Below are 115,343 nucleotides of genomic sequence, written 5' to 3'. Positions count from 1 at the left end.
CTTACAGCGCCAGTTATTGTTGGCAATTATCTCGTTGTCGGTGACACGCTTGGTTACCTTCACTGGATGGATCGTTCAACGGGCGAATTTGTTGCGCAGCAGTTTGTCGATGATAGTGGCTTGGCAGTTGGCCCGACGTTATTGTCGGATGGTTATGTGATTACAACTCGCAACGGCGATGTAAAGAAACTAACCATTAACGAATAATATCGTGATATAATTCACATTCGGCTCCTGGCTGGTGACAGCTAGGAGCCGTTTTGTTGTTTGAATTTATTAACCCTGACGTGGTTATAGGTAAAAATCTGGTTTGATTTGGCATCGAGCAAGTCGTTACCTATAACTACAGAAGAAAGATTATTGTAGAGGTTGTTATGGTACCTGTTGTAGCTCTAGTAGGGCGTCCGAACGTAGGTAAATCTACACTATTTAACCGATTGACTCGCACTCGTGACGCGTTGGTTGCGGACTTTCCAGGCCTAACGCGAGACCGTAAATATGGCCAGGCGAGACTTGGTGAAGAGCACGAATTCATTGTGATTGATACCGGTGGTATCGATGGCACAGAAGAAGGCGTGGAAACAAAGATGGCAGAACAGTCATTAGCCGCGATTGATGAGGCTGATGTTGTGTTGTTCCTTGTTGACGGTCGTGCTGGTCTGACACCTTCAGATGAAGCAATTGCTGCGCATCTGCGTAAAATTGAAAAGCCAGCGATGCTGGTAGTAAACAAAATCGATGGTATTGATGCCGATGCGGCGTGTGCTGATTTTTGGCAGCTCGGAGTGGATGATATGTACCAGATTGCGGCTGCTCATGGCCGTGGTGTGACCGCTTTGCTTGAGCGTGCTTTATCTCCATTCTTTGATGATCTATTAACAAGTGAATCTGAAGAAGGTGAGATTGAAGACCTGACTGGATTCGAAGACGAAGAGCCTCTTGTTGAAGATTACACTGAAGAAGACGCAGAAGCTGAATTCAAGCGCCTTCAAGAGCAGCCGATTAAGTTGGCGATCATCGGTCGTCCGAATGTAGGTAAATCGACACTGACTAACCGTATTCTGGGTGAAGAACGTGTAGTTGTATACGATATGCCAGGTACAACGCGCGATTCTATCTACATCCCGATGGAACGTGATGGACGCGAATACGTACTAATTGACACCGCAGGTGTTCGTCGTCGTGGTCGTATCAATGAAACGGTTGAAAAGTTCTCTGTTGTTAAGACGCTGAAAGCGGTAGAAGATGCAAACGTCGTTCTACTGGTGATTGATGCACGTGAAAATATTTCAGACCAAGACCTAAGCTTGCTTGGTTTTGCACTGAATGCTGGCCGCTCAATTGTCATCGCCGTTAACAAGTGGGATGGTCTAGACAGTGACGTGAAAGAAAGCGTGAAGAAAGAACTGGACCGCCGTCTAGGATTCGTCGATTTCGCGCGTATCCACTTTATCTCTGCGCTGCACGGTACTGGCGTTGGTCACTTATTTGAATCTATTCAAGAAGCATATAACTCGGCGACAACGCGTGTGGGTACGTCAGTACTGACGCGTATCATGAAGATGGCAGTGGATGATCACCAGCCGCCAATGGTTCGTGGTCGTCGTATCAAACTCAAATACGCACACGCAGGTGGTTACAACCCACCGATCGTTGTTATCCACGGTAACATGGTTCGTGAATTACCAGATTCGTATAAACGTTATCTGATGAACTACTTCCGTAAGTCTCTGGAAATTATGGGAACACCGATTCGCATTAACTTCCACAACAGTGATAACCCATACGAGAACCGTACGAATAAGCTTACGCTATCACAAGAGCGTAAACGTAAGCGTATGATGTCGATGGTGAAAAACCGCAATAAATAATGAAATTCGAATACCCAAGTTTCTACTTGGGTATTTTTTTATCAAAAGTAATCGTAAAAATGACTATCACAGCAACAAAGACTCGTTTTTGTCATCAAACATGGCAATTAGAAGCACAAATACAGCTCGTTCAATCTACGGAAGAAGTGACTTACGTTATTACAGATGTCACGCCGTTCCATCCCGTTAGTCACATATGGCCGGATCACCCTGCAGACAAAGGAACGTTGAAGGTGAATGGGGCTGAGCATGACGTAGTAGATTGCCAAGTTGGAGCAGTGGAGCAGGAGAGTGGTGCTTTGTATGTGGGTAGTGACATCCCTGTAAAGCGTGATGCTGAAGGTTGGGTGTTTGTCGTCGTGCATGTTTTATCACGTACGGAATCATTTGCAATTAATGACTTGGTAACATTAGCGGTAGATAAAGACTATCAAAATGCTTTGAGTCGAGGCCACACAGCAGGACACTTAGCGTATTTGGCGTTGAATAAAGTACTAGCGGAAGACTATTGGCGAAAAGACGCAGACCGCAAAGACCCACATGGTTATTATGACTTTAATAGCTATGCGCAAGTCACGAGTTATGTCACTCCAGACAAGTGCCTCGATACGTACCGTTTAGGCAAAACACTCCGTAAAAGAGGATTAAACAGTGCAGATATGCTGAATGACCTCCAGGCGATTGCAGAAAAAGTGAATGGCCAACTGGTTGAATGGCTTCAAAGAGATGCGATGATCACCATGGAATGCCACGGCGATAGATTAACGGATTCTCGCTATTGGAAGTGCGATTTAGGGGAAGGTCAATTAGCGGTAATCCCTTGTGGTGGAACGCATGCGAGCCATTTAAATGAGTTTGCTTTTATCCAAGTTAAACTCGTTGAGCTCGACGCTCAAACTATCGAAATGCACACCAATGTAAACACTGCTTTTTGAATAAGATCTTTTTATTAAATTCTGATTTTTCGTTTAATTAAATCTCTCTAAGGTTTTTTATTCTGTCTTAAATTGGAATGCAGAATATGTAACTTATGCTTTCGGTGTGTGGTTATATAAATATTCTTTTAAGGGGTGATCGCTGATCAAGGAGTAAATATCAGACGATCAGTATAAGATCCTACGTATCAAGTATGGTTAACGCCTCGTGAAACTTGTTGGGGCGGTGATGAAGATCAACATACTTGTTCGTTATTTTGAGTAGCATGCGTTACTCGAAATTGCTTAGTTTAGAGAGAGGAACGGGATATGCAGCAGAACATTTGCCCGACTTGCAATGTCGAACTGGAATGGACAGGACAATACCATTGTGCACAGTGTGAATCGGATTTTAAAAAAGTAGGTTTTTGCCCTGATTGTGAGGCGGAGCTGGAGAAGCTGCAAGCATGCGGTGCTGCGAGTTACTTTTGCAATGTGTGTAATGAACTCAAGTCAAAATCACGTGTCCGATTTGAGTTCCAGAAAATCAGTTAACCAGAGTTTGTATTCAGTTAACGGTAGAGCGAACGTCGCCTTCGGCTAATCGAGTAATCAATACATCTCCCGATTTTACATCTGAAGATTGCGTAATTACTTTTCCTTGCTCAGTTTGAGTAATTGAGTAACCTCGTTTCAATGTCGCTAGTGGGCTGACGGTGTCTAACTTCTCTGCAGCAATCGCGAGTTGATGGCGCATAGTCAGTAACTTGCGATCCATTGCATCCATGAGCTTTTGCTCAACACGTTCTAGCTTCGACTTCTGCTCGGCAAGGCGTGTTACAGGAGAATTTAATTGCAGCCGATAATGTTGACGCTCGATTCGCTGTTGACGCAAGGCAATAAAACGACTCATCGCTCGCTGTAAGCGCATGTCCAACTCATCTAACTGTTGCGTCTGACGTTGCAAGCGATAGCTTGGGTGCTGTCTCTCTAGACGGTGCACTAATTGAGCAGATTGCTGCTTTTGTTGTGCTAGGTAGTAACGCATCGCGCTCGCTAACTTATGCTGGCGGGTAACTAAAGCTTGATCTTTGTGGCTGTTATCACGGCTTACTAGCTCAGCGGCTGCTGATGGAGTAGGCGCGCGTACGTCGGCGACAAAATCAGCTATTGTCACGTCAACTTCATGTCCAACGGCGCTAATAATAGGAATTTGGCTTGCTGCAATCGTGCGAGCTAATATCTCGTTGTTAAAGCACCATAAGTCTTCTAATGAACCACCACCTCGGCCCACAATTAGCACATCACATTCATCACGGCTGTTAGCGCGACCAATGGCTTGTGCAATTTGAATGGCTGCGTCCTCACCTTGTACCACTGTCGGATAAATCACAACAGGTAGGGAAGGATCACGACGTTTCAATACGTCTAAGATATCGTAAAGCGCGGCACCAGTTTTCGATGTGATGACGCCAACACGTTTAGGGTGCTCAGGCAAAGATTGCTTATTGATTTGCGCGAACAACCCTTCTGCTGCAAGCTTCATTTTCAGCTCTTCAAACTCTTGTTGAAGACGGCCATCACCTTCCGGTTGCATGCTTTCGATGATCAATTGGTAGTCACCGCGAGGCTCATAAAGAGAAAGACGAGCTTTTACTAGGACTTGATTACCGTTAGCGGGCTTGAAAGTAACGCGGCGATTGTTACCACGAAACATGGCACATTTAACTTGAGCGCGAGAGTCTTTAAGAGTGAGGTACCAGTGACCAGAGACAGGAGCTGAAAAGTTGGATATCTCTCCGACGAGCCAAACGATCCCCATTTCGTTTTCAAGGAGTAAGCGAACTTCTGCGTTGAGACGAGAAACAGTAAAGATGTTTTGATTGGTCTTGGAGAGCACAGCTAATCTCTTAGACGTGAGTATGGAAATTAGCGGCAATATAATACATAGCAAGGGGGTAATTGCAAGAAAAAAATTAAAAAATTTGTGGTCAAGCGATTGCGTTAACCGTATAATCCCTCCGCAATATCTAATCCAAATGTAGCCAACAACCTAAAACTGGTTACCCTCATTATGCGAAACGATGAGATTGGATTGTCTTTTTACTCCTCTAATTGTGAGATATTGCAAATGCTAAGAATTGCCAAAGAAGCGCTGACATTCGATGACGTACTACTTGTGCCAGCACACTCCACCGTTCTCCCAAACACAGCTGATCTTCGCACTCAGCTAACTAAGAACATCACCCTAAACATCCCAATGATTTCAGCGTCTATGGACACTGTTACTGAAGCTCGTCTAGCAATTGCGCTAGCGCAAGAGGGTGGCATTGGCTTTATCCACAAGAACATGTCTATTGAGCAGCAGGCAGCCGAAGTTCGTAAAGTTAAGAAGTTCGAAGCTGGTATGGTAACTGACGCGGTTACTGTAAACCCTGACGCGACCATCGCTGATGTTGTTGCACTCACTGAAAAGCATGGTTTTGCAGGTTTCCCTGTTGTCACTGAGAGCAATGAGCTTGTTGGTATTATCACTGGTCGTGACGTTCGTTTTGTGACGGACCTTTCTAAGAAAGTATCTTCAGTAATGACGCCAAAAGAGAAGTTGGCAGCAGTTAAAGAAGGTGCAACACGAGAAGAAGTGCAAGAGAAAATGCACGAAGCTCGTGTAGAGAAAGTATTGGTTGTGAATGATGAGTTCCAACTAACCGGTATGATTACTGCGAAAGACTTCCACAAAGCAGAACGTAAACCAAACGCATGTAAAGATGAGCGTGGTCGCCTACGTGTTGGCGCAGCAGTTGGTGCTGGTGCGGGTAACGAAGAGCGTGTTGCTGCTCTAGTTGAAGCAGGCGTTGACATTCTACTTATCGACTCTTCACACGGACATTCTGAAGGTGTACTAAACCGCATCCGCGAAACTCGCGCTGCTTACCCAGATCTAGACATCATCGGTGGTAACGTAGCAACAGGTGCTGGTGCTAAAGCACTAATCGAAGCTGGCGTAAGCGCAGTGAAAGTTGGTATCGGCCCTGGTTCTATCTGTACAACTCGTATTGTAACGGGTGTGGGAGTTCCACAAATCACTGCAATCGCAGATGCGGCAGAAGTGGCTAATGATTATGGTATTCCGGTTATTGCTGACGGTGGTATCCGTTTCTCAGGTGATATCTGTAAAGCAATCGTAGCTGGCGCATCATGTGTGATGGTTGGTTCTATGTTTGCTGGTACTGAAGAAGCGCCGGGTGAAGTGATTCTATACAATGGCCGTTCTTACAAGTCTTACCGCGGCATGGGTTCTCTTGGTGCTATGTCTCAAGGTTCTTCTGACCGTTACTTCCAGTCTGACAACGCAGCGGACAAGCTAGTACCAGAAGGTATCGAAGGTCGTATCGCATACAAAGGCCGTCTAAAAGAGATCGTACACCAACAAATGGGTGGTCTACGTTCAAGCATGGGTCTAACTGGTTCTGCAACTATCGAAGATATGCGTACGAAAGCTGAATTTGTACGTATCTCTGGTGCTGGTATGCAAGAGTCTCATGTACACGATGTTCAAATTACTAAGGAAGCACCGAACTACCGTCTAGGGAACTAATTACCCAACGGAAACGTTTGCTTTTTCCTTGAAGCATTAAGAAGAGGCGAGTACACTCGCCTCGGTTTTAATCACTTAGCCTTAAAAAGACTGCTCAAAATGACTAAAAATATCCATGACCAACGTATTCTGATCTTGGACTTCGGTTCTCAGTACACTCAATTAGTAGCACGCCGCGTACGTGAAATCGGCGTTTACTGTGAACTATGGAGCTGGGATGTAGAAGAAGCGGATATTCGCGAATTCAACCCAGATGGCATTATCCTATCTGGCGGTCCAGAAAGCGTAACGGAAGAGAACTCTCCACGCGCGCCTCAATATGTGTTTGATTCTGGTGTTCCTTTGCTTGGCGTATGTTACGGCATGCAAACCATGGCGGAACAGCTAGGAGGCAAAGTAGCGGGCTCTAACGAACGTGAGTTTGGCTACGCTCAGGTTAAAGTTTCTGGTGAATGTGCTCTATTTAAAGACCTTGAAGCAACTCAAGACGTTTGGATGAGCCATGGCGACAAAGTAGTAGAGATCCCAGCCGATTTCGTAAAAGTTGGTGAGACAGACACTTGTCCTTACGCTGCGATGGCGAACGAAGAGAAGAAATACTACGGTGTTCAGTTCCACCCTGAAGTGACACACACAAAAGGTGGCCTACAAATGCTTGAGAACTTTGTTCTTGGCGTATGTGGCTGTGAGCGTCTATGGACTTCGGAATCTATCATCGAAGACGCGGTTGCTCGCATTAAAGAGCAAGTGGGTGACGACGAAGTTATCCTAGGTCTATCTGGTGGTGTTGATTCATCGGTAGTCGCGATGCTGGTTCACCGTGCAATCGGCGACAAGCTAACGTGTGTATTTGTTGATAACGGTTTACTTCGTCTAAACGAAGGTCAACAAGTAATGGATATGTTCGGCGACCAATTTGGTTTGAACATCATCAAAGTTGACGCTGAAGAACGCTTCCTAAAAGCACTTGAAGGCAAGTCTGACCCAGAAGAGAAGCGTAAGACTATCGGTCACGTATTCGTAGATGTATTCGATGAAGAGTCTAAGAAGCTGAAAAACGCGAAATGGCTAGCTCAAGGTACGATTTACCCTGATGTAATCGAGTCAGCTGCATCTAAGACTGGTAAAGCGCACGTGATCAAATCGCACCACAACGTAGGCGGTCTTCCAGATGACATGGAAATGGGTCTTGTTGAGCCACTACGTGAGCTGTTCAAAGATGAAGTACGTAAGATTGGTCTAGAGCTAGGCCTGCCTTATAACATGCTTTACCGCCACCCATTCCCAGGTCCAGGTCTAGGTGTTCGTGTTCTTGGTGAAATCAAGAAAGAATACTGTGACTTGCTACGCCGTGCTGATGCTATCTTTATTGAAGAACTGCACGCAGCTGATCTATACAACAAAGTATCTCAAGCGTTCACGGTATTCCTACCAGTACGTTCTGTTGGTGTAATGGGCGATGGCCGTAAGTACGATTGGGTTGTGTCTCTACGTGCGGTAGAAACTATCGACTTCATGACTGCTCATTGGGCACACCTACCATACGACTTCCTAGGTAAGGTATCTAACCGTATTATCAACGAAGTTGATGGCATTTCTCGTGTTGTTTACGACATTTCAGGTAAGCCACCAGCGACTATCGAGTGGGAATAATTTTCCTCTAGACTGTTGAGTTTATAAGAACCAGCCTTCGGGCTGGTTTTTTTGTACTTCAAGTTTGTGAAGAGGTGGCTCAACTTTTTTTTTGAGAGATATATACATGCGGTTAAATTAAATATATATTCATTTTAATTGTTTAATTATCATAAATGGTATTGCTATGGAACAGGCTGACGTTACCTCTCTCATTCCCATCCTTATTACTCTTTTCCTCGCGCTGACCACAAGAAATGTCGTTGTTGGTTTATTCGCCGGTGTGGTGAGTGGTGTCGCTATGCTTGAAGGGACATTTGTCGAAAAAGGGCCACTAGACTCGTTTAGTGCATTGATGAAAAGCTATCTACTGCCGCAATTAACTGACAGCTACAATGCGGGCGTCATTTTGCTCTTGGTCTTTATTGGTGGCTTTGTTGCCTTGATGGAGAAATCTGGCGGTGGTGTGGCGTTTGCTAAAAAGGTCACTCAATGGGTGGCGAGTAAGTGCCAAGCTCAACTGTCCGCTTGGTTCGGTGGTGTGGTTATTTTCTTCTCTGACCTTGGTACACCGTTGATTGTTGGTCCTGTTTTTCGCCCTTTATTTGATAAGTTAAAAGTATCACGCCAAAAATTAGCTTTTATTATCGACTCTACTTCCTCTCCCGTCGCAATCTTGATCCCTTTTATCGGATGGGGCGTTTACATCATGGGATTGATTCAAAAAGAGTTTACTGCCCTGAATGTCAGTATGAGTGATTGGGATGCTTTCATTGGCGCGATCCCGTATCAGTTTTACGCCTTTCTTGCGATCGCGATTGTGCCGATTGTCTCTTTCTTCAAATTAGATTTCGGACCGATGGCGAAGGCTGAGCAGTTAGCAGAACAGGGCTCCGACTTTGGGAAAGTACAGGAGTCTATGAATGTGTTTACGCATAAAAATGCAAAATCCAGTTTTGTATGGGCGCCTTTGCTCGTTATGCTGGTGGTTCTATGTACCATCCTCGTGCCACACGGTTTTCCATTTCAAAAAGTGGCAGGATCAACGTTTAGGGCTGCACTTTCTTCTGCATATTTCTTCGCGGCCTTCACTTTAATTGCGCTGATGGCGTTTTATGGCGTAAGAAAGCTTTCGGATGGTATTCAGGTTTATCTGAAAGGGATGTCAAACATGATGTCAGTGGCGGTGATTCTGGTATTGGCTTGGGCGCTTAGCTCGGTTGGGAAAGAATTAGGTGCAGCTGCATACATTGCTGAACAAGCTCAAGCCGGTTTCCCTTACTGGTTATTGCCAGCGGTTGCGTTTTTACTGGCCGGTATTATCTCGTTCGCTACGGGATCATCTTGGGGGACGTTTGCCATCATGATGCCATTAGTGATCCCAACTGCCGTCGCGATTGATGCACCACTGTTGGTTTGTATTGGTGCGGTATTATCTGGTGGCTTGTTTGGCGATCACTGTTCTCCCATCTCTGAAACTACGATTTTGTCGTCGACAGGAGCGGGGTGTGAACAGTATGAGCACTTCCGTACACAATTGCCTTACGCATTACTCAATGGAATGATCGCATTGGGGTGTTTTCTTTTAGCTGGAATCAACGCCTCACCAGTGATTGTGCTTGCCGCAATTATTTCTCAGTGTGTGGTTTATTTTGTGCTGTCTAAACAAAAGTCAACCGCGAAGCTAGAGGTGGTTTCGGCAGAACAATAAAGAGAGAAACATCACAAAGCGGAGGCTCACAGGGTCTCCGCTTTTCTTTTGAGTCAAGGTAACATTTTTCTTGTGACAAAATGTGTGTGAGGACTTATTTATTCATTTTGTCTCGCAGAATCAACGTACTTGGCTCGGTGTTTCGTATATATGATCCACTATATGTCTAGTTATTCCTCGTATATTGTATTGTTGAAATCCGGAGACTAGACATGTTTGCACTCAAACATCTTCCTCTTGCATTGAGTTGTGTCTTAGCAGCACAAGTGAATGCGAGTATGAATATTCAGCCCGATCCGCAAAATCCGAATGGTTATGTTATTGCTCGTGGTGACGTTCAAGCCGTAGAGCAAAGCAAAACTTCTGATCCTATGTATGCCATTTGGTCACAAGCATTAGAGACACGCCCGAACTCAGTGGTTGAAGCGATTGTACCAGGGGCGACAACCAACCCAGAAAACGTGAAGCGTGTAGAGCGTGTATTCCCCGAAAGTGAGTGGGACTTCCTGACTCAAATGGCGGCACCTGAATACACTTACACGCGTTTCCTACGTGCAATTGGTAAGTTCCCTGCATTCTGTGGTGAGTACACAGACGGTCGTGATTCGGATGCAATTTGTAAAAAATCGATCGTGACAGCGTTTGCTCACTTTGCACAAGAAACCGGTGGCCATATTTCGATTGATAACGTATCGGATAATCCGCTAGGGTTGGAAGAGTGGCAGCAAGCTTTGGTTCATGTGCGAGAAATGGGATGGTCTGAAGGGCAAGAAGGTTACACAACAGGTTGTGGTCAAAATGACTGGCAAAATAAGCGTTGGCCATGTGAACCAGGACAAGGTTATTTTGGACGTGGTGCTAAACAGCTTTCTTACCATTTTAACTATGGCGCGTTCTCTGAAGTGATGTTTGATGGCGATGCATCTGTATTGCTGAAAAATCCAGGCTTGGTTGCGGATTCATGGCTGAACTTGGCATCGGCTATCTGGTTCTTCCTAACCCCACAAGCACCGAAACCTGCAATGCTACATGTGATTGACCGTACTTGGGTGCCTTCACAGCGTGAGCTTGATGCTGGCATTGGTTACGGCTTTGGTACCACCATCAACGTGATCAATGGTGGTATTGAGTGTGGAGAGCAAAACAAAGATAAAGGTCAACCTGTTAACCGTATTCGCTATTGGGAAGGACTTGCCGCTCATTATCAAATTCCAATTGAAGCCGATGAGACCAATACCTGTTGGCAGCAGACGCCTTACGGCAGCTTAAATCTGAATGGTGCGACAGACGTGTTGTACACCAACTGGGATGGGAACTGGAAATACTACTCAGATCGTCCGGGAGGCCACTCTTTTGAATGTGAACTTGTTGGTTTCCAAACGGCTTACTCTGCGCTAGTTGCGGGTGACTATGAGAAATGTGTAACTAACTTCTACCAATCTCATGCGGGTTGGCCAGAAGTTCGTGTAGTTGACAAGTTAGACCCAGTGGATCCGGTCGATCCGCCTGTAGGTGGTGTGGCAGCTTGGGATTCTGGCAAAGTATATAACACGGGTGATCAAGTTTCTTACCAAGGTGCTGTTTACGAAGCGAAATGGTGGTCACAAGGTAATGAGCCAACGAAAGGAGACCCTTGGAAGCTGGTTTCAGGCACTCCTACGGAGCCGCCTACAACGGAACCTGAACCACCGGTGACTGAGCCAGAGCCGCCCGTCACAGAACCTGAGCCGCCAGTAACCGAGCCAGAACCACCAGTTACAGGCAATTTTATTCAGTGGGAGCCGGGTGTAACGCAAGTCGCTAACGGCGATAAAGTGACGTACCAAAACAAATGTTTTGTCGCAAAAAATGGCCCTGGAGTATGGGAAAGCCCAACGCAAAGCAACTGGTTCTGGGACGAGATTTCTTGTCAGTGATTGAGTGAAAAACAACCTAACTATCTATAAAGACTCTGCTTTTTTGCAGGGTCTTTTTTTATATATGTAGTGGTTTATTTATGGAATCTAAGTTTTCAATAACAGCTTTTCTCTTTTGTTCTGGAGCCCATTAAAATTCGCGCGCATTTTTTATCAACATTTTTGAAAAAAGGTATTTGTACATGTCGACAAAACTGGCTAACCCAGCACCGCTAGGTCTAATGGGTTTCGGTATGACCACTATTCTGCTCAATATTCATAATGCAGGATTTTTCCCAATTGACTCTATGATCCTAGCGATGGGCATCTTTTACGGTGGCCTTAGCCAAGTAATCGTTGGCATCATGTGCTTTAAACGCGGTGATACATTCGGCACAACTGCGTTTACTTCTTACGGTCTATTTTGGCTAACATTGGTTGGTCTAATCGTAATGCCTCACATGGGTCTTCCTGCAAGCCCTGCAAGCTTTATGGGTTGGTACCTAGCGCTTTGGGGCATCTTCACTGGTTTCATGTTTATTGGTTCTCTATGTTACCCAACAGCGAAGCAAGTGGTATTTGGTTCTCTAACTATCCTGTTCTTCTTGCTTGCTGCTCGTGATTTCACTGGTAGCGAAGTGATCGGTGCTATCGCTGGCTTCGAGGGTATCTTCTGTGGCGCAAGTGCAATTTACTTCGCAATGGCGCAAGTACTGAACAACGAATTTGGTCGTGAAGTGTTACCTGTGGGTAAAGCAAAAATCGCTCGTAAAGTTGAAGCGGTTATCGCCTAAGCTGTTACTCATAAAGAAGAAAGGGGGATTAACCATTGGTTAATCCCCCTTTTTTATGTCCTTAATCGGACCACTGCTTTTTCTTATTTATGTGATAACGCTATGTTGATGGTTGCTCAACAGTTTCTGCGCTATTGCTGTCTGCCGTTGGTGCTTTACCTGTTTTACGTCGGTACTTATCTTCCCAGTAATCTGCGCCTTTAATGCCCAGTGCAACAGGGTTAAATGTAAAATCGGTCACACCACGTTTTTGTTGCTCTTCGTAGTCGTTCAATGCTTTGAGTGCAGGCTTCGACATAAAGAAGATGATCAAAATACCGATGATGTTTAGCCACGCCATCAGTCCTACACCTACATCACCCATCGCCCATGCTAAGTTGGCGGTTTTCACGGTTCCGTAGAACACGGATGAAATAATGATGACTTTCAGAATAAACATCAGTCCATTTACTTTGAACGTACGACGAATGTAAGCAATGTTCGTTTCTGCAATGTAGTAGTAAGCCAGAATGGTCGTAAACGCGAAGAAGAATAGAGCGATTGCGATGAATGGTTTACCCACGCCAGGTAGTGCGCTTTCGATCGCCATCTGTGTAAACACAGGGCCATTTGCACCAATATCCGCTGGTAGGTTTTGAACCAGGAATGTACCTTCAATCGCACCATTTACGTTGTACGCGCCAGTGATAAGAATCATGAACGCGGTTGCTGAACACACAAGTAGTGTATCGATGTAAATAGAGAAAGATTGAACAAGACCTTGCTGAGCTGGGTGATCAACACTCGCTGCTGCTGCTGCGTGAGGACCAGTACCTTGACCTGCTTCGTTGGAGTAGACACCACGTTTTACACCCCAGCCGATTGCTGCACCAACGCCTGCCATTGGTGTGAATGCGTCACCAATGATCATGCCGAAAATGCGTGGAACCTCACCAATGTTTAGAAGGATGATGACAAACGCAGTAATGATGTAAGCTAACGCCATAAATGGCACAACGACTTGGGTAAAGTTCGCGATACGCTTTACGCCACCAAAAATGATGAAAGCCAAAATGACACAAACAACCGTACCAGTGAAAATTTTAGCAAAACTGAAGGTACCAATAGCGGTTTCAATCATGTCACCTGAGCCAAATGCGGCTTCTACTGCGTTACCGATACTGTTCGATTGAACGCCAGGAAGTAGAACACCACAAGCAAAGATGGTCGCGATAGCAAAGATCCAAGCGTACCATTTTTGTCCCATTGCTTTCTCAATATAGTAAGCAGGGCCACCACGGAACTCGCCTTCGTCTTCTTCTTTATAAATTTGTGCAAGTGTTGATTCTGCGTATGCGGTTGCAGCGCCAAAGAAGGCTACGACCCACATCCAGAATACGGCGCCTGGGCCACCGAAACCGATAGCAGCAGCAACACCAGCAATGTTACCTGTACCTACACGGCCAGACAGTGAAACGGCAAGTGCCTGAAATGATGATATCCCTTTTGTTGAACTCTTCCCTGAAAGTAATAAGCGCCACATCTCAAAGAAGTGACGAATTTGTACAAAACGCGTCATGATTGAATAGAACAAACCTGCGCCAAGGCACAAATAGATCAGTACCGGGCTCCAAATAATTCCATTCAGAAAATCAACTAATGACTGCATGAGTATTTTCCCTGTTAGTTGTGTTTGTGGTTGTTTTTCACACAATACATTACCCTTTATGTAATGCAATTGTTAACTTTTTTAGCTACAAATCCTTTGTAGCGTGATGATGAACACAGAATGGAGAGTAGTTGTTAAAATTTGGTTCTTGTTGCTTATTTGCTCCTTTTAGGTAGAAGATTTGCTTGATGATTAATTATGCAGCACATTGTCATTTAAATGTGCTGCGATTTTGATGAGTTAAAAATGCCAGTGGTTATGCATTTTGTGGAGCAAGTGTCTGCCTGTTTTTTGTTCAGTCATGTCCTCAGGCGTAACGACAAAGGTTAAGCTCCGCATTATCCATCACTTTTGTTTTTTCACCTTTCATTACGCTTGCTAGCAATTGACCTGAACCACAAGCCATCGTCCAACCCAGAGTTCCGTGTCCGGTGTTAGTAAAAAGGTTATCGTATTTAGTCGCGCCGATAATTGGTGTGCCATCAGGCGTCATTGGCCTAAAGCCGCTCCAAAACTCAGCTTGGCTGAAGTCACCACAACGAGGAAAAAGATCACGGATGACCATTTCGATGGTGTTTTTGCGCTTTTGTGGAAGGGAAGCATCAAACCCTGCTAATTCTGCGGTGCCAGCTACGCGAATTCGGTCATCAAATCGAGTCATAGCGACTTTATAGGTTTCATCCATCACAGTAGATCGAGGAGAGAAGTGTTCATCTTCCATCGGGATGGTGAGTGAATAGCCTTTGACAGGGTAGACCGGAATATCAATATCGAGTTGCTTGAGTAGCGCTGTAGAGTAGCTGCCAGAGGCCACCACATATTGGTCTGCTTTAAATTGTCCTCGGTTCGTTTGGACACCTATGATCTTTTTACCTACTGTAACCCAATTGCTTACTTCAGTATCGAACTCAAATCGGACACCGTGTGCCTTAGCAAGCTCCGTTAGTTGTTGGCAAAATTGATGGCAATCGCCCGTTTCGTCATCAGGTAGATGCAAGCCACCAACCAGTTTGTCTTTCACAAGTGCAAGCCCTGGCTCTTGTTCAATACATTGTTCGACGTCCATTAGCTTAAATCGGGTTCCGCTTTGTTCAAGGAGCTGCATGTCCTTTTCAATAGCTTGCAGCTGTTGATGTGTTCGGAATACTTGCAAGGTCCCAAACTGACGTCCTTGATACTTAATGGCGTGTTCTTGGCGTAACTGTTCTAAGCAAATACGGCTGTGGTTAGCGATCGAAAGCATGCGAGCCTTGTTAACTTGATAGCGAGGTAGGGTGCAGTTCGCGACCATTTTACTCGCCCAGCGGATCATGTCGGCATTCAGAGTGGGTTTGATTTTAAGTGGAGCATGCTCCTCCATTAACCACTTAATGGCTTTAACAGGAACACCAGGCGCAGCCCAAGGCGAAGAATAGCCATATGAGATCTGCCCGGCATTGGCGAAGCTCGTTTCCATGGCACTGCTTGGTTGGCGGTCAATGACGGTAACTTGATAGCCTGCTTGAGATAAATACCAAGCAGAGGTTAAGCCGATAACGCCGCTGCCTAATACGATGACTTCCATTGATGCACTCCACACATTTATCAGAGTGCTCAGTTTCTTTTCTTTACCTTTTGTTAACAATCGATATAAATTACACACAGCGTTTAGAAAAACTATAGGCTCAAGGATGAAAAGTAATCTGATAAGTGGCTTGTGTCTATTTAGCCAAGTCGCGGAGTACAACAGCTTTACTGGTGCTGCAAGACATTTACACCTCACCACTGGTGCCATAAGCCAACAAATTATTCATTTGGAAGCGTTATTAGGTTTTACTTTATTTGAACGCCACTCTCGCGGTACTCGTTTAACCGTAAAAGGCACTCAGTTACACCAAGCGACGCAGTTTCACTTTTCGGAACTGAGCAAATTGCTTGATGAGCTCAAAGTAGAAAAACAAACCAATGAAATTCGTTTGAAGTTGACGCCTTCTTTTGCTTTCAAATGGTTAGTCCCAAAGCTCGAAAGCTTCCATCATGATAATCCGGATATCCAAGTACAAATCTTTGCGGAAGGTGCGCTGGTAAATAGTGAGATAAAAGACTATGACGTCGCAATTGACTATGGTCTTCATCCTTATAGAAATGCTAACGCGGAGCTGATTTTGGATGAGCATCTGCTGCCGGTGATGAGTCCAAAATACCTTGAGGATCATGGCTGGCTAAAAACGTTGTTTGGTGAACAAAAAACCTCAATGCCAGTGAAGCAATGGCAAGAGGCGACGCTACTACACGATGCGATGCCATGGGAAAAAGCGACGCGTGACTATGAGTGGCTATATTGGGCGTCAGCGATGGGGTTGGATTTTAAAACCGATATCGGACACTTTTTTAATCGAACGGATATGGCGATGTCTGCAGCCGAAGCAGGCGTTGGGATTGCGATGGCACGAATGGCACTGATTGAGGATGAATTGACGACAGAGCGTTTGGTTTCTCCATTCAAACCGATTCCTGCCAATGCAGGGTATTACTTGATCATGAACACACGTACGAATGCGACAGAAACGTTTCGTCACTGGTTACTTGGACAGTTGAATTAGCGTTTTATCTCTGTGATTCATCCCTACGTTATTTGTTGAAAAATTGGGCAATATAAGTTTTAAGCAAGGTAAGTGCTTTGCTTGCCGCTATTTGAGTGATGAAAGACAGGGAAGAACATGAAAGACGAAACGCTATCTATCCATTTTGGTTACGAAACTGACCCGACCACCAAATCTGTCGCGACACCGATTTATCAAACGGTCGCGTACGAGTTTGATAACGCGCAGCATGGTGCTGATCTGTTTAACTTGGAAGTGCCGGGGAATATCTACACTCGCATCATGAATCCGACTAATGACGTGCTGGAAAAACGCATGGCAGCGTTAGAAGGCGGCATTGCTGGATTGGTCGTGAGTGCGGGGAGTGCAGCGATTAACTATGCGATTCTGACGTTAGCGCAAGCGGGCGATAACATCGTTTCTACGCCGCAACTTTATGGCGGTACTTATACCTTGTTTGCGCACATGCTCCCAAATCAAGGTATTCAGGTGAAGTTTGCTAAAGATGACAAGCCAGAAAGTTTGGCCGAATTAATTGATGAAAATACCAAAGCGGTGTACTGCGAGAGCATTGGGAACCCTGCGGGCAATATCATCGATTTAGAACGTGTGGCGGAGCTTGCTCATGCACAAGGCGTACCTGTGATTGTGGATAACACTGTTGCGACGCCAGTGCTTTGCAAACCCATCGAATTTGGTGCGGATATCGTAGTTCACTCTCTCACTAAATACGTTGGTGGGCATGGCACCACATTAGGTGGCGTGATTGTGGATTCAGGTAAATTCCCTTGGGCGCAGTACAAAGACCGCTTTCCTGTTTTCAACCAACCAGAACCTTCTTACCACGGCGTGGTGTATACCGAAGCGTTTGGTGAGGCGGCATTTATCGGGCGTGCGCGTACCGTACCACTGCGTAATACCGGAGCCGCATTATCACCGATGAATGCATTTATGCTTATGCAAGGGCTAGAAACGTTACCGCTGCGCATGGAGCGCCATACCGAGAACACACTCAAAGTGGCTGAATTCTTGGAACAGAATGACAAAGTCAGTTGGGTAAGTTATGCCGGATTACCAAGTTCTGAACACTTTCATCTCGCCGAAAAATACATGAAAGGTAAGCCTTCTGCGATTTTGTCGTTTGGTTTAAAAGATGGTTATGACGCTGGTGTGCGTTTTTATGATGCTTTGAAAATCTTTAAGCGTTTGGTGAACATTGGCGATGCAAAATCATTGGCTTGCCATCCTGCATCGACGACTCATCGTCAATTGAGCGAAGCAGAACAAAAACAAGCTGGTGTGTCTCCAGAGATGATTCGTTTATCGGTGGGTATTGAACATATTGACGATATTCTAGCCGATTTAGAACAGGCACTAAACGCGTAAAACGATTCTTTTTTTAGCTTTGGGTTACCCATAGGCCAGTCTTTAAAAAAGCTGGCCTATTTTTATTTTATTGTTTAAATATCAAGGGTTTTGGTGTTTTTGGTTTGTGGTATTCCAAAAGCTCATAGAGGGTGAGATTTATTCTCTTGTCACGTTTGGGTTTGTTCCTGATGATGTGTGCATGTATTACACATTGGAAGGGACTCAAATGTCTTACGTATTTCACCGACACTGCCATGCCACGCTGCCAATCATCGATAGAGGTGAAGGTGTTTATCTATTCGATAAGCATGGAAAGCAGTATCTCGATGCTTGTGGTGGGGCTGCGGTATCAAACCTTGGCCACAGTCATCAAGCCGTTAAAAAAGCGATGTTGGAACAGATCGAGCGAGTGCCGTTTGCTCATACTGGATTTTTTACTAGTGATAACAGTGAGCGCCTAGCAGAATTGGTTTGTCAGCACATGCCTGAACAGTTCAACCATGTGTATTTAGTCAGTGGCGGATCAGAAGCGGTGGAGTCGGCACTAAAAATGGCGCGGCAGTATTTCGTGGAATCAGGTAAGCCAGAGAAAAAGCAATTCATCGCGCGTCAGCAAAGTTATCACGGCAATACCTTGGGGGCTTTGGCTGTCGGAGGTAATGAATGGCGACGTGAACCGTTCAAACCCATCTTACACCCGAGCCATCATATCGCCCCTTGCTATGCTTATCGTTATCAGCAGAGTCATGAGTCGGAATTGGATTACTCATTGCGAGCGGCGAATGAGCTAGAGGCAAAAATTCTTGAGTTGGGGGCTGATAATGTCATGGCTTTTGTCGCCGAGCCCATTGTGGGAGCCACCGCTGGAGCTGTGCCTGCAACGCAAGGTTATTTCAAGCGTATTCGCGAAATATGCGACCAATACGATGTGTTATTGATCTTGGATGAAGTCATGTGTGGCGTTGGACGCAGTGGTAGTTTTTTTGCGTTTGAGCAAGAAGAGGCAGACCCCGATCTGGTGTGTATGGCTAAAGGGCTTGGTGCGGGTTATCAACCTATTGGCGCGGTGGTTGCGAATGATCGAGTCTACCAAGCTATTGCCGGTGGAAGCGGTTTTTTCCAACATGGCCATACCTTTATGGCGCACCCTGTGGCGTGCGCTGCTGCCGTGGCAACCATTCAAACCATCTTCCAAGATGATTTATTAACGGCGGTGAATCAGCAAAGTGCTTTGCTGCGTAATGAGCTTACTTCTGAATTGGCCCATTTACCGTACATTGGCGACATTCGTGGTAAAGGCTTATTTTTTGGCATTGAGCTGGTGGCGGATAAAGAAAGCAAGGCGCCTCTGAGTAAAGCCACATTGGCAGACAAACGCATCAAACAGCAAGCAATGGAAAATGGCTTAATGTGCTACCCAATGGGAGGAACGATTGATGGCGTTAATGGGCACCATATCTTGCTTGCACCGCCATTCATTATTCAGCCTCACCATATTGATGAGCTAGTTGGCAAACTCTCATTAACGCTAAAAGAGGTAGCGAAGGAATGGAATTAGAAAATCGATCTATACGAGAGCCTATCGCTATTATCGTGGCCCCAAACGGTGCAAGAAAAACTAAGTACGATCACGCCAGCTTACCCATGACAACAGACGAACTGGTTGCAGAGGCTATCGCTTGTCAAACGGCAGGGGCTGCCATGATCCATTTGCATGCTAGAGACGCCAACGGACGTCATTCATTAGACATCGACGACAACATGGCAATTTACCATGTCGTGAAAGAAGCGGTGGGACAAAACATGATGGTACAGCTCACCACAGAGGCGGTGGGCTTGTATTCTCCGCCACAACAGATGGCGTTAGTTAAAGCTGTGAAACCAGAAGCGGCTTCTTTCGCATTGAGGGAGTTAATCCCTGATCGCGCAAGTGAGAAAGAAGGGCATGCCTTTTTCCATTGGGTGGCAGAACACAACATCGTGAGCCAAATTATTCTCTACGATGCAACCGACATTGAACGTTATTTCCAACTGCGTGATGCGGGCGTGTTACCTAAAACGCATCAGCATGCATTAGTGGTCTTAGGGCGTTATCACCAAGCTCAACAGTCTTCGCCATGGGATTTACGAGGTTTGAATTTGGCGCGTTTTGTCGAGGAAGAAATTCGATGTGCCATTTGTGCTTTTGGCGCGCGAGAGCAAGACTGTTTAGCGAGTGCGATGTTACTTGGATTCGATGTGAGAGTGGGGTTTGAGAATAACCACGTCGATGTGGCAGGCGAATTAGCAATCAGTAACGCGGCTCAGGTAGAAGCTCTACGCGATGTGGCGCATCGCTTTGCGATTCCTTTACACAGTGCGCAAAGTTTGCGTTCAGCTTTGAAGTAAATCTGCTCGCGGAAAAGAAAAAAAAGAAGAAAGGAAAGTAAAAAGGCTCCATCGGAGCCTTTTCGGTATTTGTCGTTAGTTCTCAGTTTGCGCTACAGGTTGACGAGCGGGATGTTTGATAAACACCGCGACAACAGCCGCTATCGCTAATGCAAAACAGTAGTAAGAATTGGCAACTACTTCAAGTGGCGAGAGGTTGAACACGGAACCTAGCAGCAGTACTTGAGCACCGTAAGGCAACACGCCTTGCACCACGCATGAGAAAATGTCTAACAAGCTTGCTGAGCGGCGAGGAGAGACATTATTCTCTTCCGCCAGTTGGCGAGCAACGCTGCCCGATACAATGATGGCTACGGTGTTGTTTGCCGTACAGCCATTGACCATTGATACCAAACCTGCAATACCTAGCTCGCTTGCACGACTGTTCGCATGCTTAGAGTGACTAGAGCCAAACGCGTGGATAAGGCTACTAACGAAATTTGTTAGAAAAGCAAGACCACCTTGGCGACGCATCAGTTCACTCAAACCACCAATCAGCATGGATAACAAGAAGATCTCTTGCATGTTACCAAAGCCTTTGTAAACGTCTTGGGCTAGATTAGTCAGTCCGTAATTGTCAATCGATGCCAAGCTCACGCCGCCAGCCAAAAGAATGCCAATCGACAGAACCACAAACACATTCACACCAGATACCGCTAGGATCAAAATAGTGATGTACGGCAAGACTTTTAGCCACTCAATATCGCCAGTTGCAGGCACTTGAGTCGCGGTACTGTTGAAAGCGAACACTACAATCGCGATCAACGCCGCAGGTAAAGCAATACGAATGTTCTCTTTAAACTTGTCTTTCATCTCACAACCTTGAGAGCGTGTCGCCGCGATGGTGGTGTCAGAGATGATAGAAAGGTTATCACCAAACATAGCGCCGCTCAGTACAACGCCTGCGGTTAACGGTAAGCTCATTCCTGCTGATTCAGCAATACCCAACGCTACGGGGGCAACGGCTGCGATGGTACCCATCGAAGTCCCCATTGCTGTTGCGATAAAAGCAGAAATCAGAAAAATGCCTGGTAAAATCATGCTGGTTGGAATAGCGGATAAACCAAGGTTTACTGTTGCATCAACACCGCCAGAGGCTTTTGCTACCGCAGCAAAGGCACCTGCAAGCAGATAGATCATACACATTGCGATTATGTCTGGGTGGCCAACACCACGCATGAAGTGTTCGATTGAGCGGTTAAGTTTCTCTTTACTTAAAAGAAACGCAATGATGATGGCTGGTAATACCGCGATGGGTGCAGGCAGCTGGTAGAAGGCAAATTCCACGCCTTGCAAAGATAAGTAAGTGCCTACGCCAATAAATAGCGCAAGGAATACAATTAATGGGATCAGTGCGACCGCAGACGGTGCAACTGTTTTAGTAGTTTGTTGGGAACCGGACATGTAAACGACAATGTTAATGATAAGAGAGAAGAGCAGACTAATATCACATTTCTACATTGTCAACGTCTAGACGTCTAAATGGCTGTTTAAATTTTACACGTAAAGAAAAAGATAAAAGCTCGTGTTGCGTATCTCACTGATACCACGAGCTTTAGTTATGCGCTAATGAAGAGACTGTTGTTATTGCATTGATTTGGCTTTTTTGCGTTTAACAATACCTAAAACCATCCACGTAAATAAGACAGCAGCAAATGCCCATACCAGATATTTGTATTCGGTGTACAGGTTGCTCAACACGCTTAAATGCTCAAATGCAAAGTGAGTTAACAAGCTGAATACCAATACCCAAACCGTCGCCGCGAGGGCGTTACCGAGCAAAAACTCTCTACGTGGCATTTTCGCGATACCGCATGCAAGAGGCATAAATTGCTTCATTCCTTCAATAAAGCGGCTGACGACCAAGCACGTAGGGCCGTATTTCTGGATAGTTAATTGAAGCGTTTGCATCTTCGGGCCGGAAATGTAGCCTTTTTTATCTAACCACCCCTCAAAGTAATAACCGATTAAGTAGCCACAGGTATTACCAAAAAAGCAACTCAGCCACGATACCATCATTACCATACTTAGGTTCATGACTTGTTCTGACGAGAGCAAAGATGCCGCGATCATCAGTGATTGACCAGGCATCGGGATACCTATCCCTTCTAGAAATATACTGACAATCAGCGCAACGTAGCCATATTGCTCAAGCAAAGGCTTCATTGACATGAGAAGTTCGTTAATATGTTCCAAAAGCTTTCCCCTAATAAAAGCGGAACGAAGTTGGAGTGATACTCCGAATGTCCTATTGGGTCAATTCTTGTTTCTCACCGTTGAGAAAAACTGACATGCCTCTGATAATTGCGCTGAATCAACCTGCAGCTTGCTTTACTCGCCGCCACGCTCTTTGGTAGCGGCGAATTAGGGAGATCCTTATGACTCTTTGGCTTTGGTGAATGCACCATACAAATCAAGGCGGCGATGACGTAAGTTGGTGACAGAGCCTTCAGTATTAAGCTGTTTCAACTTAGTCAAATCAACATCAGCGAAGATTATCATTTCGGTGTTGGCGCTTGCTTCTGTCAAGGTCGCATCGTGTGGGAAATAGATATCCGACGGTGAGAATACGGCAGATTGTGCGTACTGGATATCGACATTATCAACACGAGGTAAGTTGCCGACACTGCCCCCAATTGCAACGTAGCATTCGTTTTCGATGGCTCGTGATTGGGAACAGATTCGTACTCGTTGGTAGCCATTTTTTGTGTCTGTCCAGAAAGGAACGAACACAATTTGTGCGCCTTGCTCGGCGAGCATTCTTCCCAACTCTGGGAACTCGCTGTCATAACAAATCAGTATGCCGACTTTGCCTGCATCGGTTTCGAACACCTGAACATTGTCACCACCGTCGATCACCCAGTCTTTTTGCTCATGGGGCGTGATGTGAATCTTATATTGAGCGTTTATTTCACCATCTCGTTGCAGTAAGTAGGCCACATTATACAACTTGCCATCTTCGATGACGGGCATACTGCCAGCAATAATGTTGATGTTGTAGGTGACTGCCATCTGCGAGAAGCGGTTTTTGATCTCTTCTGTAAAGCTAGCCAAAAAGCGAATTGCTTCGACGGAATTTTGGTCGTTTTGCAAGCCCATCAGCGGCGCGTTAAAGAATTCAGGGAATAGGGCGAAATCGGCTTTGTAGTTCGCAAGAGAAGAAATGAAGAACTCAGCCTGATCGAGCAAGTCCTCTAAGTCATTCATGGCGCGCATTTGCCACTGCACAACACCAATACGAATCAGCGTTTTTTCTACATCATGTACGGATTGAATATCCTCTTCGTAGAAGAAGTTATCCCACTCCAGCAGAGTTGCGTAGCCTTTAGAAGCACTATCCTCTGGCAAGTAACCGCGCATAATACGTTTTACATCGAAGTCGTTTGCAAGCTGAAAAGACAAAATAGGATCGTGAAGCTCACGGCGTTTTATTTTGTCGATGTACTCTGCAACGCTCAGTTCATCTGCGTATTGGTGGTAATTAGGAATGCGACCACCGGCTAAAATTGCTTTGAAGTTCTTACTACGGCAAAGCTCTTTACGCGCATCATACAAACGTCGACCTAAACGTAGCCCTCGATAGTCCGGGTGGACAAATACATCGAGACCATACATGGCGTCACCGGTCACTTGGTTTTGGATGACGTTGTTCTCGGTGATGATGTCGGTGTACAGGTGAGGAAGTGAAAATCGGTTGTAGTCCACTTTGATTGTTAGCGCTGCGCCGACAATTTTTCCGTTATCCTCAATACAGATTTGTCCATCAGGAAACTGATGAATAAGATCCATGATGGTCAGGCGTGGCCATGAGCCACCAACATCAGGAAAAACAAGGTCCATTAATTCCGCGAGCTCTGGGTAATCGGTCGGCTCAATGGTGCGTAAAGAGAGTCTTGGCGTGTTGCTGTCCATATCCTACTATCCATTTATCCTTTTTAAATAGTATGGATGAGAATGCCATAAATTTGAGCAGACAGATACCGAAGTCTTTGAGTTGTTTTGGTTTACCTAAACGAGCTTAAAGAAACAACATTAACTTAGCTTGCTCTTCAGCCATTCGTGAAACACCGCTACTTTTTTAGCCGAAAGGCGATAATTTGGGATCATCACGTAATAACCATAACCGCTCTGTAAAGAAAGGTTGAGAACATGCTGAATGTCCCCTCTTAAAATCGAATACTGCGCCATAAAATCGGGAAGCAAGGCGAGCCCTTTTCCCATTCTGACAGCTTCGCAAGCTAGGTAAAAATGTTCGACGCCTACAGGTTGATAGGTAACGGGAGATTCTACAGTGTAGACAGCTTTAAATTGCTCCCATAGCTGAGGGCGAGTGATTTGAGGTATAAACGGATAATTACTAACAGCGTGCACACTCTCAATTGCAGGAGCATTTGTGCAACCGACTAATAACAATGTTTCTTCGCACAGTAAGTGGCTGTATTCATAATGTGTGGATAATGGAAGGCAGCGAATATGTAAGTCACTTTCGTTGCTCGAATCTTTGACGTTCCCATCCCCGGTACAGACTCTTACTCGGATGTTAGGATGTTGCTGGTGGAAGTCATCAATATTAGGTATCAACCAAAGACTGGCAAAAGAAGGGGTTACGTCCACGGTGAGTAATTCTTGCTTTGAATCTGACTGGATTAAGTTGGCAGTTGCATGCTGAATAAGCTCCAAAGCTTCTGTGACTTGCGGCAGATAACGCTTGCCTTCTTCGGTTAACTCAATACCACTCGCCCCTCTTTGTATTAAAGGTAAACCCACCAATTGCTCCAGCGATGCGATTTGTTTGCTTACTGCGCTTTGCGTAATACATAGTGCATCCGCTGCTTTAGAGAAACTGAGGTAATTAGAGACCGCGACAAACGTCCTTAATGCTCGAATAGAAGGATATTCACTGCCTTTTAACATACTTCAGTTCCATTAAACTCTGCTTAGGCAAAGAGTAGAGTATTCACGGCTTGAAGCAAAGTAAGATGCAACGTATGTGTGATTAGCTTCCTTTCTTATAAAAACTAGCTAAGCGTTTTTTGACTGATTAATCTACAAGAGTATTTTAGATGTTTATTTAATTTCTTTGAAAAATCTACAAATTAACAAGAATCTTTTTCACATCATCGATTAACCTCAATTTAGTATTGTTTATATAAAGTAAACAGACAGATCTTTTTTTCTGTTTTTGTTCGGCGTTCTTTAGAGGATTGTCAGTATTCTATAAAATTAAATATATTTTTCATTAATTTAAAGTTGGCATTGCATTTGCTATTTACTATTCGAACCTTCAATGGAACTTATATTAGGAGAACGAAATGAAAAGCAATGTTGTTACTTTGATTAGCCTTTTTTCTTTAGCAACGTTTAGTACTTTATCACATGCTGCGGACTCCAACGATCATGGTGTATATGTTGGCGCCAACTACGGTTACTTAAAAGTTGATGGACAAGATGACTTTGATGATGACAGCGATGTTATTCAAGGTTTAGTTGGTTACCGTTTTAATCCTTACTTAGCGTTGGAAGGTGGTTACATTGATTTCGGTAGCTATGGTAATAACCTAGCAAATGCCGAAACGGACGGCTATACAGCAGCTCTAAAAGTTACCGCTCCCATTGCTGATCGTGTCGACCTTTACGCAAAAGGCGGTCAAATGTGGTACTCGACGGATTACAACGTTGCGGGCTTCCAAGGCAACAAAGATGATGAAGGTGTATTCGCTGGTGCCGGTGTGGGTTTTAAAGTTACTGATAACTTCTTAGTTAACGCAGAATATATGTGGTACGACGTAGAACTCAATGCGGAGAATGTCGCGAACGGTGCAAACACGGAAACAGACTTTAACCAAGCATCACTAGGTGTGGAATATAGATTTTAATATTGTTAACAACTCTAAGCCCTAATAAAAAGCGAAGCCTAAATAGCTTCGCTTTTTCTGAACTCAATCTAGTTGAGGATAATTGAGCGGTTTTTAGAATAATTGTTAGTGTCTTTTACTGTCACGCTACTATATTTAGAGCATTTCTAACATGACTGTCTAACCTTCTTACTAGTCTCGAAAAACAAAGTTTTATCACTCTATAAGTAATACTCGATAGGTCGATCGCTGCGCTACCTGACATTACATTCATGTGACCTAAAATACCGCGGACGTGTTCTGTATACTCGTTTTTTAGTTTTGAAATGTACGCCATCGCTTTAGCTAGTTGATCCCAAGCAGTAAGGCCTACGGTTGCTATTTGTTGTATTATATGACCCAGACCTGAAATTCTTAGTAAGGTCAAAATTGAAGAGACTATTTTACTTACCCAACCATCAGTCATTCGAGCATTATATCTATTGTTGAAGTCAAGAAATACGTTGCGTTCTAGGTAAGTTTGAGATTTGCGTTGTAGTGCCGACCACTCATTACTTGTAGCGGTATTGACATAACCCGGAATAGATTTTTTCCTAGTCCATGAGCGTGGAAGTCGATACCAGAACCTCCTTCTAACCGATACTCAATATCCTCCGTAAATAAATGGCCAAAGAGGAGACATAGGAACTGGAGTTGTATCATGAGTGCATTGTTTAATTTCCATACAAGTCAGAGTCTATATAACCAAATAAATTACATTGGCTGTTTACGTAGTAGTCATCGTTTTCTTCATCATCAATTGAAAAAGCAAAGTACTTAAGAGGGTTCTCAGTGTCACAAGCAAGGTTAGCCATGTTATTTTTTACGTAATCCTCTATTTTATAACCATCAAAGCTTCCTTCCCAAATAATAGTACTTTCATCATTGCTGAGTTCTGCGACTAAAACAATAGTTACATAGTGTTCAATAAGAGGAGTGCTTATGATGTTTTTATTTTCATAGACTGGAGAAAACTCAAAGCGACCAGTACTGTCTGTGAATGTTGATAAGTCTATTGATTTCCCTGACGTGCTTAAACCAATACTAAGGCTAACCTTCAGGCTACTAAGGGGTTTTCCTTTCTTTGTTAACACACCATTGATTTGCGGTGTGTATTGATTAACGTGTTCGTCATTCAATTTACTTTCTTCAAAATTCATTACAATGCTCACTAATATGACTGTAATAATTCCAGCAACTTAATTTTTCACAACAATATTTTCATTTTGAAATTTAAAAATCTATATATGTTGTGTTTCTGTTCAATATCTAAGGTTACTTTGTGATTAGAGTTACATTATTTTTTGTAACTACTGTTTGTAGTCATTACATCTATAGAGTTGTAATGAAACAAGCGAGTAGGGACTAACAATGAATACATCAATCAATTCATCGAGGGAGATGAGTATAGACTTTAGACTTAGATCTAGTTATCTCTTAGAAAGGATAGGTAAGCAGAAGACTTTTAAGTTACAGGGCTTTTAGTACCATGCTCTCTGCCTTTTTGATTAGTACTTATGAACTTCTTGTTTACTGATTAATACTCAACGAGTTTGTAAACCTACATGGGCCAAAGGTATGCGGTAATCCATGTAGTAAGATTTCAGAAAGCATGAATGTTTGAAAAAAGAGACTATTTTAGTTGATACAAAAAAGGCCACCCGAAGGTGGCCTTTTCCAAACGTTTGGTGGAGCTGGCGGGAGTTGAACCCGCGTCCGAAAACCGTTCATCATTGGTACTACATGCTTAGTCGATCTTTAATTTCGCCATCCACCTGCGAACCGACACGCTAATGAATGACTAGCCTGAATTAAAATTCGCCGTTCATCTCTCAGGCGGGAGAATCCGGGCTAGCGCGTTTGGGTTTGATCCCTCGTTGATCCCCGTCTTACGTGCGGAAGCTAGGGCGAGAGAGCTCTTAGCAGGTTATTAAGCTGCTAGTGCGTAGTTTTCGTCGTTTGCGACTATTTTTTTGCGGTTTGTTAACGAGGCCTACCGCACCTCGGCATGCACCTCAGACTTCTGAATTCCCGTCGAATCCTAAATCAGCCCCAGGTAATATTCGCATAGTAACAGAAAAGCATTGGCTGTCCAGTACTATGCGTTTAAGTGGTCAAGATTAACGCAGCGCGCTCTTCATTACGCGTGCTTTTTCTCTTGCCCAGTCTTTTTCTTTTAGATCCGTACGTTTATCGTGCAGCTTTTTACCTTTTGCTACGCCAATTTTTAGTTTCACCCAAGAGCGAGACCAGTACAGTGAGAGGGCCGTTAATGTCATACCTTCACGGTTTACACGTCCGAATAGATTATCCAGCTCACGACGACTCATTAGTAGTTTACGCACACGTGTAGGATTCGCCACAACGTGTGTCGATGCCTGATTTAAAGGAGTGATTGTCATGCCACTCACAAAGGCTTCACCGTCACGCATAAATACGTAACTTTCAGAAATATTGGCTTTACCTTGGCGAAGGGCTTTCACTTCCCAACCTTGGAGCTCCAAGCCAGCTTCGATTTCATCATCGATGAAATACTCGTGGCGAGCTTTTTTATTCAGCGCGATAGTATTGCTACCCGCTTTTTGTTTCGTTTTTTTCTTTGCCATAATAGCGTCATTATACGGGTTGGATATCGGATAGGAAATCCTTTTATTTGCGCAATCGTGGAATAAAAGTAAAATTGGCGAGTAGCTTTAAATCTGTACATGTATCGATAGGAGTATGTATGAAGCAAGTCAGCCGTTCTGCGCTTGTGTCTTTTAGCGCCGAACAGATGTTCAATCTGGTTAATGATGTTGCTAAATACCCTGAATTTCTGCCTGGTTGCTCGGGCTCTAGAATCATTGAGTCTTCGGGGAATGGTATGGTGGCTTCTGTCGATGTGGCGAAGGCTGGAATCAGCAAAACGTTTACGACTTCAAATGAGTTGATCCCCGGTCAGGCAATTATGATGAACTTGGTGGATGGCCCGTTTAAGACGTTGCGTGGTGGTTGGATTTTTACCGCGCTAGATGAGCAAGCTTGCAAGGTTGAACTAAAGCTTGAGTTTGAATTCTCAAGTAAAATGATTGAGATGGCCTTCGGTAAGATTTTTAACGAGCTTACCAGTAATATGGTAAATGCATTTACTAAACGCGCAAAACAGGTCTACGAGTGTTATGAGTATTGAGTCAGATATGATTCACGTTGAGGTTGTCTATGCTCTTCCTCATGAACAGCGTGTATTTAACTTAGTGGTAAATAATCACGCAACGGTAGAAGAGATCATTCGACAATCCGGTGTATTGGAGTTGTACCCTGAAATTGATTTGTCCAAGAACAAAGTGGGTGTGTTTAGTCGTAACGTGAAGTTGGATGCGACCGTTCGAGATCGAGACCGAATAGAGATTTATCGTCCGTTACTCGCCGATCCGAAAGAGATTCGCCGTAAAAGGGCGGAGCAGGCTAAAGCCGAGGGAAGTGCAGACCCAGTCACCGGTGGCAAGCCTAGTACTGTACGTAAAAATAAGCAGGATTAATATAAACCCAATAGCTCATGTGAGTTACTCAAAGTTTGACTAACGTGATTTCTATATAATAAAAAACCTCCCAAACGGGAGGTTTTTTTGCAAAAGTCAGTTTACTGAATTTGCTCGTAAAATGCGTCACTTTTTGGAAAGTCACCACTGATGTCTGCGAGTGTGCCTTGGTCATTAAAGTTTACAATCAGATCTTTCTGTACTGGTTCGCCATGGCCAGGAGTATGATGATAGATGTAATACCAAGTGTTTGGATAGCCGTTTTCAATAAGCATTGGCGACCCTAATACGAAGCGAACCTGTGCTTTAGTCATCCCAAACTTTAATTTATCAACCGCACTTTGTTCTACATAGTTGCCTTGGTTGATATCAATACGATAAACCAGTCTTTCCAATACCGAACATCCTGTCAGCAATGTCATTGCTAATGGTACGGCAACTAACCACTTCTTTAATTGCATAATAATTTCTTAGTAACCTTTAAAATACTGCGCTGATAATAAACAAGCTCGACGCAGATGTAAAAAGCTATGCGTCGTATGGTAGACAATCTGACAACGAATTTTGAGTTGAGTTGCATTTATTCACCGATATTAGGCGGTAAATGTCACCACATGACGTATTAGTTAGGTGACGAAGAGCAAATTTCAATCGGAAGTAGGGTGATGGACGCTTTCAGCGGTGAGCAAAGCCTAGTGACTCGTTAGTCGGTTTTGGCGAATTCGCGTAATGCATCACCTGAAAAACGATAATACTCTTTTTCATGAATTAGTGTTGCACCAATTGAGCGGTAAAACTGACCTGCGGTAGGGTTACTACTTTCAGCTGTCCAGTCCAACCTTTGGCATCTACACTTGATCGCCAAAGATGCCAGATACTTCATTAACTTGAGACCAACCCCTTTTCCTCGAACCTTCGAAGATACGAACAGATCTTTTAAGTACATCTGCCCTGAGAGTTTTGGGGCAGGGAACATGATGGTATAAGATGCAAAGCCTACGACGTCATCATTATCGTAAACCGCAATGATATGAACGCCAGAATGTTCAGAGAAAACTTGGTTCTTTAGATAATGGACCAGATCGTGTTTTGATGAAGCTTTTTCTTTGAAGTAGTAATGTTCTAACTCAATAAAAATAGGGATGAGATCTAAGCAGTTGGTTTTGTGTATTGCTCTGATATCCATTTCTCATCCCTTGTCGATTTATTAAGCGGCGATAAGCAGTTCTTTTGCGTTTGCCAACGTTGAGTCGGTTATTTGACTACCCCCAAGTAAGCGAGCTAATTCTGCCACACGTTGTTGTTCATCTAATGCGTGCATTTGGGTTTCGGTTTGGCCTGCTTTGGTTTGCTTAGCTACAAACATTTGTTGATGGCCGCATCCGGCAACTTGAGGGAGGTGAGTGACACACAATACTTGAGTAGATTCGCCAAGCTTGCGTAGCATTTTGCCCACTACGGCAGCTGTTGGGCCACTAATACCTACGTCCACTTCATCGAAGATTAAACTTGGTGTATCTACTTTCTGAGCGGTGATCACTTGGATAGCTAGAGAGATACGTGATAGCTCACCGCCTGACGCAACTTTTGCTATAGGTTGCAATGGTTGTCCCGGGTTGGTCGATACTAAGAAGCACACGCTGTCCATGCCAAGCGGCGATGGGTGCGTGTTGTCATTGCTAACTTCGATACTGAATACTGCTTTCTCCATGCTCAATTCGTGCATGCTTTGTGTGATCAGTTTGTTCAGTTCTTTTGCGTAACGGCTGCGTGATTTGTGCAGTTTTTCTGCTTGTGTTAGAAAGCTTTGGTACTTGTGTTCTACTTCTTGAGCAAGTTCATCTAAACGTTCATCGGAGCAATCTAACGCTTCTACTTGGGCCAGAAGATCTTGATGATGCTGGTAGAGTTCTTCTGGCATTACGTGGTGTTTACGAGCTACAGACATCACTTTAGAAAAACGTTCTTCTACATAAGCCATACGAGCTGGATCAACATCGATGCCATCTAAGTAGCTGCGTAATTCATTCTTCGTTTCTTCAAGTTGAATCATCGCTTCTGACAGCATGTTAGGTAGCTCAGATAGCTTTTCATCTAATTCGGCTAATTGAATTAGGGAGTGATTGGCCGATTGCAAAATACCAAGCGCATTGACTTCTTCACCTTCGTAAATAAGTTCGATGGCTTGCTGACAGGTAGTGGCGAGTTCACCACTGTTGGATAGTCGTTTATGCTCTTGCTCGAGCTCTGCAAATTCTTCTTCACCTAGCGATAACTCATTCAGTTCTTTGATTTGGTATTCAAGCAACTGTTTTTGCGCCTGGTTTTGCTGGCTATTTTCTTTTAGCTGCTTGAGGTTATTATCCGCCTGACGCCAATGCTGGTAAGCACTTCGTGTGCTTTTTAGTAGGTTTAAATGCCCAGCATATTGGTCGAGCATGGCCATTTGGTGCTCACTTTTCATCAATTGATGATGAGCGTGCTGCCCATGGATATTGATAAGTAGTTGCCCTAGAGATTTGAGTTGTGATAGTGGAACAGGGCTGCCATTAATGAAGGCTCTTGAGCGGCCTTCTTTTGTGATAATACGACGCAAAATACACTCACTGCCATCTAGCAGATCGTTATCTTCTAACCAACGTGTTGCATGTAAGTTGTTGTCCAATAAAAAAGCGGCGCTAACTTCGGTTTTCTCTTCACCTTGTCGCACCATGCCGGCATCGGCTCGTCCGCCTAAGCAGAGCCCTAAAGCATCGATAGCAATGGATTTACCCGCGCCTGTTTCACCTGTAATGGTGGTCATGCCCTTAGAAAGCTCGAGTTGTAAAGACTTAACAATCGCAAAATTATTAACACTTAGATGAGCCAGCATTTTATTTACCTGTATAACTGAACAATACTGTATAAGAGAACAGTATATACTGTTTCTTTATACAGTAAAGTCAGGTAAGGAAAATTTTCTTTGTAGGCTGTTTTTTTGTGATGAAGTGGGAAAAATGAGCCGATGTGATTACAACGACTCATTAAAATTGAACAGGTTACGGACGAGTTGGGTTAATCGTTAGTGGTTCTAGTGTGACGACTGCATTCACACCTGCACCTGGGTGATCCACGTATGAAGTGTCTTGCATTAGAGTGTAGTAAACGTCGACGAAGTCATCATCATTCGTGAGTACACCATCGGGGATAGTGTCGATGATCTTGTTCGTGATTTGCGGAATAATCGCGTAAGCCTGAACTTCTGGATCTGGAATCGCTTTCAATACTTCTTCGGCAACTTGAACAAGGAGTTTTGCCAATTGTTTATAGTCTGTGCCGTCATCTTGCTCCATGAGCACAATGTCTGCCGCACCCCAGCGGTAACGAGACCAGTGAATAATGATCTGATTTGGATAGTAATCTTGGTTATCGTAGTCTAAGTATGGAAGCTCCACCAAATCGAGAGTAGGTTCATCACGACTTGGATTGACGCCCGTTACGATAGCGTAGATTTCTGCCTTGCCAGAGATCCAAGGTTCTTTGTCATCGGCTAGACGGATCTTTTTCAACTGCGTGGTTTGAATTGGAGCCGCTTCGCCCACTGCGCTACTTGACAATAGCGGTGTATTTTGGCGTTGTTCATCAGCAATATATGGTTGAACTAAAGCTGGTTGACCGAGTTTTTTCATCTCAGCTTGCATAGCTTGCAAGCCTGCTTTTAGCTCTGCAGAGCTATTGTTATCAACGACAAGTACAGGTACCTCAGGGAGCTGGTAAACATCGAGTTGATGGATGTTGCCATACACATCAAATGCTTCGATGTATTGCCAATTCTCATCATCACCACTTGGTTCAAATGCAAATAATGGCTCGACCTCGCCACTTTGCCATGCTGTTATCATGGCTTCATTTGCCAAGCGAACTTCTAACAACTGATCAGAGTATTCAGAAATACCTTTCCAGCTACGAATTTGAGTGTCAGCTTGTACAAGCTGGCGGCTGAACTCTGAGTTAGGGTTTTGCTTAACAAATGCTGATACAGACACGTTAGTCTGTTGCGGAGTAATATCTCTTCTCAGCATGGGTTCAATGGCAGCATAATTCTCACTCAATTGTTGAGCTAGGGCCCGTTTCGTCTTAGTGATATCTTCCGCTTTTGCATTGGACACACTGTTGACTTGCGTTTCCTCTGATTGGCAGCCAATAAGTGCTAATGTACTGAGAACAGACAGAATGATGGTTTTCTTCATAATATGTCCTTTATTGATTGTATGAAATAGAGTTAATACTCTATTCATGGTGAGAATATCACCGGACATAGATCATTGAATTTGCTTTTCTATCTTTTGTGTAAAGTTTGCCCACAGGATCAAAATTTATAAGCTTCTCTTTAATGATGACAAATATCGTGTCGCCTCACTACTTTGTGTCTATTTCTTGTCTAAGAAAGCCAAAAGCCAGTAGCAATTAAGCTGCTGGCTTTTTTATTGAAGTTATTGCCCTGAGTAACAAGTGTTAGAACAATTTACTAGACCAGCCAAGCTTATTCCGTAAGACGTGATAGTAGCTGTAGTCTTTTGGATGGATGAGCTTTAGTACATTTGGACTTTGATAGATGTGAATTTCGTCGCCAGGGGTAACTGGAAGTGAGACTTGTCCATCACAGCTAACTTCTTGTGTTCCACGGTTTTCTGGTGATACCACCAATTTAATTCGACGTTTTCCATCAACCACCAAAGGTCGACTCGACAATGTATGAGGGAACATTGGCACGAGTGAAATGGCATTCAAGCTAGGAGAAAGAATTGGGCCGCCGCCAGAAAGTGAATATGCCGTCGAGCCAGTCGGAGTGGAGACAATCAAACCGTCGGCCCGTAAAGAGAAGGCGAAGCTTTCATCAATATACACTTCAAATTCAATCATATGGGCAATTTGCCCTGGGTGAAGTACGGCTTCGTTTAGCGCAGCGTTATGGCTCTTTATTTGTCCGTGGCGGTGTACTTCCGCCTCTAAAAGAAAACGCTCCTCTTCAATGTACTCACCGTCGAGTACCGCTTGCAGAGACGCTTGGAAGTCGTCTGGGTTCAAGTCAGTTAAGAAGCCCAAATTTCCGCGGTTCACGCCTATAACTGGTACATCAAATCGGGATAAAATTCTTGCTGCACCTAGCATGTTGCCATCGCCACCAACCACAATGGCTAGATCGGCATTTTTTCCTAGTTCAACTAAGCTAGCAAACTGACTCTGTGGGATATCATCCAGTATTGCGGCAAGGCGATCGTCAATGAATACTTTATAGCCCTCAGAGGTCAGCCATTGGTACAACTCTTTATGAGTTTGAATTGCTTGTTGATCTCTTGGTTTTCCGATAATCGCGATCACGTTACATGGATTTTTCATAGCATTTCCGCATTAAAGAGGCTTGAATCAGGAATCTTCATCCCCATAATAATGGCAAGTCACCTAAATATGCGAATTTTTATGTGGTTAAAGCCCGCAAAAACGCGCATGGCTTTAAGGGCATTATGTTGAATTCTGGAGATATCATGAGCAACGAAGAAAACAAAGTTACAGAAGAAGAGCTTGATCAAATCATCGAAGAGGCTGAAAAAGTAGAAGCTGAAGCACAAGAAGTTGAAGCTGAGCTTGAAGAGCTTGGTGATGAGACAGACGCTAAGATTGCTCAACTAGAAGCGGCACTATTGTCTAGCGAGGCAAAAGTAAAAGAGCAACAAGATGCGGTGTTGCGTTCTAAAGCTGAAGTAGAAAACATGCGTCGTCGCACTGAGCAAGAGATCGATAAAGCACGTAAGTTTGCGTTGAACAAGTTTGCAGAAGAGCTGCTTCCTGTTATTGATAACCTAGAGCGTGCAATTCAAGCGGCAGATACAGAGAATGAAACTGTGAAGCCGTTCCTAGAAGGCGTTGAACTAACACATAAAACGTTTGTAGACGTTGTCGCGAAATTTGGCTTGAAAGCAATCAACCCTGAAGGTGAAGCATTCAATCCAGAGTTCCATCAAGCGATGTCGATTCAGGAGAGCCCTGATCATGAATCAAACACTGTTATGTTTGTTATGCAAAAAGGTTACGAACTAAACGGTCGTGTGATTCGTCCGGCAATGGTAATGGTTGCTAAGTAACTTTAACTCCCTGTTTTTTAAATATAAAAGTGCCCATCATTTTTGATGGGCGCTTTTTTGTTTTAAACATAAATGACTGCATCGAACTTCGTTGTATATCGATAAATGAAAATTTGATCCCCTTCATATTTTTTCCTATTGGTTAATTATTTTCCTATAGGAGATTTTCTCTCATCTCGCTGCGTGTTTATTAACGGAAAGGGCTATAAGTGATTATAATCATTCGCTGTGTGAATGTTTGTTCTGCATAGGAATGTAAATATAGTCATTTTTTCTAAAACAATTTCGTTAACAAAAATGTAAATTATCACTTTATTTTGTAACTTCGGTGTGTATGATTTGCGACTAATGCTTTAAAAGTAAGCATATATAACTACAAAAATGTAAATAGTAAACACAACATATCGGAGATTTATAATGGATAAATCGCTTTCTAGTAAGATTTTTATAGGCTTGTTTGCCGGCCTTGTGCTGGGGACAGCAATTCAGTACTTATTTAGCGGTATTGCGATTTTTGATACATACCTACTTGGAGCAGCAGAAGGTGTTGGCGGCATGTTCGTCTCACTGATCAAATTGCTTGTTGTTCCTTTAGTTTACGTTTCAATCGTATGCGGCATTGTTGACTTGAAAGATATCAGTGCATTTGGTCGTCTTGGTGGAAAAACTTTTACCCTTTACATTCTTAACACCATCATTGCGATTACGGCGGCTTTGACTGTCGGCTTGATCTTCCAGCCAGGAGCGGGCGCTAATCTAGCAGGAACGGTATCTGAGGCTGTACAGCTGACAACGACAGAGACGCCGGACATTTTCTCTTTAGTTGTTAACATTGTTCCTAGCAATCCTGTACAAGCGTTTGCTAGCGGCGACATGCTGCAAATCATCTTTATGGCAATTTTGACGGGGCTTGCAATTCAAGCTTTGGATTCTCGTGGTGGCCCAGCTATTCGCACATTCAAAATGGCAAATGAAATCATGATGAAATTGGTTGGATTAGTGATGAGTCTTGCACCATATGGTGTGTTCGCACTAATGATTCAACTAGGTGCAACGCTAAACGCCAATACATTAATGTCCGTTGCCGGTTACGTGGCTTTGGTGGTTGCGATGTTGGTGTTCTGGATCTTCTTCTTCTACCCAATGGCAGTGAGTATTGCGACAGGAACTTCTCCAAAGACTTTCCTACGTGCAACTCGTGAGCAGATTCTTTTCTCTCTATCTACCGCGAGCTCAAATGCGACTATCCCGGTAACGATGCGCACACTGACAGAAAAGCTTCAGGTCTCTAAATCGGTTGCTGGCTTCGGTGTACCACTAGGCGCAACGATGAATATGTCTGGTGTATCTATCTATATTGCTCTCGCAACGATGTTTGTTGCGAACGCTTTTGGCCAGCCAATTAACACCGCAGACATCTTTACACTTGGCTTAACTATTCTTCTGTTATCTATTGGTGCTGGCGGCGTTCCTGGGGGCGGCGTGGTAATGGTAGGCGTTTTGCTTCACCAACTAGGTTTACCACCTGAAGGTTTAGCAATCATTGCAGCGGTCGACCGTATAAATGATATGTTCTGTACATCATCTAACGTTGTCGGCGACACGGCAGTGAACACCATTGTTGCAAAAACAGAAGGTGAGATAGGTAAAGAAGAAGGTGTTGATGCTGAGTCTGCTCAAGCGAACGCCTAATACCTTGAATCATTTATTTTAACCCTAATATTGAAGCGAGCTCTTATGAGTTCGTTTTTTATTTAGGAAGAGTCGGACATAAATAAATTTATCTGGGAAATGACGTTTTGTTGCGCTACAGCAGTGTGACGAGTTCCCAACTAATCAGAAAGAAACACATAAATTTCGAAAAAAGACGCTTTTTTTTAATTCTGCCCTTGAAAAGCATTTTGCCGCCCTTATCTATGTGGCATAGAGAAGCAAACATTGATTATTTTTGTTTGTGAGCAAGGGTTGAAACCCGATTCTCCTCCCCCCACATTGGGGTTATAACCAAACGAAAATAGAATTTATTCGGAGATAGCCAGATGGGTAAAATCATTGGTATTGACTTAGGTACTACTAACTCATGTGTTGCTGTATTAGACGGCGACAAACCACGTGTAATTGAAAACGCAGAGGGCGAACGTACTACTGCATCGGTTATTGCTTACACTGACGGTGAGACGCTAGTAGGTCAACCAGCGAAACGTCAAGCAGTAACTAACCCAGAAAACACGCTATTTGCAATTAAGCGTCTAATCGGTCGTCGTTTTGAAGACGAAGAAGTTCAGCGTGACATCGAAATCATGCCTTACAAAATCGTTAAGGCTGACAACGGTGATGCTTGGGTAGAAGCGAAAGGCCAAAAAATGGCAGCTCCTCAGGTTTCTGCTGAAGTTCTTAAGAAAATGAAGAAAACTGCTGAAGACTTCCTTGGTGAGGAAGTAACTGGCGCAGTTATCACAGTACCTGCTTACTTTAACGATGCTCAGCGTCAAGCGACAAAAGATGCTGGCCGTATCGCAGGTCTAGAAGTTAAACGTATCATCAACGAACCAACAGCAGCTGCGCTAGCTTACGGTCTTGATAAGAAGGGCGGCGATCGCACTATCGCGGTATACGACCTTGGTGGTGGTACATTCGATATTTCAATCATCGAAATTGATGAAGTTGAAGGCGAGAAAACATTCGAAGTTCTAGCAACTAACGGTGATACTCACCTAGGTGGTGAAGACTTTGATAACCGTCTAATCAACTACTTGGTTGATGAGTTCAACAAAGAGCAAGGCATCAACCTTAAGAACGACCCACTAGCAATGCAGCGTGTTAAAGAAGCAGCAGAGAAAGCGAAAATCGAGCTTTCTTCTACTTCTCAAACAGACGTAAACCTACCTTACGTTACTGCAGATGCAACTGGTCCTAAGCACATGAACATTAAAGTGACTCGTGCAAAACTAGAATCTCTAGTTGAAGACCTAGTACAACGCTCTCTTGAGCCATTAAAAGTAGCTCTAGCTGACGCTGACCTATCAGTAAACGACATCACTGACGTAATCCTAGTTGGTGGTCAGACTCGTATGCCAATGGTTCAAGCGAAAGTTGCTGAGTTCTTTGGTAAAGAAGCGCGCCGTGACGTAAACCCTGACGAAGCAGTAGCAATGGGTGCTGCAGTTCAAGGTGGTGTACTTGCTGGTGACGTTAAAGACGTACTACTACTAGACGTAACTCCACTGTCTCTAGGTATCGAGACAATGGGTGGCGTGATGACTAAGTTAGTTGAGAAGAACACAACTATCCCAACTAAAGCGAACCAAGTTTTCTCTACAGCGGAAGACAACCAGAGCGCGGTAACTATCCACGTTCTACAAGGTGAGCGTAAGCAAGCGATGTACAACAAGTCTCTAGGCCAATTTAACCTAGAAGGCATCCAGCCTGCACCACGTGGCATGCCACAAATCGAGGTTACTTTTGACCTTGATGCGGATGGTATCCTACATGTGTCTGCGAAAGACAAGCAGACTGGTAAAGAGCAGAAGATCACTATCCAAGCTTCTGGCGGTCTAAGCGATGAAGACATCGAGAAAATGGTTCAAGAAGCAGAAGCTAACAAAGAAGCGGACAAGAAGTTCGAAGAGCTAGCGACTGCACGTAACCAAGCTGACCAAATGATTCACGGTACTCGTAAGCAAGTAGAAGAAGCTGGTGAAGCGCTACCTGCAGAAGAGAAAGAGAAGATTGAAGCAGCAATTTCTGAGCTAGAAACAGCACGTAAAGGCGAAGACAAAGAAGCTATCGATGCTAAAGTTCAAGCACTAATGACTGCTTCTCAAAAGCTGATGGAAATCGCTCAACAACAAGCTCAAGCGCAGCAAGCACAAGGTGCTGACGCAGGTGCACAGTCTAAAGAAGACGACGTTGTAGATGCTGAGTTCGAAGAAGTTAAAGACGACAAGAAATAATATTTCTTAACCAGATGGCTGCATAGCCATCTGGGGTCGATAAGACTTCGTGTGCGGGCGTTTGGGGCAACTCTTACGCCCGTCTGTTTGTAAACGCTGTCTTTCTAGTTAAGTATGTTGCAGACAAGTGCACTTACCTAGAACGATACAAACACCAAGCGGTGAATCGATGCCGTTTGTAGTAATTAACTGGTGACGAAGAACATGTCAAAACGTGATTTTTACGAAGTATTAGGCGTAAGCCGTGATGCCTCAGAGCGCGATATCAAAAAGGCGTATAAGCGTCTAGCGATGAAATTCCACCCAGACCGAAACCAGGGTGATGATTCTGCGGCGGACAAGTTTAAAGAAGTAAAAGAAGCGTACGAAGTTCTGACCGACCCTCAAAAGAAAGCGGCGTACGACCAATACGGTCATGCAGCTTTTGAACAAGGCGGCGGTGGTTTCGGTGGCGGCGGCTTTGGCGGCGGCGGTGCTGATTTCGGCGACATCTTTGGCGATGTATTCGGTGACATCTTTGGTGGTGGTCGTCGTGGCGGTGGTGGCCACCGTGCCCAGCGAGGTGCTGACCTACGTTACAACATGGAATTGACGCTAGAAGAAGCGGTTCGTGGTGTAACGAAAGAGATCGAAGTACCGACACTAGTACACTGTGATACCTGTGATGGTAGTGGCGCGAAGAAAGGTTCATCTGCTGAAACATGTGGTACCTGTCATGGTCATGGTCAAGTACAGATGCGCCAAGGCTTCTTCGCAGTGCAACAAACCTGTCCTACCTGTCACGGTAAAGGTAAAATCATTAAAGACCCTTGTAATGAGTGTCATGGTCAAGGTCGTAAGCAGAAAACAAAAACACTTAACGTTAAGATCCCTGCAGGTGTTGATACTGGCGACCGTATTCGTCTATCTGGCGAAGGTGAAGCGGGAGAAATGGGGGCGCCTGCTGGCGACTTGTATGTACAAGTGCACGTGAAAGAGCACCATATCTTCGAGCGTGATGGCAACAACCTATACTGTGAAGTGCCAGTAAGCTTTGCGATGGCAGCTCTAGGTGGTGAAGTTGAAGTACCAACCCTAGATGGTCGCGTAAGCCTAAAAGTGCCTTCAGAAACGCAAACAGGTCGTATGTTCCGTATGCGTGGTAAAGGTGTGAAAGGCGTTCGCGGTGGCGGTGTTGGTGATCTTATTGTTAAGTTGGTTGTTGAAACACCAGTAAACCTAAGCTCACGCCAAAAAGAACTGCTCAAAGAGTTTGAAGAGTCTTGTGGTGGTGAAGCGGCGACAAAGCACAAGCCTAAATCAGAAGGCTTTTTCAACGGTGTGAAAAAGTTCTTTGATGATTTAACCAGCTAAGACGTTAGTGAAAAGCATAAATACAAAGGCCTGCTAAAATGCAGGCCTTTTTGCATCTCGGTGTTCTTCCTAATTCCAGCAATCACTTGGTTCTTCGACATTTGTTGACGTTAAAGTAATCGTTTTAGAACCAGTCAAGCACTCGTCGTCGTCTTGTCCCAGAGCCGATTTTGCTGTTGCTGTAATGGTATAGGCCGTACTTGCAGAGCTCGCAATATCGAAAGAAAATCTATTTGTGTCTGAGTCACATAGAGTGCATGTGCCTCCAGAGAGAATATGACTCCAGTCGTACCCACCATCATAAGATGTCTCTAGCTCTAGCTGAATTCGACTAAGATCGCTCAAGGCAACCGTCCTATGAGACTTGATTACATGATTAGTGTAAGAGGGGTATGCGACTGCAGCAATGATCCCGACAATCACTACAGCTACCAGTAATTCGATCAATGTCATCCCTCTCAATCCTTTTTTGTAGCCGTTACAACGAGAAATTCGAATCATCACGAGTAGTTTCCTTTTCACTTTTCCGCCTATTTTTGGCAGGTGATAGCATCTGTGCAAGATGAATTACGGCCCTTTTGCCGTTTACATAGGAATTTGGGAAATGCCTCGCGGGTTTACGTTGTTGGAGCTTCTTATTACTGTTGCTGTACTGAGTATTATATTGGCGTTTGCAGCTCCAAGCTTTAGCCGTGTTTCACAAACTGTGCAAATGCAGCGATTAGCAACTGAATTAGCTGGCTTTCTAAGCCAAAGTAAGTCCGAGGCGGTAATGAGAAATCAAAAGTTATATATACATTTCTCTATGGCTAAAAACGTCGTTGTCAGTCAAGGTGCATGGTCTCTACAGTTAACTAACTCGTCTAGCGGCTCTGGGGGCGTAATTTTAAGCCTTTCCGGCTCCGCCTACTCTGAATTATCTTTGAAGCACAGCTACGATAATCAAAAAATAAGCTTCGACGAGGTCCGTGGACGACCCCAAGGAGGAAATATAGAGTTTTTCCCAACCAATGCTCAAAACATAAAACTACAAGCAAAGCTCTCCAACCCTCCCGGAAGGATTAAAATTTGTAGTAACTCTGGAGCTAAGTTATATGATTACCGTCAGTGCTAACAAACGTTATCAAATAGGTAGCTCTTTAATCGAATTGATGATTAGTTCTTTAATTGGATTAATTGTCCTTAGTGTAGTGGGCTCTATATTCTTGAGTTTACAAAAAACAGCAAAGGAAAAAAGCTTAGAGCTAAATTTATTGCAAGGTCTGAATATCACTTTATCTGTTATGAAAGAAGATATTCAAAGGGCAGGTTATGATGGTGGGAACGGTAGTTCACTCAAATTATCCGGAGCTACAGGAACCATAATGCTGAGCGGCGCCTCTTCTGTAGGGCTTGTGTATTTTAAAGAGGACTCAGCTGCCAATGAAGACTATCGAAATATTAAGTATGAGAAGAGAGATACTCGGTTTTTTATATGTGAAAAAGGCGTTGTGTCTCAAACACAAATATTATCTTTTGATGGTATAGATTTTTGTCGTTCTCTATTTGATGATGATATTTTCCAAGTTACCCAATTCACCGTTAGTTCAGAAACAGTGACTAATGGAGGAAATGTAAGTTCGGTCACGAGCGTTAAGTTAGGTTTGAAAACGATTGATGGAGTCTTTAGTGAAGTTGCGGAGTTTTCTATCAAACAAAGGAATTGGCAATGACATCTAAATATAGCTATTCCGGTTATACCACTTTGCTTGTGACTTCTATACTTTTATTACTTGCTTTAATTGCATCATTAGCATCATCCAAAGGTGTATTTTTTCAAATAAAAGTTGCGCAAAACGAAATAAAATCTCGACAAGCACATTGGTTAGCGGAAGGAGGTGTTGAATGTGCATGGGCGCAATTTAGAGTTAATAATATTGTACCTGCCGTAATAACAGATTGTGGCTCAGGGCTTTGGACGATTCCGAATTTTACGAGTACTTCAAATGGGTATTTGGTTACTTCTAATGTTGGATTTACAAGCATTAGTAAGGAGATTATTTTGGGAGGTAACTTGAGTTATGGTGCAATGCAGTCTAGTGCCGACATTTATTTTCATTCTAGTGCAACGTTCTCTACTCCAGACCCAGGGGAATTGAGCAGCGATGGGTGGGAGTGTATTGCGTTAAGGTATAAAAAGCGCTTTTACTCCTCTTCAGTTGATAATAAAGGCGTAATTCATGGAGAGTCTCCCTATGCCGATTTTAACAACCCTACAAATAAAGATTGTGCAAACACGACGGCAAACCGTCATCTCTCATCTAGTGTTGGCGGGGTTGGTGCTGGTGATGATTTTACTCAAGATACAGATTTAAAGCCATTTGAATCCTTCTTTGGAGTAAAGGCTGAAGAGCATAACGATGTCCGAGATAATGGTGTATTTCATGTTATGACGGGCTCAGTGGCTGATGGTATACCTAATTGTGGTGCTGCTTTAACAGCAGAAATTCAGTCAGGGAAGCATCATTTATGGGTGGAAGGGAGCTGTGAAATCAAGCAATCGGAATACAATGATTTAGTGAATGCTACATCATCGACCAATGGCGTAACAGTGCTCATTCATGATGGTCTTTTCTCCGTGATGGGACCACCGAGCTCCGGCGCTACATCAAATAAGTTTAAAGGGGTCTTGTTTCATTTCAATCATGATTATACCCCGACAACAGCGGATTGGGTTGGGTTCGAAGCCAATGCTCACCTAAATCATGTGCCAAGTGTTGTAGAAGACTCATACAGGACAATAGCTTCTTATTATCAGCATGGTTCTTTTACGGTATCTGGTGGTCAATATTTTGATAGTGAAGATCAGGCAGCGGTTTTCTTCGATTCTTTGGACTTTAGATACAATAAAGATGTGATAGACAATTCAAGGAATGCGCATGCAATTCCTAGATGGAAAAAAGGCTCCTGGAATGATCTCTAAACAAAAAGGATTTAACCTTCTAGAAGTCTTAATTTCTTTCCTGCTTCTTGGCGTAGGCGCGTTAGGTTTAACTAAGCTAAACGTGTATCTAGAACGCGAATCCGAATATGCCATAAGAAGTATTGAAGCACTTCGTCTAGCAGAAAACCAGCTCGAATGGTTCCGGACGCGTGGTGCTTCTGCGGCGATGTCTACCATCACACCTGCAAATTTTGCTTCTATTGCAACAGGCTCTTCTGTTACTGGATCTTATGTCGTCGAGTGGGAAGTTCCAGCTGCCACGGTTTCAGGAACACTGAAAACTATCACCATTACCTCTAGCTGGAAGGATAGAATCGGCGAGACGCGATCAGTTCAGCTTAAAACGATGATCTCACAATACAGTGAATTCGAAAACTAAGTTCAATTGCATACATAGGCTGAGACAAATGCGGATGTAATTCTTGTTTAATACCGAATTGGTCACGGTTAATAAATGGTTTTTGAACTGTTAATTGAGTTGATGTGCTACTGTTTTTATTATGTTTAATTGAAGTGGTGTTTTTGCAAAATATGTCTCCAATTATGAAAAAAAATCTAGAACCTTGTGCTTTCTCCATTAGTGTTTACTAGAATACTCGTTGGATAGTAGGCCGTTATAATTATTCAAATAGGCCTTGGCACCAACATCATTCACTATGGAGTTACCATGAGTAACCAAGCTGTAAATAAAGCACCATCATCGAAGCCGAGCGGGATGGAGCGCTTTTTAAACTTTATCGAGAGGACAGGTAACAAAATCCCTGATCCTGCGATTTTGTTCTTCTGGGCATTGATCATTACTTGGGCGGCGTCAGCACTTTTGTCGAATGTATCATTCGATCTTCCAAACCCTCGAACGGGCGAAGCTCTTACTATCACCAACTTACTTACGGGCGAAGCGCTAGCAAGTTTCCTTGCTAACATGGTGACGACGTTTACTGGCTTTGCGCCACTGGGTATCGTACTTGTCGCAATGCTAGGTGTGGGTGTTGCAGATTCTTCGGGCTTTATTACGACGGGTCTTAAGAAGATGCTGAACTTCACGCCAGCTAAGCTTCTTACTCCAATGCTTATTTTGGTTGCCATTGTATCGCATACTGCGGCAGATGCAGGCTATGTTCTGGTTATTCCTCTTGGCGGTATTATCTTCCATGCGGCAGGTCGTCACCCTTTAGCAGGTATTGCGGCAGCATTTGCAGGTGTATCTGGTGGCTTCTCTGCAAACTTTATCCCTTCAGGTATCGATCCGCTATTGGCTGGCTTTACGCAAACTGCGGCGCAGGTTCTTGATCCTGAATATGTGGTTAACCCATTAGCGAACATCTTCTTCACTGGCCTATCCTCTATCATTATTGTGGGGATTGGTTGGTACGTGACAGAGAAAATCATCGAGCCTCGTTTATCAAAAATGCCAATTGATGATGATGCGGAAACCGCGCCAAACCTAGGTTCATTTACTGAACTGGAATCAAAAGCTTTCCGTTATGCAGGTTGGGCAATGATGGCGGGTATTGCTTTACTTGTTGCAGCGTTAATTCCAGAAACATCAGCACTTCGCTCGCCTGAAGGTGAAATTACTGCCTTCTCAGCACCGATAATGAAGTCTATCGTGCCGTTGATCTTTATTCTGTTTATCATTCCTGGTTACGTTTACGGTAAAGTGTCTGGAACGTTCAAGACCAGCAACGACATTATCAAAGCGATGGCTGATACTATGTCAACCATGGGCGCATACATTGTTATGTCGTTCTTCTGTGCTCAGTTCCTATCTGCATTTGCTCAGTCAAACATCGGTACGATGCTAGCGTTGTATGGCGCAGAAGGCTTAAAAGCGATGAACCTACCAGGTGAAGTGACCATCATCGGTATGATACTTCTAACCGCGTCTGTAAACCTACTTATTGGTTCGGCATCGGCAAAATGGGCTTTAATTGGTCCAATCTTAGTGCCAATGCTAATGGCGGTTGGTATCTCGCCTGAGCTGTCTCAAGCGGCTTACCGTGTGGGTGACTCTGTATCGAACATCATTTCGCCTCTAATGGTATTTTTCCCTCTTGTAGTGGTTTACTGTCAGCGTTATGTGAAGTCGGCTGGTATCGGTACGCTTGCGTCACTAATGATGCCATTCTCGATCGCAATGCTGATCGGTTGGTCTATCTTCCTAGTTGCTTATTGGATGGTAGGTATCCCACTAGGCATTCAAGCTCCTTACACTTACACAATGTAAAAACGTGTAGGGTGTGAAAGCCACTAATTGGCAGCCGAAAAGCGCAGGTCTTCGATCTGCGCTTTTTTTGTTCTCGCACAACGAACATCGATAGGTCTTGTAACTAGTTTTTTGGAGTTGCAAACTTTGTCCAGTGATGTGTCGCTGTAGTGAAACCGAAGTTGGTGATAAAATTCCCGACTTCAATCATTTTTGTTTCTTTGGAGCCTCCTTTGTCTAACCATCCGTTTACCCCTCAAGATGAATTGTTTATGCGCAGAGCGATGGTGCTTGCCGAACAAGCAGAAGCTGAGGGGGAAGTACCTGTCGGCGCAGTGCTTGTAAAAGATGGTGAAATTATCGCTGAGGGCTGGAACCGCTCTATTGGCACCCATGACGCTACCGCACATGCTGAGATCCAAACACTGCGTAAAGCAGGCCAAAAGCTAGAAAATTACCGCCTTCTGGATACGACGTTATATGTAACACTTGAGCCATGCCCAATGTGTGCCGGAGCCTTATTGCATAGCCGCGTTAAGCGGGTTGTTTTTGGAGCGCCAGATTTAAAAGCTGGAGCTGCAGGAACAGTGCTTAATTTGTTTGAAAGCCAAGCCGCTTACCATTACGCCTTAGTTGAAAAGGGGCTGCTAGAAGATGAGTGCCGCACTCAGCTACAAGCGTTTTTTAAGCGTCGCCGAAAGGAAATTAAAGCGAAGAAGCAAGCACAAAAAGCATTAGAAAATGGAGAGAGCGAGCAAGGTAGTGGGAGTAGTGAGGGCTAGCAAACACCTACAACGTGGTAGATGTTTGCTTGGACGCACTAGTGATTGACTAAATGTACAAAAACACGATTACGTGAACTTACTTTCTTTTTCATACATGTCAGTTTACGTTTACGTCGGATAGCAGCTACTGTGTTATTTAAACGCTTTGACTGCACTCTACGTCTTCTCATATTCAAAACCTCCTGCAGACAAGACTTATACCAGTAAAGCGCGGCTCATCGATGCTTGGCAATAGGCTCGATAATCGCACTAAACATTGTATGGTTTAAACGTTCTTCATTTGACTTCTGCATTGCACAGAGCCAGCAAACAATTTCAATACGATGCTTAATAATAGGAGTGACGTTATTTCGGCAGAGTGTAGCCGAAGGCGCCGCTTCATCAAGTGAGCTAAACCATGTGGTTACAAAGCAATCAGTTTTACTAACGATGAAGAAAAGGCGACCAACCAAAGGAATGGTTGAGTGTGGTTGGTGTCACTCAGAATATTGGATTCTAGATAAGTTTTCGTTAGGACTCAACAAAAATGACGAGCTTCATAGGCTCGTCATTTTTTAGTTTACCGCGGGTTTATTCTTCAATGCTTTCTTGTTCGGTGTCTTCTTCAACCGTGACGTCAGAAGCGCCAGAGACTTGTTCTACGACGGTCTCTACTGCGCCCGATATCAAAATGTCGGGGTTGAGCGGCGGAATCACTTGCAAGTCATCGCTATTCTCATCAATCGCTGGCTGTTGGCTGACATGACCAATGATGGATTGGTAGTAACGTCGAATATTTTCTACGTAATTACGCGCTTCATCGCCTCTGGCGTACCCATAGCGAGTTTGGCTGTAATAGCGCTTCTGACGAAGTAAAGGCAGCCTGTCTTTTACATCGGCCCAAGCGTTCGGATCGCCACCTTGTGCTTTGGTGAGTCGTCGTGCGTCCATCATGTGGCCGTAACCAATATTGTATGAAGCTAACGCAAACCATATTTTTTCATGCTCGTTAATGCTATCAGGCACGCGACTTACAATACGACGTAAGTACTCGACACCACCACGAACAGATTGCTCAGGGTCTAAACGGTTTGTTACCCCGACGCTTTTCGCTGTTGGCAGAGTCAGCATCATCATCCCCCTAACACCCGTTGGCGATTTTGCTGTTGGCTTCCAGTGTGATTCTTGATACGCCAATGCTGCAATTAAGCGCCAGTCGAACTCTTCGCTGTATTTTTGGAATAAAGGTGCCCATTTAGGCAATTTGTCATCCAGAGCTCGAATGAATGCGCGAGTATCAACGTAATCAAATGCCTCAATATGACCAATGTACTTTTCTTCGAGGGTGGACAGTTCTCCTGATTGTTTGATGTTACCGAAAAACTCTATCAGCATCGCATACAAACTTTCGTCTTCAGAACGTCGAGTAAACCAAGACACTGGTTGATCTTCTGTAAGTTCAAATGCGAGCGCAAGATCGGGGTAAAGGCGTTGAGCTAGGGAAAGTTCCACCGAATCAGTCACAGTAAAACGTAACTCACCCGTCGATACGTATTTGAGTAAGTCTCTCGTGTCAGCATCACCAACAATTTCAAACTGAAGTTCTGGATACTGCTTCTTTAACGCTGTTAGGGTCGGAACATATTGCGATTGTTCAACGATCTTTAATGTTTGCGCTCCTGCATTTGTATCTTCGTCGGACTCGTCGTCTTTCGAGGCTTGGTATTCAATGAGTTGTTCGATATCACGTGGTCGAAGTTGCCCTTTTTTATATACCACTTGTTGGCTTACATAATAATAGGCAGGGCCTGGTCTAAATCGTTTGACTGCTTGTGACGTTTGATTTAAACCCGTAGCGATGATATCGATATCTCCTTTCTTAAGAGCAGGAAAAAGCTCAGCCTGGCGAAAGGCTGGTTTAATCTCGAGTTTGACGCCGAGCTGCTCCGCAAACTGACGCGCCAATTCGTAATCCAACCCTGCGGGACCATCGGGTCCTATGTAGTAGGAAAGCTGATTGTTTAGCGTGCCAACACGAAGCACACCACGTTCTTGAATTTTTTCAAATTCACTTTTGGGCTCCGACTCAATCTGGCAAGCAGAGAGCAAAAGAACAGAAACTAAAATTAGAGCACTGCGCTTGAGCCGGTTGAAGTGACTTATTTGCATTAATAGGTACATCTTGGAAAATTTCTATTTGCCTTTATATCAAAGCGAGCTCATGGGGCAAAGTGAATCACACACTTATAACGTGACATTGTGTGTTTTATCGACATTTTAGTTGTAATTCAAATTTGACAAAAAAAATGACGCAAACGGTTGCTTTTGGTGTTACATCACAAAAACAATTACTATATAATGCGCTCGCAATGACGAGGTGGAATCGGCATAGGTTCGACAGGGCTTATTTTAAGTGTCTGAATTTATTCCAATATCACCTTAATCAATTGCATAAGAGACCTAAGCACATGAGAATTTTGCGTGGCTCCCCAGCTCTTTCTGAGTTTCGTGTTAATAAACTACTGGAACTTTGTCGTGAACAAGATCTGCCTGTAACTGGTATTTATGCCGAGTTTATGCACTTTGCCGATCTAAAGTCAGACCTTGATGACCAAGAGTTAGAAAAACTTGAAAAGTTACTAACTTACGGCCCAACCATCGAAGAGCATGAGCCTGAAGGTCTTCTACTTCTTGTCACGCCTCGTCCTGGCACTATCTCGCCTTGGTCTTCTAAATCTACCGATATCGCTGTTAACTGTGGTCTGGATAAAGTGAAACGTCTAGAGCGTGGTACGGCTTATTATGTCGAATCTTCAGTTGTTCTATCAGAAGCTCAAGCTGACGCTGTTAAAGCGTTAATTCACGACCGCATGATGGAAACAGTATTCACAGCATTTGAAGCCGCATCAGCATTATTTACTGTTGCAGAGCCTAAGCCTGTCGCACATGTTGATATCTTAGCTGGCGGTCGTCTTGCGCTTGAAGAGGCAAACGTTTCCCTTGGCTTGGCACTCGCAGAAGATGAAATTGATTACTTGGTAGAGAACTTTACTAAGCTTGGGCGTAACCCAAACGACATTGAATTGATGATGTTTGCTCAGGCGAACTCAGAGCATTGTCGCCACAAAATTTTTAACGCAGATTGGACTATCGACGGGGTAGATCAACCTAAGTCTTTGTTCAAAATGATCAAAAACACTTTTGAAACGACACCTGACTATGTGCTGTCTGCATACAAAGACAACGCAGCCGTTATGACAGGTTCTAAAGCGGGGCGTTTCTTCCCTGACCCTAAATCCCGTCAATACACGTACCACCATGAAGATACGCACATCTTGATGAAGGTAGAAACGCACAACCACCCAACGGCAATCTCTCCGTGGCCGGGCGCATCGACTGGCTCAGGCGGTGAAATCCGTGACGAAGGCGCGACGGGTATCGGCGGTAAGCCAAAAGCGGGTCTGGTTGGTTTTACAACCTCTAACTTACGTATTCCTGGTTTTGAACAGCCATGGGAAACCGACTTCGGTAAGCCGGGTCGTATTGTAAATGCGTTAGACATCATGCTTGAAGGTCCTCTAGGAGGCGCGGCATTCAACAACGAATTTGGTCGTCCAAATCTATTGGGTTACTTCCGTACTTACGAAGAAAAAGTCACTTCTCATGCGGGTGAAGAAATTCGTGGTTACCACAAACCAATCATGATTGCTGGTGGTATGGGTAACATCCGAGATGAACACGTACAGAAGAAAGAGATTCCAGTGGGTGCGAGCCTAATCGTACTTGGTGGTCCGGCAATGAACATCGGTCTTGGTGGTGGCGCGGCGTCCTCAATGGCATCTGGTCAGTCAGCAGAAGATCTGGACTTCGCTTCAGTACAGCGTGAAAACCCAGAGATGGAACGTCGCTGTCAGGAAGTGATCGACCGTTGTTGGCAGTTAGGCGACGACAACCCAATCGCATTTATCCACGATGTGGGTGCAGGCGGTATCTCTAACGCATTGCCTGAACTTGTCGACGACGGTGAGCGTGGCGGTAAGTTCCAATTACGCGATGTACCAAACGATGAGCCGGGCATGAGCCCACTGGAAATCTGGTGTAACGAATCACAGGAACGTTACGTTCTAGCGGTAGCGCCAGAAAACATGGAAGCATTCGACGCAATCTGTAAGCGTGAACGAGCACCGTATGCAGTGGTGGGTGTAGCGACAGAAGAGCGTCATCTAACGCTAGAAGATTCTCACTTCGACAATACGCCGATCGATATGCCAATGGATATCCTGCTTGGTAAGCCACCGAAGATGCACCGCGACGCAACCACACTAAAAGTGGAAAGCCCTGCCATTGTTCGTGATGGTATTGAGCTTAATGAAGCGGTGGATCGCGTACTTCGTCTTCCTGCTGTTGCAGAAAAAACATTCCTAATTACTATCGGTGACCGAACAGTAACGGGTCTGGTTGCTCGTGATCAAATGGTTGGTCCTTGGCAGGTACCAGTAGCAAACTGCGCAGTAACAGCGGCAAGCTACGACACTTACCATGGCGAAGCAATGTCGATGGGTGAGCGCACGCCAGTGGCATTACTAGACTTTGGTGCATCGGCTCGCCTAGCAGTTGGTGAGTCACTAACGAACATTGCGGCAACAGACATCGGTGATATTAAACACATTAAACTGTCTGCGAACTGGATGTCTCCAGCGGGTCACCCAGGTGAAGATGCGGGTCTTTACGAAGCAGTGAAAGCGGTGGGTGAAGAACTGTGTCCTGCTTTAGGTTTGACTATCCCAGTTGGTAAAGACTCTATGTCGATGAAAACCAAGTGGGAAGAAAACGGCGAGAGCAAAGAAGTCACATCTCCACTGTCGCTAGTTATCACGGCATTTGGTCGTGTGGAAGACGTACGTAAGACCGTGACTCCACAACTACGCACTGACAAAGGAAATACTTCTCTAGTTCTTGTTGACTTGGGTAACGGCAAAAACCGCTTAGGTGCGACAGCATTGGCACAAGTATACAAACAGCTGGGTGACAAACCTGCTGACGTAGATAATGCAGAGCAGCTAAAAGGCTTCTTTGATGCAATGCAAGCGTTAGTACGTGATGACAAGCTAGTGGCTTACCACGATAAAGGCGACGGCGGTCTGTTTGTTACACTGGCTGAGATGGCATTCGCGGGTCACTGTGGCGTAAAAGCGAACATCGCAGAGCTGGGTGACGATGCGCTAGCCGTTCTATTTAACGAAGAGCTAGGTGCGGTTGTTCAAGTTAAGAATGATGATCTAGATTCAGTTCTATCTACTCTGGCGGCAAACGGCTTAGAGGCATGCTCACATGTGATTGGTTCTGTTGAAGCTTCAGACGACTTTGTTATCACTTCTGGTGATGCAGTTGTGCTTGAACGTTCACGTACCGAACTACGCGTTATCTGGGCTGAAACAACGCATAAGATGCAAAGCCTACGTGATAACCCAGCGTGTGCAGACCAAGAGCACGAAGCTAAGAAAGACAACTCTGACCCGGGTCTAAACGTTAAGCTCAGCTTCGACGTAAATGAAGACGTTGCAGCACCGTACATTGCGAAAGGTGCTAAACCTAAGATGGCAATTCTACGTGAGCAGGGCGTTAACTCCCACGTCGAAATGGCAGCAGCGTTTGACCGAGCTGGTTTTGAAGCAACCGACATCCATATGAGCGATATCCTAACAGGCCAAGCGGTACTGGATGAATACCATGGCCTAGTAGCTTGTGGTGGCTTCTCTTACGGCGACGTATTAGGTGCGGGTGAAGGTTGGGCTAAGTCTATCCTGTTTAACGCACAAGCTCGTGAACAATTCCAAGCCTTCTTCAACCGTGAAGAGACGTTCTCTTTAGGTGTATGTAACGGTTGCCAGATGCTATCAAACCTGAAAGAGCTGATCCCAGGTGCAGACTTGTGGCCACGTTTTGTGCGCAACGAATCTGAGCGTTTTGAAGCGCGCTTTAGTCTAGTTGAAGTTCAGAAATCTGACTCTGTATTCTTCGACGGAATGGCTGGTTCGCGCATGCCAATCGCGGTTTCCCACGGTGAAGGGCGTGTAGAAGTACGTGATGCAGAGCACCTAGCAGCGATTGAAGCATCAGGTACGGTTGCGATTCGTTACGTGGATAACCTCGGTAACCCAACACAACAATACCCGAACAACCCGAATGGTTCGCCAAACGCGATTACTGGTTTAACAACAGCAGACGGTCGCGTAACTATCATGATGCCTCACCCAGAGCGCGTATTCCGCACAGTTGCAAATTCTTGGGCTCCGGAAGGTTGGGGTGAAAATGGCGCTTGGATGCGTATGTTCCAAAATGCCCGTAAGAATATTGGTTAATTAACCAAAAGTTAATCTAGCTTAAGTAAAGCGTTGGTTGAGAGACCAACGCTTTCTTTTTTCTTATCACTCTTTTTTCTTCGTCGCTCTTTCTAGTGACTTGGCGAAACGTTGCTTTGTTCTGCCTCTTCTTTGTCATCTATTATCTAGCGTAAAAAACTTGCAGCGTTTAGATTACTTTTATGCTCTAATACCGCGCTTACCAAGGGATGGTGTTAAACAGCTCAGCTTAGATGGAGTTATCAAGTTGACCGAATCCCTGATTGATCCCTAAATCCCTTAGGAAATGAAAGAAATGTCTAAGAATCCAAAATTTGCTATCCGCGTCACTGAAAAACGTAACGGCTGGAGCGCAGAAATCACTCGCCAAGTGACATCTCGTAAGACTGTAGTATCAAAGCGTGAAACAGGCTTTGACAGCGAAGAGAAAGCACAAGCTTGGGCTGAACAAGAACTGGCTGGATTTATCCAAAACCAAGTGGTTCGTAACGAGCGTAAAGCAGCGCAACGTCAAGAGCGCGAAGCAGAACAACTAGCGGCAAAAGTTCGTAAAGAAGAAGCCCGCAAAGCACGTGAAACCGAAGTAGACACTGACGAAGAATAAGTTTAAATCGGTGAGATGGTGACGTTACCCATCAAACAAATAGTGAAAATGCCCTGAGTTTTGTCTCAGGGCATTTTTTATTTATATCGGCTAAAAACAATCCGACGATACGGACAAGCTAAACGTGCCGTCTTCAGGGGCTGCAAATTGTTTATTGCCAGGAAGAAGGTGAGGGTTATTAGCATAAGTGCGATGTGTCGATTTGACCTTTGCAGAATGTCTTTCCGGTAAATCAAAGTGTTGTAAGCCGTCAGATAGATCGTTTGCTTCACCGTAGTCGAAATGTGTTGCGACGTCTTTGGGCTGCTTGGCGTAACGACAGTGATCCGGCTTACCATCTTCGTGCCAAGTTAAAGAGTTAGTTTTTGCATCTAGATTCAGGTTATTTGCTGTTGGCTGTGCGTAAAAATCTTCTGAAACTTGGTGCTTGCTTTGTTCTTGTAAGTAGTCTGCAATGTTCTCAGAAGCTTGCGCTAGGCTACCTACAGGGAAGAAGCAAATCAGAAGAAGCCGTGTTTTTAGATTGTTCATAATGTGTATGCAAGCAAAAGGAAATGATAATACTGATAAATAAAACGGCGTGCAATTATGGCCATTGGATACGATATAACAGGGCAGTTAATGTCTGCCCTGCATCTTTTAGGTATGGTTAGTATTGATAAGTGAGGTGCAGTTTGACTTCGCGACCAGGCGAAGGCACGCCATTAGATAGGTATGCTTCGTAGTAACGATCGGTTAAGTTTTTCACAACCGCGCCAACGCTCAAGCCTTCGACTTGTTGTATTTCCCAAACCACGTAAGCGTTTTGTAGCGTGTATTGCTCACTTGGCGATTTCACTTTTAAATTATTACCGCTTGCCTTGGTTTTGGTTTGCGCATCATACCAACGGACTTCCCAGCCCGTACGTAAACCAGGAATCCATTCGTAACCTAAACCCAGATTAATGTTTAATGGCGGTACATCAGGATGATCATCATCTGAACCTGTAGAGTCAGATAGGCTACCTTTGTTTTTGCCGCGAATGTAACTTGCTGAGAAATTACTGTAGAAATCTTCAATCCGGTATTGTGAAATTAGCTCAAAGCCATAGTTTTTAAAGCCATCTAGGTTTGTATTCCAGCTTTGTAACTCAGTAGTATTTTTGTCGAGGTTTTCGCCCGTTCGTATATCAACTGTGTCGCTAACATCGTTATAGAACATAGTTAACTCTGTTGCGAGGTTATCGCGAGAGTTCACCAGCCCTTCCGTTAAGTTGATAACGCTTGCTTGATAAGCATGGATACGAGACACGTCCAGATTCAAAGCAGTAGCCGTAGCGGTAGCTCGCGCATATTGCACTGAGTAGATGTTATCAACGGTTGGTGCTTTTAAAGCGTAGGCGTAGGAGGCGTTTAAACGCGTATTATTGCTCGCATCAAAGTCGATATCCAAACGTGGGCTAAAGCCTTTATGCGTCGTTTCACCGTAGTTATGTCCGGCAGCTGGATCATTATAATCCGGCGCTGCGTTCCCTTTTCCTTCACTCTTGATGTATTCGTAACGCAGAGAAGGTGTGATTGTTAGGCGGTCTGTTGCTTGATAGTGATCAGCAATGTAAGCGGCATAAATTGACTGCGTGCCAGATGGTTCGTAGTAAGGGGTGTACCAACCGTAGTTTTTCGCTTCATTACTGTCGTATGATGCGTTGAATACTAACGAGTCTCTATCGGTTTTTTGATATTGAAGCCCAGTGACTAGAGTGTGATCTCCGAATTGCGCTTGGTTAAACACATCAACGTAATCACGCTCGTAACTCAGCCATGACTCATGACCGTAACTGCCAACAGAAACGAACATTTTCTCGAATGCTACGTCAGGGCGAACCCAATGACGATCGTTTTCGGAACGTGCCATTTTGATATTGAAATCAATATACGGGTTAGTCGGCATGTAGTGGTAAGAGATGGTCGTGGTGTTGTCCGTGTATTTGTTATCGACGGTGTAAGCGTATTGGGCTTTTTCTAATGAGCCGTATTTCTTGATATTGTATTCGGTGATGTTAGGCATTTTTCCGCGGCGGTTAGCCCAAGGTTTACGACCTTCATCTTTGTAGCGAGTGTGGCTAATTTCAAACTCGTGATCGTTGTTTTCATAACCGACCTTTACGAGCATGTTTTCTTGCTCATAACCTGAGTAATCCAGCGTTTCACCACCTCCGACTTTAATGTCATCAGAATCTTTTACCGAGCCATTCGCTAGAAAATAAAAACCAGTATCGTTTTTACCATAGAGTGTTAGCGTGTAGGCGTTCTCATCGCCGTTGGTGTTGTATGCACTTGAGATGCGAGCACCAAAGTTTCTTTCGCCGTACAGGAGATCATCGACACTTTTGGTTTTAATGCGAATGGAGCCACCAAACTTCCCGTTGAGTGCTCGATAGTCGTGCGCGCCCTTGATAATTTCTGCTTCGCCAATTAAGAACGGATCAAAAAAGAAGGTACCGTAGCGGTATTGTTGAAAGCCAATTGGAGCGCCATCGACAAACACGGCGATATCGCTTGGATCATCAAAACCACGAATGTTAATACGTTCGCCACCAGAACGACCGCCACCATCTATTGATGCACCGGGAACGGCATCGATCATTGAGGCAAAATTAGAGTACTGTTGCTCTTCAATCTCTGACCAATTAATGGTGGTTTGCGCAGGCTCAGCAATGGTAATAGGTTTGGCATAACGAACGCCTATGACTTCAAGCTCTTCATTTGGCGCTGTCTCGGCATATGAATAAAGAGGGAAGAGCAAAGCCAGTGAAATGAGATTTACTTTGAGTGGATGACTTTTTAATCGTTTCATATTGATGATTTATAGTGTTTTTATGAAGCTCGGATTATAAGAACATTATTACGATTAATAAATGATAATGAGATTAATTATCAAATGTGTTTTTGCGACGGATTGTAAAGTTTTTTATCCATTCGTGGAAACTACGATAAGTATCGTTAGCGTACATAAAACAAAAAGCCCAGCATCATGGACGCTGAGCTTATTGGCTTTAAACAAGATAGTGCGAGCACTGTTGCTCCTTTTGAGCTAATCAGGCGCCTACTTGGTAGGAATTACTGAGTTTCTAACGGTATCTGTCCGGTGGTCAGCGGCTCGGCATCGAATTCAGTGAGGCCTTCAATATAGCTTTCGACTGCTTGCTCTAAAGCATTATCACCTTGGTTAAAATAGGCAAGGTGGAAAATTGCATCGCCTTCGTTCACCAATGGTAATGTTTGTTGACCGATAACTAAACCACGCTTCGGGGCTTTTAGTTCTATCTCATCATGACCAAGAGGAGAGCTAATATAAGCGAGCGTTTCACCCTGTTCTACTTTGTCTCCCAGATTAACGACAGTACGCAAAATGCCGTTACCTGACGCGCGAACCCAGCTGGTGGACTTCGCTATGATAGGCTCAGGCAGCTTTTTCCTGCTCGCTCGCAACATACCAATGGCTTGCATTACGCGCCGAACCCCGAACACACCAGCGCTGATCGAAAGTGGATCAAAGCGCAATGCTTCGCCAGCCTCGTAGGTGAGCACTGGAATATCACATTTTTCTGCTTCACTGCGTAAAGAGCCATCACGCAATGCTGAATCAACAATCACTGGCGTTGCAAATGCTTGAGCAATACGCAGAGTTTCTGGGTTGCTTAAGTTTGCGCGGATCTGTGGCAAGTTCGTGCGATGAATGGCCCCTGTGTGTAGATCCAAAATGTAGTCACAACGCTTGGCAATGTTGTTAAAGAACCCGTGTGCCATACGAGATGCAAGTGCGCCTTTTTCACTGCCAGGAAAGCAACGGTTGAGATCTCGTCGGTCGGGCAAGTAACGAGATTTATGGATGAAACCAAAAACGTTAACGATAGGTACTGCAATGACAGTGCCTTTCAGTTTTTGTGGATCCAGTTGGTTAATGATCTGACGAACGATTTCTACGCCATTAAGCTCATCACCATGGATAGCAGCATTCACCATTAAAACTGGTCCTTCTTGTTTCCCATGGATTATTTCCACAGGAATAGATAAAGGCGAATGTGTATATAGCTTCGCTGCTTCAAATTCGATCTCTAATCGTTGCCCTGGTTGTATTTGATGTCCTAAGAGCTCAAACACTTTGCTTTTTTTACTTCTGGCCATAAACCATCTCTGTCAAATGCGTCATCAGCAATGTAACAATTGCTGCAAAATCGCACTAATCATTCTCATTAAGGACACGACAAATTACTTTAATCGTCATGCGTGAAATTTTGGTATGTGTGAAGTTTTTGTTTTCAATATGATCTTTTCTATCAGTTTAATACATAACAAGACATAGAGAAGAGTGCGCAATAATAGCCTTAAAAAATGTGACTGTATTAAAAATAATACTGTTCATGGAGGACAAAAAAACGGACTTTTAACCCTACTTTTTATCCGATAATATCCGCGCCGAATTTGAGGTTTCACACTTTCTAACTAGAGGTTTTGATGAAAAAGGCAATTGCTAAAATTGGTGCATTGACTGCGGTAGCAGTTTCACTTTCAGGTTGCGTAGGTAGTAATGCCGTGACAGGTTATGTCATGGGGTTTAACTTGAAAGCTGTTGACAACCGTTACGCTCGAGGTGGCCTAAATATGCTTTTAGCGCCTGTTTATGGTGTCGCGATCGCAGCGGATTATATCGTGTTTAACTCTCTAGAATTTTGGACGGGTAAGAACCCGTTAAATGGTAAGCCACATATCTTCGATACAAAGGTAGATACTTACATTGATGTCAATCACCAGTTAGATAAGTCGTTAACGACGGCACCAATCGCACCATTAGCGGATAACCGTGTCATTGAGCAGGGGCGAATGCAGCAAATCGATGAGAACACTGTTCAAATGGATATTACTTACAGTAACGGTGAAAAGGCGACACTCATGGGTGTACGCGATGGTGAGTTTGTTACTTACTACATTGATGGTGAAGTTGCTGCACAAACCTCAATGGATGAATTAGCCGCTTACGCGCAAAACCGTGTGTAGTTGGGTTCAACTAAACCAAAAAAAGGGTGCCGTATGGCACCCTTTGTCATTTTTCGTGATTGAATTATGCTTTCTCTGGAATCGCTTCTAAAAGCGCGACCATCTGATCCCAGTACAACTGAACAGTATCAATCTTCACTTTCTCATCTGGAGAGTGAGGGAATTTTATTGTTGGACCGAAAGAAACCATATCCATGTGTGGGTATGGTTCTTTAAATAGGCCACACTCAAGACCAGCATGGATGACCATGATGTTCGGCTTATGACCGTAAATGCCTTCATACATATCACGGAAAATTGCCATGATCTCGGAATCTGCATCTGGCTTCCAGCCAGGGTAAGCGCCTGAGAACTGAATTTGTGCGCCTGCTAGCTCAGTAATCGAGCGCAGCATGCTTTCCACTTGGCTACGGCCAGAGTCAATGAGAGAACGAATCAAGCAAAGCACGGTGACTTTATTTTCTTCTGTGCTGATCACACCAACGTTTAGAGAAGTTTCAACAACGCCTTCCACCTCATCACTCATACGGATTACGCCGTTTGGACAAGCGTTAAGTGCCGCAATGAATCGTTGCTGATCGGCGATTGAAAATACTTGCGCGTCAGTCGTGATCGCTTCATTAAAGGTTACGATACCTGTTTCGATTTTACCCAATTCAGTTTTAAGCAGCTCAGTGTAGTGGTTGAACAGCTCAGCAAGTTTGTCTTGGTTTTCGACAGGAAGCGCGACAGTAACAAACGCTTCGCGAGGGATTGCATTACGTAAGCTACCACCACGGAATTCGACTAAACGTAAATCAAGCTCTTGAGCATGACCGGCAAGGAAACGACCAAGTAATTTGTTGGCATTACCGCGACCTGTGTGAATGTCACAACCTGAGTGACCACCTTTTAGGCCTTTCAGCGTCAGTTGGCGTGTTACAAAACCTGCAGGCGTTGATTCTCGAGAAATATCGAAAGTCATGGTGCCATCAACGCCACCTGCACAACCCATGTAGACTTCGCCTTCTTGCTCAGAGTCTGTATTTAGAAGAATCTCACCCTCTAACCAACCAGCTTCAAGGCCAAATGCGCCAGTCATGCCTGCTTCTTCATCAATCGTCAGCAGAACTTCGAGTGGACCGTGCTTAATATCTTTAGATGCCAATACAGCAAGGCAAGAAGCCATACCAATACCGTTATCTGCACCAAGCGTCGTGCCTTTCGCAGTTACCCATTCGCCATCGATGTAAGGTTGGATTGGATCTTTGGTGAAGTCGTGTTCAGTGTCTTCGTTTTTCTGCGGCACCATGTCGATGTGTGCTTGAAGTACAACAGCCTTCTTATTCTCCATTCCTGGTGTCGCGGGCTTTTTGATGAACACGTTACCGGTTGGATCACGGCGAACGTCAAAGCCTTGCTCTGTTGCCCAGTTGATAATGTACTGTGCTAATGCTTCTTCATGTTTCGATGGATGAGGGATAGAACAAATCTTATCGAAAAACTGCCAAAGTGGAGCAGGTGATAAGGTACTGATCTCAGAATGGAACTCAGACACGGAGGACTCCTTTTGATGTGCTTTGCCAAATATATACCGTAAAAATATTATCAAGGTAGCATTAAATGCTAGACGATTTGGCCTTCAAATTGCCGTTAGCATACCACCAGATAAGGAGTACGAGTAGTCGCGATCACAAGGATTTCTCTCAGAACTGTCACAGTTTGTGAATACAATAACAAGCACTATGTGTTCTCTATCATATATTCTGAAAGTGGCTTTATTTTTTAATTCATAAAGTTGTAATTTAATTACACATAAACTTTGATAAAGGTCAATTTGTGCATTTTTTGTGATTCCAATCACTAAAATGCTTGTAATTAAATTTCTTGGTGGTATATTTGTAACCAGCTTCTGAGAGAAGAATGAAATGCTCAAAGGATGAGTCCGTTTTATCGCCTCCAAGGAACCGAGAAATCAACGAATGTTTAATTGATTTAAAAGGTGATAGTTATGAAAGGTTTACCAAGTACAATGTTCTGGAATAGCAAGTCTGTTTACACCGGTAACTTTGTATACCCAACAAGCTTTGGCTACTAAGTGAAGTCAACGCATGTGACTCGAACAGTTTGTTCACCCCTATAAATTGGAATTTTTTTTCAGTGATAGTGCTGACATGATTCACCGCCACCCAAATTGGGTGGCGTTTTTTTATCTCTATTTTCTCTTCCTGACTCACTTATTGCCATCAAAGCCTTCTTCTATTCCCCATTCTTCGGTTTTATCGACTTTTCCATCAAATCTGTTAGATACCATGTTTAAAATGGGCCTTTTTCATCTGAAAGTTTAGTACATTGCTCAGTTTTTATTCTCTTTTAGAGAACTGTGTTATCTGGGTTACCTATTGTTTTATAAGAATATATTTCTTTGCTTGCTATGATAGATTAGAGAATGTGTTTCATATCCAAAGAAAAAAAACGCATTAGAGTGAAGATTCTATCTAGAATTTGCTATTTGATAACTTTATAATTCCCGCCAATCGATTACGCAACCGTTTACTTTTTACCTTTACAGGATTCGATCATGCTCGAGAGGCTTTTTAAACTCAGTGAAAATGGCACAAATGTGCGCACTGAGATCATTGCAGGTGTTACGACCTTCCTAACTATGGCTTACATTATTTTTGTAAACCCAGCGATCCTGTCGGATACCGGTATGGACCGTGGCGCCATTTTTGTCGCGACTTGTCTTGCTGCCGCAATCGGCTGTTTTATCATGGGATTTGTTGCCAATTACCCAATCGCACAGGCACCAGGAATGGGCCTGAACGCATTTTTTACTTACTCTGTTGTATTGGGAATGGGTTATACGTGGCAAGTTGCGTTGGCGGCTGTATTTGTTTCTGGCCTTCTGTTCATTCTTTTAAGCGTATTTAAGATCCGTGAGTGGATTATTAACTCGATCCCGCATTCTCTACGAACAGGTATTTCAGCTGGTATTGGTCTTTTCTTAGCGTTTATCGCATTAAAAAATGCAGGTATCGTCGTTGATAACCCAGCGACATTAGTTTCTATGGGAGAGATCACATCATTGCCATCTGTATTGGCCGCGATTGGCTTCTTTCTTACGATTGCACTGGTTCACCGTGGTGTGAAAGGTGCGGTGATGATCGCCATTCTTGGCGTTACAGCGCTTGGTCTTCTATTTGGTGATGTGCAGTGGGGCGGTATTATGTCAACGCCACCAAGCATTGCGCCAACTTTCATGCAACTGGATTTCTCTGGTTTGTTTGAAGTAGGCATGATTTCCGTCGTATTTGCTTTCCTATTTGTCGATTTATTTGACACCGCAGGTACGCTCGTTGGCGTTTCTCAAAAAGCTGGTCTAACTGACGAGAATGGCAACATCCCTCGTTTAAACAAAGCGTTACTTGCAGACTCAACAGCAACGTCAGTAGGTGCATTACTTGGTACCTCCAACACGACATCTTATATTGAAAGCGTTTCTGGTGTAGCTGCGGGTGGGCGTACTGGTCTAACAGCCGTGGTTGTTGGTGTACTCTTCCTACTTGCTCTATTGTTCTCACCACTTGCGGGTATGATCCCTGCTTATGCAACGTCAGGTGCGCTATTCTATGTGGCGATCTTGATGCTGTCTGGGCTAGTAAGCATTGATTGGCGTGACCTAACTGAAGCGTCCCCAGTTGTTGTGACTTGTTTAGTTATGCCGCTAACATTCTCGATTGCAGAAGGTATCACGTTAGGCTTTATCGCATACGCGGCGATCAAGTTATTCAGCGGTAAGGGCCGTGAAGTGTCGATGAGTGTATGGGTGATGTCAGCCATCTTCATCGTTAAATACCTCGTCGGTTAATTTCTCGAGCAAAAAGCCAGTGTGGATTTATTCACGCTGGCTTTTTCTTTTTTTACGTTGTTCACAGAAGACGGTTTTTCTGCGGAATAGGCAGAGAATTTTGATATCACCGTTGGTATTAGCGGTGTGTTTCGGTAGAATAATCGTTTGCGCAGCTTGAAATCCTCGTCTCCAAACATTTTGGAGAAGTTAGTGAGCATTCCGCTTTTGAGTGACTTCGCTAGATTTTGAGGATGCATATTTTCAAATTATTAGGTTATTACAATGAGTAAAAAATTCATTATCACTTGGGATGCAATGCAGACTTACTGCCGTGAACTGGCTGAAAAACAAATGCCAGCTGAGCAATGGAAAGGAATTTGGGCGGTAAGCCGCGGCGGTTTGGTTCCTGGCGCTATTTTGGCTCGTGAACTGGGTATTCGTTACGTTGATACAATCTGTATTTCAAGCTACGACCATGATCATCAGCGCGACATGACGGTACTAAAAGCACCTGAAGGTGATGGCGAAGGTTACCTAATCGTTGAAGACCTAGTAGACAGTGGTGATACAGCGCGCAAACTACGTGAGATGTATCCAAAAGCGAAAATGATCGCTGTGTGTGCGAAACCATCAGGCAAAGAGCTGCTGGATGATTACGTTGTAGATATTGCTCAAGACACTTGGATCGAGCAGCCTTGGGATATGTCAATCCAGTATGCTGAGCCAGTAAACCGCAAGCAAAAATAAGCGCGGTTAAAGAATATTGAGAAATGCCCCTTTATAGGGGCATTTTTTTTATTATGATATTAAATCATGCTAATAGCCTAGGGTTCTTCCTATGTCTGAAGACGTCAGTAAAAATCTTTCCGAAACTTTGTTCGTGAAACATAAGCAAGCAAAAGAAACCTCCGCGCTTACCCAGTACATGCCGACCAGTAAAAAAATACTTGATGAACGAGAAGCGCAAGGTGATCGTGCTTGGTATCGTCATTTGCGTCGCTTGCAATGGGCTTGGCAAGGATTGTCTCCGATCGAAATGGAAGGCGTACTGTCTAAAATTGCTTCATCTTCTCACTCGCGAACCAATGATGATTGGTTAGACACTGTAATGGGTTATCACAGTGGTAACTGGACATTTGAGTGGATCAAGCTTGGTATGGATCATCAGAAGCGAGCAAATGAAATGCAAGGAGAAGAGGCAGCGGATGAACTCTTCACTGCTTCTTTGTGTTTTAGTATTGCAGGCTACCCACATTTAAAAAATGACAATTTGGCATCGCAGGCTCAAGTACTGGCAAACAAAGCGTATTCTGACGGCGCAGAAAAAACTAAGTACACCATCAAGCAAATTGAAGTGCCTTACCAAAATCGCAAAATCATCGCGAACCTCCATTTACCAAGAACGGATAAACAGTTGCCTGTGGTCATGGTGAGCGCTGGTTTGGATACTCTACAAACCGACATGTGGCGTTTGTTCCGTAATCGTCTTGCACCGCGAGATATTGCGATGTTAACCGTAGACATGCCTTCGGTAGGGCATAGCTCTCATTGGCCCTTGACCGAGAATTCAAGTTGCCTACATCAAGCGGTATTGAATGAGCTTTACTCGCTACCTTGGGTTGATCATCACAAAGTGGGGTTAGTTGGGTTTCGTTTTGGTGGTAATGCCATGATCAGACTCTCTTTTGTCGAGCAGGAAAAGATCAAAGCTTGTGTCGCTCTAGGCGCACCCGTACATGATATTTTTACTTCCCCTCAGAAGTTACAAAAAATGCCGAAGATGTATTTAGATCTTTTGGCTTCCCGTTTGGGGAAAAATGCGGTTGATATTAATAGCATGGCTGGTCAGATGATGGCGTGGTCATTGAAGGTTCAGGGCTTCCTGAGCAGTCGAAAAACCAAAGTGCCTATTTTGGCTTTGAGTCTTGAAGGCGATCCAGTGTCGCCACACAGTGATAATCAACTTGTTGCTCTATTTAGCCAGTATGGTAGAGCAAAAAAAATCAGTTCCAAAACAATTACAAAAGGATATGAGCAATCCCTCGATTTAGCCATAAAGTGGCTAGAAGATGAATTATTAGGGTGACAATTCTCCTAAATTAGTTAAGAGTGATATATCTGAGCAAAAAATAAGCTCATGATAATTAAAAATAATAATCATTCTTGGGTGTTTACTTTTAACTATGAAAACGGAGATTCATATGTCAGAGACGACTCAGGGCCCGACTCACTTTCGCTTGATGTCAAAGTTGAAGGCGATAGGGCCTTACCTGCGCGAACCACAATCGCAAGAAGGGCGCTATTATTTTGATTGTTTATCTGTATGTGTAGACGACAAAAAATCGCCTGAGAAGCGTGAATTTTGGGGCTGGTGGATGGATTTGGAATCCATCGAGGGAGGCTTTACTGCTAAATATCATATTGGCAAGTACAACAAAGAAGGGCAATGGGTATCTGAAGCCCTTCCCAAAAAAGTGGTAGAGGAAGTGTATCTCACGCAGAGCACATTCCATCAAAAGCTGGTTGATACTTTAGAAGAACACTTCAAATTAGAAGTCGAATATCACACGGAGTCTTTCGATTTCGCTTAATTTGGTTGTTTTCATTTAATACCAAACAAAAAGGTGCGAAAACGCACCTTTTCTCTTGTTAATTCCCTATTTGATTGTTAAAACATCCTCTCTTTATTTGTTTTTCACTTCAGAAGACATCATGACAACGAATCAACAAAATGCAGTTGTTTCACAACCACAAACTGTCGTTGTGAAACTGGGTACAAGTGTGCTGACAGGCGGCACTCTGGCACTCGACCGTGCACACATGGTTGAGTTAGCACGCCAGTGTGCTGAGCTTAAAAAACAAGGCCATTCAATCGTAATGGTTTCGTCTGGTGCGATTGCAGCAGGCCGTGAGCATCTTGGTTACCCCGCATTGCCCAACGAGATGGCGAGTAAGCAGTTACTTGCCGCGGTGGGGCAGAGTCGCTTGATTCAAACATGGGAGTCTTTGTTTGGTATTTATAGTATCAAGATCGGCCAAATGCTACTAACCCGTGCCGATTTAGAAGATCGTGAGCGATTCCTTAACGCGCGTGACACTATTAATGCGCTCGTTGCGAACGATATTGTTCCTATCGTAAACGAAAATGATGCCGTTGCGACTAGCGAGATTAAAGTTGGCGATAACGACAACCTTTCCGCTTTGGTAGGCATTTTATGTGGTGCAGATAAGCTCTTGCTTTTAACGGACCAAAAAGGTCTGTTTACTGCTGACCCTCGTAGAGATCCGAACGCAGAGCTTATCAAGGAAGTAAAAACCATCGACGATACGCTGCGTAAAATCGCAGGTGGAAGCGGTACAACATTGGGTACTGGTGGTATGGCAACGAAGTTGCAAGCCGCAGACATCGCTCGCCGCGCAGGTATAGAGGTTATTATTGCTGCTGGTAGTGCGCCGAATGTTATCTTTGACTCTTTAAGTGCTGAACCTCAGGGCACGCGCTTCCTACCTTGCGCTGAAGCCTTAGAGAACCGTAAACGCTGGATTCTAGCGGGACCTGCGGCATCGGGCGACATCATTATTGATGATGGTGCAGTCAATGCTGTGGTCGGCAAGGGCAGTAGCCTACTTGCTAAAGGGGTCATCAAAGTTAGTGGTGACTTCGCACGAGGCGAAGTGGCGCGTGTAACAAACGCTCACGGTAAGTTGGTGGCTCGTGGCATCAGCGCCTACTCAAGTGATGACCTAACTAAAATTACGGGTAAGCACAGTAAAGATATCATCTCTATTTTGGGTCATGATTATGGCTCTGAGGTGATTCACCGCGATGATTTGGTCGTCATTCAGGAATAGAATTAGAGGGAAGCAAAGTGGATTTAACGAATATGGGTAAAGCTGCTAAAGGTGCAGCTTTCGAATTAGCGACAGCGTCAACTGCGCAAAAAAACCAAGCATTAGCCATCATTGCTGATGAGCTAGAAGCAAACTCTGCTGCTATTTTGGCGGCAAACGCTAAAGACATCGAACTTGGCCGTGAAGCGGGTTTAACCGATGCGCTGCTCGATCGCCTTTTGCTTAATGAAGAACGATTGACTGCAATTGCGAATGATGTTCGCAACGTCATTAGCTTGAACGATCCTGTAGGCAGCGAAATAGACAGTAAGGTACTGGAAAATGGGATGTCACTGTCTCGTCGTCGCGTGCCGCTTGGTGTCGTGGGCGTAATTTATGAAGCGCGTCCAAACGTAACCATTGATATCGCAGCGTTGTGCTTGAAAACCGGCAACGCAAGCATTTTACGTGGTGGCAAAGAGACCTTTTTCTCGAATATGGAATTAGTGAAGGTTATTCAGTCTGCGCTCGCAAAGGCGAACCTTCCAGCCGCTTCTGTGCAGTACATTGAAAAACCAGATCGTGAGCTTGTTTCTCAATTGCTTAAGTTGGACGATTACGTCGACATGATCATTCCACGCGGTGGTGCTGGCCTACACAAAATGTGTAAAGAAAACAGCACGATTCCGGTGATTATTGGTGGCTTTGGTATCAGCCATATCTTTGTCGACGAATCCGCTGATCTAGAGAAATCCCTGAATGTGGTTGAGAACTCTAAAGTTCAACGTCCATCTGCGTGTAACTCATTAGATACGCTGCTCGTGCATGAAAAAATTGCAGCGCAATTCCTACCAATGATCGTAGAGCGCATGAACGATAAAGTGACCTTCGTGACAGAGCCTAAGGCAAAAGCACTGATGCCTCAAGCAACACAAATTCGCGATGCTGTTGAAGGTGACTTTGATACGGAATGGTTGAGCTACACTCTTGGTGTAAAAGTTGTGTCTGATGTGAAAGATGCCATTGATCATATGCGTGTCCATAACGCGAGCCACTCAGATGCGATCATGACCAATAGCTTGGAAAACTCAGAGCTGTTCATCAATTCTGTCGGTTCGGCGGCGGTTTATGTGAATGCTTCAACGCGCTTTACAGACGGTGCGCAATTTGGCCTTGGCGCAGAAGTCGCAGTATCTACGCAAAAGCTACATGCACGCGGTCCGATGGGCTTAGAAGAGCTAACTAGCTACAAGTGGGTTGGTAAAGCGAACTACTTAGCACGCAGTTAACACATTCGACGAGATCTTGAGTGAAAAAGGGGCCTTTGCGCCCCTTTTTGTTTTGTCTAACATACCAATTCCGCTACACTACATGAGCTTTTATTTCGGTTTGAAAGCGTTATACCCAAATAGCTTTAATAGAGTCCGTATAACCATGAACGCGTGGTTATCCGTGATTGCTCATGAGGTTATTTTGGTATAGATATGGAGGTGATATGCATTGTCCTTTTTGTTCCGAGAACGATACCAAAGTTATTGATTCCCGCTTAGTGGCTGATGGCCATCAAGTTCGACGTCGCCGTCAGTGCTTGGCGTGTAGCGAGCGTTTCACTACGTTTGAAAGCGCAGAGTTAGTGATGCCTAAAGTGATCAAATCGAATGGCAACCGTGAACCATTTGATGAAGATAAAATGGTTGGCGGTATTCAACGCGCTTTAGAGAAACGCCCAGTGAGTGCCGATTCTATAGAGTTAGCGATCAGTATGATCAAATCACAACTGCGTGCGACGGGTGAGCGAGAGGTTCCGAGTGAAATGATTGGTAATTTAGTCATGGACCAGCTCAAAGAGCTCGATAAGGTGGCTTACATTCGTTTCGCTTCCGTTTACCGCAGCTTTGAAGATATTCGCGAGTTTGGCGAAGAGATTGCCCGCCTAGAAGACTGAGTAGCTCATGACTCAACACACTCTTGAAAGAGCGTTTTCTGATTTAGATTTCGCCATGATGTCACGAGCTATTAAGTTAGCGAAACGTGGCATTTATACCACCGCCCCTAATCCAAATGTAGGGTGTGTCATCGTTCGTGATGAAGAAATTGTCGGTGAAGGTTATCACCATCGTGCTGGTGAGCCGCATGCCGAGGTGCACGCGATGCGCATGGCGGGTGAAAAAGCAGTTGGTGCAACCGCTTATGTGACGCTAGAACCTTGCTCTCATTACGGCCGTACACCGCCATGTGCCGAAGGGCTGATTAAAGCCAAAGTGGCACGTGTGGTTTGCGCCATGGTAGACCCAAACCCGAAAGTTGCAGGTCGCGGCATCCAGATGTTACGTGATGCCGGAATTGAAGTACAAATCGGCTTGTTAGAGCAAGATGCCCTTGCCCTTAACCCTGGTTTTATAAAGTACATGCGTACAGGCATGCCGTTTGTTCAATTAAAAATGGCAGCCAGTTTGGATGGGCAAAGCGCACTCAGTAATGGTCAGAGCCAATGGATCACCTCCCCAGCGGCCCGCCAAGATGTGCAGCGTTATCGAGCGATAAGTGGTGGCATTCTTTCTACTAGCAAAACGGTGATTGATGATAATGCATCACTCAATGTGCGCTGGGATGACTTACCTAATAGTGTTCAAGCGCAGTATTTACAAGAAGAGCTTCGTCAACCAGTACGTGTAATCTTAGATCGTCAGAACCATTTAACTGATGCGCTCAAGCTGTTCCATACCGATGGAGAGCGAGTTATTGTTCGCTCTGATGGAGACTGTATCCCTCTATTGGACAGCGCTGACCAAATTGACTTATCAACGACATTAAAACGTATCTCTGATGAGCACCATATCAATCACTTATGGGTTGAAGCTGGAGCTACGCTAGCGAGTGCGATGATAAAGGCTAACCTTGTAGATGAGCTCATTGTTTATCTTGCGCCAAAACTCATGGGCAGCGATGGTCGGGGGCTTATCGGTGCTTTAGGGTTAAGCGCTATGGCTGACGTCATTGATTTAAACATTATAGACGTTCGTATGGTTGGGGTAGACATTCGCATCACCGCCACCATCAAACGTAATGAACTTAGATAAGAAATAGTATGTTTACAGGAATAGTAGAAGCAGTTGGCAAGTTAGCTGCGATTACGCCGAAGGGCGAAGACATCACCGTCACGGTTGAAACGGGTACGCTTGATATGTCAGACGTTAAGTTAGGCGATAGCATTGCGACCAATGGTGTTTGCTTAACGGTAGTTGACTTCGGAAGCCACTATTACAGTGCTGATCTGTCATTAGAAACCTTGAAGAAAACTGGGTTTGCTGATTACCAAGTAGGCGATAAGGTGAATCTAGAAAAAGCCATGTTGCCAACAACGCGGTTGGGTGGACATATCGTTTCTGGCCATGTCGATGGGGTTGGTGAAATTGTCGAACGCAATTCAGTTGGCCGTGCGATAGAGTTTTGGGTTGCAATGCCTGCGGAAATTAGCAAGTACGTTGCAGAGAAAGGCTCGATTACTGTTGATGGTATTAGCCTAACCGTCAACGACTTACGTAAAAATGCTTTTAAGCTGACGATCGTTCCTCATACGAGTGAAGAAACTACGATTGACCAGTTTCAAGTGGGGCGCAAAGTCAACTTGGAAGTTGATGTACTTGCGCGTTATATGGAGCGTTTACTGCAAGGACAACAAGAAGATAAGGCCGAGTCTCGTATCACGATGGACTTTTTACAGCAAAACGGTTTTGCATAAGTCTTGGGAGTGGCTGCGTGAGGCATGCGATAAAGAGCAGACTCACAGAACACCGCGAGATTCATTGACTTGCTTAATGCAAAGCTCAAACTATTGACCTAACTAGCATTCACTGCAACGTAATTTTTCATTGCTGTCGCAATAACAAATTTAGAATAACGGGATAACAGACTATGCCAATCAGTACGCCACAAGAAATTATTGATGATATTCGCGCAGGCAAAATGGTCATCCTAATGGATGATGAAGACCGCGAGAATGAAGGTGACTTGATCATGGCTGCCGAGCATATTACGCCGGAAGCCATCAACTTTATGGCAACCTATGGCCGTGGCCTGATTTGTTTAACCATGACCAAAGATCGTTGCGAAAGTCTAGGTCTGCCACCAATGGTGCAAGACAATAATGCGCAATACACCACCAACTTTACTGTTTCGATTGAGGCAGCAGAAGGGGTAACGACTGGTATTTCAGCCGCAGATCGCGCACGTACCGTTCAAGCAGCAGTCGCGCCAAACGCTAAAGCTGCGGATTTGGTGCAGCCTGGTCACATCTTCCCTCTCGCAGCTCAAGACGGCGGTGTACTGACTCGCGCAGGTCACACTGAAGCTGGCTGTGATTTGGCTCGTCTTGCTGGTTTAGAGCCAGCATCGGTGATTGTTGAGATCTTAAATGACGACGGCACGATGGCTCGTCGCCCAGATCTAGAGATCTTTGCAGAGAAGCACGGTATTAAATTGGGCACTATTGCCGACCTAATTGAGTACCGCAATAACACTGAGACAACGATTGAACGTGTGGCAGAGTGCAAGTTACCGACAGAGTTTGGCGAGTTCACGTTAGTCACGTACAAAGACACCATTGATAACCAAGTGCACTACGCAATGTGCAAGGGCGATTTGAAAGAAAAAGCGCCACTGGTTCGCGTTCATCTTCAAGACGTTTTTACCGACTTACTACGTAGCGATCGTAATGCAGAACGCAGCTGGACACTAGATAAGGCAATGAAACGCATTGGTGAAGAGGGCGGTGTACTGGTTGTTCTTGGCCATGAAGAATCGACCGATCTACTTATTCATCGCGTGAAGATGTTCGAAGCGCAAGACAAAGGTGAAGCACCAACGCTTGCTAAAAAACAAGGCACGTCTCGCCGTGTTGGCGTTGGTTCACAGATTCTTGCGGATCTCGGTGTACATGATATGCGTCTTCTGTCATCGACCAACAAAAAGTACCACGCGTTAGGTGGTTTTGGTCTGAACGTTGTTGAGTACGTCTGCGAGTAACAACCGAACAATAAGTTCCTAGTCTTTGACGTGCTTAACTCGTCAATGGCTAGGAGCCAGTGATTTGCCTCCAATTTCCATTAGATATTGCTCACAAATTTGTGCTAGAATCCGGCGATTCTCACTTGATGAACATATTTCACTTATAAATAGAGTTAAAGGAAAGCTTATGAAAGTGATCGAGGGTGGCTTCCCAGCGCCAAATGCAAAAATTGCTATCGTTATTTCTCGTTTCAACAGTTTTATTAACGAAAGCCTACTTTCTGGTGCGATCGATACACTAAAGCGTCACGGACAAGTAAGCGAAGACAACATCACGGTTGTGCGTTGTCCAGGTGCCGTAGAACTACCTCTAGTAGCTCAGCGTGTTGCTAAAACTGGCAAATTCGACGCTATTGTTTCTCTAGGGTCTGTTATTCGCGGTGGAACGCCTCACTTTGACTATGTTTGTAGTGAAATGAACAAAGGTCTAGCACAAGTGTCTATGGAATTCAGCATTCCAGTAGCATTTGGTGTTTTGACTGTTGATACGATCGATCAAGCGATTGAACGCGCAGGAACCAAGGCTGGTAATAAAGGTGCAGAGGCTGCACTAAGCGCACTTGAAATGATTAATGTACTATCTGAAATTGATTCCTAATGGGGGCCAGTGTGAAACCAGCCGCACGTCGTAACGCACGTCAATTCGCTCTACAGGCGATCTACTCATGGCAAATTACTAAAGAGAATGTTGCCAAGATTGAAGAACAGTTTTTGTCTGGCGACAAATACGATGAAGAAGAACTTCATGCATCTGAGCCAGCGCTTGCTGCTCCAGAGACAGACGTAGCTTACTTCCGTGAACTATTAAGCGGTGTTGTACTTAGCCACGCTGAGCTAGATAGCAAAATTCGTCCATACATCTCTCGTCCTATGCAGGATTTAGATATGATGGAACTTGCTCTTCTTCGCCTTGCTATGTACGAGATGACTCGTCGCGAAGATGTTCCTTACAAAGTTGTTATCAATGAAGCGATTGAACTTGCAAAAGTTTTCGCAGCAGAAGATAGCCACAAGTTTGTGAATGGTGTACTTGATAAAGCAGCACCTCACATTCGTAAGAAATAACGATTTCTTCAATGAAAAGGTCAGCACATGCTGACCTTTTTTGTATCAAAAGCTTTTACATCAAAAAGTAAGTGAATTATGTCTGGTGAATTTAATCTGATAGACAAATACTTCGTCGGTCGTCAGAGCCAACGTAAAGATGTCCATCTAGCCGCTGGTGATGATTGCGCTTTGGTCAAAGCGCCAGCTAATGTTCAGATTGCGATTAGCACGGATACATTGGTAGCTGGAACGCATTTCTTAGCCGACGCGAACCCAGCATGGGTCGCACACAAAGCATTGGCTTCTAACATCAGTGATTTGGCGGCGATGGGCGCAACGCCTGCGTGGGTGAGCTTTGCATTAACGATGCCTGAGCCAGATGAAGAATGGCTTGCTCCTTTCTGTGATGCATTTTTCGAACTGGCTGATTACTATGGTATTCAGTTAATAGGCGGTGATACCACCAAAGGGCCATTGTGTCTGACACTCACGGTGCAAGGTTTTGTACCTGAAGACAAAGCGCTCACGCGATCCGGCGCAAAGCCTGGGGATTGGGTATACGTAACGGGAAACCTTGGCGATGCAAAAGCTGGCTTGGATGTGATTCTAGATGACTCTCTGCGCAGCAGAGCCGGCGCGGAAGCACTAGAGCGAGCTCATTACCTTAGTTCTCCGCGTGTGCTTGCTGGACAAGCTCTTGTTGGCTTAGCCTCTTCGGCGATAGATATTTCAGATGGTTTAATCTCTGATATTAAGCATATTTTACAGCGATCTCAGGTTGGGGTGAGCATTGATGTCTCTCAGCTACCGATCTCTTCAGAATTAGTCCAGTTTTTAGATGATAAGATCAGCGCGCAGCAGTATGCTTTAGCAAGTGGTGAAGAATACGAGTTGTGTTTTACCGTGCCGGAGCAAAATCGAGGCTCGTTACAAAGTGCTTTATCTCATACTGGCTGTAAGGTCACATGTATTGGTCAAATCCGACCAAATGGAACCTTCGAGCTGCATGATAACAATCAACCACTTGATTGGGACTTAAGTGGCTTCGACCACTTTAAATGATCTGAGCTAAGCTCTAGCCAAGAGCCTGTTACTATTGAGTAACTCGCAGGCATGACGATTGAAACCAAACTAGCAGTATAGGTTTAAGGATATGACCAACCCTCTTTCTCTGATTTCATTAAAGAACCCGTGGCATCTATTGGCGACGGGTTTTGGCAGTGGATTATCCCCGTTTATCCCTGGAACAATGGGCACACTGGCGGCCGTGCCTTTATTTTTGTTGTTGTCACAATTACCATTTACGGCGTATGTCATTGTTGTTCTGATTTCGTGTGTGGTCGGCATTCAAATATGCCAAGTGACGTCTGCAGACATGAAGGTGCATGATCATGGTTCAATCGTATGGGATGAGTTTGCGGGCTTTTGGATTACGATGAGCATTGTACCTGCGCTGAATATTCCACTCACTGAATGGAAGTGGTTGATCACTGGCTTCATCTTGTTTCGTTTTTTCGATATGGTAAAACCTTGGCCAATTGGGTGGCTAGATAAGCGAGTTCACGGTGGGCTGGGTATTATGGTTGATGATATCGTGGCGGGAGTTATGGCCGGTGTTGCCCTGTTTCTAGTCGCAAAATATGCGGGCTGGATGAACTAAACACTGAACGTAAAAAAGGGATGCTATGAACATCCCTTTTTACATTCTATTTTGCTAAATAATCCAAGATGGATTTTTCAATTCCTTTTGCATCGAGACCAAGCTCTTCATGCAGTTCATCTTGTGTTCCCTGATGAATAAACTCATCGGGTAAACCTAGGTTTAAGACTGGCTTAATGATTTTATCTTTCATCATGAACTCAACGACACCCGCACCTGCACCACCTGCGATAACATTTTCTTCTAACGTCACGAGCACGTCATGATCTGCGGCTAATTGACGAATTAATGCTTCATCGAGCGGCTTCACAAAGCGCATATCAGCAACAGTGGCGTTAAGGTATTCTGCCGCTTCTAGCGCGTTACCCAAGAAAGTACCAAAGCTCAGAATAGCAACTTTTTCACCTTGGCGAACCATGCGCCCTTTACCGATTTCTAACGCCGTAAACTCAGTTTCGATTTCTACGCCCATGCCGCTACCACGAGGGTATCGAACCGCACTCGGGCCAGAATGCTTATGGCCAGTGTAAAGCATTTGTCGGCACTCGTTTTCGTCGCTTGGCGCCATGATCACCATGTTCGGAATACAGCGCATAAAGCTCAAATCGAACGCACCTTGGTGAGTTTGACCATCTGCGCCAACGAGACCTGCGCGGTCGATCGCAAACATCACTGGTAAATCCATGATCGCGATGTCGTGGATCAGTTGGTCATAACCACGTTGCAAGAAAGTCGAATAGATAGCTACGATTGGATGATCGCCCGCAATTGCCATACCTGTTGCAAGTGTCACTGCGTGCTGCTCAGCAATCGCCACATCAAAGTATTGGTCTGGGTACTCTTTTGAGAAACGCACCATACCTGATCCTTCGCGCATTGCTGGCGTAATTGCCATTAGCTTAGGATCTTGGGCCGCCATGTCACATAAAAAGTCACCGAAGATCTTTGAGTAAGTTGGCTTACCGCCACTGCTCTTCGGCAGACAATTATGCGTTGGATCGAATTTAGGAACACCATGGTAGCCGATAGGATCTTTCTCGGCCGGCTCATAACCTTTGCCTTTCTTGGTCATGATGTGTAGGAACTGAGGGCCTTTGAGCTCACGCATATTTTTCAGCGTTTTGACGAGTTCATTGACGTCGTGCCCATCAATCGGGCCAATGTAATTAAAGCCGAACTCTTCGAACAGAGTACCAGGCACTACCATGCCTTTTAGGTGCTCTTCCGTACGGCGAACCAACTCTTTAATAGGTGGAACACCAGACAGCACTTTCTTGCCGCCTTCACGGATAGAAGTGTATAAGCTACCAGAAAGTACCTTTGCAAGGTGGTTATTCAGGGCGCCGACGTTTTCTGAAATCGACATTTCGTTGTCGTTCAAAATCACCAACATATCAGGATGAACGTCGCCAGCGTGGTTCATGGCTTCGAATGCCATGCCTGCTGTAATTGCGCCATCGCCAATCACACTGACAATTTTACGGCCTTTGCCTTCTTTTTGTGCGCTGATGGCCATGCCAAGGCCTGCACTGATAGATGTCGAAGAGTGACCGACAGACAAAGTGTCATATTCACTTTCTTCACGCCAAGGGAAAGGGTGTAGACCATCCTTTTGGCGAATTGTTGGCATTTTATCGCGACGTCCGGTGAGGATTTTGTGCGGGTAAGCCTGATGACCAACATCCCAGATCAATTTGTCGATAGGGGTGTTGTAAACATAATGCAGAGCGACAGTTAGCTCTACGGTGCCTAAGCCAGACGCTAAGTGTCCGCTAGATTGGCTCACTGAATTTAGCAGATACGTTCGCAGTTCATCACACAGATTTGGTAATGTTTCTTTCGGAAGAAGACGTAATTCTTCCGGTGTATTTGCTAACGCCAGTGTTGGGTACTTTGAAATATCAAGAGTCATATAAATGCGCGCTTATAGTGTTAATTTTTGCGCTCGATGACATATCGGGCGAACTCTTCGAGTAACTGAGTATTGTATGGGATAGCTTCCAATGCTTGAAGTGCTTCCTGTAACAGAGTGTGAGCTTTCTCTATGGCTCCCTCTAAACCCAGCAGGGAAGGATAAGTGCTCTTATTCAGACCTTGGTCGGAACCTTGAGGCTTACCCAGTGTTTCTGTGTCACTGATGATATCAAGAATATCGTCTTGAACCTGAAACGCCAAACCAATTGCTTTTGAGTAGCGCTCCAAGTGAGGTAGAACCTCGATACCTTTCTCACCAGCAGCTAATGCACCTAATTTTACCGCACAATCAATCAGAGCTCCGGTTTTTTTACGGTGTATCTCTTCCATTTCTTCAAGAGAAACTTGGCGATTTTCCGCGCCTAAATCTAAAGCTTGCCCTACACACATGCCGCTGGCACCAGAAGAATGCGCTAATGCTTTGATCATGTTGATGCGTTGAGCTTCTGCCGCCGGGCTTAATTGACCATCAGCAATAATAGTGAAGGCAAGGGTTTGTAGTGCATCACCTGTCAGTATTGCGGTTGCTTCATCAAACTTAATATGACAAGTTGGTTGACCTCGACGCAGTTCATCATCGTCCATGGCTGGCAGATCATCATGAATGAGTGAGTAGGCATGTATACATTCGATAGCAGCGGCTGGGGTGTCTAAGTCTTCAGGTTTACAGCCGAGCATTTGACCTGTGATGTAAACAAGAAAAGGGCGAACGCGTTTTCCACCTAGCAAAAGGCCGTATTTCATTGCTTGAATCAATGGCTGCTCTTGATATGGAAGCTGATCGAGCCACAAATTCAATTGCTGATTGTTTCTTTGTTGAAAAGACGTCAATGTCTGTTGCATCACATTGCTCACTACTGATTGTTATTCTGAATCTGGTTTGAAGTCACTCAGTGGTGCTTCATCATCTTCACTAAGAAGAATGCTCACGCGCTGTTCGGCGTCGCTTAATTTAGTTTGGCCTGCACGAGCTAAGGCAATGCCTCGTTCAAACTTACGCAGGGCATCATCTAGAGCAAGATCGCCATTTTCTAATTGATCAACCAAGCTATCAAGCTCTTCAATGGTTGCTTCAAAGGTCATGTTTTCTGGTTTCTTGACCGCCATCTTTTTTCTGCCTTAATCAAGCCTCGGGTAAGATGCACGAAAGTTACCTTAGCCTAGTAACTTGGTCAAATTTAACCTTATATAATTGTCACAAAATTAGCGTTCAACGAGTCTAAGCGGTGAAACCCCATATTTTGGTTGAGGTTGTTAGGTGTAATTTGTGATCCATTAGCTAAGATTTTTCTAAAAATTCTGCGCGAGTTGTCGATACAGGTAATAATCCGCCCAATGGCAGTATTTGAGTATAGCGTGAGGAGTGCTTTGTGGATTTAGCAACCCTATTAGGTTTGATTGGTGGTTTTGCATTCGTCATTATGGCGATGGTGCTTGGTGGCAGCATCGGCATGTTTGTCGATGTCACGTCGATCCTTATTGTCGTTGGTGGCTCAATATTCGTCGTGTTGATGAAGTTCACAATGGGACAGTTTTTTGGTGCGACAAAGATTGCTGGCAAAGCCTTCATGTTTAAAGCGGATGAACCCGAAGACCTGATCGCAAAAATTGTGGAAATGGCCGATGCGGCGCGTAAAGGTGGTTTTCTTGCTCTTGAAGAGATGGAAATAAACAACACATTCATGCAGAAAGGCATTGATCTACTGGTTGATGGCCATGATGCCGACGTTGTGAGAGCGGCACTCAAAAAAGACATCGCGCTTACAGATGAACGACATACGCAAGGTACTGGTGTATTTCGCGCCTTTGGCGACGTTGCTCCTGCGATGGGAATGATTGGTACCTTGGTTGGTCTTGTTGCGATGCTTTCAAACATGGATGACCCTAAAGCGATTGGACCAGCAATGGCCGTTGCACTCTTGACCACATTGTATGGCGCGATCCTGTCCAATATGGTGTTTTTCCCTATTGCGGATAAGCTTTCTCTTCGCCGTGACCAAGAAACGCTAAATCGCCGTTTGATCATGGATGGCGTATTAGCGATTCAAGATGGCCAAAACCCGCGAGTGATCGATAGTTACTTGAAGAACTACCTCAATGAAGGTAAACGTGCCCTTGAGATTGACGAGTAACTTGGAGAGTCGTGATGGATGATGAAGATAACAAATGCGATTGTCCGCCACCTGGCCTCCCGTTATGGATGGGGACATTCGCAGATTTGATGTCGCTACTGATGTGTTTCTTTGTTCTTCTGCTCTCGTTTTCTGAGATGGATGTACTGAAGTTCAAACAAATTGCAGGGTCAATGAAATTTGCCTTCGGTGTGCAAAATCAGCTTGAAGTGAAAGACATTCCCAAAGGCACTAGCATTATTGCCCAAGAGTTTCGACCGGGTCGGCCGGAACCAACTCCGATTGATGTCATCATGCAGCAAACCATGGACATCACTCAGCAGACGCTCGAATTTCATGAAGGGGAGTCTGATCGAGCTGGTGGCACAAAACGTGATGAAGGCAAGTTAACGGGTGGGCAATCGCCAGAAACGTCAACTCAAAACAATGAGTCTGCCGAAGCGGACATGCAACAACAGCAATCTAAAGAGATGTCGCAAGAGATGGAAACCTTGATGGAAAGCATCAAGAAAGCCTTAGAGCGAGAGATTGAGCAAGGCGCCATTGAAGTTGAAAACCTCGGTCAGCAGATTGTTATACGTATGCGTGAAAAAGGTGCATTCCCAGAAGGTTCGGCTTTCTTGCAGCCTAAGTTTCGTCCTTTAGTTCGTCAGATTGCAGAGCTAGTAAAAGACGTGCCAGGCATTGTGCGAGTATCTGGCCATACAGACAATCGACCGCTAGACTCGGAACTTTATCGTTCTAACTGGGATCTCTCTTCTCAGCGTGCAGTATCAGTCGCGCAAGAGATGGAGAAAGTGAGAGGCTTCTCTCATCAACGTTTAAGAGTACGAGGCATGGCGGATACGGAACCCTTGTTACCGAATGATTCTGATGAAAATCGCGCGCTTAACCGACGGGTTGAAATCAGCATTATGCAAGGCGAGCCTCTCTACAGTGAAGAAGTGCCGGTAATTCAATAACTAGGCTTTAGTTTTAAGTCAGTAAAGAGATAAGAAAGCGAGCAGATTGCTCGCTTTTTTTGTTTTTCCAATCCGCTTGGGTGTATAATCTTGCGCCTTAAAAGTGAGCTCAGACTACTTTTTGTGACTGAAACGCGGTTTTACTGCGTATGAAGTATTGAAGTTGAGTGTCACTCTTTGTTGATTGCGAAACTAACCTGCGAATTAGACTATGAAATTTATTGTAAAGCCCCATCCAGAAATTTTTGTAAAAAGTGAATCTGTGCGTAAGCGCTTCACAAAGATTTTAGAGTGCAACATTCGTAACATCATTAAGAGCCGCACGGAGTCTGTCGCGGTATTTAACCGTCGTGATCACATTGAAGTGACCTCTGAGAGTAACGAATTCCACGCTGAAGTTCTTGAGGTTTTGACTCATACACCAGGCATTCACCACGTACTGGAAGTGAAGCAAACTGAATTTAAAGACTTGCACGATATCTTCGAGCAAGTGCTAGAACTCAACCGTGCTGCACTCGAAAATAAAACCTTTGTTGTACGTGCGAAGCGTCGTGGCAAGCATGACTTTACCTCCATTGAACTAGAGCGTTATGTAGGCGGTGGTTTAAATCAAGCGATTGAAAGCGCTAGTGTTAAGCTACGAAACCCAGACGTGACGATCAAGGTAGAAGTCTCGAACGACAAGCTAAACCAAGTATTGTCTCGTCATAAAGGCCTAGGTGGTTTCCCTCTGGGTACGCAAGAAGACGTGTTAAGCCTGATCTCGGGTGGTTTCGATTCTGGTGTTTCAAGCTATCTTCATATCAAGCGTGGTTCAAAAGTACATTACTGCTTCTTTAACTTAGGTGGTCCAGCACACGAAATCGGCGTTAAGCAGGTTTCTCACTACCTATGGAACAAATACGGTTCTTCAGCAAAAGTACGTTTTATCTCAGTTGATTTCGAGCCTGTGGTTGCGGAAATCCTAGAGAAAGTCGATGACGGCCAAATGGGCGTGATCTTGAAGCGTATGTTTATGCGTGCAGCAGGCATGATCGCTCAGAAGATGAAGATCGAAGCATTGGTAACAGGTGAAGCGCTAGGTCAAGTATCGAGCCAAACGCTAACCAATCTACGCCACATCGATAACGTAACTGACACGCTGATTCTGCGTCCACTTATCAACTGGGATAAAGAAGACATCATCAATCTAGCACGTGAAATCGGCACAGAAGATTTCGCGAAGACAATGCCAGAATACTGTGGTGTTATCTCTAAGAAGCCAACCGTGAAAGCGGTGAAAGGCAAGCTAGAAGCTGAAGAAGAGAAGTTCGACTTTAGTATCCTTGAGCAAGTGGTTCAAGAAGCTCGCATGATGGACATTCGTGATATTGCGAAAGAGTCTGAGCAAGCCGCACCAGAAGTAGAGCAAGTTCAAGCGGTAGAAGAGCACGCGGTTGTGCTAGATATTCGTAGTCCTGAAGAGGAAGACGATAACCCACTTGAAATCGAAGGTGTGGATGTGAAACATATCCCTTTCTACAAGCTGGGTACACAGTTTGGTGACTTAGACCAGTCTAAGACATACCTACTTTACTGTGACCGCGGTGTGATGAGCCGTCTGCAAGCGCTTTACTTGCAAGAGCAAGGCTTCAGCAACGTAAAAGTTTACCGTCCATAGCTGACTGTTAAAATACGTTAAAAGGCGCAAATTGAGACATCAATTTGCGCCTTTTTTGTTTTTGATCGCGTTACAGACAACCATTACTTAGCATAATGTTGAGGCTTATCGCAAAGCCATACACTTTGTGTTGATATAACGATAATTAATCCGAAAGAAGAGTAATAAAGTGATATTGCTGCCAGATATGCGGATGAGATTTTTGATAGATAAAAAAACACCGCCTAATTTAGGCGGTGTAACAAATTTGACAGACAGGTCAAAAATAAATACAGGAAGTATATGTTTTGTCACAGGGAGTGTGGACAAAACATTATGGTAGAAATCTACCTAACTCGAAATACGAGTTTGCAAACACAACATCGCAACAACGAAGCCAATTGATTTCCAAAGAAATCAAGCCGTTCAGGCCCGTGTTGCGGGGTGAAATATAGAATTTATCTGGCTGTTCGACAACGGACATTTTATAATGTTTCAGATTAAAAAAACTAATCCTATTAGAGGTCCCATATGTCTCGCAGATTGCCTCCATTAAATTCGCTTCGAGTCTTCGAAGCGGCTGCTCGTCATCTCAGTTTTACACGAGCAGCAGAAGAGTTATTTGTTACTCAAGCCGCGGTCAGTCACCAGATTAAAGCGCTTGAAGAGTTCTTATCATTGAAGCTCTTCCGTCGACGTAATCGTTCTTTGTTGTTAACAGAAGAAGGCCAAAGTTACTTTCTCGATATCAAAGATATTTTCACCTCGATTGCGGAAGCGACAGATAAGGTGTTGGAACGTAGCGAAAAAGGGGCATTGACGATTAGCCTACCGCCGAGTTTTGCTATCCAATGGCTTGTACCTCGTTTGGCCGATTTTAATGCTCAAGAGCCCGATATCGATGTACGTATTAAAGCCGTAGATATGGATGAAGGCTCACTGACTGATGATGTTGATGTGGCGATCTACTATGGCCGTGGGAACTGGCCAGGTTTGCGAGCAGATAAATTGTACCAAGAGTTTTTGATCCCACTTTGTTCACCTTCATTACTTTTGGGTAACAAACCATTAGAATCTTTAAGTGACCTCAAATTACATACTTTGTTACACGATACTTCGCGTAAAGACTGGAAGCAGTTTGCTCGTCATTACAACATTGAAGGCATCAACGTAAACCACGGTCCTATTTTTAGTCACTCAACGATGGTGCTACAGGCTGCTGCGCACGGTCAGGGGGTCGCGCTCGGTAACAACGTACTCGCCAAACCTGAAATGGAAGCCGGGCGACTCATTGCACCATTCGACGAGGTGTTGATATCTAAGAATGCATTTTATGTGGTGTGTCATGAACAGCAGGCAGATATGGGCCGAATCGCAACGTTTAGAGATTGGATGTTAGCAACCGCGAGAAAAGAACAAGAGGAAGTATTGGATGAATCACTGGATAGCTGAGGGGCCTGAAAACGGACCGCTGTTTATTTTTGCTCACGGCGCAGGTGCGGGGATGGAGCATGACTTCATGACAGCTGTCGCTAAAGGATTAGTGGAGCAAGGTATTCGTGTAGTGCGTTTTAATTTCCCTTACATGGTGAAACGTTCGGAAGATGGCAAAAAGCGTCCGCCCGATCGCGCGCCAAAGTTGCTCGAAGCATACAGCGAAGTGATCGCTCACTTTACTTCTTCTCCCGTGGTTATTGGTGGTAAGTCAATGGGCGGTCGTATGTCGAGCTTGTTGGCTGAAAATGAGCTGGTGGCGGGCATTGCCTGTTTAGGGTTTCCATTTCACCCGCCGGGAAAGCCAGAGAAATACAAAGGCGAACACTTAGCAACCATTGAGAAACCTACGCTGATTCTTCAAGGGGAACGAGACACCTTTGGTAAGCGTGAGGAATTCGATGATTTCGTCCTTTCGTCACAAGTAACGGTGAGCTTTTTACCTGATGGTGACCACAGCTTCAAACCGCGCAAGATCTCAGGTCATACTGAAGTGGGTAACATTGCACTCGCGATAGAGCAGTTAGCGGCGTTTATAAAAGAGGTGTACAGTGAAAAGTAAGTGGTTACTCTCATTCTCTGCTCTGTCTGGGCTGATTTCGGTCGCTCTTGGAGCATTTGCTGCTCATGGGCTAAAAGCGACACTGGCCCCTTATTTGCTCGGTGTATTTGAGACCGGAGTTCTGTATCAATTTATTCACACGTTGGCGATTGTGTTTTGTGCCATTCTGCTTCTGCTCAATTTGGGACAAAAAGCACAAAAATATTTTTTCATTGCGGCGATTTGCTTTATTATCGGCATCTTTTGTTTTAGCGGCAGTCTTTACGCGCTGGCGCTGACGGGCATTAAGTGGTTTGGGCCAATTACTCCTGTGGGAGGATTACTGTTCATGATTGGTTGGTGTCTGTTCTTTTTTGCTGCGTTCAATATCAAAGAGGTCTCCAAGTGAAACAACTAATGCTCTATTGCCGTTCTGGCTTTGAGAAAGAGTGTGCTGGTGAAATTCAGGACAAAGCGACACAGTTGGAAGTGTATGGCTTCCCTCGTGTGAAGAGAAACTCAGGTTATGTTGTCTTCGAGTGTTACCAAGATGGAGATGCCGACAAACTTGCGAGAGGTTTAGACTTTAAGTCTTTAATTTTTGCTCGACAAATGTTTGCGGTAGCAGCTGAGTTTCAATCGTTGCCAAGTGATGACCGCATTAGTCCAATTTTGAATGAACTAGCAGACATTGAAGCATTCCCTCGTTGTGGTGATTTGAGAATTGAAACGCCAGATACAAATGAAGCGAAAGAGCTACTGAAATTCTGCCGTAAGTTTACCGTCCCAATGCGTCAAGCGTTGCGCGGCAAAGGCTTAATGCTGAACAAAGATAACGCGAAAAAACCAGTACTGCACATTTGCTTTGTTGAGCCTGGCCACTGTTACGTTGGTTACTCTTACACTGACAACAACTCACAGTTCTTCATGGGTATCCCTCGCCTTAAATTCCCAGCAGACGCTCCAAGTCGTTCAACACTTAAACTGGAAGAAGCATTTCATGTCTTTATTCCACGTGAAGAGTGGGATGAGCGTTTAGCACCAGGTATGTGGGGTGTGGATTTAGGTGCATGTCCAGGCGGTTGGACGTACCAATTAGTGAAGCGCTCAATGTTCGTTCACTGCGTTGATAACGGCATGATGGCAGACAGTTTGATGGAAACTGGCCAGATCAAACACCATATGGTGGATGGCTTTAAGTTCGAACCAGACCGCAAGAACGTAACATGGATTGTTTGTGACATGGTGGAAAAGCCAGCTCGTGTTGCTCACCTGATGGGACAGTGGCTGTTAAAAGGTTGGGCAAAAGAGGCTATCTTTAACCTTAAGCTGCCAATGAAAGGGCGTTATGACGAAGTGCTGCAAGACCTTGAAAATCTGAAGCAGTTCCTCATTGATAATAAGGTAAAGTTCAAGCTACAAGCTAAACATTTGTATCATGATCGTGAAGAGATCACGATTCATATCCAATGTCTGTCGAATATTTCACCTTACTAACTTTATTCCCTGAGTCTTTTGGGGATAGTGATTAGAATAGAAAAAGCGCCTTCAAATGGCGCTTTTTTAATATCTGAGGGTTTCATGGTGTGAAACTACCATCGGGCACTACTCCGCTTTGTTTGGCCCTAAAAAGCGAATATCTTGCAAGTTAAAGCCTAGTTCTATATCGCACTTTAAAGCGGCGACGCGTTTACATAAACGAGCAGACTCAATGTGCTCATCCAATTTTTTACGGTATTTCGGTACGAGATCTTCACTAGCGTAGGCAGCTTCAATACTCTCAAACTGAGTGAGAATCTCTTTCGCTGCTTTCGGGCCAATTCCAGGTACGCCCGGAACCTGGCTAGAGCTTATCCCTGTTAATCCCCAGTAATCCGCTAGTTGACTTGGTTTTACGCCGAACTCTTTTTCGATAAATGGTTCATCTAACCAACGATGTTGGAAATAATCACGGATTTGTAGGGTAGGGGAAAGCAGCTGGCAGTAACCTTTGTCAGTCGAAACGATGGTGACCTTTTCACCATGGCTGGCCACTTTCGTTGCGAGTGTAGCAACCAAATCATCTGCTTCATCGCCTTCAGACAGCAATGAATCAATACCTTGCTCCCACCACGTTTGTTGAATCGCATCTAACCCTTGCAGTAGTGGCTGAGGCATTGGTTTTCGGTTTTGCTTATAGTCAGGGAGAATTTCAGCGCGCCAACCTCTGTCTTGTTCGTGGTGATCAAAAACTGCGATGATGTGTGTCGGGTTGGCTTCTGACATAATGCGAGTTAGGGTTCTTTGCGTTGTGCTTATGGTTCTTGCTATGTCGGTTGGATCTGGTTGTGCTGAGTGCACTCGGCGGATCAGGTTTAGGGCATCAATGATAACAAGATGAATAGACATAATGACTTAGCAATAAAAAAGGGGCGTAATGCCCCTAGTGTAACGAATGCTAGCCTGACTATCGACCACCAATTTCCGGGTGAGCGATTCGATAACACGGTTCGTAGTCTGAACCGCCAGGTAATTTCATTCGGTGCTGTTCGACAAAGTCTTTTAGCAACTTATCGAGTTTTTTCATGAGGACTGCGTCGCCATGAATGGTGAAAGGCCCTCTACGTTCTATTTCTCGAATACCTTCAGCCTTTACGTTACCTGCCACTATGCCAGAGAAGGCTTGACGCAAGTTGGCCGCTAAAACTTGCGGTTCTTGATCTAGGCTTAAATCCAATTGTTCCATCGACTCATGAGTAGGTTCAAATGGCAGTTGGAAGTTTGGCTCAATTTTCAATGACCAGTTAAAGCTGTACGCATCGCCTTTCTCTTTTCGGTGAAGGCGTACCGAGTCCATGGAGCGTTTCATAATACGAGCGACTTCTGCCGGGTCGTCAATGATGATCTCGTAGTGCTTTTGCCCTTCCTCACCAAGTGTGTCGCGAATGAACTCATCAATAGAGCGGAAGTACTCTTCACTCTCTTTTGGTCCTGTTAATACGATAGGCATTGGCTGATCGGCGTTATCCGGGTGCATCATGATGCCAAGAATGTACAGTAGCTCTTCCGCTGTGCCCGGGCCACCTGGGAAAATAACGATACCATGAGCCATACGGACGAAAGCTTCCAAGCGCTTTTCGATGTCGGGCATGATGACCAGCTCATTTACTATTGGGTTTGGTGGCTCGGCCGCAATAATCGAGGGTTCGGTTAAACCAAGATAACGTTGCTGAGTATAACGTTGCTTTGCGTGCCCAATTGCTGCACCTTTCATCGGCCCTTCCATTGCACCAGGGCCGCAACCTGTGCAGATGTTAAGTTCACGCAGGCCCAGTTCGTTACCCACTTCACGTGTGTACTGATACTCCACTCCATTGATAGAGTGACCACCCCAACATACGACAAGATTCGGTGCGATACCTGGAGTTAATGCTCTGGCATTACGAAGAATGCCGAACACGAGGTTCGTAATGTGAATTGGGTTAGTAAGGTTGAGCCGCTGGGCGTCTGCCAAATGCATGTTTACGTAAACGATATCACGCAATACGGAGAACAGATGCTCTTGGATACCTTTAATTATTTCGCCGTCAACAAAAGCGTGCTCTGGCGGATTAGTCAGCTCAAGCTTAATACCACGCTCACGACGCACGACGTTGACATCAAACGATTGGTATTTATCGAGCAGTTCTTTCGAGTTATCGGTATGGCTACCGGAGTTCAACACCGCTAATGTGCAATTACGGTACAGCTGATAAAGTTCACTCGAGGCTGTGTTCTTTAAGCGCTCTACTTCTAGTTGAGATAGCAAGTCCATGCTACCAGCGGGGCTTATATGGGTAATCATAACGCCTCCTTGTGTTGCATTTATTTGAGGGAAAGTACCAACTTACCTTTTTGGTGTTATACGTATGGTTTGATGAAAGGTAGTTGGCCGATTTGGTTTTATGGTTATCAACTCCCAAGCAACCTCAAGATGATACATTTGCCTTTTATAAATACATCATCTTGAAGTGACTTGGGTTTTTACAGCTTAGCAGACTAAAAGGGAAGAAATGTGATAACTCGTTGAAAATGGGCGGTTATAAAGCGTAGATTGCACCAAATTTGGTTTGTTTGCTCGCTTTTTGTACGAATCTTAGCTCCAGTTAAGCTGGTTTGTTCCACGTTTTTTAGCGTCCGCAAGCATCTTGCCAAGACGATCGAGCACATACTCTGGCGTATCGGACTCTTTGAAAGACGTCGATACAGCAGCTAAGGTAATCATGATATTTTGCTCACGGAACTTAAAGGGTAATTGGCTAATATCACGCTGGATATGCTTAATCAGATCCAGTGTGTATTCTTCAGATTGTTCCGGGACGAGTAGAATAAACTCCTCGCCACCAAAGCGAGCCACTGTTTCCGTTTCTGATACGCGCTTGTTAATAGTACGAGCGATGATCTTCAGCGCTTTATCGCCAGCCGTATAACCATAGCTATCATTCACCGCTTTGAAGTTGTCTACATCAAATAGCACAACACGAAGGTTTTGCTGAGAGCGAATCCAACGGCGATACTCTAGCTCTAGTCGATCGTTAAATGCAGTGCGGTTATAAACTTTAGTCAGCGGGTCGAGCAACATACGCTGAGCTTGGTCATCTAAGCGTCGACGATAATCTTGCGTAGTTTCAAATACCGCTTCGAGTTGGTTCTTACTGTAACTTAACCGCTCTTGCAGCGCTTGCTCTCGCTCTTCCGTCATTTTCAGTCGCTCTGTCAGCGACGCCATTTTTTCGAGAAGAGGCGTGATTTCTTTTTTCACAACCGCGATATCTTGAGCTTGATTAAGTGACTTTTGGCTTAATTCAACCAAGCTGTTCATTTCTGTGTTGAGCTCTTGGCGGTGTTCAAAGTAGGTATGATGCTGGTCGACGTTCTGATGAACGGTTTTTAGGTTACTTGCGAGAGAAGTGTTCAGCTGATCAAGGAATTGGCTAGACGCCTCGCGCTCGAACTTTGTTGCTTCGACAACCAATTTCAGCGTTGAGAGCGTAAGCTCAATGAGAGACTCGGCACTCACGCCAAGGAGCAACTTAGCGCGAATATCCAGCAATCTATCGCCTGATTCTCCCTCGAAATCCAGCTCTGTAATAGTATGTTGAAGGTCGCTGGCCAAGCATTCAAGTTGAGATCTGTCAGGATTGTTTTCAAATTCACTAAGATGTAGACGTGAATTAGACGTAATGATTTTCAGAGCGCGTTCGTAAATACTCAGTAGCTTAGTGGCTTGATCAGCTTTATTGCTGGCGTGAACTTCAGAGAAACTCATCAGGTTCCGTAGTTCACGTTTTAACTGCGCAGGTAAGCCAGTGACACGTTGCAGTGTTTCACCACTGTGCTTGATTTGTTCGTCAAGGTAACCGTTCTGTTTATCCATCGTCTTCGACTGCTGTTTGAGCATCCTCTCTAATACCGCTAAACGCGGGATAAGAGTGCTGATATCTTTTTGATGTTGCAGCTCTTGTTGGATTTCAAATAGGTAGTTGGATACCTGAGTGTTCGAACCCTGGCAAGCTGAAGACAATGATGCCACAACGCGTTTAAGAACTTGTTGTTCACGTTTGAATTTGAGTGAAGTATCACGATGAGTCAGTCTGAGTTGGTCAAGTTGACAACTCAGCTGATGCAGCTGCGACTGAATATCGGATTCCAAGATTCCCATGAAGTGACTACGGTTAAGTCCATGTACTACTGACAATTATCTGATAATAACAAAAAACTTTATAGCGTCATTAGTTATTACGTTCAACAGGCGTTTAATTATCCATTTTTTAATATTTTCTTGATGTCGTCCTCATTCTTGTAGGACGAATGGATCTTGATCAGGCCTTGGCTAATGGCATGTTGACAGGCAGTTCTTATGTTACCTGTTGCAAAGCTAGCAGCAGGCGCATTATCGATGGCTTTTAAGAACACCCAGTGGCTTTGCTTATCCTTCAAGCTGACTTCTCGTGCGATGTGAGTCGCAAGCAACAACAGATCGAGTAATTCCTCATCGTTAATTGCAGTGTAGGCTCGGGGTAAGAACGGATAATCACTGATGCCCATACGAATAATACGATTGACGTTGTGCTGCTGAGCGAACTCATCCACCCAAGTCTGGAATTTTTCGAACATGACTTCGGCAGAAGCATCACGGTCAGCGTTCGGTTCTATGTAGAGTAAGTTCGCATCTGAGAAATGGTAAAGACGCGACGGTTTTTCTATTTTTTCCGCAAGGAAGTCGCCAAATGCCCGTTCTAGTTCTAGACCTGCCTTATAGCCGTTATGGACGTACATGCTTCGTAAGAATGGCAAATCGATCATAACAAAGCGTAGGCGATCATTAAGTGGTTCGTGGATCAATTCACCCATTTGCCATTGCTCGAAAGTTTCGCTCGACTTTTTCAATGAGCGAGAAAGCTTAACATTCAGCATACGCAAGTTACGTAAACGAGAGCGAGAGTGGGTGAAGAGGTCGTTACGCAGTTTTTCGATTTCACTTGCTTGGCGCTGCATAATGACACCACGGCGCATAATGAACAAAAACATGACCAAGACAGTAATAAACAATGCAAATGAGATTTTCTGGAATTTACGATGCTCTCTTTCCACTTGCTCTAAGCGTTCTGATTGACCGATGTAATGGATGGTTTGTTCGGCAAATTCTTTTTGCTGACGGAACGCATCCTCACTGATTTGGTTAAGCTGCTTTTGTTCTAGACGAACGAGGTTGGTGTATTTTTTATAAGCTTGCAGAGAAAGTTTGTATTCGCCTGCCTGCTCGTAACCCAACCCAAGTAAACGGTATGACTGCTGCTTAATGAAGTTGTTATTTTCAGGTGACTTTTCAGCAAGCGCTAACGCCAGCTTAGCATTAGTAATGACGTCTTTACTGTCATTTTGATGATAAGCCAGACCTGACTGAAGCAGGGCAGCCTTTGCTTCAAGCTTAGGAATATTGGTGTATTCTAAAAGCTCTTTAGAGCGGTCTAAGTACTGCTCTGCTAGCGCGTAGTTATAGAGTTGTAGGTAGGTAGCCGCCAAGCTTAAGCGAATTTTAATGATTCTATTGATGTTCTTACTGGTACTTTCATGGTCAAGCACGTTGAAGTAATGCACTAACGCAAGGTTAAACTTACCCTGATAAAAGTAGATGTCGCCCATTTGCTCTAGGACGTCCGCTAGGATCGGAGAGCTAGGGTAAGAGTCATAAAAATCTGCGGCTTGAGATAAGTATTCGATCGCTTTGTCGTACACTCGTCGCTCCTGGAAGAGCCTAGCCAAAAGGCGATTCACTTTTGCTAATCTTGCACCACTGTTACTTTCAATAGATTGCCAATAACCGTATAGCAGTTCTGACAAAGCCAAATTGTACTTCTTGCTATTGAGGTAAAACTCGCCGACGGCAGTGTAGTAGTCGATCAAGGCTAACTCAGAGCGGCTATCGTCAAGCATGGTCTTTGCTTCAGAGTACAAGTTTTCCGCTTTAATGATATCGCCACTATGTGAAGCGAGGAGTGCTCTTTGCATCACTAGTCGGTAGCGAACGCTGTCGGTGCGTTGTAATACGGCATCGGCTTCATCGAGCTGTTGTTCAATTTGGTTAAGCGTGTCTTCCGCTTTTGAGTAGTTTTCGTCGTACATCCAAATCATTTGGTTGCGCATCAGCTGTAGATCTAAGTCCATGTACGGCAATTGATATTCTTGCGCTAAGCGTTCCGCTTTATTTAGGTGCTCGATAGCCGAACGAACATTACCCATGGCGTAATCTGCCTGAGCGATAATCTTGTGCGCTTCGATGGTGCTGCTTGGTGTGCGAACGCTACGATCTGTTTCGTCGCGAGACATGGCTGAAGGGCTGTCACTTTCTTTGCGTTCTGTTAGCTCACGCTGTGACAAATAGTTGGTTGCCGCTTGTTTTGCTTGTGATGGCTCTATTTCCGCCAATTGTTGTGCTTCGTTGAGTAACGCGGACGATAAAATGGTTGCATGAAGTGGCTGTACAAACAGCAAGCAAAGAAAGCCAATCAACTTGAATAGACGCGAACTGTCCCAAAACATCCTTTCGTTCCCTCGAACTGTTTTTAGATATTGCGATAACGGCGAAAAGCCTCAATTAGCCGTTTAAATGCGGGTTGAAGCCATTTGGTATAGTAACATGCTTGGACAATAAAAACGTCCGGCAACCCTTTAGATTGCCGAACTTATTTCTGTTGCCTATGCGCTTACTGACGAGCCATACGGTGATTGTGAGCTGGCTTATCTTGTTCCGTTGAGCGGTAAGGGTTGATATCCAAGCCACCACGGCGCGTATAGCGGGCAAATACGGTCAGTTTGCTTGGTTGGCAGTATTTCATTAGATCCGTAAAAATACGCTCTACACACTGTTCGTGGAACTCATTGTGCTCGCGGAAAGACACTAAGTAACGTAACAGCTTCTCACGATCTATTTTTGCGCCTTGGTAGCGAATTTCTACACTGCCCCAGTCGGGTTGGTTAGTGATCAAACAGTTTGATTTCAATAGGTGGCTATGTAGCACCTCTTCAACTTGTACTTCACCTGCTGCACCTTCAAGCAAATCGGCATCGAAATCGTAACTGGTGATGTTAATGTCTTGGTCATCAATACATTCACCGTCCATTGTTACGATAGGTTGATTGGTATAGTGGGTCACTGGATTCACCTCAACCAGCACCTTTTCACCTGCGCATTCAGAAAGGTCTTGTGTTAAACGCTCAGTCACTTCTTCCCAGCTTGCAAAGCGGGTTTGGTTATAGCTGTTTAAGTACAGTTTGAAAGACTTCGATTCAATCAAGTTTGCGCTGGTGGCTGGAATGTATACTTCGCCAACGGCCACTTGTGGTAAACCTTTACTATTTAACCAAGACAGTTCGTACAGCGTCCAAATGTCGTGCCCCATGAAAGGCAGAGTATCGCCTAACTGGAGGTCATCTCGGTTCAGGCTGCGAGGGACTGGTTGCAGCAAGCTTGGGTCATACTGGTTCGCATACTCGGTCGTTTTACCTAGTGTTAAGCCAGCAAGCTCTTTAGCGTCAGAATATTTGCTCATACTTTGTGGTCGTTTTCGATTAGAATGGCGAGAATTTTACTGAATCCGCTGGTCAATTGCCATCCGGCAAGTACGGCTATCTGATAAATAAGGAATGAGGAGACCTTCATGACCCAAAACGTTACTCAGGCGCTACAAGAGTTCAGCCTGCGCTACCAACAAGCTTGGCAAGCTAAGCACAATGAGTTGCCAAGCAGTGAAGAGCTTGCAGAGCTTGTTTCTCCTTGTGTCGAAGAGAAGCGTGATGGAAAGGTGCTTTGGAAAGCGGTCGCACGTGATGAAATGGCCGATTTCACCAATGTGGAAAATGCGATTGAGTTGTCACTGCAAGATGATGTTAAAGCCTTTTATGGTTCTCAATACTGCGCTGATATGGAGGCAACTTGGCAAGGTAATTCGTTGACGCTGCTGCAAGTGTGGAGCGATGACGATTTCGTGCGTCTACAAGAAAATATTCTTGGTCATTTGGTGACGCAGCGCCGCTTGAAACTTAAACCAACAGTATTTATCGCAGCGACAGATGAGGAAATGGATGTGATTTCTATTTGTAACCTCACTGGCAATGTGATTCTAGAGCGTTTGGGCACCTCTAAACGTGATGTATTGGCAGATTCATTGGTTGAGTTCTTGAATAAGTTAGAGGCTGCCGTCTAAGTATGTATGTTGTTGAGTTGCAGTTTGAGTGTTTTGATAACACCACCGTCAGCGCGGTAGACAAAGCCATTAATGGCTTGATGGATGCTCTGCGTTACAACGGCCAAGTATTAGGTCGTGAATTCCCGATAGTGATGGGAGAAGGTGAATTTTTCGTTCGTGTTGTTTGCCCAGAACAAGACAGCTTGCATCCACGTTATCACTCAGATTTCGTCAAAGTGTGCATGAACCGTTTGTCGGATGCGTCTTTGCTTGCTCCGAAAATGCGTATGCTGGGGCGTGATTTGAATTCAGAACAAGCAGCCGAAGAAGAGACACCTAGCTGGCAAGTGTTGTACACGACTTATGTTCATACGTGTTCGCCTTTGCGAAGTGGTGAAACCCTGTTGCCAATTCCTTTGTATCGTAATGAGCCAACACTTAATGGAGACCATAAAGCCGTCATTAAGTGGCAGACTGAGTGGCAAGCGTGTGATGAAATCCAAATGGCAGGGGGCTGCCGAGCGGAACATGCGGCGCTGCACGAAATTTGCGATGTGGATAGTGTGCTGTTTCGCCGAGGTTGGGACTTACGTGGCCGTATCGAATACATCACGAAGATCCCTACGTACTATTACCAGTATCGTGTCGGTGGTCAGTCGCTGGAGAGCGAGAAAGCGCGCAAGTGTCCAAAATGCGATGGCGAGTGGCTACTCGATGAGCCACTACATGACATATTTCATTTTAAGTGTGATGACTGCCGAATTGTGTCGAATATCTCTTGGGACCACCTTAAGTAGCGAATTGAAGCTACTTAAATGGGTAGATAGACAAATAGAAAGGGCTGATGTTTTCACATCAGCCCTTTTGTGTTTAGAACGTTGTTTTCAGTCATGTTTTGAAAAGTGGGATTACCAACCTTTCACAACACCGCCTTTGAACAGTTCTTTTGCCGCTTCGTAAACTTCTTCCGTTTGGTAAGCTTTTACGAAGTTTTGTACGTTTTGCGCATTAACATTTTCTTCGCGAGCGACAATTAGGTTTACGTATGGTGAGTCTTTATCTTCAACGAACACGCCGTCACGCTCTGGCGATAGGTCGATAGAGCTTGCGTAAGTGGTGTTGATGATAGATAGCGTTACGTCATCCAATGAACGCGGAAGCTGTGGGGCTTCTAGTTCAATGATTTCGATATTTTTAGGGTTGCCTACGATGTCACGTACTGTAGCGAGTAGACCAACGCCATCACGTAGCGTAATCAAACCTTGTTGCTCAAGAAGCAGTAGTGAGCGACCTAGGTTAGTTGGGTCGTTTGGTACTGCGATGCGTGCGCCATCTTGAATTTCATCAATTGATTTTACTTGCTTTGAGTAACCAGCAATAGGGTAAACGAATGAGTTACCCGCGATAGCCAGTTTGTAGCCGCGGTCTTTCACTTGTTGGTCTAGGTATGGTTTGTGCTGGAACGCATTCGCGTCTACTGAACCATCATCCAGAGCGGCGTTTGGTGTTACGTAATCGGTAAATGTTACTAGCTCAACGTCTAGGTTGTATTTCTCTTTTGCTACTTTAGCGGCAACTTCGGCTACTTGTGCTTCAGCACCAGCAATAACGCCAACTTTTACTTTGTTTACGTCCACTTCTTTGTCGCCGCAACCCGCTAGAGCAAGAGCAGAGGCGGCCGTTGCTACAGTCAAAAGACCTTTAAGGCTAAATTTCATCTTTATCTCCTTATAATTTGTATTTTTGATGCTTATCTGTGGTCTACACGGCGCACCACTGCGTCGCCGATAGACTGAATAATCTGTACTAGAACAATCAACATCACGACAGTCACGGCCATGATAGTTACATCGTAGCGGTGGAAACCGTAACGGATGGCTACGTCACCTAGGCCGCCGCCGCCTACCGTACCCGCCATAGCTGAGTAGCTAACGAGAGTGACCAAGGTAATCGTTACTGAGTTAACAATAGTCGGCATTGCTTCAGGTAGTAGAACTTTTGTGATGATCTGTGTTGGAGTCGCCCCCATTGACTGCGCTGCTTCCACCAAGCCTGTCGGTACTTCTAATAAAGCACCTTCAATAAGACGAGCGACAAAAGGAATGGCGCCAATAGTCAGTGGGACGATTGCTGCGGTTGTACCGATAAAGGTTCCAACCAGCATTTTTGTCACTGGAATAATCGCAACCATCAGTACGAGGAATGGCACAGAACGACCAATGTTAACGATAGCGCCTAAGCCGCTATTTAGTTTGGTGTTTTCAAGTAGGCCGCCTTTCTTAGTAATATGGAGGATTACGCCTAATGGAATACCCACAGCAAAGCCGACTAATCCGGCAACCGCAACCATGTAAAGCGTTTCCCACGTTGCACCTAAAAGTAGTTTGCTGTTTAAACTCAGCCATTCAGAAATCGTATTAAAGGACATAACCAAGTACCTCTACTTTTACGTTGTGCTTACGCAGGTATTCAAGAGCTGCGTTGTCATCTTCTTCGTTACCAAATAGCTCTGCGACCATCATGCCGAATTTCACGCCACCAGCGTAATCAAGGTCGGAACTCAAAATACTCACATCAATATTGTATTTACGAGAAATTTGCGACATTAACGGTGCATCGACGGTTGCGCCAGTAAACTCTAAGCGAACCAACGGGTAGCTGCCATCAACACGCTCTGCTTGCAGACGAGCTTGGTAATCTTCAGGAATGGAAAGATCCAGCGTTGAGCGAATGAATTGGTGCGCTAGCTCTGTCTTAGGGTGCGCAAAAATATCGCCAACGGTGCCTTTTTCCACCAGCTCACCACCACCGATGATTGCTACTTCGTGACAGATACTTTTTACGACTTCCATTTCGTGAGTGATAAGTAAAATCGTGATGTTGAGTTTGCGGTTGATCTCTTTCAATAACTCAAGGATAGATTGAGTTGTTGCCGGGTCTAGCGCACTAGTGGCCTCATCACAAAGCAGCACGCTAGGATCGGATGCCAATGCACGAGCAATTGCCACACGCTGTTTTTGTCCGCCACTTAAGTTAGATGGGTAGCTCTCGTGTTTGTCGGCTAAGCCCACAAGCTTTAGCAACTCAGTTACTTTTGTTGTGATTTGCGATTTGTCTTTACCTGCCAGTTCTAGTGGCAGTGCTACATTATCAAACACAGTACGAGACGAAAGCAGGTTAAAGTGCTGGAAGATCATGCCAATGTTACGGCGTGTTTCGACTAGTTGTTTTTTGCTGAGTTTGGTTAGATCCACACCATCAACGATGATGGAACCAGAGGTCGGCGCTTCTAACATGTTGACACAGCGGATCAGCGTACTTTTACCAGCACCTGATGAACCGATAACACCAAAGATAGTGCCTTTGTCGATGTGTAGGTTAATGTCTTTCAGGGCAAGGATTTCCTTACTGCCTTGGTAGAACACTTTATTGACGTTTTTTATTTCTATCATGTTTCAACCTGCCCAAAGATACGGGGAACTTCGCTGTCAAAAACGGCCTTTGACAGAACTTAATGTTGAGCTTTATCTCAATTTTCAGTTGATGCTATGGGTTAAGCAGAATGAAGTCAATAGATATTTTTACGTCTAGACGTCTAAATGTATGGATGTTCTGTTTTGAAGCGAAGATGTATAGATAACAAGCAGGAGGTAGATGGCGGGGCACCCTCAGATTTACCGATTCTTGCCCAACAAATCAACTGTTTTGTCGAGGCCTAGAATGAATTAGATAGTGTTGAAGTTTATAAGGTATGTAATAATCTGATTAAACCGAGTTAATAGAGAAATACGTTTTGGCAAAACCTGCTGTTTTTATCGATCGTGATGGCGTGATAAACGTTGACCACGGCTACGTTCATGACGAACATGATTTTGAGTACATTGATGGTGTATTTGAAGCGACGAAAGCGCTAAAAGATAAAGGCTACCTTCTAGTGTTAGTGACGAATCAATCGGGCATCGCACGCGGTAAATTCAGTGAAGACCGTTTCTTGTCTCTGACTCAATGGATGGATTGGAACTTTGCTGATAATGGTGTTGAGTTCGATGGTATCTATTACTGTCCACATCATCCAGAACATGGCATTGGCGAGTACAAGCAAGATTGTGAGTGCCGTAAGCCAAAACCAGGTATGTTCATTTCTGCGCGTGACTTCTTGAAGATCGACATGGAGAAATCTGTGATGATCGGCGATAAAGCTGAAGACATGATGGCAGCAGAAGCGGCAGGCGTTGGCACTAAGATTTTGGTTCGCACTGGTAAGCCAGTAACGGAACAGGGCGAAGCCATTGCAACGGTAGTATTAGATAGCATTGCAGATGTGCCTGCGTACTTAAACAAGTAATCTTCATTACTGACTGAGATAAGGGAAGCCACTGCTTCCCTTTTGTTTGATTCCTTCTTTTAATCTGAACACTTATGAGCAAAAAACTCACCATTCTTGATATCGCAAAATTGGCAGGCGTGGGCAAATCAACAGTAAGCCGTGTGCTTACTAACGATCCCAAGGTAAAACCGCAAACGCGTGAGAAGGTAGAGCAAATCATTCGTGAATCAGGCTACGTCCCATCAAAGTCGGCGCAGTCGATGCGTGGTGGCAGCCAAAAAGTCATTGGGGTTATCATCTCCCGTTTAGACTCACCATCAGAAAATCGCGCCGTTGGTACCATGCTCAATGCTTTGTATTCCGCTAGTTATGATGCGGTGATCATGGAGAGCCAATTCGATCGCGATAAAACCAATGAGCATTTGGATGTGCTTAAACGTCGCAACGTCGATGGGGTGATCGTGTTTGGTTTTACTGGATGTGATGAGCGAGCATTGGCGGAGTGGGGTAATCGTATCGTCGTGATCGCGATGGACACGCAAATGGTTTCCTCGATCAACTACGATAACCAAGGTGTGATAGACATGGCTTTGTCTCACCTTGAGCAGCAATCTTTATCTCGCATTGCTTATATTGGTGTTGACCCTGAAGACAAAACCACTGGCTTAGCTCGTCTAAATGCTTATAAAGCTTGGTGTCAACGCAAGCAAATTGCACCTTGTTTCCAAACGGGTAAGTTGAGCCATGAAAGTGCTTATCAGTTGGTAGACAAAGTCCTTCAATCTGATACTCAGGCCATCGTGTGCGCCAGTGACACTATCGCGTTGGGCGTGATTAAGCGTCTTCAAGAGTTAGGACGTGAAGACGTGGTTGTGACAGGTGTTGGTGGTAATGAATTGCTCTCTTTCCTTTTCCCTAAAGTATTTAGTGTCGACCCAGGTTATACCCTTGCAGGTGAGAAGTCCGCTAACATGCTGATCAATCAATTAAATGGCGATGAGGAAGTGGTTCACTTTACTCAACAGCCTATCGTTTGTTAATCCACACTAAAACGATCTGCTCTAAAATTATACTGTGATCATTCTCAATTAATGGGACTGTTCCCATTTTGTTTTTTGTCTTCGAATGACAATATTAAAATTAAGAAATGGGAATGTTCCCATTTATAAAAACAAAATGATGAATCGAATGTATCCAATACAGGGTGGACAAAGTTATGAGTAAGATTGCGCGTAAAGACGTGGAGCGTCTTATTGAGCTGGTCGGGGGGCCGGACAATATTGCCAGTGTAAGTCACTGTTTAACTCGCTTGCGTTTTGTTCTAAATGATACGGACAAAGCAGATACGAAACAGTTAGAAGCATTACCGATGGTGAAGGGCTGTTTTACCAACGCAGGCCAGTTCCAAGTGGTTATCGGTACTGAAGTGGATGAAGTTTACAAGGTACTGATCGGACTGACGGGTAAAAGTGAAGCCAGCAAAGACGAAGCGAAGAACGCTGCTCGTCAAAACATGAATATCGTTGAGCGTGGTATTTCCCACCTTGCAGAAATCTTTGTACCACTGCTACCAGCGATCATCACTGGTGGTCTGATCCTTGGTTTCCGTAATGTGATTGGCGACATCAAGATGTTTGATGGTCAAACGCTAACGGAAATCAGCCAGTTTTGGGCAACGGTACACTCTTTCTTATGGCTGATTGGTGAGGCGATCTTCTTCTTCCTACCGGTTGGCGTGTGTTGGTCGACAGTGAAAAAGCTCGGCGGTACTCCGATTCTGGGTATCACGCTTGGTGTGACATTGGTTTCGCCGCAGTTGATGAACGCCTACCTGATTGGTAAGCAAGTACCTGAAGTGTGGGACTTTGGCTTATTCGCCATCGAGAAAGTGGGCTATCAGGCGCAAGTGATTCCAGCAATGCTTGCTGGTATGGCTCTGGCGTTTATTGAAACCAACTTAAAACGCATCATTCCGTCTTACCTTTACCTAGTGGTCGTGCCGTTTGTCTCAATCATTGTGTCTGTGATTCTTGCGCACTCTATCATTGGTCCATTCGGTCGTATGTTGGGTGACGGCGTTGCTTTCGCAGCAAAAGCAGCCATGACGGGTGACTTCGCAATGATTGGCTCAACCATCTTCGGCTTCCTATACGCGCCATTGGTCATTACTGGTATTCACCACACTACCAACGCGGTAGACCTTCAACTGATGCAAGAGCTAGGCGGTACGCCAATTTGGCCTCTGATTGCACTTTCAAACATTGCTCAAGCGTCTGCGGTCGTCGGCATCATTATCATCAGTAAAAAACACGGCGAGCGTGATATCTCAGTGCCTGCGGCTATCTCTGCTTACCTTGGCGTGACTGAACCGGCGATGTACGGCATCAACTTGAAATACAAGTTCCCAATGCTGAGCGCGATGATCGGTAGTGCGTGTGCTGCTGCTATTTGCGGTAGTGCGGGCGTAATGGCGAACGGTATCGGTGTGGGCGGTTTGCCGGGCATCTTGTCTATCCAACCGCAGTTCTGGGGCATTTTTGCTTTGGCTATGTTAGTCGCAATGCTGGTACCTGCTGCATTAACGTTAATTCTTTATAAGCGTGCACAAGCCAAAGGTGAGCTTGAGCCTGCAAACGCGTAATTCTATTTGAGGCAGTGACTTGGCTGCCTCCTCCTATTTTTCTTTTCAAATTTTAAGTTTCCGATTACTGGTAAGTGAGTGTTAGAAATGGCTATGACCAAGCATGATGAGAGCTGGTGGAAAACCGCAACCATCTATCAAATTTACCCAAAAAGCTTTTGTGACAGTGGCAGTAAAGGCACGGGCGACATCAAAGGGATCATTTCTAAGCTGGATTATCTTAAGCATCTTGGTGTGGATGCGATTTGGCTGACGCCGGTTTACCAATCGCCAATGATCGACAACGGTTATGACATCTCCGATTACTACTCGATCAATCCACAGTTCGGCACTATGGAAGATTTCGATACTTTGCTAGCAGAAGCGCATCAGTTGGGCATTCGTATCATCATGGACATTGTAGTGAACCACACGTCGACAGAACACAAGTGGTTCCAATCCGCACTGGGTGATAAAAACAGCCCATACCGTGATTACTACATCTGGAAAGATCCGGTAGATGGTGCTGAACCAAACAACTGGCAATCAAAGTTTGGTGGCAACGCTTGGGCGCTGGATGAAAAAACAGGCCAGTACTATTTGCACCTTTTTGCTAAAGAGCAAGCGGACTTAAACTGGGAAAACCCAGTAGTGCGTGAAGAAGTGAAAGAAGTCATCAGCTTCTGGGCAGAAAAAGGAGTGGATGGTTTCCGTCTCGACGTTATCAACCTGATTTCCAAGCAGCAAGATTTTCCAAGTGACGATATTGGTGATGGTCGTCGTTTCTACACGGATGGTCCACGTGTGCACGAATACCTTCAAGAGATTAGCGAATCTGTGTTTCAAAAATACGGCAGCGTGACGGTGGGTGAAATGTCTTCCACCACGCTAGAGCACTGCCAGCAATATTCTTCGCTAGACGGCAAAGAGCTATCCATGGTGTTCAACTTCCATCATCTGAAAGTCGATTATCCAAATGGTGAAAAATGGACCAAAGCGCCGTTTGATTTCATTCAGTTAAAACAGATCTTCAATCATTGGCAAACCGGCTTAAATGGCAAAGGGTGGGGGGCGTTGTTCTGGTGTAACCACGACCAGCCACGCGTTGTCAGCCGATTAGGTAACGAAGAGCAATACCGTGTTGAATCTGCCAAGATGCTTGCGGCATCAGTGCACATGATGCAAGGCACACCTTATGTTTACCAGGGGGAAGAGATCGGCATGACCAACCCGGGTTATACCGAAATCAGCCAATATCGTGATGTTGAAAGTACTAACATGTACGACATCATGGTCAACCGTGATGGTGTATCTCATGACGATATGATGGCGATCTTGGCACAGAAGTCGCGTGATAACTCACGTACACCAATGCAATGGAACAGTGCAAAACACGCGGGCTTTACTGAGGGCACGCCTTGGCTTGAAGTGGCGAAGAATTACACTGAAATCAATGCTGAAGCTGCGGTTGCCGATTTAAACTCGGTGTTCTACTTTTACAAGCGTCTGATTGAACTGCGTAAACAGGTTCCAGTGATCACCGATGGTCGTTACGAGGACCTGCTGCCAGAGCACAAACGTATTTTCGCTTACGCTCGTCAGAACGATAAGCAAACGCTGCTGTGTATCAATAACTACTATGCTGAAGAGGTGGAATGCGTTCTGCCAGAACGTTTTGATATGAGTAAAGCGAAAAACTTGCTATCTAACTATCAAAACTCAGCGAGCGCAGTCGCGTCAAACCATCAAGTGTTACGACCTTACGAAACTCGTATTTTATTGATAGAAGAATAAACTCGGGTGTCATCACCCCTAAGATTGATGTTCGAGATGAAGGCTTTGGTGTGCTCCCCAAAGCCTTCTTTTATTGAGATATCTCTAAAAAATGCGAGCTTATTTTGTTTCAATCGCTGTTAGCTGCACTTTCTCTTCGTTGATTTGTACTTTCAGCAGTTCAATTTGTTCAATCAGACCTAAGCTCGGATTAAACCAACGTTCTGCCGAAGTGGCGAACTCCATTGAGTCCATATCATCACAGTTTAGGTTGTAGATGTTCTCTTCCATCAGGTATGCCGCTTCAATTTTCTTGCCTGAGATCGAGAACGCTTTACGCACACCAGTCTCTCGGATTTGCTGTTGCCAAACCACTTGGCAAGATGCTGTCATAGGAAGGTTTTGTACCCACTCATGATCTTCAAAACGGTCTAGAAGGTTGTGAACTGCGTAGCCTGTAAGAGTGGTTTGCAGAGACATAGTTTCTTCACCGATGTCAATATTCGGGCTTTTCTCTTTTACGTCGTCACCGTTTAGGCGGAAAATCGGACTGCTGTGCATAAGCATGGCAATAAACTGATGACCAATGAAATAAGCGTCAGTGATTTCATGGAGTGCACCATCTGATCCTGCAAAGTAAAGCGTATTGCTCTCTTCGTCGTCGTTGTACTGCTCGTCTGAATAGTAGAACTGTTCGGCGCCGTAGTTCACCAAGTCATTAACCAACTGGACCATTGCCTCGCTGTTTGGGATTTGTGCCAATGCTGCCAATATTTGCTCGCGATCCATCGCTTGGAAGCTCAGTTTCATGTCGCCTTCTGGTTGGCCATCCAAGCTAAATGCGTAGTTTAGCTGTGTGCTTGGCGTGGGAGCGAAGATTGAGTTGTGAATCGAGACGTCGAAACTTTCTTGAGGCACTTTGTTTGGATTCGCACTGCCAGAAGACGAACCTCCGCCACAGCCGTAAAGAGCCAGAGTTGCTGCTGCGATAAGCGTCATTTTGTTTAGCATGGTTTACATTCCTGATTGATAAGGCCGCTTCATGTTGGGCCGTTGCTTGAATGCGAGCATGCTAAGTTCAGCGAGAGAAAAAGGGCAAAAAACAAAAGCTAACAGGGGTTAACGAAAGCTTAATTTTATATTTAGGTCTTTGTTTTATTGGTGGTTATTTCGTTGGCCACATTAGTGCAATACTCGTTAATGAGCGCTTTCCATCGGCTTATGATTTCTTGATCGGTCACACTAACATGCAACGTTTTCCACGGTTGGAGGCAAGTCTCTTTTGATTCAGATTGAGAAAGACGCTCAAACAAGGTTTCGGAAGGTAAAACGCGCAGCAGCGCCACCAGTGATTCCATGTAGTTGAGACGGAACTGTTCAAGTTTGTTCTGCTTGTAAGCAATGTGAGACACAAAGGTATAAATCAGTGCGTTTTGGATACGTGAGTCGCCATCTGGTGTCGTTAACAGGGCTTTTGCCCTGTCTAAGTTACCTAATTTGAAATGCAATAGACCTAACCAGAGGCTCAGCTCATCTGGCAAAACATCAAACGACGATTGTACTTGAGTTAAATACGCTTCCAGCTTTTGATGTTCGTGCTCGTATAAGGCGAGATGTCTTGCCGTTGTTATAGCCGCAAACTCATCAGATTGTCGGAGAGGTTGGCTAGAAAAGGCATTCTCGAATAACATTTTTTTGTGAAGATCCGAAAGCTGCCACGTACTTGCCGAAGGTGCAGGCAGATTGAAGTATTGCGCGACATCCGAGTGCATTTGGAAAATATCCGATTGTAGGTCAGATAAACGCAGTGTGTACTCATTGCGAAACGCCAGCTTGCCCGTCGCAGGATAAATAAGGTTCATCTGCGCTTTCAAGATGCCTTGCTCTGCGCCGTCTTTTAACTCGATATTGAGCTCGTAGTCGCTGGTCTGCATGTTTCGTGCGCCAGGGAAATATGGCGTATGACCGATAGGATCAAGAAAGTAACTGGGAGCATCTTGGTTGGCGATGTCGGTGTATGGATATTCGACCTGTTGTTGCAGCAAGATGGCTTTGACCAGTATGCGGTATTTTCGCGCCTGAGAGCCGATTGAATCGACACGGTTGAGTAGTAGCTCGACTTTGGGAATCAGTAGTTGATGACGTGTTTGTTGTGTTGAGATTTCTTGGCGTTGCCATAACAAGCTTGCGAGCGTCACGCTACAAACTGCAAGTATGGCACACAAGCTATAAGCAAAAATCAGCTTGAAGTTCTTATTCCTCGCAACCTGAGTTGGGATAACGCGTCGATGGCTTTTCGCTGGTGGCACTAAACGAATATTGGCAGGGTTAAGAAAGTAGCCTTTGCGGGGGTAAGTGACTAAAAGCTTAGCGGCATCGTATTCGGGTAAGTACTGCTGTAGCAGTGCACGTAAGGTGCTAATGCGGTTCGTGAGCACATTCTTAGAGATGAACTTGCTCTGCCAAATGGTTTCAATAATGGTGTCAGCAGAGAGTGGGTGGCCAACGCTTGTTAACAGCAGTTCTAATAATTCAACGGTGCGAGGTTCAAGATCAATCGCGATAGCATCTTGATGAAGGCTCTGTGTCTTCGGGTTATAGATCAGCTCTCCAATCGCAATACAACTGTGAGTCTGTTTAGCTTGTTGCAGAAAGTCGCGCATACCGTACCGATCTATTTGGAAATCGCGAAGTATTATATAGCGATTGGAGCGCGAAATCTTATAAATCGCGCTTCAATCATTATCAAAAATTTATGAACCGTAGGTCACGGAATAGCGGTGCGGTTTGTGGTTCATCGCTAACACGACATTGAGTGCAAACGCCCCCAAAATTGAAAGGCCAATCACTTCTGGTGTGACAAAGAAGAATGAAGCAAACAGGATACATGCATCGATTGCCATTTGGCTTTTGCCAACTGAAATGCCAAATTTGTCTTGGATAAACAAACACAGCACGTTAAAGCCACCTAAGCTGGAGCGATGTCTGAATAGGATCAGCATACCGAGCCCCATTAAAAGCCCGCCTGCGACGGCGCAATAAACTTCATTTACCGATTCGAGCGAGATTAGCAAATAAAGATGATCGGCAAAGATAGAAACCAACGCGCCAGAAATGGCACTATTAATGGCGAAATGACGGCCGAAGCGTTTCCATGCTAGTAAGTAAAAAGGACTGTTTGCTAAAAAGTACAGCACACCAAAGGTAAAAGGTGTAAATTGGCTAATAAGCAGAGCCAATCCAGTCGTGCCTCCCGTTAGAAGGTTCGCGGATTGGAGAAAGAAAACGCCTTGAGCTACTAAAAAGGTACCCGTGAGAATCGCTATCCAGTCTTCTTTTAATGAGTGTTTTTCCATCAATGTTGCAGTCATTAGTGATAAATAAGGCGTGCATAGTAGTAAAAAGATGATCTTTTCGGTAGCTAGAGGGTAAAATTTACGGTAAACCTATGTAATTGCTGTTTTACAGGGTGTAAAGCACAAATTTGACAGGCAATAGATTGTCGTTATGCGATTGCAATGCTGGCATGATAAACATTGCTTGTCATCATGAAAAAACTGCATGAGAAAAATTGTAAATTTCTCTTTATGACCTAAATCAAATTATGTAGAATGCGCGCCATTAGGGTGACGAAAACGTTTGCGTCGGGTCATTCAACAGTTTTTTTGCAACTTTCAGTACTAATCTGAGTCAGGAGATACAGATGCTTAAGCGTGATATGAACATCGCAGATTACGATGCGGAACTGTTCGCAGCTATCCAGGAAGAAACTCTTCGCCAGGAAGAACACATTGAACTTATCGCTTCTGAAAACTACACAAGCCCACGTGTAATGGAAGCGCAAGGTTCTCAGCTAACGAACAAATACGCTGAAGGCTACCCAGGTAAGCGTTACTACGGCGGTTGTGAGTACGTAGATAAAGCTGAAGCACTAGCAATTGAGCGTGCATGCCAACTATTTGGTTGTGAGTACGCTAACGTACAGCCTCACTCAGGTTCTCAAGCAAACAGCGCAGTTTACATGGCGCTTCTTAACCCTGGCGATACAGTTTTAGGCATGAGCCTAGCGCACGGTGGTCACCTAACTCACGGTTCACCAGTAAACTTCTCTGGTAAGCACTACAACGTTATCCCTTACGGTATCGATGAAGCTGGTCAAATCAACTACGACGAGATGGAACAGCTAGCACTTGAACACAAACCTAAGATGATCATCGGTGGTTTCTCTGCTTACTCGCAAATCGTTGATTGGAAACGCATGCGTGAAATCGCTGACAAAGCAGGTGCTTACTTATTTGTTGATATGGCGCACGTAGCTGGTCTTATCGCTGCCGGTGAATACCCAACACCAGTACCGCATGCTCACGTGGTAACAACAACGACGCACAAAACACTAGCAGGTCCTCGCGGTGGTCTTATCTTGTCAAATGCTGGCGAAGATATGTACAAGAAATTGAACTCAGCAGTGTTCCCTGGTGGTCAAGGTGGCCCTCTAATGCACGTTATCGCTGGTAAAGCAGTAGCGTTCAAAGAAGCGATGGAGCCAGAGTTCAAAGCTTATCAAGCTCGCGTAGTGAAAAACGCAAAAGCAATGGTTGGTCAGTTCCAAGAGCGTGGCTACAAAATCGTATCTAACGGTACAGAAAACCACTTGTTCCTTGTTGACCTAATCGACAAAGATATCACTGGTAAAGACGCAGACGCGGCACTAGGTGCAGCAAACATCACTGTAAACAAGAACTCAGTACCAAATGACCCACGCAGCCCATTCGTAACGTCTGGTATTCGTGTAGGTACGCCAGCGATCACTCGCCGTGGCTTCACTGAAGAAGATGCAAAAGAGCTAGCAAACTGGATGTGTGACGTTCTAGATAACATCGGCAACGAAGAAGTTATCGAAGCGACAAAACAGAAAGTGCTAGAAATTTGTAAGCGTCTACCGGTTTATGCCTAACTGTTCTTCATAGAATGAGTCGACTTCGGTGTCGAACATACTCATTTGCTCGCGCAAACTCCGTGTGTTCTCCTAGAACTCGACTCGTCTATTTTGAACATTGATATACTAAAGGTCCTCATTTGAGGGCCTTTTTGTTTGTCTGGCGTTTGGAATGAGATATAGCGAAGAGTGTGTGATAAGGAGATGGCTACCAACACTGTCCCTTTCAATATATCCAAACCGCGTCATTCCGACGAGCCTAGGCGAGAGCAGGAATCTTGTTGAGGCACACTCTTTTACTCAGCGTTTCCCTAAAAATCATCAGTATTCTGAAAACAGATTCTGAATCACGCTCGTTCCTCGCTGTTCAGAATGACGGAGGTAGAATGGCTTTTTATCATCATTTGACAGATACAAAAAAGGTTGGCACTGAGCCAACCTTTCTTTTGAAAACAAACGAGAGCTTACTTAATCTCGATACCTTGAGCCTGCATATCGGCATGGTAAGAAGAGCGAACAAATGGACCACACGCTGCATGCGTGAAGCCAAGTTCTAGTGCAACTTCTTTTAGCTCGTCAAACTCTGATGGTGGAACGTAACGTTCTACTGGCAAGTGGTGACGGCTTGGCGCTAAATACTGGCCTAGAGTCAGCATCGTTACGCCGTGTGCGCGTAGATCTTTCAGTACTTCGATGATTTCTTCTTTGGTTTCACCAAGACCCATCATCAAACCAGACTTGGTCGGTACATCTGGATGCTGCTCTTTGAACTTCTTAAGGAGCTCAAGTGACCATTTGTAGTTCGCACCTGGGCGAGCTTTACGGTAAAGACGTGGCGCGGTTTCTAAGTTGTGGTTGAAGACATCTGGCGGATTGTCTTTCATTAGATCAAGCGCTACATCCATGCGACCACGGAAGTCAGGAACCAGTGTTTCAATCTTAATATGCGGGTTTAACGCACGGATCTCGCGGTTACAATCGGCAAAGTGTTGTGCACCGCCGTCACGCAGATCGTCACGGTCAACAGAAGTGATTACTACGTATTTCAGCTTCATATCGGCAATGGTTTTCGCCAGTTTTTGAGGCTCTTCTGCTTCCGGTGGTAATGGGCGGCCATGAGCAACGTCACAGAAAGGACAACGACGAGTACAAATAGCACCTAAGATCATGAAGGTTGCTGTACCGTGGTTAAAACATTCCGCTAGGTTCGGGCAAGATGCTTCTTCACATACGGAGTGAAGTTTATTCTTACGCATCGCCGCTTTGATGTCTTGAATTCGTTGGCTGTCGGCTGGTAGCTTGATCTTCATCCAATCAGGCTTACGTAGCACTTCTTTCTGCTCTGTAGGCATGTTCTTTACGGGAATCAATGCCATTTTATCGGCGTCACGATATTTAACGCCTTTTTCCATCTGGATTGGTTTGCTCATGCTTTATTACCTTGAGAAGGTGCTTCTGTGCTGAATTCTACTTGCTCATAATCGAGCAAAGTAACGAGTTCTTCTATTAATTGTTTTTCTACGGCTTCTACATTGTCTGGGCCGCCAAATTGGCTGACCTGAACCATTTCCATACCTTCATAACCACAAGGGTTAATACGCAGAAACGGTGTTAAATCCATATTTACGTTCAAGGCTAAACCATGAAACGAGCACCCTTTACGAATGCGTAAACCGAGAGAGCATATTTTCTTACCGGCAACGTAGACACCTGGTGCGTCAGGTCGCGCGGCTGAGTCAATATTGTATGCTTTTAGCGTGTTGATCACGAGGTTCTCGATTGTGGTAACGAGATCTCGTACACCTAATTTTTTGCGGCGTAGGTTGATCAAGAAGTAGGCGACCAACTGACCAGGGCCATGATACGTAACCTGGCCTCCGCGATCACTTTGTACAACAGGAATATCGCCAGTGTTAATCAAGTGCTCAGCTTTACCTGCCTGTCCTTGCGTAAATACTGGGTTATGTTCTACCAACCAGACTTCATCACGGGTTTCTTCTGTGCGTTGGTCGGTGAACTCATGCATCGCCTTCCATACAGGCTCATAGTCTTGGCGGCCAAGTCGTTTTACAACAAGTTGGTGTTGCATGGGAATTCCTGTTGCTAATATATAAAGTTTTTGGATTATAAACCGGATAACCCTGATGCTCTACCGCTGCGTAACAGATTTTTAACTGAAAGCGATGTAAAGCCTCGTTATCTCTTTGATAAATAAAAAGAAAGCAGCCAAGGCTGCTTTCAAAAAAAATTTAATATATCAAAAAATTATAGAACCATGCGTACGATGTCAATTTCACCTAACTCTTTGTACAGTGTCTCAACCTGCTCGATAGAGGTTGCAGTAATGTTGATTGACACAGAGTGGTAGTTGCCCTTAGCACTTGGTTTAACGGTCGGGCTGTAGTCACCTGGAGCATGGCGCTGAATAACTTCAAGAACAAGCTCTGGAAGTTCAGGCTTTGCATGACCCATTACCTTGTAAGTAAATGAACAAGGGAACTCAAGCAGGTCTTTTAATTTTGCATCAGAGTTGATGGTTAGCATATCGATAACTCCAGTAGATATTCGTTGCGGTGCGAAATAGTACAGTCAAATTAGGGGGAACTCAAGACGAGGAGCTCAAACTTAAAAAGCCGCCCATTCAGGCGGCTTTGCGAATAAGTTTGCTACTCTAACGTTCTTTTTAGAAGAAGCTCTTGAATAACAATACGATGTAATCCCACATGCGGCTAAATAGACTACCTTGCTCTACGGTTTCTAGTGCCATTAGTGGGTACTCGGCAATATCTTCACCATCGATCTGATAGTATAGCTTACCAACTACATCACCTTTATTAATTGGGGCTTCTAGCTCTTTTTCAAGGACGAAGCTTGCTTTTAGGTTTTTCGCTTCACCACGCGGTAGTGTTACGTAAGTATCTTGGTCAAGACCCAGTGCTACGGTGTCTTTGTTACCCATCCACACTTTTTCTTCTACGAACGTTTCACCTGCTTTGTGCGGTGCCACTGTTTCGAAGAAACGGAAGCCGTAGCTTAGCAGCTTTTTGCTTTCTGACTTACGAGCATTGGCATCTTTAGTACCCATAACGACCGCAACCAAGCGCATTTGACCTTCAGTTGCTGAACTTACTAGGCTGTAACCCGCATTACTTGTGTGACCCGTTTTGATGCCGTCAACGTTCATGCTCTTATCCCAAAGTAGACCGTTACGGTTGTATTGGGTGATGCCGTTGTAAGTAAATTTCTTCTCTGAGTACACTCGGTACTCATTTGGTACGTCACGGATAAGTGCTTTACCTAGCAGTGCCATGTCGTATGGTGTTGAGTACAATTCTGCGTTATCTAAGCCATGAACGTTGGCAAAGTGCGAGTTAGTCATACCCAATGTGTTGGCCCAAGCGTTCATTAGGTCAACAAATGCATCTTCTGAACCTGCAATATGTTCTGCCATCGCAACACAGGCATCGTTACCTGACTGGACGATGATACCTCGGTTCAGGTCACGTACTTTAACTGTTGTGCCTACTTCAATGAACATCTTTGATGAATCAGGGAAGTTTTTCGCCCACGCATTTTTACTGATGGTGACATCATCATCTTCTGAGATATTACCACGCGCTAGCTCTTGGCCGATTACATAGCTGGTCATCATCTTAGTCAGACTAGCTGGAGACAATTTTGTGTTCATCTCTTTCTCTGCCAGTACTTTACCTGAATGGTAATCCATCAGCACGTAGCCCTTCGCCGCGATTTGAGGGGCATCTGGAACAACGATAGGTGATGCAAGAGCAGATTGAGCGAAAGTTGCAGAAAGGGCAACCGAAGAAACGAGAATAGATTTCACAAACTTATTTTTATTCATGGTAATTCAAATTTTTGGGTTAACTGCAGACATCTTATCAGAATCCCTAGTTATGTAAGAGGGGGATCAAAGAGAAATTCATGACACGAGGTCATTTGGCAGTGTTGTGTTTTTTAATAAATGCAGACGAATAGCCGAGCAACTTTACTTTATCTAATGTGGCTTGCGTCAGGGAATAGTCAGTAAATGGCCCTAACAACAAGCGATAAGACTCTTTCGCACTCTCTAGGAAAGTTTCTGTATCCAATTTTTGACCAAGCTCGGTACCTAAAGTTCGCGCGCGTTCTTCATTTTTTGATGATGCCACTTGAATAACGTACCTAGGGTGCGCTTCTAATGACTTTTTGTCCGTGGGCTGATTGATACTGATCACTTCAATTTCCACGTTCGCGGTGCCTGTTTTTATGACATCTAACTTGTGCGCGGCGGCATAGCTTAAATCAATGATACGGCCATCGTGAAAAGGACCTCGGTCATTAACTCGTACTATGGTGGTTTTGCCGTTGTCAGTATTGGTAACTTTTACGTAACTTGGTAACGGTAGCGTTTTATGCGCTGCCGTCATTGAGTACATGTCATAGATTTCGCCATTAGAAGTCAAATGACCTTGGAATTTTTTCCCATACCAAGATGCGCGGCCTTTTTCTTTAAAGCCTTTCGCATTGCGAACTATTTTGTAGTCTTTGCCTCGCAAGTGGTAATCTTTGTTCCCACCTAGGCTGTACGGTTCATATTTAGGATGCGCATCCTCGATGTGTTCGACTGAATGCGGTGTATCCGGTGCAACATCGGATTCGAGTTCGTAACGGCCTTCTTGTTCTTTTTGGCTAGTTGATGAACAGCCTGCCAAAATAAGAGCAGAGAAAACCAAGGAATATAAAGCGCGTTTTTGCATGTCTAGGTCGCCTTAGAGAATGCTTTTCGGTGCGTATGAATCGACATCAGAATACCAAAACCAGCCATCAAGGTTACCATTGATGTGCCGCCATAACTGATGAGTGGCAACGGTACACCTACTACAGGTAGGATGCCACTTACCATGCCAATATTTACAAAAATATACACGAAGAAGCTGAGTACAATACTGCCTGCCATCATTCGTCCAAATGCGGTTTGCGCTTGGCTGGCGAGATATAAACCTCGTCCAATAATAAATAGATAGATGGCTAAAAGGCAAAGGAAGCCAATCATACCCCATTCTTCAGCAATTACTGCAAAGATAAAGTCAGTGTGTCGTTCTGGAAGAAATTCTAGTTGTGACTGCGTACCTTGCAACCAACCTTTGCCGGAAATACCACCGGAGCCAATCGCAATTTTACTCTGAATAATGTGGTAGCCCGCTCCTAGCGGATCAGATTCCGGGTTAAATAGAGTACGAACTCGCACTTTTTGATACTCTCGCATCAAGAAAAACCACAGAATTGGAATGAAACCACCTAATGCAATCGCAGCACCAGCGATGATTTTCCAGCTAATGCCGGCGAGGAAGATAACAAAAATACCGGAAGCGGCGATCAGGATCGAGGTACCTAAGTCAGGCTGCTTTGCAATGAGAATGGTTGGTAAGCAGACCATAATCAGTGCAACAATGAGTGTTTTTAGCGTTGGTGGAAGGGGCTGTCTACCGACATAGCGAGCCACCATTAATGGCACTGCGAGCTTCAATAGCTCTGACGGTTGAAAGCGCACAAAACCGAGGTTAAGCCAACGCTGCGCGCCTTTCGATGCTTCACCGAAAAACAGCACGCCGAAAAGCAGTATAACGCCACCAACGAACATCAAAGGTGCCAAGCTTTCGTAAGTTCGTGGAGAAAGCTGTGCAAGGACGAGCATCACAACGAGTGAAAGCACCATTCGCATGGCTTGGCGATCCATCATCAGTAAACTTTGGCCACTGGCGCTGTACATGATCACCAGGCCAAACCCCATCAGGGCCAGTATGCCAAGTAGGAGTGGTAAGTCGATATGGAAGCGTTCAAACAGGGCGCGATTTTTACCTGTAGAGGGATCCATCTTCATTACTGTTTTACCTCTTTCTTCGCATTGTTTTCAGGCTCAATTTCTTCTGGACCAAGAACGACTCGGTCAAAAATTTTCCTTACTACTGGGGCACCGTTACTAGAACCACCACCGGCATTTTCTAGTACTACAGTGACGACCACTTTAGGATCATCAAATGGTGCAAAGCCAGTAAATAACGCATGGTCACGTAAGTGCTCGGCGATCTCATCGGCGTTGTATTCTTCGTTTTCACCCAGACCGAAGACCTGTGCAGTACCTGATTTACCCGCTGTTTCATAATTCATTTTGTAGAATGAGCGGCGAGCTGTTCCGCGCGTGCCATGGTTTACCCGACGCATGCCTTCTTTCGCCATATCCCAGTACTTTTTCGGTACATTCTTGATTGGCGGGTAAGTCACGTATTCTGTTGTTTGTTGTTCTTCGAAGTCGTTGCCGTTCTCTATCGTCGCTTTGAGCAAGTGAGGTGCGATCACTTCTCCCTCATTTACTAATACGGAGGTCGCTTTGGCGATTTGCATTGGTGTTGCTGTCCAATATCCTTGGCCGATACCTACAGGGATCGTATCACCTTTATACCATGGGGTTTTATGGCGAGACATTTTCCAGTCACGAGTCGGCATATTCGCCTTACTTTCTTCGTAGATATCAATGCCAGTGTAATCACCAAAACCGAACATCATCATCCAATTCGAAATACGGTCAATACCCATGTCATAAGCGATTTGATAGTAGAAGGTATCAACAGACTCTTCGATCGACTTAATGATATCGACGCGCCCGTGCCCCCAACGCAACCAGTCACGAAACGGGCGTGTGTTGGAGTTTGGTATGCGCCAATAACCAGGGTCATTTCGTGTGGTGTTAGGTGTGACGACACCTTCTTGCAGCGCGGCTACCGCCATAAATGGTTTGATGGTAGACGCAGGAGGGTAAATGCCAAGTGTAGTGCGGTTGACCAAAGGACGGTTTTTATCGTTCAAAAGGGCGCGATAGTCTTTACCTGAGATTCCGTGCACGAACGAGTTAGGATCGTAGCTAGGGCTTGAAACCATAGCCAGTACGCCGTTGTCTCTAGGATCGATTACTACAGCACTGCCTCGGCGGCCGTCCAACAATTGGTGTACGTACAACTGCAAGTTGATATCAAGGTTTAAAACGATGTCTTTTCCGGGTACAGGTGGAACGTACTTTAAGGTACGAATTACTCGGCCGCGGCTGTTTACCTCGACTTCTTGATATCCGGCTGTACCGTGTAAGAGGTCTTCGTAGTATTTTTCAATACCCAGCTTACCAATGTCGCGAGTGGCTTGATAGTTTGCGTCTTTTTCTTCTCGGATCAGGCGCTGCATGTCGCGATCATTGATTCGAGAAACGTAACCAATCACGTGGGTTAAGACTTCGCTGAAAGGGTAGTAGCGCTTTAAGGTCGCACTTATTTCCACACCTGGAAAGCGGTACTGATTGACGGAGAATACCGCTACTTGTTTTTCGTTCAGTTGGGTAAGCAGTGGGACCGATTTAAATCGACGAGTCCGTTTACGCTCGTGGTGGAAACGTTCAATCTGGTCTGGTGTAATTTCCAGAATAGTTTGTAATTCTTGGATGGTTGCATCAATGTCTTTAATTTTTTCTGGGGTCAGTTCTAAGTTAAAGACGGGACGGTTCTCTGCCAGTAAAACGCCATTTCGGTCATAAATTAGACCTCGGTTAGGCGCGATAGGCACTACTTTGATGCGGTTATCGTTCGAGCGGGTTTGATAGTCTTGAAACTGGTTCACCTGAATGTTGTACATGTTGGCAACCAGAGCTCCCATCAAGACAACAATGCCGATAAAAGCAACAATAGCGCGGCTGGCAAACAGACGCGCTTCGGCTTGATAATCTCGGATTTGACTGCGGCGTTTACGAATCATTAACGCTTGGCTCTAAAGTTAAACAACGATTATTCGCGATGATAAGGGTGGTTAGCGGTGATGCTCCACGCTCGGTATAAGCTTTCTGCCATTACGATACGCACTAGAGGGTGGGGTAGCGTTAAGGCAGACAATGACCAGCTTTGGTCTGCTGCAGCTTTGCATGCAGGAGCGAGTCCTTCGGGACCGCCGATTAATATTGATACATCACGGCCATCTAATTTCCAAGCTTCTAACTGCTCAGCGAGTTGAGGAGTGTCCCATTTTTTACCTGGGATATCTAACGTGACGATACGGTTGCCTTTTGGTACCGCCGCGAGCATCGCTTCTCCTTCTTTTTGCAGGATGCGAGCGATATCGGCATTCTTACCACGCTTGCCAGCAGAGATTTCAATCAACTCCAACGGCATATCATGCGGGAAACGGCGACGATATTCTTGAAAGCCTTCCTCAACCCATTTTGGCATTTTTGTGCCAACAGCAATTAGTTGAATTTTCAAAAGATTAACCCCAGAGTTTTTCTAGCTGGTAGAGTTCGCGGTGCTCTTCTTGCATCACGTGAAGCATGGCGTCGCCCATATCTAGGACTACCCATTCACCTTCGTTTTCACCTTCCATTCCTAGTGGCTCAAGACCGGCTTTTTTCACTTCTGTTGCAACATGGTCAGCGATGGATGAAACGTGGCGTTTGGATGTACCAGTACAGATGATCATGTAATCTGTCACGCTTGATTTATCTTCCACATTTAGGACGATAATGTCTTCCGC

General features: G+C 44.7%; 101 protein-coding genes and 1 other RNA gene (2 of these 102 only partly in view). 58 read left to right on the top strand and 44 right to left on the bottom strand.

Annotation, left to right across the window (positions count from 1 at the left end):
• The 4 genes from bamB to J4N40_RS13390 form a co-directional block, all read left to right on the top strand.
• Positions 1-207, top strand: partial view of an outer membrane protein assembly factor BamB gene (gene bamB, locus J4N40_RS13405; protein ID WP_005381696.1) — the end only. The gene continues 954 nt to the left of window position 1, outside the view; 207 of the gene's 1,161 nt are visible here — the last part of the coding sequence; its start codon lies off the left edge, out of view; the stop codon is at positions 205-207.
• 167 nt (positions 208-374) lie between these two features.
• A complete protein-coding gene (gene der / locus J4N40_RS13400) occupies positions 375-1,871 on the top strand; it encodes a ribosome biogenesis GTPase Der (RefSeq protein WP_017820569.1) in 1,497 nt (498 codons plus the stop codon).
• Between the two features lie 59 nt (positions 1,872-1,930).
• Positions 1,931-2,806 carry an alanyl-tRNA editing protein gene (locus tag J4N40_RS13395; RefSeq protein ID WP_115386389.1) on the top strand — a complete coding sequence of 292 codons (876 nt, stop codon included), beginning with the start codon at positions 1,931-1,933 and terminating at the stop codon, positions 2,804-2,806.
• A 309-nt stretch (positions 2,807-3,115) separates the two neighbouring features.
• A complete protein-coding gene (locus J4N40_RS13390) occupies positions 3,116-3,340 on the top strand; it encodes a zinc ribbon domain-containing protein (protein ID WP_012842112.1) in 225 nt (74 codons plus the stop codon).
• Positions 3,341-3,353: 13 nt separating this feature from the next.
• Here J4N40_RS13390 and xseA read toward each other — a convergent pair whose 3' ends face one another.
• Positions 3,354-4,685 (bottom strand): exodeoxyribonuclease VII large subunit, encoded by a 1,332-nt coding sequence (xseA, locus tag J4N40_RS13385; RefSeq protein WP_017633909.1) that lies wholly within the window; start codon positions 4,683-4,685, stop codon positions 3,354-3,356.
• Between the two features lie 231 nt (positions 4,686-4,916).
• Between xseA and guaB the strand changes: the two genes are divergently transcribed.
• The 5 genes from guaB (at position 4,917) to J4N40_RS13360 (ending at position 12,415) form a co-directional block, all read left to right on the top strand.
• Positions 4,917-6,383, top strand: coding sequence for an IMP dehydrogenase (gene guaB / locus J4N40_RS13380; protein WP_017633908.1), 1,467 nt, complete (start codon positions 4,917-4,919; stop codon positions 6,381-6,383).
• A gap of 99 nt (positions 6,384-6,482) precedes the next feature.
• Positions 6,483-8,036, top strand: a complete 1,554-nt coding sequence (guaA, locus tag J4N40_RS13375; RefSeq protein ID WP_005381685.1) for a glutamine-hydrolyzing GMP synthase — start codon at positions 6,483-6,485, stop codon at positions 8,034-8,036.
• A 166-nt stretch (positions 8,037-8,202) separates the two neighbouring features.
• Positions 8,203-9,726: a Na+/H+ antiporter NhaC family protein gene (locus tag J4N40_RS13370; protein WP_005381684.1), complete on the top strand. Its 1,524-nt coding sequence runs from the start codon at positions 8,203-8,205 to the stop codon at positions 9,724-9,726.
• Positions 9,727-9,938: 212 nt separating this feature from the next.
• Positions 9,939-11,642, top strand: coding sequence for a chitinase (locus J4N40_RS13365; protein ID WP_047102138.1), 1,704 nt, complete (start codon positions 9,939-9,941; stop codon positions 11,640-11,642).
• Positions 11,643-11,824: 182 nt separating this feature from the next.
• Positions 11,825-12,415 carry an acetate uptake transporter gene (locus J4N40_RS13360; protein WP_005381682.1) on the top strand — a complete coding sequence of 197 codons (591 nt, stop codon included), beginning with the start codon at positions 11,825-11,827 and terminating at the stop codon, positions 12,413-12,415.
• Between the two features lie 100 nt (positions 12,416-12,515).
• Here J4N40_RS13360 and J4N40_RS13355 read toward each other — a convergent pair whose 3' ends face one another.
• Positions 12,516-14,063 (bottom strand): alanine/glycine:cation symporter family protein, encoded by a 1,548-nt coding sequence (locus J4N40_RS13355; protein ID WP_005381681.1) that lies wholly within the window; start codon positions 14,061-14,063, stop codon positions 12,516-12,518.
• A 307-nt stretch (positions 14,064-14,370) separates the two neighbouring features.
• The gene (locus J4N40_RS13350) at positions 14,371-15,627 is read right to left on the bottom strand and encodes a D-amino acid dehydrogenase (protein ID WP_115385753.1); all 1,257 of its coding nucleotides are present in this window, start codon (positions 15,625-15,627) and stop codon (positions 14,371-14,373) included.
• Positions 15,628-15,733: 106 nt separating this feature from the next.
• Here J4N40_RS13350 and J4N40_RS13345 point away from each other — a divergent pair, with 106 nt between their 5' ends.
• From J4N40_RS13345 to J4N40_RS13330, 4 genes are all read left to right on the top strand, one after another.
• Positions 15,734-16,645 (top strand): LysR substrate-binding domain-containing protein, encoded by a 912-nt coding sequence (locus tag J4N40_RS13345; RefSeq protein WP_104978830.1) that lies wholly within the window; start codon positions 15,734-15,736, stop codon positions 16,643-16,645.
• A gap of 117 nt (positions 16,646-16,762) precedes the next feature.
• On the top strand, positions 16,763-18,031 hold the full coding sequence (locus J4N40_RS13340; RefSeq protein WP_115385754.1) for an O-acetylhomoserine aminocarboxypropyltransferase/cysteine synthase family protein: 1,269 nt from the start codon (positions 16,763-16,765) through the stop codon (positions 18,029-18,031).
• Positions 18,032-18,239: 208 nt separating this feature from the next.
• Positions 18,240-19,571: an aspartate aminotransferase family protein gene (locus tag J4N40_RS13335; RefSeq protein WP_054575103.1), complete on the top strand. Its 1,332-nt coding sequence runs from the start codon at positions 18,240-18,242 to the stop codon at positions 19,569-19,571.
• On the top strand, positions 19,562-20,401 hold the full coding sequence (locus tag J4N40_RS13330; protein WP_250654281.1) for a beta-keto acid cleavage family enzyme: 840 nt from the start codon (positions 19,562-19,564) through the stop codon (positions 20,399-20,401). Before J4N40_RS13335 ends, J4N40_RS13330 begins: the two co-directional genes overlap by 10 nt.
• Positions 20,402-20,476: 75 nt before the next feature.
• Here the strand turns inward: J4N40_RS13330 and J4N40_RS13325 are convergent, their stop codons facing one another.
• The 4 genes from J4N40_RS13325 to J4N40_RS13310 form a co-directional block, all read right to left on the bottom strand.
• Positions 20,477-21,844, bottom strand: coding sequence for a Na+/H+ antiporter NhaC family protein (locus J4N40_RS13325; protein ID WP_115385756.1), 1,368 nt, complete (start codon positions 21,842-21,844; stop codon positions 20,477-20,479).
• Positions 21,845-22,024: 180 nt separating this feature from the next.
• Complete coding sequence (locus J4N40_RS13320; RefSeq protein WP_005383738.1) at positions 22,025-22,612, bottom strand: DedA family protein; 588 nt, start codon at positions 22,610-22,612, stop codon at positions 22,025-22,027.
• 204 nt (positions 22,613-22,816) lie between these two features.
• A complete protein-coding gene (locus J4N40_RS13315; protein ID WP_104978836.1) occupies positions 22,817-24,352 on the bottom strand; it encodes a bifunctional GNAT family N-acetyltransferase/carbon-nitrogen hydrolase family protein in 1,536 nt (511 codons plus the stop codon).
• A gap of 120 nt (positions 24,353-24,472) precedes the next feature.
• Positions 24,473-25,354 (bottom strand): LysR family transcriptional regulator, encoded by an 882-nt coding sequence (locus J4N40_RS13310; RefSeq protein ID WP_085569924.1) that lies wholly within the window; start codon positions 25,352-25,354, stop codon positions 24,473-24,475.
• A 398-nt stretch (positions 25,355-25,752) separates the two neighbouring features.
• Between J4N40_RS13310 and J4N40_RS13305 the strand changes: the two genes are divergently transcribed.
• Positions 25,753-26,316, top strand: coding sequence for a porin family protein (locus J4N40_RS13305; RefSeq protein ID WP_005381668.1), 564 nt, complete (start codon positions 25,753-25,755; stop codon positions 26,314-26,316).
• 692 nt (positions 26,317-27,008) lie between these two features.
• Here the strand turns inward: J4N40_RS13305 and J4N40_RS13300 are convergent.
• From J4N40_RS13300 to smpB, 3 genes are all read right to left on the bottom strand, one after another.
• Positions 27,009-27,494: a DUF6795 domain-containing protein gene (locus tag J4N40_RS13300; protein WP_064377308.1), complete on the bottom strand. Its 486-nt coding sequence runs from the start codon at positions 27,492-27,494 to the stop codon at positions 27,009-27,011.
• Positions 27,495-28,020: 526 nt separating this feature from the next.
• Positions 28,021-28,388: a transfer-messenger RNA gene (ssrA, locus tag J4N40_RS13295) on the bottom strand.
• 66 nt (positions 28,389-28,454) lie between these two features.
• Positions 28,455-28,940, bottom strand: coding sequence for an SsrA-binding protein SmpB (gene smpB, locus J4N40_RS13290; protein ID WP_005381642.1), 486 nt, complete (start codon positions 28,938-28,940; stop codon positions 28,455-28,457).
• Between the two features lie 119 nt (positions 28,941-29,059).
• On the opposite strand from smpB, the gene J4N40_RS13285 reads away from it, so the two are divergent.
• Complete coding sequence (locus J4N40_RS13285) at positions 29,060-29,503, top strand: SRPBCC family protein (RefSeq protein WP_005381641.1); 444 nt, start codon at positions 29,060-29,062, stop codon at positions 29,501-29,503.
• Complete coding sequence (locus tag J4N40_RS13280; protein ID WP_064376794.1) at positions 29,493-29,852, top strand: RnfH family protein; 360 nt, start codon at positions 29,493-29,495, stop codon at positions 29,850-29,852. Before J4N40_RS13285 ends, J4N40_RS13280 begins: the two co-directional genes overlap by 11 nt.
• Before the next feature lie 101 nt (positions 29,853-29,953).
• Here J4N40_RS13280 and bamE read toward each other — a convergent pair whose 3' ends face one another.
• The 5 genes from bamE to nadK all read right to left on the bottom strand — a co-directional run bounded on the left by bamE (position 29,954) and on the right by nadK (position 35,231).
• Entirely contained in the window at positions 29,954-30,313 is a 360-nt protein-coding gene (bamE, locus tag J4N40_RS13275; RefSeq protein ID WP_017820585.1) for an outer membrane protein assembly factor BamE, read from the bottom strand.
• A 242-nt stretch (positions 30,314-30,555) separates the two neighbouring features.
• Positions 30,556-31,038, bottom strand: coding sequence for a GNAT family N-acetyltransferase (locus J4N40_RS13270; RefSeq protein ID WP_086046555.1), 483 nt, complete (start codon positions 31,036-31,038; stop codon positions 30,556-30,558).
• Between the two features lie 21 nt (positions 31,039-31,059).
• Positions 31,060-32,724: a DNA repair protein RecN gene (gene recN, locus J4N40_RS13265; RefSeq protein ID WP_005383750.1), complete on the bottom strand. Its 1,665-nt coding sequence runs from the start codon at positions 32,722-32,724 to the stop codon at positions 31,060-31,062.
• Between the two features lie 166 nt (positions 32,725-32,890).
• Entirely contained in the window at positions 32,891-34,081 is a 1,191-nt protein-coding gene (locus J4N40_RS13260) for a DUF3103 domain-containing protein (RefSeq protein ID WP_005383752.1), read from the bottom strand.
• A gap of 265 nt (positions 34,082-34,346) precedes the next feature.
• Positions 34,347-35,231: an NAD(+) kinase gene (gene nadK, locus J4N40_RS13255; RefSeq protein WP_005381631.1), complete on the bottom strand. Its 885-nt coding sequence runs from the start codon at positions 35,229-35,231 to the stop codon at positions 34,347-34,349.
• A 146-nt stretch (positions 35,232-35,377) separates the two neighbouring features.
• On the opposite strand from nadK, the gene grpE reads away from it, so the two are divergent.
• From grpE to dnaJ, 4 genes are all read left to right on the top strand, one after another.
• Positions 35,378-35,974: a nucleotide exchange factor GrpE gene (grpE, locus tag J4N40_RS13250; protein WP_021034134.1), complete on the top strand. Its 597-nt coding sequence runs from the start codon at positions 35,378-35,380 to the stop codon at positions 35,972-35,974.
• A gap of 417 nt (positions 35,975-36,391) precedes the next feature.
• Positions 36,392-37,666, top strand: a complete 1,275-nt coding sequence (locus J4N40_RS13245; RefSeq protein WP_250654280.1) for a dicarboxylate/amino acid:cation symporter — start codon at positions 36,392-36,394, stop codon at positions 37,664-37,666.
• Between the two features lie 347 nt (positions 37,667-38,013).
• On the top strand, positions 38,014-39,927 hold the full coding sequence (gene dnaK / locus J4N40_RS13240; protein ID WP_005381623.1) for a molecular chaperone DnaK: 1,914 nt from the start codon (positions 38,014-38,016) through the stop codon (positions 39,925-39,927).
• A gap of 204 nt (positions 39,928-40,131) precedes the next feature.
• Positions 40,132-41,280: a molecular chaperone DnaJ gene (dnaJ, locus tag J4N40_RS13235; protein WP_005381620.1), complete on the top strand. Its 1,149-nt coding sequence runs from the start codon at positions 40,132-40,134 to the stop codon at positions 41,278-41,280.
• Between the two features lie 69 nt (positions 41,281-41,349).
• Here dnaJ and J4N40_RS13230 read toward each other — a convergent pair whose 3' ends face one another.
• Positions 41,350-41,781, bottom strand: coding sequence for a type IV pilin protein (locus J4N40_RS13230; RefSeq protein WP_017820588.1), 432 nt, complete (start codon positions 41,779-41,781; stop codon positions 41,350-41,352).
• A gap of 103 nt (positions 41,782-41,884) precedes the next feature.
• Between J4N40_RS13230 and J4N40_RS13225 the strand changes: the two genes are divergently transcribed.
• The 6 genes from J4N40_RS13225 to tadA all read left to right on the top strand — a co-directional run bounded on the left by J4N40_RS13225 (position 41,885) and on the right by tadA (position 47,251).
• Positions 41,885-42,394 (top strand): GspH/FimT family pseudopilin, encoded by a 510-nt coding sequence (locus J4N40_RS13225; protein ID WP_005381616.1) that lies wholly within the window; start codon positions 41,885-41,887, stop codon positions 42,392-42,394.
• Positions 42,375-42,992, top strand: coding sequence for a PilW family protein (locus J4N40_RS13220; protein ID WP_005381615.1), 618 nt, complete (start codon positions 42,375-42,377; stop codon positions 42,990-42,992). Before J4N40_RS13225 ends, J4N40_RS13220 begins: the two co-directional genes overlap by 20 nt.
• Complete coding sequence (locus J4N40_RS13215) at positions 42,989-44,242, top strand: hypothetical protein (RefSeq protein WP_005381607.1); 1,254 nt, start codon at positions 42,989-42,991, stop codon at positions 44,240-44,242. The genes J4N40_RS13220 and J4N40_RS13215 overlap by 4 nt, the downstream gene beginning before the upstream one ends.
• A complete protein-coding gene (locus tag J4N40_RS13210) occupies positions 44,232-44,642 on the top strand; it encodes a type IV pilus modification PilV family protein (RefSeq protein WP_213967776.1) in 411 nt (136 codons plus the stop codon). Before J4N40_RS13215 ends, J4N40_RS13210 begins: the two co-directional genes overlap by 11 nt.
• Positions 44,643-44,930: 288 nt before the next feature.
• Positions 44,931-46,490, top strand: coding sequence for an AbgT family transporter (locus J4N40_RS13205; RefSeq protein WP_017635695.1), 1,560 nt, complete (start codon positions 44,931-44,933; stop codon positions 46,488-46,490).
• A gap of 251 nt (positions 46,491-46,741) precedes the next feature.
• Positions 46,742-47,251: a tRNA adenosine(34) deaminase TadA gene (gene tadA / locus J4N40_RS13200; protein ID WP_411912937.1), complete on the top strand. Its 510-nt coding sequence runs from the start codon at positions 46,742-46,744 to the stop codon at positions 47,249-47,251.
• A 573-nt stretch (positions 47,252-47,824) separates the two neighbouring features.
• Here tadA and mltF read toward each other — a convergent pair.
• Positions 47,825-49,402 carry a membrane-bound lytic murein transglycosylase MltF gene (mltF, locus tag J4N40_RS13195; RefSeq protein WP_031779069.1) on the bottom strand — a complete coding sequence of 526 codons (1,578 nt, stop codon included), beginning with the start codon at positions 49,400-49,402 and terminating at the stop codon, positions 47,825-47,827.
• 299 nt (positions 49,403-49,701) lie between these two features.
• Here mltF and purL point away from each other — a divergent pair, with 299 nt between their 5' ends.
• Positions 49,702-53,595, top strand: a complete 3,894-nt coding sequence (gene purL, locus J4N40_RS13190) for a phosphoribosylformylglycinamidine synthase (protein WP_172563641.1) — start codon at positions 49,702-49,704, stop codon at positions 53,593-53,595.
• A gap of 295 nt (positions 53,596-53,890) precedes the next feature.
• A complete protein-coding gene (locus J4N40_RS13185; protein WP_025998700.1) occupies positions 53,891-54,199 on the top strand; it encodes a DUF3622 domain-containing protein in 309 nt (102 codons plus the stop codon).
• Positions 54,200-54,289: 90 nt separating this feature from the next.
• On the opposite strand, the gene J4N40_RS13180 is transcribed toward J4N40_RS13185, so the two are convergent.
• The 3 genes from J4N40_RS13180 to J4N40_RS13170 all read right to left on the bottom strand — a co-directional run bounded on the left by J4N40_RS13180 (position 54,290) and on the right by J4N40_RS13170 (position 58,366).
• Positions 54,290-54,730, bottom strand: coding sequence for a hypothetical protein (locus J4N40_RS13180; protein ID WP_005381599.1), 441 nt, complete (start codon positions 54,728-54,730; stop codon positions 54,290-54,292).
• Positions 54,731-54,848: 118 nt separating this feature from the next.
• Complete coding sequence (locus J4N40_RS13175) at positions 54,849-57,035, bottom strand: TonB-dependent receptor domain-containing protein (RefSeq protein WP_017635690.1); 2,187 nt, start codon at positions 57,033-57,035, stop codon at positions 54,849-54,851.
• 263 nt (positions 57,036-57,298) lie between these two features.
• Positions 57,299-58,366 (bottom strand): succinylglutamate desuccinylase/aspartoacylase family protein, encoded by a 1,068-nt coding sequence (locus J4N40_RS13170; protein ID WP_054576939.1) that lies wholly within the window; start codon positions 58,364-58,366, stop codon positions 57,299-57,301.
• Positions 58,367-58,696: 330 nt separating this feature from the next.
• On the opposite strand from J4N40_RS13170, the gene J4N40_RS13165 reads away from it, so the two are divergent.
• Entirely contained in the window at positions 58,697-59,236 is a 540-nt protein-coding gene (locus tag J4N40_RS13165; protein WP_005381596.1) for a DUF3332 domain-containing protein, read from the top strand.
• Between the two features lie 64 nt (positions 59,237-59,300).
• Here the strand turns inward: J4N40_RS13165 and J4N40_RS13160 are convergent, their stop codons facing one another.
• Complete coding sequence (locus J4N40_RS13160) at positions 59,301-60,773, bottom strand: aminoacyl-histidine dipeptidase (protein ID WP_005381594.1); 1,473 nt, start codon at positions 60,771-60,773, stop codon at positions 59,301-59,303.
• 453 nt (positions 60,774-61,226) lie between these two features.
• On the opposite strand from J4N40_RS13160, the gene vcdP reads away from it, so the two are divergent.
• From vcdP to pgpA, 15 genes are all read left to right on the top strand, one after another.
• A complete protein-coding gene (gene vcdP / locus J4N40_RS24660) occupies positions 61,227-61,313 on the top strand; it encodes a small protein VcdP (RefSeq protein WP_017635687.1) in 87 nt (28 codons plus the stop codon).
• A gap of 483 nt (positions 61,314-61,796) precedes the next feature.
• Positions 61,797-63,086, top strand: coding sequence for an NCS2 family permease (locus tag J4N40_RS13155; RefSeq protein WP_005381592.1), 1,290 nt, complete (start codon positions 61,797-61,799; stop codon positions 63,084-63,086).
• A 264-nt stretch (positions 63,087-63,350) separates the two neighbouring features.
• On the top strand, positions 63,351-63,815 hold the full coding sequence (gene gpt, locus J4N40_RS13150; protein WP_005381590.1) for a xanthine phosphoribosyltransferase: 465 nt from the start codon (positions 63,351-63,353) through the stop codon (positions 63,813-63,815).
• 91 nt (positions 63,816-63,906) lie between these two features.
• On the top strand, positions 63,907-65,154 hold the full coding sequence (gene frsA, locus J4N40_RS13145; RefSeq protein ID WP_005381586.1) for an esterase FrsA: 1,248 nt from the start codon (positions 63,907-63,909) through the stop codon (positions 65,152-65,154).
• A gap of 115 nt (positions 65,155-65,269) precedes the next feature.
• Positions 65,270-65,659, top strand: coding sequence for a sigma factor-binding protein Crl (gene crl / locus J4N40_RS13140; protein ID WP_005381584.1), 390 nt, complete (start codon positions 65,270-65,272; stop codon positions 65,657-65,659).
• Positions 65,660-65,780: 121 nt separating this feature from the next.
• Positions 65,781-66,920, top strand: coding sequence for a glutamate 5-kinase (proB, locus tag J4N40_RS13135; protein WP_005381582.1), 1,140 nt, complete (start codon positions 65,781-65,783; stop codon positions 66,918-66,920).
• A gap of 17 nt (positions 66,921-66,937) precedes the next feature.
• Positions 66,938-68,188, top strand: coding sequence for a glutamate-5-semialdehyde dehydrogenase (locus J4N40_RS13130; protein WP_250654279.1), 1,251 nt, complete (start codon positions 66,938-66,940; stop codon positions 68,186-68,188).
• A 206-nt stretch (positions 68,189-68,394) separates the two neighbouring features.
• Positions 68,395-68,844, top strand: a complete 450-nt coding sequence (nrdR, locus tag J4N40_RS13125; protein WP_005381578.1) for a transcriptional regulator NrdR — start codon at positions 68,395-68,397, stop codon at positions 68,842-68,844.
• Between the two features lie 7 nt (positions 68,845-68,851).
• Positions 68,852-69,979, top strand: a complete 1,128-nt coding sequence (gene ribD / locus J4N40_RS13120) for a bifunctional diaminohydroxyphosphoribosylaminopyrimidine deaminase/5-amino-6-(5-phosphoribosylamino)uracil reductase RibD (RefSeq protein WP_250654278.1) — start codon at positions 68,852-68,854, stop codon at positions 69,977-69,979.
• Between the two features lie 8 nt (positions 69,980-69,987).
• A complete protein-coding gene (locus tag J4N40_RS13115) occupies positions 69,988-70,641 on the top strand; it encodes a riboflavin synthase (RefSeq protein ID WP_005383626.1) in 654 nt (217 codons plus the stop codon).
• A 173-nt stretch (positions 70,642-70,814) separates the two neighbouring features.
• The gene (gene ribBA / locus J4N40_RS13110; protein ID WP_005381573.1) at positions 70,815-71,924 is read left to right on the top strand and encodes a bifunctional 3,4-dihydroxy-2-butanone-4-phosphate synthase/GTP cyclohydrolase II; all 1,110 of its coding nucleotides are present in this window, start codon (positions 70,815-70,817) and stop codon (positions 71,922-71,924) included.
• Between the two features lie 169 nt (positions 71,925-72,093).
• Positions 72,094-72,564, top strand: a complete 471-nt coding sequence (gene ribH / locus J4N40_RS13105; protein WP_005381572.1) for a 6,7-dimethyl-8-ribityllumazine synthase — start codon at positions 72,094-72,096, stop codon at positions 72,562-72,564.
• The gene (nusB, locus tag J4N40_RS13100) at positions 72,564-73,031 is read left to right on the top strand and encodes a transcription antitermination factor NusB (protein WP_005381571.1); all 468 of its coding nucleotides are present in this window, start codon (positions 72,564-72,566) and stop codon (positions 73,029-73,031) included. The genes ribH and nusB overlap by 1 nt, the downstream gene beginning before the upstream one ends.
• A gap of 78 nt (positions 73,032-73,109) precedes the next feature.
• Positions 73,110-74,075 carry a thiamine-phosphate kinase gene (gene thiL / locus J4N40_RS13095; RefSeq protein WP_005381570.1) on the top strand — a complete coding sequence of 322 codons (966 nt, stop codon included), beginning with the start codon at positions 73,110-73,112 and terminating at the stop codon, positions 74,073-74,075.
• Between the two features lie 91 nt (positions 74,076-74,166).
• On the top strand, positions 74,167-74,673 hold the full coding sequence (gene pgpA, locus J4N40_RS13090; protein WP_213961970.1) for a phosphatidylglycerophosphatase A: 507 nt from the start codon (positions 74,167-74,169) through the stop codon (positions 74,671-74,673).
• A gap of 46 nt (positions 74,674-74,719) precedes the next feature.
• Here the strand turns inward: pgpA and dxs are convergent, their stop codons facing one another.
• From dxs to xseB, 3 genes are read right to left on the bottom strand one after another with little or no spacing between them, the layout of a single operon-like run.
• Positions 74,720-76,585, bottom strand: a complete 1,866-nt coding sequence (dxs, locus tag J4N40_RS13085) for a 1-deoxy-D-xylulose-5-phosphate synthase (protein ID WP_005381568.1) — start codon at positions 76,583-76,585, stop codon at positions 74,720-74,722.
• Positions 76,586-76,605: 20 nt separating this feature from the next.
• Positions 76,606-77,490: a (2E,6E)-farnesyl diphosphate synthase gene (gene ispA / locus J4N40_RS13080; protein WP_005383621.1), complete on the bottom strand. Its 885-nt coding sequence runs from the start codon at positions 77,488-77,490 to the stop codon at positions 76,606-76,608.
• A 21-nt stretch (positions 77,491-77,511) separates the two neighbouring features.
• Positions 77,512-77,754 (bottom strand): exodeoxyribonuclease VII small subunit, encoded by a 243-nt coding sequence (gene xseB, locus J4N40_RS13075; RefSeq protein WP_005381566.1) that lies wholly within the window; start codon positions 77,752-77,754, stop codon positions 77,512-77,514.
• Between the two features lie 263 nt (positions 77,755-78,017).
• On the opposite strand from xseB, the gene pomA reads away from it, so the two are divergent.
• From pomA to rlmM, 7 genes are all read left to right on the top strand, one after another.
• Positions 78,018-78,779, top strand: coding sequence for a flagellar motor protein PomA (pomA, locus tag J4N40_RS13070; RefSeq protein ID WP_005381564.1), 762 nt, complete (start codon positions 78,018-78,020; stop codon positions 78,777-78,779).
• A 14-nt stretch (positions 78,780-78,793) separates the two neighbouring features.
• The gene (locus tag J4N40_RS13065; RefSeq protein ID WP_042521210.1) at positions 78,794-79,741 is read left to right on the top strand and encodes a flagellar motor protein MotB; all 948 of its coding nucleotides are present in this window, start codon (positions 78,794-78,796) and stop codon (positions 79,739-79,741) included.
• A 211-nt stretch (positions 79,742-79,952) separates the two neighbouring features.
• Positions 79,953-81,401: a tRNA uracil 4-sulfurtransferase ThiI gene (gene thiI / locus J4N40_RS13060; protein ID WP_005383617.1), complete on the top strand. Its 1,449-nt coding sequence runs from the start codon at positions 79,953-79,955 to the stop codon at positions 81,399-81,401.
• 510 nt (positions 81,402-81,911) lie between these two features.
• A complete protein-coding gene (locus tag J4N40_RS13055; protein ID WP_005383616.1) occupies positions 81,912-82,832 on the top strand; it encodes a transcriptional regulator GcvA in 921 nt (306 codons plus the stop codon).
• Positions 82,813-83,436 (top strand): alpha/beta fold hydrolase, encoded by a 624-nt coding sequence (locus tag J4N40_RS13050; protein WP_005383614.1) that lies wholly within the window; start codon positions 82,813-82,815, stop codon positions 83,434-83,436. The genes J4N40_RS13055 and J4N40_RS13050 overlap by 20 nt, the downstream gene beginning before the upstream one ends.
• Entirely contained in the window at positions 83,426-83,824 is a 399-nt protein-coding gene (locus tag J4N40_RS13045) for a DUF423 domain-containing protein (RefSeq protein ID WP_042521214.1), read from the top strand. Before J4N40_RS13050 ends, J4N40_RS13045 begins: the two co-directional genes overlap by 11 nt.
• Positions 83,821-84,912: a 23S rRNA (cytidine(2498)-2'-O)-methyltransferase RlmM gene (gene rlmM, locus J4N40_RS13040; RefSeq protein ID WP_017820611.1), complete on the top strand. Its 1,092-nt coding sequence runs from the start codon at positions 83,821-83,823 to the stop codon at positions 84,910-84,912. The genes J4N40_RS13045 and rlmM overlap by 4 nt, the downstream gene beginning before the upstream one ends.
• Positions 84,913-85,020: 108 nt before the next feature.
• Here the strand turns inward: rlmM and xni are convergent, their stop codons facing one another.
• The 5 genes from xni to queF form a co-directional block, all read right to left on the bottom strand.
• On the bottom strand, positions 85,021-85,803 hold the full coding sequence (gene xni / locus J4N40_RS13035) for a flap endonuclease Xni (RefSeq protein ID WP_017635679.1): 783 nt from the start codon (positions 85,801-85,803) through the stop codon (positions 85,021-85,023).
• 58 nt (positions 85,804-85,861) lie between these two features.
• Positions 85,862-87,238, bottom strand: a complete 1,377-nt coding sequence (gene ppnN / locus J4N40_RS13030) for a nucleotide 5'-monophosphate nucleosidase PpnN (protein ID WP_005383611.1) — start codon at positions 87,236-87,238, stop codon at positions 85,862-85,864.
• 291 nt (positions 87,239-87,529) lie between these two features.
• A complete protein-coding gene (locus tag J4N40_RS13025) occupies positions 87,530-89,095 on the bottom strand; it encodes a GGDEF domain-containing protein (RefSeq protein WP_005381978.1) in 1,566 nt (521 codons plus the stop codon).
• 98 nt (positions 89,096-89,193) lie between these two features.
• Positions 89,194-91,476 (bottom strand): tetratricopeptide repeat protein, encoded by a 2,283-nt coding sequence (locus tag J4N40_RS13020; RefSeq protein ID WP_017635678.1) that lies wholly within the window; start codon positions 91,474-91,476, stop codon positions 89,194-89,196.
• A gap of 164 nt (positions 91,477-91,640) precedes the next feature.
• A complete protein-coding gene (queF, locus tag J4N40_RS13015; RefSeq protein WP_005383608.1) occupies positions 91,641-92,486 on the bottom strand; it encodes an NADPH-dependent 7-cyano-7-deazaguanine reductase QueF in 846 nt (281 codons plus the stop codon).
• 108 nt (positions 92,487-92,594) lie between these two features.
• On the opposite strand from queF, the gene syd reads away from it, so the two are divergent.
• Both syd and J4N40_RS13005 read left to right on the top strand, forming a co-directional pair.
• Complete coding sequence (gene syd, locus J4N40_RS13010) at positions 92,595-93,140, top strand: SecY-interacting protein (RefSeq protein ID WP_005381970.1); 546 nt, start codon at positions 92,595-92,597, stop codon at positions 93,138-93,140.
• Positions 93,141-93,142: 2 nt separating this feature from the next.
• Positions 93,143-93,919 (top strand): Zn-ribbon-containing protein, encoded by a 777-nt coding sequence (locus J4N40_RS13005; RefSeq protein WP_005383605.1) that lies wholly within the window; start codon positions 93,143-93,145, stop codon positions 93,917-93,919.
• A 111-nt stretch (positions 93,920-94,030) separates the two neighbouring features.
• Here the strand turns inward: J4N40_RS13005 and J4N40_RS13000 are convergent, their stop codons facing one another.
• From J4N40_RS13000 to metN, 3 genes are read right to left on the bottom strand one after another with little or no spacing between them, the layout of a single operon-like run.
• Positions 94,031-94,840 carry a MetQ/NlpA family lipoprotein gene (locus J4N40_RS13000; protein WP_005381966.1) on the bottom strand — a complete coding sequence of 270 codons (810 nt, stop codon included), beginning with the start codon at positions 94,838-94,840 and terminating at the stop codon, positions 94,031-94,033.
• A 32-nt stretch (positions 94,841-94,872) separates the two neighbouring features.
• Positions 94,873-95,550: a methionine ABC transporter permease gene (locus J4N40_RS12995; protein ID WP_005383604.1), complete on the bottom strand. Its 678-nt coding sequence runs from the start codon at positions 95,548-95,550 to the stop codon at positions 94,873-94,875.
• A complete protein-coding gene (metN, locus tag J4N40_RS12990; protein WP_005381962.1) occupies positions 95,540-96,574 on the bottom strand; it encodes a methionine ABC transporter ATP-binding protein MetN in 1,035 nt (344 codons plus the stop codon). The genes J4N40_RS12995 and metN overlap by 11 nt, the downstream gene beginning before the upstream one ends.
• Before the next feature lie 341 nt (positions 96,575-96,915).
• Here metN and gmhB point away from each other — a divergent pair, with 341 nt between their 5' ends.
• From gmhB to treC, 4 genes are all read left to right on the top strand, one after another.
• Entirely contained in the window at positions 96,916-97,467 is a 552-nt protein-coding gene (gmhB, locus tag J4N40_RS12985; RefSeq protein WP_005381961.1) for a D-glycero-beta-D-manno-heptose 1,7-bisphosphate 7-phosphatase, read from the top strand.
• A gap of 74 nt (positions 97,468-97,541) precedes the next feature.
• Positions 97,542-98,489, top strand: a complete 948-nt coding sequence (treR, locus tag J4N40_RS12980; protein WP_115385787.1) for a trehalose operon repressor TreR — start codon at positions 97,542-97,544, stop codon at positions 98,487-98,489.
• A gap of 176 nt (positions 98,490-98,665) precedes the next feature.
• Complete coding sequence (treB, locus tag J4N40_RS12975) at positions 98,666-100,090, top strand: PTS trehalose transporter subunit IIBC (protein ID WP_005381959.1); 1,425 nt, start codon at positions 98,666-98,668, stop codon at positions 100,088-100,090.
• Between the two features lie 87 nt (positions 100,091-100,177).
• On the top strand, positions 100,178-101,863 hold the full coding sequence (gene treC, locus J4N40_RS12970; RefSeq protein WP_086046562.1) for an alpha,alpha-phosphotrehalase: 1,686 nt from the start codon (positions 100,178-100,180) through the stop codon (positions 101,861-101,863).
• 99 nt (positions 101,864-101,962) lie between these two features.
• On the opposite strand, the gene J4N40_RS12965 is transcribed toward treC, so the two are convergent.
• The 3 genes from J4N40_RS12965 to J4N40_RS12955 all read right to left on the bottom strand — a co-directional run bounded on the left by J4N40_RS12965 (position 101,963) and on the right by J4N40_RS12955 (position 105,198).
• Entirely contained in the window at positions 101,963-102,853 is an 891-nt protein-coding gene (locus J4N40_RS12965) for a hypothetical protein (protein ID WP_250654277.1), read from the bottom strand.
• A gap of 131 nt (positions 102,854-102,984) precedes the next feature.
• Positions 102,985-104,505 (bottom strand): winged helix-turn-helix domain-containing protein, encoded by a 1,521-nt coding sequence (locus tag J4N40_RS12960; RefSeq protein ID WP_250654276.1) that lies wholly within the window; start codon positions 104,503-104,505, stop codon positions 102,985-102,987.
• Between the two features lie 90 nt (positions 104,506-104,595).
• Positions 104,596-105,198, bottom strand: a complete 603-nt coding sequence (locus tag J4N40_RS12955) for a YitT family protein (protein WP_031780204.1) — start codon at positions 105,196-105,198, stop codon at positions 104,596-104,598.
• A gap of 347 nt (positions 105,199-105,545) precedes the next feature.
• Between J4N40_RS12955 and glyA the strand changes: the two genes are divergently transcribed.
• Positions 105,546-106,796, top strand: coding sequence for a serine hydroxymethyltransferase (gene glyA, locus J4N40_RS12950; RefSeq protein WP_005381985.1), 1,251 nt, complete (start codon positions 105,546-105,548; stop codon positions 106,794-106,796).
• A gap of 446 nt (positions 106,797-107,242) precedes the next feature.
• Here glyA and lipA read toward each other — a convergent pair whose 3' ends face one another.
• From lipA to rsfS, 9 genes are all read right to left on the bottom strand, one after another.
• Entirely contained in the window at positions 107,243-108,208 is a 966-nt protein-coding gene (gene lipA / locus J4N40_RS12945; RefSeq protein WP_005391329.1) for a lipoyl synthase, read from the bottom strand.
• Positions 108,205-108,867, bottom strand: coding sequence for a lipoyl(octanoyl) transferase LipB (gene lipB / locus J4N40_RS12940; RefSeq protein ID WP_005384137.1), 663 nt, complete (start codon positions 108,865-108,867; stop codon positions 108,205-108,207). Before lipB ends, lipA begins: the two co-directional genes overlap by 4 nt.
• 176 nt (positions 108,868-109,043) lie before the next feature.
• The gene (ybeD, locus tag J4N40_RS12935) at positions 109,044-109,322 is read right to left on the bottom strand and encodes a DUF493 family protein YbeD (RefSeq protein WP_005384135.1); all 279 of its coding nucleotides are present in this window, start codon (positions 109,320-109,322) and stop codon (positions 109,044-109,046) included.
• A 139-nt stretch (positions 109,323-109,461) separates the two neighbouring features.
• Positions 109,462-110,640: a serine hydrolase gene (locus tag J4N40_RS12930; RefSeq protein ID WP_005384132.1), complete on the bottom strand. Its 1,179-nt coding sequence runs from the start codon at positions 110,638-110,640 to the stop codon at positions 109,462-109,464.
• Positions 110,641-110,731: 91 nt separating this feature from the next.
• Positions 110,732-111,535, bottom strand: a complete 804-nt coding sequence (locus tag J4N40_RS12925; RefSeq protein ID WP_250654275.1) for a septal ring lytic transglycosylase RlpA family protein — start codon at positions 111,533-111,535, stop codon at positions 110,732-110,734.
• Positions 111,536-111,537: 2 nt separating this feature from the next.
• On the bottom strand, positions 111,538-112,659 hold the full coding sequence (gene rodA / locus J4N40_RS12920) for a rod shape-determining protein RodA (protein ID WP_005373004.1): 1,122 nt from the start codon (positions 112,657-112,659) through the stop codon (positions 111,538-111,540).
• Positions 112,659-114,575 (bottom strand): penicillin-binding protein 2, encoded by a 1,917-nt coding sequence (gene mrdA / locus J4N40_RS12915; RefSeq protein ID WP_005384126.1) that lies wholly within the window; start codon positions 114,573-114,575, stop codon positions 112,659-112,661. Before mrdA ends, rodA begins: the two co-directional genes overlap by 1 nt.
• Positions 114,576-114,604: 29 nt before the next feature.
• Positions 114,605-115,075, bottom strand: a complete 471-nt coding sequence (gene rlmH / locus J4N40_RS12910) for a 23S rRNA (pseudouridine(1915)-N(3))-methyltransferase RlmH (RefSeq protein WP_017821762.1) — start codon at positions 115,073-115,075, stop codon at positions 114,605-114,607.
• A gap of 4 nt (positions 115,076-115,079) precedes the next feature.
• Positions 115,080-115,343, bottom strand: partial view of a ribosome silencing factor gene (gene rsfS, locus J4N40_RS12905; RefSeq protein WP_005373015.1) — the 3' portion only. 54 nt of this gene lie beyond the right edge of the window; the window shows 264 of its 318 coding nt (coding positions 55-318); its start codon lies beyond the right edge, outside the window — the gene reads right to left on this strand; it ends in the stop codon at positions 115,080-115,082.

The organism is Vibrio sp. SCSIO 43097, from assembly GCF_023650755.1.
Classification (GTDB): Bacteria; Pseudomonadota; Gammaproteobacteria; order Enterobacterales; family Vibrionaceae; genus Vibrio; species Vibrio alginolyticus.
This window is presented reverse-complemented; position numbering and strand designations above follow the sequence as displayed.

Bases quoted from the DNA above. Each gene is read 5' to 3' on its own strand.
- gpt (WP_005381590.1), top strand. From the start codon at position 63,351: ATGAGTAAAAAATTCATTATCACTTGGGATGCAATGCAGACTTACTGC.
- J4N40_RS13335 (WP_054575103.1), top strand. From the start codon at position 18,240: ATGTCTTACGTATTTCACCGACACTGCCATGCCACGCTGCCAATCATC.
- J4N40_RS12925 (WP_250654275.1), bottom strand. From the start codon at position 111,535: ATGCAAAAACGCGCTTTATATTCCTTGGTTTTCTCTGCTCTTATTTTG.
- mrdA (WP_005384126.1), bottom strand. From the start codon at position 114,575: ATGATTCGTAAACGCCGCAGTCAAATCCGAGATTATCAAGCCGAAGCG.
- J4N40_RS13215 (WP_005381607.1), top strand. From the start codon at position 42,989: ATGACATCTAAATATAGCTATTCCGGTTATACCACTTTGCTTGTGACT.
- J4N40_RS13185 (WP_025998700.1), top strand. From the start codon at position 53,891: ATGTCTAAGAATCCAAAATTTGCTATCCGCGTCACTGAAAAACGTAAC.
- J4N40_RS13065 (WP_042521210.1), top strand. From the start codon at position 78,794: ATGGATGATGAAGATAACAAATGCGATTGTCCGCCACCTGGCCTCCCG.
- J4N40_RS13270 (WP_086046555.1), bottom strand. From the start codon at position 31,038: ATGGATATCAGAGCAATACACAAAACCAACTGCTTAGATCTCATCCCT.
- J4N40_RS13390 (WP_012842112.1), top strand. From the start codon at position 3,116: ATGCAGCAGAACATTTGCCCGACTTGCAATGTCGAACTGGAATGGACA.
- J4N40_RS13170 (WP_054576939.1), bottom strand. From the start codon at position 58,366: ATGGCCAGAAGTAAAAAAAGCAAAGTGTTTGAGCTCTTAGGACATCAA.
- glyA (WP_005381985.1), top strand. From the start codon at position 105,546: ATGCTTAAGCGTGATATGAACATCGCAGATTACGATGCGGAACTGTTC.
- ppnN (WP_005383611.1), bottom strand. From the start codon at position 87,238: ATGATTACCCATATAAGCCCCGCTGGTAGCATGGACTTGCTATCTCAA.
- nusB (WP_005381571.1), top strand. From the start codon at position 72,564: ATGGGGGCCAGTGTGAAACCAGCCGCACGTCGTAACGCACGTCAATTC.
- J4N40_RS13325 (WP_115385756.1), bottom strand. From the start codon at position 21,844: ATGTCCGGTTCCCAACAAACTACTAAAACAGTTGCACCGTCTGCGGTC.
- guaA (WP_005381685.1), top strand. From the start codon at position 6,483: ATGACTAAAAATATCCATGACCAACGTATTCTGATCTTGGACTTCGGT.
- J4N40_RS13285 (WP_005381641.1), top strand. From the start codon at position 29,060: ATGAAGCAAGTCAGCCGTTCTGCGCTTGTGTCTTTTAGCGCCGAACAG.
- J4N40_RS13000 (WP_005381966.1), bottom strand. From the start codon at position 94,840: ATGAAATTTAGCCTTAAAGGTCTTTTGACTGTAGCAACGGCCGCCTCT.
- purL (WP_172563641.1), top strand. From the start codon at position 49,702: ATGAGAATTTTGCGTGGCTCCCCAGCTCTTTCTGAGTTTCGTGTTAAT.
- treB (WP_005381959.1), top strand. From the start codon at position 98,666: ATGAGTAAGATTGCGCGTAAAGACGTGGAGCGTCTTATTGAGCTGGTC.
- J4N40_RS13320 (WP_005383738.1), bottom strand. From the start codon at position 22,612: ATGTCAATGAAGCCTTTGCTTGAGCAATATGGCTACGTTGCGCTGATT.
- der (WP_017820569.1), top strand. From the start codon at position 375: ATGGTACCTGTTGTAGCTCTAGTAGGGCGTCCGAACGTAGGTAAATCT.
- J4N40_RS13205 (WP_017635695.1), top strand. From the start codon at position 44,931: ATGAGTAACCAAGCTGTAAATAAAGCACCATCATCGAAGCCGAGCGGG.
- smpB (WP_005381642.1), bottom strand. From the start codon at position 28,940: ATGGCAAAGAAAAAAACGAAACAAAAAGCGGGTAGCAATACTATCGCG.
- J4N40_RS13180 (WP_005381599.1), bottom strand. From the start codon at position 54,730: ATGAACAATCTAAAAACACGGCTTCTTCTGATTTGCTTCTTCCCTGTA.
- J4N40_RS12955 (WP_031780204.1), bottom strand. From the start codon at position 105,198: ATGGAAAAACACTCATTAAAAGAAGACTGGATAGCGATTCTCACGGGT.
- guaB (WP_017633908.1), top strand. From the start codon at position 4,917: ATGCTAAGAATTGCCAAAGAAGCGCTGACATTCGATGACGTACTACTT.
- J4N40_RS13340 (WP_115385754.1), top strand. From the start codon at position 16,763: ATGAAAGACGAAACGCTATCTATCCATTTTGGTTACGAAACTGACCCG.
- J4N40_RS13175 (WP_017635690.1), bottom strand. From the start codon at position 57,035: ATGAAACGATTAAAAAGTCATCCACTCAAAGTAAATCTCATTTCACTG.
- bamE (WP_017820585.1), bottom strand. From the start codon at position 30,313: ATGCAATTAAAGAAGTGGTTAGTTGCCGTACCATTAGCAATGACATTG.
- ribBA (WP_005381573.1), top strand. From the start codon at position 70,815: ATGCCAATCAGTACGCCACAAGAAATTATTGATGATATTCGCGCAGGC.
- J4N40_RS13300 (WP_064377308.1), bottom strand. From the start codon at position 27,494: ATGAATTTTGAAGAAAGTAAATTGAATGACGAACACGTTAATCAATAC.
- J4N40_RS13370 (WP_005381684.1), top strand. From the start codon at position 8,203: ATGGAACAGGCTGACGTTACCTCTCTCATTCCCATCCTTATTACTCTT.
- crl (WP_005381584.1), top strand. From the start codon at position 65,270: ATGTCAGAGACGACTCAGGGCCCGACTCACTTTCGCTTGATGTCAAAG.
- J4N40_RS13260 (WP_005383752.1), bottom strand. From the start codon at position 34,081: ATGAAGAAAACCATCATTCTGTCTGTTCTCAGTACATTAGCACTTATT.
- ybeD (WP_005384135.1), bottom strand. From the start codon at position 109,322: ATGCTAACCATCAACTCTGATGCAAAATTAAAAGACCTGCTTGAGTTC.
- xseB (WP_005381566.1), bottom strand. From the start codon at position 77,754: ATGGCGGTCAAGAAACCAGAAAACATGACCTTTGAAGCAACCATTGAA.
- J4N40_RS12930 (WP_005384132.1), bottom strand. From the start codon at position 110,640: ATGAATAAAAATAAGTTTGTGAAATCTATTCTCGTTTCTTCGGTTGCC.
- J4N40_RS12965 (WP_250654277.1), bottom strand. From the start codon at position 102,853: ATGCTAAACAAAATGACGCTTATCGCAGCAGCAACTCTGGCTCTTTAC.
- vcdP (WP_017635687.1), top strand. From the start codon at position 61,227: ATGAAAGGTTTACCAAGTACAATGTTCTGGAATAGCAAGTCTGTTTAC.
- dxs (WP_005381568.1), bottom strand. From the start codon at position 76,585: ATGACTCTTGATATTTCAAAGTACCCAACACTGGCGTTAGCAAATACA.
- queF (WP_005383608.1), bottom strand. From the start codon at position 92,486: ATGAGCAAATATTCTGACGCTAAAGAGCTTGCTGGCTTAACACTAGGT.
- nadK (WP_005381631.1), bottom strand. From the start codon at position 35,231: ATGAAAAATCCATGTAACGTGATCGCGATTATCGGAAAACCAAGAGAT.
- thiI (WP_005383617.1), top strand. From the start codon at position 79,953: ATGAAATTTATTGTAAAGCCCCATCCAGAAATTTTTGTAAAAAGTGAA.
- J4N40_RS13365 (WP_047102138.1), top strand. From the start codon at position 9,939: ATGTTTGCACTCAAACATCTTCCTCTTGCATTGAGTTGTGTCTTAGCA.
- lipA (WP_005391329.1), bottom strand. From the start codon at position 108,208: ATGAGCAAACCAATCCAGATGGAAAAAGGCGTTAAATATCGTGACGCC.
- nrdR (WP_005381578.1), top strand. From the start codon at position 68,395: ATGCATTGTCCTTTTTGTTCCGAGAACGATACCAAAGTTATTGATTCC.
- J4N40_RS13005 (WP_005383605.1), top strand. From the start codon at position 93,143: ATGTATGTTGTTGAGTTGCAGTTTGAGTGTTTTGATAACACCACCGTC.
- J4N40_RS13020 (WP_017635678.1), bottom strand. From the start codon at position 91,476: ATGTTTTGGGACAGTTCGCGTCTATTCAAGTTGATTGGCTTTCTTTGC.
- proB (WP_005381582.1), top strand. From the start codon at position 65,781: ATGACAACGAATCAACAAAATGCAGTTGTTTCACAACCACAAACTGTC.
- treC (WP_086046562.1), top strand. From the start codon at position 100,178: ATGGCTATGACCAAGCATGATGAGAGCTGGTGGAAAACCGCAACCATC.
- J4N40_RS13025 (WP_005381978.1), bottom strand. From the start codon at position 89,095: ATGGGAATCTTGGAATCCGATATTCAGTCGCAGCTGCATCAGCTGAGT.
- thiL (WP_005381570.1), top strand. From the start codon at position 73,110: ATGTCTGGTGAATTTAATCTGATAGACAAATACTTCGTCGGTCGTCAG.
- J4N40_RS13315 (WP_104978836.1), bottom strand. From the start codon at position 24,352: ATGGACAGCAACACGCCAAGACTCTCTTTACGCACCATTGAGCCGACC.
- metN (WP_005381962.1), bottom strand. From the start codon at position 96,574: ATGATAGAAATAAAAAACGTCAATAAAGTGTTCTACCAAGGCAGTAAG.
- J4N40_RS13055 (WP_005383616.1), top strand. From the start codon at position 81,912: ATGTCTCGCAGATTGCCTCCATTAAATTCGCTTCGAGTCTTCGAAGCG.
- J4N40_RS13115 (WP_005383626.1), top strand. From the start codon at position 69,988: ATGTTTACAGGAATAGTAGAAGCAGTTGGCAAGTTAGCTGCGATTACG.
- J4N40_RS13230 (WP_017820588.1), bottom strand. From the start codon at position 41,781: ATGATTCGAATTTCTCGTTGTAACGGCTACAAAAAAGGATTGAGAGGG.
- mltF (WP_031779069.1), bottom strand. From the start codon at position 49,402: ATGCAAATAAGTCACTTCAACCGGCTCAAGCGCAGTGCTCTAATTTTA.
- lipB (WP_005384137.1), bottom strand. From the start codon at position 108,867: ATGCAACACCAACTTGTTGTAAAACGACTTGGCCGCCAAGACTATGAG.
- J4N40_RS13330 (WP_250654281.1), top strand. From the start codon at position 19,562: ATGGAATTAGAAAATCGATCTATACGAGAGCCTATCGCTATTATCGTG.
- rodA (WP_005373004.1), bottom strand. From the start codon at position 112,659: ATGAAGATGGATCCCTCTACAGGTAAAAATCGCGCCCTGTTTGAACGC.
- J4N40_RS13225 (WP_005381616.1), top strand. From the start codon at position 41,885: ATGCCTCGCGGGTTTACGTTGTTGGAGCTTCTTATTACTGTTGCTGTA.
- dnaJ (WP_005381620.1), top strand. From the start codon at position 40,132: ATGTCAAAACGTGATTTTTACGAAGTATTAGGCGTAAGCCGTGATGCC.
- J4N40_RS13280 (WP_064376794.1), top strand. From the start codon at position 29,493: ATGAGTATTGAGTCAGATATGATTCACGTTGAGGTTGTCTATGCTCTT.
- treR (WP_115385787.1), top strand. From the start codon at position 97,542: ATGAGCAAAAAACTCACCATTCTTGATATCGCAAAATTGGCAGGCGTG.
- syd (WP_005381970.1), top strand. From the start codon at position 92,595: ATGACCCAAAACGTTACTCAGGCGCTACAAGAGTTCAGCCTGCGCTAC.
- dnaK (WP_005381623.1), top strand. From the start codon at position 38,014: ATGGGTAAAATCATTGGTATTGACTTAGGTACTACTAACTCATGTGTT.
- J4N40_RS13345 (WP_104978830.1), top strand. From the start codon at position 15,734: ATGAAAAGTAATCTGATAAGTGGCTTGTGTCTATTTAGCCAAGTCGCG.
- J4N40_RS13220 (WP_005381615.1), top strand. From the start codon at position 42,375: ATGATTACCGTCAGTGCTAACAAACGTTATCAAATAGGTAGCTCTTTA.
- J4N40_RS13050 (WP_005383614.1), top strand. From the start codon at position 82,813: ATGAATCACTGGATAGCTGAGGGGCCTGAAAACGGACCGCTGTTTATT.
- J4N40_RS13305 (WP_005381668.1), top strand. From the start codon at position 25,753: ATGAAAAGCAATGTTGTTACTTTGATTAGCCTTTTTTCTTTAGCAACG.
- J4N40_RS13245 (WP_250654280.1), top strand. From the start codon at position 36,392: ATGGATAAATCGCTTTCTAGTAAGATTTTTATAGGCTTGTTTGCCGGC.
- J4N40_RS13210 (WP_213967776.1), top strand. From the start codon at position 44,232: ATGATCTCTAAACAAAAAGGATTTAACCTTCTAGAAGTCTTAATTTCT.
- recN (WP_005383750.1), bottom strand. From the start codon at position 32,724: ATGCTGGCTCATCTAAGTGTTAATAATTTTGCGATTGTTAAGTCTTTA.
- ispA (WP_005383621.1), bottom strand. From the start codon at position 77,490: ATGCAACAGACATTGACGTCTTTTCAACAAAGAAACAATCAGCAATTG.
- J4N40_RS13310 (WP_085569924.1), bottom strand. From the start codon at position 25,354: ATGTTAAAAGGCAGTGAATATCCTTCTATTCGAGCATTAAGGACGTTT.
- grpE (WP_021034134.1), top strand. From the start codon at position 35,378: ATGAGCAACGAAGAAAACAAAGTTACAGAAGAAGAGCTTGATCAAATC.
- xni (WP_017635679.1), bottom strand. From the start codon at position 85,803: ATGTCTATTCATCTTGTTATCATTGATGCCCTAAACCTGATCCGCCGA.
- J4N40_RS13165 (WP_005381596.1), top strand. From the start codon at position 58,697: ATGAAAAAGGCAATTGCTAAAATTGGTGCATTGACTGCGGTAGCAGTT.
- J4N40_RS12995 (WP_005383604.1), bottom strand. From the start codon at position 95,550: ATGTCCTTTAATACGATTTCTGAATGGCTGAGTTTAAACAGCAAACTA.
- J4N40_RS13350 (WP_115385753.1), bottom strand. From the start codon at position 15,627: ATGGAAGTCATCGTATTAGGCAGCGGCGTTATCGGCTTAACCTCTGCT.
- J4N40_RS13395 (WP_115386389.1), top strand. From the start codon at position 1,931: ATGACTATCACAGCAACAAAGACTCGTTTTTGTCATCAAACATGGCAA.
- tadA (WP_411912937.1), top strand. From the start codon at position 46,742: ATGCGCAGAGCGATGGTGCTTGCCGAACAAGCAGAAGCTGAGGGGGAA.
- pgpA (WP_213961970.1), top strand. From the start codon at position 74,167: ATGACCAACCCTCTTTCTCTGATTTCATTAAAGAACCCGTGGCATCTA.
- J4N40_RS13155 (WP_005381592.1), top strand. From the start codon at position 61,797: ATGCTCGAGAGGCTTTTTAAACTCAGTGAAAATGGCACAAATGTGCGC.
- ribD (WP_250654278.1), top strand. From the start codon at position 68,852: ATGACTCAACACACTCTTGAAAGAGCGTTTTCTGATTTAGATTTCGCC.
- J4N40_RS13355 (WP_005381681.1), bottom strand. From the start codon at position 14,063: ATGCAGTCATTAGTTGATTTTCTGAATGGAATTATTTGGAGCCCGGTA.
- ribH (WP_005381572.1), top strand. From the start codon at position 72,094: ATGAAAGTGATCGAGGGTGGCTTCCCAGCGCCAAATGCAAAAATTGCT.
- J4N40_RS13360 (WP_005381682.1), top strand. From the start codon at position 11,825: ATGTCGACAAAACTGGCTAACCCAGCACCGCTAGGTCTAATGGGTTTC.
- frsA (WP_005381586.1), top strand. From the start codon at position 63,907: ATGTCTGAAGACGTCAGTAAAAATCTTTCCGAAACTTTGTTCGTGAAA.
- J4N40_RS12960 (WP_250654276.1), bottom strand. From the start codon at position 104,505: ATGCGCGACTTTCTGCAACAAGCTAAACAGACTCACAGTTGTATTGCG.